Origin of the sequence: Halomonas tibetensis, from assembly GCF_042643535.1 — a bacterium.
Taxonomy (GTDB): domain Bacteria; phylum Pseudomonadota; class Gammaproteobacteria; order Pseudomonadales; family Halomonadaceae; genus Halomonas; species Halomonas tibetensis.
Window position 1 is genome coordinate 1 of sequence record NZ_JBHRSQ010000040.1, and the last position, 110,343, is coordinate 110,343.

Genomic DNA, 110,343 nt, shown 5'->3' on the forward strand with positions numbered 1-110,343 from the left:
GTCGAGTGCGTGGCTCGCATCATCATGATGGCGGCTCGGTCTTCAGCAGTGAGATGGCTGTAGCAGTAGGTCATGGCAACACCGTACCTGATGGGTTACGTGTTGCACTTGGTCATTGAGACCGCCCTCTATCGTGGCCCAACGCCGGGGGCGAATTCCACATCCAACGACGAAGAGCCAAAATACTTCAGTGCTAATTATTAAGTGCGAAACGGAGCGCGCTGGGTGCGGTTTTGCCATGAACACTAGATGCTACCCTTCATTTCATAAGGTCGGCCCGCCATCATTCAATTCACGCTATTACTAGTCATATTGCCGGTGCACCGAGCGGATCTTGCGCAACAGTAGTGGTAAGCCCATGTAAGTATTACACCGAATGAGGTGACTCATGGAAAATAAAACTATCAGGTTAAGTAGACACTTATCCACTTCTCAGAAGTTTATGTCCAGCTAAACATAGTAGGCGTTCACATTGTTAATTTACTAATTCGCTAATGATCATGGCGGTAATTATAAATCCGCATATTTCATAGTTTTAATAAAGCGTATTGTCGCTCAAAGGATCGAGGATTAAGGTGTTGATGTGATAAATAAAAAAATATTCATTGGTGGTTGTGACCGCAGTGGAACTACTCTTTTAGCATCGATGTTGGCATCTTCACCTAGGATCGCCACAACTCCAGAGTCTCAGTTTAAGTTGAATCTTTTGAAATTAAGCAACAGAAGGCTACCTGAAAGCGAAACAAAAAAAGTGTTAAGTCGATTATTTAATGATTTTAGGTTTAAGATATGGTTAGAAAAGCCTGATTTTTTAGAAACTTTTAAGTATAAGATAAAGCCTGGTTTGTCGAGCAAAGAAATTTTAGAAGAAATGGTCTCTTCATACTGTGGCGAGGAGCCATACTGTTGGATAGATCATACGCCTAACAATATACAAAATGTTAGCTTTTTAAAGAATGTTTTTCCAGAATCTTCTTTCATTCATATTGTACGAGACGGAAGAGCAGTAGCTGCATCTGTTAAACCACTACCCTGGGGGCCAAACACTACTTACCACGCAGCCACTTGGTGGGCTTATCGTGTCAGCTTTGGCTGTGCAGCCGAACTTGCATGGCCAGATAAAGTTTACCGTGTGAGTTATGAGTCATTGGTAAATAATCCCGAGGATACATTACTGAGTCTGTGCGAAAATCTTGATATCCAATATGATTCTAGGATGTTATCAGGTTCAGGGTTTAAACTCCCATCGTATACTAAAAAACAGCACTGTCATGTTGGGAAAAGTGTTAAATCAACTCAAGTCAATTTGTGGAAAAAAAGGTTGTCTGACCGTGATATAGAAATATTTGAAGCCAAGGTGGGTGGGTTATTATCTTCTTTCGGCTATGAATTGCTTCATGACAAGCGACAGCTACCAAAAATTTCTGAGCGCGTGAAGATACATGCAAATGAGTTATTTTATGCACTGATTAACTTTGCAAGGCACAGAATTCGCTTGCGCAAGCTTCCTTAACATAGGAAAAGGATATTCCATTCATCACGCTAGTGTAGGCGAGGCAAGTAAATGTGGTAATAATACAAATGCTAACAGCAAATACTAAGGGTAAATGTTATGGTCTATTGCCATGAATAATATTGTCACGACAAACTTGACTGGACTTGAAAAGCGGCATCTTCCTCCTGCGCAAAAAGGTGAAAAGCTGAGGGTTTTGTCATTAAGCCCCATAGGTTTCGGCTTTAAAAATTATTTTGATAATTTAGTTAAGTATACAGAAGCGCGAGATGACATTGAAGCGGTACATATCAGGCTGGTCCAGCCCAAATGGACAAAGCTCTTTACCGGAGCAGTTCCGGGACTTAGAAGAAAAAAACTGGACCAACATGCTTACAGATATGGCCAATACTGGCGATGGGTGCTTAATAAATGGTTTAATGGCCCGCTTCCACTCAAGCATTTCGATGTAGTACATATTATCACGGCGGAATGTTCACGTATAATTCCAGATATTAGTAAAAAAACTGACACGGTTTTTGCCGTAAACATAGATTTAACTGTCCCGCTCAGGGTGCGTGAGTTTGGGGAATGGCCCCTTCCTCTGGTAATCGATAAAAAATCTGAGAATCGCGTTTTTAATGCAGCGGATCTTATTGTTTGTCGGAATGAATTTTGTGCCCAATCTCCTGTTTCTGACTATGGTGTTTCACCAGAAAAAATTGTTATTGCTAGAAACTCTATAGAGTTTCCATCGGCACCTTTAAAAAATAAATCTAAAAAAAATGATGGCAGCTTATTAAAGCTGGCTTTCGTTGGAAACTCTTGGAAGAGAAAACGTGGAGATATGGCATTAAAAGTGCATCAGAAGTTTTTTTCTGATGTTGCCGAGTTGCATATTTTTTCATCAGAAGCCCTCGTAGACCATACAAAAAGAAATGTCGTATGGCATCGTCATGTACCAAGAGTTGATCTGCTTGAGAAGTGGTTGCCGGAAATGGATATTTTTGTTCTGCCTTCTCGTAATGAAGGGCTTGCTTGGGCATTGCTTGAAGCTGCTTCACTAGGTCTTCCCATCGTCACCACTAATCTGCCTGGAAGCGCTGAGGTAGTGTCACATGAAAAAAGTGGATTACTAGTTCCAGTTGGTGACGAGGATAAATTTCGGAGTGCAATACAGCGGCTAATTGATGACTCTGACTTACGGTGCTCAATGGGGAGAGAGGCTCAGCAAAAAATTCGAAATAAATTCAATATAGAGACGCAATTTGGTTTTCTTTTTGAGCGCATAGAAAAGTTGCGGCGTGATAGCGGTTATAGGCCATGATTTAGATATAAGCGGAATGTCATTGACTAATTCTCACCATGCCACAATTGTTATTTCCAGTAAAGCTTGAAAATTTGGTTCTTCGACGTTTCATGTGGATTTGGCCTGATCAAGCAGTCGGCCCACAGGGCTGCCAATCAAGTAGATCATGGCGATGAAGTTGGTCTCGTTCCGGTAGCCGCGTGCGCGTGACCTGGCGGCCTGGAAGAGACCGTTCATGCCCTCCAGACGTGCGTTGGTCAGGCCAGAGAGCCAACGCCTCACTACCTGCTCCGCATGTCGCTCCAAGGTCGTCAGGGCCTTCGCCATCGGCGTGAGCAGAGGCTGATCAGTGACCGCCTCGCGCATGACCTTGAGATAGTTCGAGATGCGCCACCGGGCGGCTCGCGGCGTCGGGGCTTTCTGGATCCAGCTCAGTTTTTCCTTGATCACCCAGGCATCGGCGGTGGCGCCACGATCGGCCACCAGCTCTTGGAGCGCGGTGATCTGGCTGGCCGTCAGGTTGCCGTTATCTCGGTTCTTCAAAACCGCCCACCGCAAGGCCTTGGGATGCCCATTCTCTCGGCGCCAGGGAAAACGCATGAAAAACCGCTCTACGACGGGCTTCGTAGCGCTTTACCAGTAGGAGCTAATGTGGTCATCTAACAGCTTTTTCTCATGGATGACTCATGCTGACACCATCCCTTATGCACCATTTATCGATCGTTCCTGACTTCCGCCAGGCCTGGAAAGTGCAGCATCAGCTGACGGATATCCTGTTTTTGACCGTCTGTGCCGTGATCTGTGGTGCCGAGGGTTGGGACGAAATCGAAGATTTTGGCCACGCAAAGCTCGATTTTCTTCGTTAGTACGGCGATTTTGAGGCTGGCGTGCCCAGCCATGACACCTTGGCCAGGGTCATGGCCCTGGTGAATGCCGAGCAGCTGCAAAGCGCATTCGCCGAGTGGATGAAAGCCTGCCACGACGTGACGGAGGGCGCGGTGGTGGCCATCGATGGCAAGACGCTGCGTGGGTCGTACTGCCGAGGGAAGGGCAAAGGGGCGATCCACATGGTCAGTGCCTTCAGTGCGGCAAATGGTGTGGTGCTGGGCCAGATCAAGACGGCCGAAAAGTCCAACGAAATCACGGCGATTCCCGAGCTGCTCAAGCTTCTCAATCTGCAAGGCTGTCTGGTGACGATCGACGCCATGGGGTGCCAGAAGAAGATTGCCACTCAGATCCTGCAGAAGGGCGCCGATTACCTGCTGTCTGTGAAGGACAATCAGCCGGCCTTGGCTGACGCCTTCGAGGCCGCATTTCCCATGGCCAAGGTGGCCAGCTTCGAGGGTGACGCCTATGTCACGGATGAGAAGAACCGGGGCCGGCAAGAGACCAGATACCATATTGTCAGCGAGGTTACTGAAGAATTTCAAGAGCTTAGCTATGAATGGCCAGGCCTGAAAACGGTGGGCGTGGTGATGAGTTTCCGCCAGGAAGGTGACGACGCACCAGAGGCGCCAATGATCCGCTACTACATCAGTTCCGGAAAGCTCAGCGCCAAAAAGCTTGCCGAAGCGGCCCGCCAGCATTGGTTTGTCGAGAATAAGCTCCACTGGTCCCTGGACGTCGCTCTCCGCGAGGATGCCTGCAAAATCCACCGCGGACAGGCTGCCGAAAATCTCGCCAGGATCCGTCATATGGCCTTGAATTACCTGAAAGGGGAGAAGCGTTTCAAGGGCGGAATCCGGCGGAAACAGAAGAAAGCGGCGCTGGATGAGACCTATCTGGCAGACATTCTCGCGGTATAGGTTCTTTCATGCGTTTTCCCTGCCGGTCTGAGTTAGGGCTGAACAGATGGGGTTCGTGGAGCGTTTACCAATCGACCGTGACCGCGGCGCTGGGCAGGTGCTCGGCCACACCACTGAGAAAGGCCTGGGACATGTCGCAGACCACTTCGACCACGTTATCTGGGTCACCCCCATGCTTGGCCAGAAAGGCGCTGAAGGCCTCGATGGTGGCCTTGCCATGACCGGGAATGGCGAAGATTACCGGCTCCTGCTTGCGCTGCATGTCGAGAAACACCGTCACATAGCGGTGACCTCGCCGAGAGGCGGTTTCATCCAGGCCGACTGCCTCGACCTTGGACAGGTCCAACTGACCCAGCATCCGTCCCACATAGTGGTGCACGATTCGCCACAGGCGCTTATCCGAGATCTCCAGTTGCCGAGAGACGGCGAGCACCGGCATCTCCTTGACCAGCGACATGGCTGCCTGTTTGAACAGCAAGGTGAAGTCGCTACCCGTCCGCGCCCAGGGCACCTCAATGCGCTTGACGCCATGCGCGGGACACTTGGTGCGCGGGACGCGGGCATGCAGGTAGCAATGGTGCTGGAAAAAATTCAGATGCCGCCAGGTCTTGTCGACAAAGTCGTGAGCCGGGCAGGCCTCGCCGCACTCCGGGCAGGAGTAGAGGCTGCCTCGTTCGGCCTCGACATAAAGATCAAGGCGATGGGGCGACACGGAGGTATCCAAGTGCTGGTCCTTGAGAATCCAGGGCGCTTCCAGACCCAGGCCGAGGGTCATAATCTGGGTACCGTCCATGCCATGCCTCCTGTCGTTGTGGAGGCTCTATCGTGGCCCAACGGCGGAGGCGAATCCCACACCCAACGACGAAGAGCCGAAAATTTTCCATTTGGCTTTACCAATCGAACATTGCGCATGCAATAAATCATTTTAGTTTTATATCTGTATTTGCTCTCATACTTTGCCGTCATGTTCTTTTTATTAAATACTGTGGAAACGATGCGTTATACAAATTCGAGCAATGTCAAAATTAATAAAAAAATTCTATTGGTTTTGTTGCTTACACCACTTTTTTTTGTCTCCTCTATGTTTTTGGTTTCTAATTACATTTATGGTGACCAAATTAGTTATCAAGCTTTCTATAAAGTTTTAAGCACTGCTTCATACAGAGACGTAATGAGTGTGGCTCGTGATTATTTGTCAAGCGGAGAGCCCGTTTCGGCATACTTCCTCTGGGTTGGTGCAAAGTTAGGTATAGATAAAAATATATACATATCATTTCTGAATACTGCAATGCTGATTTTTCTCACCATCTTTCTGCTTCGGTATAAAGTTAAAGGATTTGTGATTGCTTTGCTGCTTACAAATGTTTATGTCATCGTGTTGATGACTGGTGCTGAAAGGCTGAAAATATCATATATTTTTTTGTTTTTGGCAGCCTTATCACACAGCAATAGAAGAATGTTTTTTGTTGGGCTTTCGCCACTGGCGCATTTTCAGTCTTTGATTATTTTACCCTCTCTTGCAATATATTCGTTCCACAATTATTTTTCACGTTTTGTGTCGAACTTGAAAGTTGATAAAAAAATCCTTTATGGGGTCTTCCTGGTTTTCTTGGCCTCCTTTATATTCGTGGCTTTTTTTATAGATCCTCTTCTAAGCAAAGCAAGTGCTTATATGCGAGGTGATGTTAGGTTTTTATCTCTTTTTCAAATATCTTTGCTGTTTGCTTCGATATTACCCTTGGCTTTAAATAAAATAAAGTGGATGCTTATTTTTCTGTATTTTTCAAGTACGGTGCTTCTTTTGGGCGGCGAAAGAATTAATATGATAGCGTTCACTGCTGTAGCATATATTTTAGTTACAGAAGGTAAGTTGTCAGTGCTTAGGTTTCATAACATCCCTTTTGTATTGATTTTAGTTTATCTGTCTTTTAAGTCTGTTAGCTTCGTTGGCAATGTGTTAGAGCATGGGACAGGTTTTTACTCGGGTTGATTTGCATCATTATAGATAGGTGTTTTGATGAATGTTTTGGTTTTTTCAAGTTTCTATCTCCCTGGCTACAAGGGCGGTGGGCCAATTAAGACCATTGCCAATTTGGTGAGCGCCACATCGGATAATGGCATGTGTTATTACATCATCACTAAAAATAGAGATTTGGGCGATAAAGAACCATATCCGAATATTTCTTCTAATGATTGGTCAGGTTGTGGTGAGGCTGAAGTTTTCTATTGCTCTCCTGGCATAACTGGATTGATGCGTGGCTGGTTGAAGATTTTTCACCATAAGTATGACGTGGTTTATTTAAATAGCTTTTTTTCGCCTTTTTTTTCCTTTGTTCCACTGGTTTTTTCCTTGTTTAAGGGAAAAAGGGTGGTTTTGGGGCCGAGAGGTGAGTTTTCAAGCGGCGCATTAAATATTAAATCGCGAAAAAAGTGGGCTTTTTTGCGCTTTTTTAAGCTTCTGTCTTTTCATAGAAATGTGGTTTTTCAGGCATCAAGTGAATACGAGGCTGAAGATATAAGGCGCGTTCTTGGTGATGGTGTGGATGTTTTTGTTGCTGAGGATATTGGTTCACTACAGTTATCGGCAGGTATCCCAAAAGAAAAGGATGCTTGCTGCCTAAGGCTTGTTTTCATTTCTCGAATTTCACCCAAGAAAAACTTGCTGTATGCATTGCAAGTTTTAAGACAAGCTAAGTGCTCCTTGGTATATGATGTTTATGGTCCTGTTGAGGATGAGAAGTACTGGGGCGAATGCGAAGCTGTTATTGCTTCACTGCCTAACAATGTCTCGGTAAATTATTGTGGGGAGTTGCAGCCAAAGGATGTTGTGGGTTTGCTCTCTCAGTATGATCTTTTCTTTATGCCGACACATGGCGAGAACTACGGCCATGTTATTGCCGAAGCGCTGTGTGCAGGTCTGCCCATTCTGATTTCAGATCAGACCCCATGGCGTGATCTTGAGGAACAGGGCATCGGCTGGGACCTGTCGCTTGATGAATTAACTGTTTTTTCTCGCGCTATTGAGAAAGCGCATGCCATGTCGGCCGATGAGTACGCGGCTTTCCGGGAACGAGTCCTTGCCTGGGCCAAGCAGAAGTTTGAAAACCCAAAGGCCATTGAGGCCAACAAGGCCATGTTTGAATATGCATTTAAGAAATAGGGCTTATCATGTCATTGAATGAAAGCACCGCACTGATCACTGGCGGCACCGGCTCCTTTGGCAAAACGATGGCCAACTACCTGTTGGATCGTGGTTACAAGGAAATTCGCATCCTGAGTCGTGACGAGGCCAAGCAGGATGAGATGCGCATTGCCTACAATCGAACGGAGATGAAGTTCTACATCGGCGACGTGCGCGACCGCCATTCCGTCGACAAGGCCATGCGCGGTGTAGACTTGGTCTTTCACGCTGCGGCGCTTAAACAGGTCCCGTCCTGCGAATTCTTCCCGCTTGAGGCGGTGAAGACCAATATCTTGGGGAGCCAGAACGTAATTGATTCAGCGGTGGAAGCCGGGGTCAAGAGCGTGGTCTGCCTGAGTACTGACAAGGCGGTGATGCCGATCAATGCAATGGGCATGACCAAGGCACTGATGGAAAAGACAGCTCAGGCGGCTAGCCGTCAACTAGGGACGAGCGATACCACCGTCTCTTGCGTCCGTTACGGCAACGTGATGTGCTCACGCGGCTCGGTGATTCCGCTCTTTATTAAGCAGATCAAGGAAGGCAAGCCGCTTACCATCACCGAGTCCAGCATGACACGCTTCATGCTCTCGCTGCCGGATGCTATCGAGCTGGTCAACTTCGCCTTCGAGAATGCCCGCCAGGGCGATATCTTCATCAAGAAGGCGCCCGCTTGCACCGTCGAGCTGCTGGCCGAAACCCTGCTGGAGATGTTCGACGCCAATAACGAACTGCGCGTCATCGGTATGCGCCATGGCGAGAAGCTCTACGAAACTCTGGCCAGCCGCGAGGAGCTGCGCCGCTCCGAGGACATGGGCGACTACTACCGGGTCAGCTTCGATGACCGCGACCTCAACTATGGCAAGTACTTCACCGAAGGCGATGTGGAGGAAGTCTCAACCGAGGACTACCACTCCCACAATACTTACCAGCTCAACAAGCAGGAGCTGAAGGAGTTACTGCTGACCCTGCCGGAAGTTCGCGACGCGCTCGAGAGCTGATTCAGCCCACCCTACTGCCCGCCAACCCTTCAGGGAGATTACATGAAGATCGTTATCACCGGAGCCAATGGACTGCTCGGCCGGCATGTTCATCTCTACCTGCGTGCTCAGCCTGCCTATCGCGAGGGGCTGGTGCTGCTGGATCGTCATGCCTTCCAGGACGATGCAACGCTAGCGGCCGCCCTGGAGGGAGCCGACTGGGTGATCCACTGTGCCGGCATCAACCGGGATAGCGACGAGCGGGTAGAGCAGGGCAACCGTGAGCTGGCAGAGCGCCTGACCGAGACGCTGGAGCGAATTTCCGCTACTCCACATCTGTTCTATGCCAACAGCATTCAGCGCGACCGCGACGTGCCCTATGGCCGCGGTAAACAGGCGGCACATCGCGTCCTGGGCGCTTGGGCGTTGCACAGCGGTGCCCGCTACACCGAGCTGGTGCTGCCCCATGTGTTCGGTGAAGGCGGCAAGCCCCACTACAATTCGGCGCTGCACACCTTCTGCCATCAGCTCGCAGCGGGGGAGGAACTGGCCATCAATGGCACCGGCCAGTTGGAGCTGCTGCACGCTCAGGATATTGCCACGGCGATTGTCGCTGCCTTCGAGCGCGGCCAAACCGGCCAGCTGCGCCTGACTGGGCGCACCATGAGCGTGGCAAGCGCCGCCGGCAAGCTGATCGACATGCACCGCAGCTACACCGGCGATGTAATCCCCGATCTGCGTGATCGCGTCGATCTGCAGCTGTTCAACACGCTGCGCTCGTTCCTCTATCCCCGCTACTACCCCAAGACGCTGACGCTGCACAGTGACGATCGCGGGGAATTGTTCGAGGGGGTCAAGAACCGTAATGGCGGCCAGGCGTTTCTCTCCACCACCAAGCCAGGAATTACCCGCGGCAATCACTACCACTTCAACAAGGTGGAGCGTTTCCTGGTGGTCAAGGGTCAGGCGGTTATCCGCATCCGCCGGCTGCTGGATGACCAGGTCGAGGAGTTCCACGTCAGTGGCGATGCCCCGGCTTACGTGGATATGCCGACTCTGCATACCCACAGCATCACCAACACCGGGAATGAAGAGCTGCTGACGATGTTCTGGAGCCATGAAATCTTCGATCCGGAGAATCCCGATACCTACTTCGAGCCGGTGCTGAGCCCTGAAGCTACCTGATAAGCGAGCCAGTCGATGAAAGTCATGACCATTCTAGGAACGCGCCCGGAGATCATTCGTCTCTCCCGCGTGATAGCCGCCCTGGATCAGGTGGTGGACCATAAGATCGTTCACACCGGGCAGAACTACGATCACGAACTGAACGAGGTGTTCTTCGAGGAGCTGGGCGTGCGCCACCCGGATCACTTTCTTAACGTGGATACCTCGTCGCTGGGGCGCAGCCTGGGTGAGATCCTGATCAAGACCGAGCAGGTGCTGCTGGAGGAGAAGCCCGACGCTGTGCTGGTGCTGGGCGATACCAACAGCGCCATCGCCACGCTGATGGCCAAGCGCATGAAGATCCCCACCTACCACATGGAGGCCGGGAACCGTAGCTTCGACGCCAACGTGCCGGAGGAGATCAACCGCAAGCTGGTCGATCATCTGGCCGACTTCAACCTGGTCTACACTGAGCACGCTAGGCGCCACCTGATCAGCGAGGGTCTCTCGCATCGGTTCATATACCTGACAGGCTCGCCGATGCGCGAGGTGTTGGAGCACATGTTGCCGCAGATTGAGTCGTCGTCCATCCTCGAAACGCTCGGACTTGAGGCGGGCAAGTACTTTATCGTCAGCGTGCACCGCGAAGAAAACGTGGATAGCCAAGCCAACCTGCGCGAGGTGGTCGAGGCGCTGCAGGCCCTGCACCAGCACTACGGCTACCCGGTGGTGGTCTCCACCCACCCGCGCACCCGTAACCGGCTGGAGAAACTGGGCCTGGCCGGGGATGATAAGGAGGAAAGCGAGGGCATTCGTTTCCTCAAACCGTTTGGCTTTCTCGATTACAACCACCTGCAGATGCACGCCCACTGCGCCATCTCGGACAGCGGCACCATCAGCGAGGAGGCCTCGATCCTCGGCTTCCCCGCAGTCACGATGCGCCGCTCCATCGAGCGCCCGGAAGCGCTGGATACCGGCGCCATCGCATTGACGGGCCTGAGAAAGGAAGGGCTGCTGGATGGCGTGCGTATCGCCACCGTCTCGCGCGATGTATTTTCTGGCACCGAGCGCGAGGTGCCCGAGGCCTACCAGGTGCGCAACACCTCCGAGCGCGTGGTGCGACTGATCACCGGTACCGCTAAGTTGGCCAACCGCTGGCGGAATATGGATGAGTTCAGCCGCTATGACTGGGGTTGAATCTCGCGCCCAGCCCCAGGTCGACGTTACGACAACTCACCGGCCGCTCAGGGTGCTGGCTGTGCACCGCTACTACTGGCCCGACACGCCGCCCTATGCAGCCATGTTGCGTCGCATCGTGGCAAGCTGGCGTGTAGCAGGCCATGAGGTAGAAGTGTTGTCTTCCCAGCCTTCCTATAAGGGAGAGTTGGATAATGCGAAGCGCTCACGCCATGACGACGTAGATGGCGTCAGCGTTACCCGCCTTTCCCTGCCTACTGAGGTGGGCCGGCCCGTGGTGAGGATGGTGAATGCTGTTCGCCTGGGCGGTGCCGTGATATGGCGCGCCGTGACACGACGACCGGATGTAATCATGATTTCTACGGCGCCCCCCGTTCTAGGAGGGGCGGCGGCTGCCTTGGCCGCGAAGCTGACCGGGGCGCGTTTTATCTATCACTGCATGGATATCCACCCTGAAGTCGGTAAGGTATCGGGCGAGTTTGCGCACCCTCTGGTGTATGGCGCTCTGGGCAGGCTAGATAACTGGAGCTGCCGTCAGGCCGATCCCGTCGTCGTTTTGTCGCATGACATGGAGAACACGCTGAGGCAACGCCCTGGTGGGGAACGCTTGGCCATCAAGGTACTTAACAACTTCAGCCTGCCCTCGGAAAACCCGCTGCCCGATGAACTTCCGTTCGAGTGGCCTGATGAAATCTTCCGGGTATTGTTCGCCGGCAACGTCGGGCGCTTTCAAGGGCTCGATAGTGTGGTAGAGGCCATGGGCATGTTGAAGGAGCGAGATGATATCGAGTTCGTATTGATGGGAGAGGGAGCCGCCAAGGAGATGCTGCGGCACAAGGCTCGTGAGCTTGGCGCCCGAGTACGCTTTCTCGGCCACCAGCCCGTAGAGGTTGCCAAGGCTGCCATGCGGCACGCCGATGCTGGATTCGTTAGCTTGACGGCAGGCGTCTATCGATACGCCTATCCCAGCAAAACCATGACCTATCTGGAACAAGAGTGCCCTCTGATCGTGGCCATTGAGCCCGAGAGCGAACTGGCATCTGATGTGATGGCGGGCGGGTATGGCCACATTGTTCAAGTTGGGGATAGTAAAGCTCTAGCGGAGCTGCTAACACGGCTGGCCGATGATCGTTCATTATGTGCGGACATGCGTATTCGAGCCGGTGAGAAGGCGAAAACGGCCTTTGCCGAAGATGTGGTACTCAAGCAATGGATCGAACTGCTGCAAGCAAGCGAGGTGGAAAGGGAGTGACACCTAACAACGTGATCATCATCGGTGCGCCGCGCAGCGGCACCAACATGCTGCGCGACGTGCTCTGCGAATTCGAAGGCGTGGCCACTTGGCCGTGCGACGAGATCAATTACCTCTGGCGCCATGGCAATGTCCGCCATCCCTCCGACGAGATCCCTGCTGAGCGTGCCACGCCTGCTGTGCAAGCCTATATGCAGAAGCAGTTCCAGTGGGTCTCCGAGCGTTACGGGGCGCACACGGTGGTCGAGAAGACCTGCGCCAACAGCCTGCGCGTGCCCTTCGTCGATTGCGCCGTGCCGGATGCCCGCTATGTCTACATCTACCGCGATGGGCTCGATACCACCGGCTCGGCCAAGCTGCGCTGGCAGGCGAAGCTCGACATTCCGTACCTGCTGGAGAAAGTGCGTTTCGTTCCCCTGACGGACCTGCCGTACTACGGCACGCGCTATCTCTGGAGCCGCGTCTATCGGCTGTTTTCCCGGGAGAAGCGTCTGGCGTTCTGGGGGCCGGCACTCGAGGACATGCCGGAGATTCTGGAGCGACATAGCCTGAACGAGGTTTGTGCCCTTCAGTGGCAGCGTTGCGTCGAGAATGCCGAGGCCGCCTTCGCTGACATGCCGCCCGATCAGGTGACCCGCGTGCGCTACGAGGACTTTGTCCGCGAGCCGGAGGCGCAGTTGAAGCGACTGTTGGCGTTTCTCGGCCTCGATGTGCCCGAGGAGGAACTAAGCCGCGCTGTTGCCGGTGTCTCCAGCAGGAGCATAGGCAAGGGGCGTGCCTCCCTGGAAGAGGGGGAAGTGAAACGCCTGGAATACCTTATCGGAGAGACACTGGAGCGTTATGGCTATCGCGGTTGAATCAACGGGGCTCAGCCTGCCCCAGGCCATGCAAAAGCGTGTGTTCGATATCGGTCTCTCTACCGTGGGGCTGACGTTGAGCGGATGGCTGATACTGCTGGCCTGGGTAGCGGCCAGTCTCGACACTCGCAGCAACGGCTTCTTCACCCAGCACCGGGTCGGCAAGGATGGTCGTCTCTTCACCGTGGTCAAGATCAAGACCATGCGCCCCAGCCGCGAGCTGACCACGACGGTGACCCGCTCGGGCGATCCGCGCATCACGCCGTTGGGGCGCTTCTTTCGCCGCACCAAGATCGACGAATTGCCGCAGCTCTGGAACGTGCTGGTCGGCGATATGAGCTTCGTCGGGCCCCGGCCGGATGTACCAGGCTTTGCCGATACCCTGGAGGGTGAGGAGCGCTTGTTGCTGAGCGTTCGGCCCGGCATAACGGGGCCTGCCACGCTGGAATACCGTAACGAGGAAGAGCTGCTGGCCAACGCCGACGACCCAGAAGCCTTCAATCGCGAGGTGATCTGGCCCGACAAGGTTCGCCTAAACTTGGCCTACATACGCGACTGGTCGCTTGGTCGCGATATTCGATACATCCTGGACACGGTGTTTCATTAAATGCTGAACGGACCCTTTTCCTCTTGGCCATCCTTCACCGAGGAGGAAGTTCAGGCGGTACAGCGCGTGCTGCTCTCCAACAAGGTCAACTACTGGACAGGAAAGGAGGGGCGCCAGTTCGAGCGTGAGTTCGCCGCCTTTGCTGATACTGAATACGCCATTGCCGTTTCCAACGGCACCAACGCCCTGGACTTGGCTTTGAAAGGGCTGGGGATCGGCGAAGGCAAGGGCAGGGGGCGAGACGAGGTGATCGTCACTTCGCGCACCTTTATGGCCTCGGCCTCTAGCATCGTCACCGCCGGCGCGGTGCCGGTGTTTGCCGATGTGGATCGCGATTCCCAGAACATTACTGCGGCCACGGTGGCGGAAAAGATTACGCCGAATACCCGGGCCATCATTGCCGTGCATCTGGCTGGCTGGCCCTGCGAGATGGGCGAGCTGATGGTGCTGGCGGAGCAGCACGGCCTTTACGTGATCGAGGATTGCGCCCAGGCTCACGGCGCAACGTATCGCGGCCGCAGCGTGGGCAGCATCGGCCACGTGGGGTGCTGGTCGTTCTGCCAGGACAAGATCATGTCCACCGGCGGAGAAGGGGGCATGGTCACTACCAACGATGAGGCCCTGTGGCGCAATATGTGGGCCTACAAGGACCATGGCAAGAGTTGGGAGGCGGTGTATGAGCGCGAGCATCCTCCGGGGTTTCGCTGGGTACATGAGAGTTTTGGTACCAACTGGCGGATGACCGAGATGCAGGCCGCCATCGGGCGTATTCAACTTGCGCGAATGCCGGCGTGGAAAGCGGCTCGCCAGGCAAACGCCCAGCGCATCTGGGATGCGGCTAGCGAGTGTCAGGGCCTGCGGGTGCCGGAATTTCGCTGCAGTACTCAATGCGACAACCAGTGCGACAGCCAGTGTGCCAAGCGCAGCGGCTGCGAGCATGCTGCCTATAAGTGCTATGTGTTCGTGGAGCCTGAGCAATTGGCAGAAGGCTGGGACCGCGACCGAATTCAGGCCGAGATCGTGGCGCGCGGTGTGCCGTGTTACTCGGGTTCATGCTCAGAGGTCTATCTGGAGAAAGCTTTCGATCGGACCGGTTGGCGCCCTGAGACGCCTCTGCCCGTGGCGCGCGAGCTGGGCGAGACCAGTTTGATGTTTCTTTGCCACCCGACGCTGACCGAGGCGGAGATCGACAAGACCTGTCGTGTTGTAAAGGAAGTGATGGGCGAGGCTACTGGAACCGCTTAGGTGGCGGATCTGAGTATGCTGGCGAAGCCCCGCGGGTCAGACCCGCTTCAAGGAAAGCGTTGACGTGAGGCTATAGCTTACTGCCGGGGGCCCTTCACCGGGGTCAGGCCCTTAAGCGGGCTTAGGCAAAGGGCGCGCCTAAGCCCGCTTAAGTGTCTGACCCCTGATACTTCAGGCGCTGTGGCCCCAGACGATAAAGTTGGGATTGAGGTTCTGACCCGGCGTGGCGTAGCTGAGCGGCTGGCCGGCCAGGGTTTCCACCCGGCCGCCGGCCTGCTCTACCACCGCCTGGGCGGCGCCGGTATCCCATATGCAGGTAGGGCCAAGGCGCGGATAGACGTCGGCGGCGCCTTCGGCAACGAGACACAGCTTCAGTGAACTGCCCATGGGCACCATGTCATGCTCGTCCAGTTGTTCCAGCCACTCGGTCAGGTCTGGGCTCGGATGAGATCTGCTACCCACCACGCGCCAGGCGACGCCTTCGGCAGGCGGGCCACTCACGCGGATAGGCTGGCGCTCGCCGCTCTTCTCCTTGCCCCATTCCACCTTGAAGGCCCCCACACCCTGGGCAGCGAGATACGACACGCCCAATGCCGGGGCCACCACGACGCCGAGCACCGGCCTGCCGTTCTCGATCAGCGCGATATTGACGGTAAACTCGCCGTTGCGCTTGATGAACTCCTTGGTGCCGTCTAGCGGATCGACCAGCCAGTAGCGCCCATCGGTATCCGCTCCGGCAAAGCCTTCGGTGTTCTCTTCTGAGAGCACCGGAATACCCTGGGGCAATGCATGAAGAGCCGCCTCGATGATCGCATTGGCCGCCTTGTCCGCCTCGGTCAATGGGCTCTTATCCTCTTTCTCTTCAATAGTGAAGTCTCGGGAATAGATGGCCATGATGGCGTCGCCGGCTTGGTGGGCGATGGTATGTGTCTGGTCCAGAAGTGTGGCGAGGTTCATGCAGGATCCTTGTTCGGTGGCGATGGCCCGCGCTTCTGGGTCAGACCCCGGCCATCCTTGGCCGGTGTCTGACCCGCCAGCGCTCGCAGGCGCGACTCAGGCGATAATCTGACGCTCACGCAGCAGCTCGATGATCGCATCCGCCGCTTCTTCTTCGCTGAGCTGCGTGGTGTCGATGCGCAGCTCGGGGGTTTCCGGAGCCTCGTAGGCGGAGTCGATGCCGGTGAAGTTCTTCAGTTCGCCACGGCGGGCCTTCTTGTAAAGCCCCTTGGTATCGCGCTCCTCGGCCACCTCCAGCGGGGTGTCGACGAAGATCTCGATAAACTCTCCGTCCTCCACCAGATCTCGAGCCAGCTGACGCTCGCTGCGAAACGGCGAGATAAAGGCGGTTAACACGATCAGGCCGGCGTCGACCATCAACCTGGCTACCTCGCCAACCCGGCGGATGTTCTCGACGCGATCGGCATCGGTGAAGCCCAGGTCGCGGTTGAGGCCGTGACGAACGTTATCGCCATCCAGCAGGTAGGTGTGCTGGCCAGCGGCGTGCAGCTTTTTCTCCACCCGGTTGGCGATGGTCGACTTGCCAGCACCCGAGAGGCCAGTCAGCCACAGCACCGCGGGCTTCTGATTCTTGGTCAGCGCCCGGGCCTGCTTGTCGATATCCACGTGCTGCATGTGAATGTTCTGGCTGCGGCGCAGGGCGAAGTGCAGCATGCCGGCACCGACGGTGTTGTTGGTCATCCGGTCGATCAGGATGAAGCCGCCGGTATCCTGATTATCGCGGTAGGCATCGAAGGCGACCGGCTGGCTCAGGCTCAGGGTGCAGACCCCGATGCCGTTCAGGTCCAGCTGTTTGGCCGCGGTGTGCTCCAGCGTGTTGACGTTTACCTGGTACTTGATATCGGTAACGGTGGCAGACAAGGTCTGGGTGCCCAGCTTCATCAGATAGGGGCGGCCCGGCAGCAGTGGCTGCTCGTGCATCCACACCAGGGTTGACTCGAACTGGTCGGCGATCTCGGCAGGCTGCTCCACGCCGGAGATCACGTCGCCGCGGGAGATATCAATCTCGTCTTCCAGCAGTAGGGTTACCGACTGCCCGGCGATCGCCTCTTCCAGGTCGCCATCAAAGGTGTAGATGCGCTTGATGGTGCTGCGCTTGCCGGAGGGCTGCACGCGGATGGCGTCGCCAGGTTTGACCCTGCCGCTGGAGATCATGCCGGTGAAGCCGCGGAAATCCAGGTTGGGGCGATTGACCCACTGCACCGGCATGCGCAACGGCAGGCGCTGCAGGCGCTCCTCGTCCACCTCGATGGTTTCCAGATAGGCCATCAGGGTCGGCCCGTGGTACCACGGCATATGATGGCCGTGCTCGACGACGTTGTCGCCCTTGAGCGCCGACATGGGAATGAAGGTGATGGCCTCCAGGCCCAGCTGCTTGGCGAAGACGCGATACGCGTCGACGATCTCGTCGTAGCGGGCCTTCGAGTAGTCCACCAGGTCCATCTTGTTGATGGCGACCACGATATGCCGAATGCCGATCAGCGACATCAGGAAGCTGTGGCGGCGGGTCTGGGTCAGGATACCCTGGCGGGCGTCGACCATCAGGATGGCGGCGTCGGCCGTGGAGGCCCCGGTCACCATGTTACGGGTGTACTGTTCGTGGCCCGGGGTGTCCGCGACGATGAACTTGCGCTTGTCTGTGGAAAAGAAGCGATAAGCCACATCGATGGTGATGCCCTGCTCGCGCTCGGCGGCAAGACCATCGACCAGGAGGGCGAAATCGATATCGTTGCCCTGGGTGCCGAACTTCTTCGAATCCGCCTCGATGGCGGCAAGCTGGTCCTCGAACAGCAGCTTGGATTCAAACAGCAGCCGGCCGATCAAGGTGCTCTTGCCGTCATCCACGCTGCCGCAGGTAATGAAGCGAAGCAGACCCTTGTGCTCGTGGGCCTTCAGGTATCCCGCGATATCTCCGGCGATCAATTCAGATGAATGAGACATCAGAAGTATCCTTCCTGCTTTTTCTTTTCCATGGAGGCAGCGCTGTCGTGGTCGATGACCCGACCCTGGCGTTCGGAGGTCTTGGTCAGCAGCATTTCCTGGATGATGTCAGGCAGCGTGTCGGCCTCGGACTCGATGGCGCCGGTGAGCGGGTAGCAGCCCAGGGTACGGAAGCGCACCTTGCGCATCATCGGCACCTCGCCGGGATTTAGCGGCATGCGGTCGTCATCGACCATGATCAGCGCGCCATCGCGCTCCACCACCGGCCGCTCGGCAGAGTAGTAAAGCGGCACGATGGGGATGTTCTGCAGGTAGATGTATTGCCAGATATCCAGCTCGGTCCAGTTGGAGATCGGAAAGACGCGGATCGATTCCCCCTTGTGCTTGCGGGTGTTGAAGAGCCGCCATAGCTCGGGGCGCTGGTTCTTCGGATCCCAGCGATGCTGGGCGGTGCGAAAGGAGAAGATGCGCTCCTTGGCGCGCGACTTTTCTTCGTCGCGACGGGCACCGCCGAAGGCTGCATCGAAGCCGTACTTATCCAATGCCTGCTTGAGGCCTTCGGTCTTCATCACGTCGGTATGAATCGCCGAGCCGTGGGTGAAGGGATTGATGTCCTTTTCGACGCCCTCGGGGTTGATATGCACCAGCAGGTCCATGCCCACGTCGCGAGCCATCTCATCACGGAACTCGTACATGGCGCGGAACTTCCAGCGCGTATCCACATGTAGCAGCGGAAAAGGCGGCGGCGCCGGCGCAAAGGCCTTGCGTGCCAGATGCAGCATCACCGCGCTGTCCTTGCCCACCGAGTAGAGCATTACCGGATTCTCGGTCTCGGCGACCACCTCGCGCATGATCTGGATGCTCTCGGCTTCCAGCTTCTGAAGATGGGTGAGTGATGTCATCGTTTCAGCCTGTGTCAGTTTGAAAATGGGAAGCGGGCTACCCAACGGGATGGGGCAACAGCCGTAATGCCGGATGTTGCTCAAGCCACCGTCCGATCTCGGGCGCGGCGGGGAAATAGGCGCCGTGAAAGACCAGCGCCACCGGCTTGCCGGGGCTGTGATCCAGCAGCCGCTGACATAGCGCCAGGTAGTCCTCGACCCTAGGCGGCGAGGTGAGGCAACGGGTGTAGAGCACGCCGCGCTTGCCGTGCAGGTAGAGCTGATAGCGCGGCAGCTCGGATGAAGCTTCCGCAGGCTTGGCGGCGCGCACTCCGCCCTGCCAAACACTGCCGCCGGCCTGGCCCACCTCGGCCAGAACCGGTTTGACCTGTTGGCGATACCAGCGGCCTAGCTGGTTGTTCTTGCGCTCGAGACTATTCAGCGCCAGCGGCTCGGGCTTGAGGTCGCGCGCCTGAAGCCAGTGGTCGATGGCGCGCGTTGATACTTTATGGCCCTGTAGGTCCAGTGCTTCGGCCAGGGAACGGCTGCTCCAGGCAGGCCCACTGTCCTTTGGCCACTCCGCCAGCCAAGCAAGCAGCATATGCTGAGTGTCCGCATTCAATCGCGTGGCCTGGCCGGCACTGCGCCCGCGCGGACGCAGCGGTACCGCTGCCCAACCGCCTTCACGAAACGCCTTCCACGCCGCCGATACCGTGGGCGCCGAAAGCCTGGTGCGGGCTGCCGTGTCGGCGACGGTATGACCATCCAGCCGTAGCCGAACCGCTTCGAGGCGGCGTTGAGTGAGTGTTTCGGGCGTTAAATATTTAGTGGCCAAAAAATTAACTAACCTATTGAATATAAATTATTTTATTCCGTATTTTGCTTTATGATCAATGGGAGTAATCGACACCATCATAAAAGCCAGCGTAGAATCCCACAAGCGTTATACGATGACTCTTGAGCCTGGAAGGATGTTGCGTGATGACTTGGGCGGTGCTGGGTTCTATTGCGGGACTTCTCGGCTTGTTGATCAGCGGCCGTGTGCGCCCTGCCATCGCCTTTGTCAGCTTGGCTGGGGCGTATCTGTTGTTAGGCTTGGTCGATACCGCCACCTTGCTGGCGCAGTACACTAATCCGGCATTGGCCACGCTGCTGCTGCTGCTGCTGGTATCGCTGGCACTGGAGCGTACTCCGTTACTCGATTGGGTCTCCCAGCGATTGCTGACCGGTAATGAAAAGACCGCCACTGCCCGGTTGATGGGCGCCAGTGCCATACTCTCTGCGTTTCTCAACAATACTGCGGTGGTATCGGCTTTTTTGGGCGCCGTTTCCCGGCAGAGGCGCATTGCCCCCTCCCGGCTGCTGATTCCGCTTTCCTACGCGTCGATTCTCGGCGGCATGACGACTCTCGTGGGTACCTCCACCAATCTGGTAGTCAACTCTTTCACGCTAAGCACCGGTGGCTTCGAACTGGGCATGTTCCAGTTCAGCCTGGTGGGCGTGCCGGTGGCGCTGCTGACCTTTGGTGTGCTGCTGTGGCGGGCGCGCCAGTTGCCGGCCCATGCCCCTGAGGACACCGCCGAGAAACTCTCCTACTTCCTGGCGGCGGATCTGGAGCCCGGCTCGGAAATGGTGGGCAAGAGCATCGAGGAAAATGCGCTGCGTAGCCTGGATGGACTTTACCTTCTGGAGATCGAGCGAGAAGGGCGGTTGATCAGCCCGGTAGGGCCTGAGGAGATCCTCCAGCAGGGCGATACACTGGTTTTCACCGGGGAGGTGAGCAAGGTTCAGGCACTGCAGCGCTTTCCCGGCCTCAAGCTGTTCGGCCACCAGGCGGATGACCTGTTGGCCACCAACCTGGTAGAGGTGGTGGTCTCGCATGAATCGGAGTTGTCCGGCCAGACGCTGCAGGATGTCGATTTTCGCAGCATGTTCAATGCCGGCGTAGTCGGCATTCGGCGCGGTGGCAAGCGACTGGAAGGGCAGTTAGGGCAGATCCCACTGCGCGTGGGCGACTGCCTGCTGCTGGCTGTGGGCAGCGATTTCCGCCAGCACCGCAATATCGACCGCAATTTCCACATGCTTAGCGGTAGCTTCAAGCGTCCTCAGCTCAGTCGTATCGAAAGCCTGTTGACCCTGACCGGCTTCGCTGCGGTGATCGGTCTGGCGGCCCTGGAGCTGCTGCCCCTTTTTCACGGTCTGCTGTTGTTAATGGGTGGGTTGCTGATGGGAAAGGTACTCAGCCCCGCCGAGCTTAGGCGACGTTTTCCCTTTGAGCTATGGATGATCATCGGCTCGGCGTTGGCTATTGCTCAAGGGCTGGAGAGCTCCGGCGCCGCCGCGCTGCTCGCCCAGGGCATGCAGGCTCTGTTCTCAGGCTATGGGGTTTTCGCTGCCTTTGTGGGCTGCTATTTCTTGACGCTGCTGCTGACCGAGACAGTGACCAATAACGCTGCCGCGGCCCTGGCCTTTCCCGTGGCATGGACCACCGCCCAGGCCTTCGGTGCCGACCCCATGCCGTTTATCATGGCAGTAGCCTACGGGGCCAGCGCCTGCTTTCTGATTCCCTACGGCTACCAGACCCACCTGATGGTCTTCTCTCCAGGCCGCTATGAGGTGCGTGATTTCCTCAAGACTGGGCTGCCGGTTAGCCTTACCTACTCCGCGTCTGTGCTGGTGCTCACGCCGTTGGTATTTCCGTTCTAGCGAAAGATGCTAACGGGGCAGCTGATCCTTAAGCTGAGTGAGTATCAGGCCAATGTCATTGGCATTCTTGGCGAGGCGTTGGCGCTATTGGCTGGCGTAGGCGTAGCCCCTTGGGTCAGACCCCGGTTGGTTTCAGGCCAGTGTCGATGCATGTGGTTGGCGGGGTGCTCACCGCCGGGAGTCTGACCCGGCGGGGGCGAGGCGTTGGCTGTTTTCGGTCGCGGCGTTGACTCTCCTGGCCAGCGTTGGCGTAGCCCCCTTGGGTCAGACCCCTGCCGTGTTGGCAAGCCTTTGTCATTGCATGTGGCTGGTGGCGTGCTCGCCGCCGGGAGTCTGACCCTGTGGGTTCGCGGCGTTGGCGTGATCGGCCTGAGCTATGTCGGCCTACCGCTGGCGGTGGAGTTCGGCAAGGTGCTGCCCACCGTGGGCTTCGATATCAACGTGACGCGCATCGCTGAGCTGCGCGATGGGATCGACCACACCCTGGAGGTGGAGCCTGAGCTGCTGGCCGAGTCGGTGCAGCTGAGCTTTGCCAGTGAGTTGGAGGCGCTGCGCGGGTGCAATGTTTATATCGTCACTGTGCCCACGCCAATCGACAGCAGCCGCCGGCCGGATCTCACCCCGCTGATCAAGGCCAGCGAGACTCTGGGCCGGGTGGTGGGGCAGGGCGATGTGGTGATCTATGAATCCACCGTCTACCCGGGCGCCACCGAGGAAGAGTGTATTCCGGTAGTTGAGCGGGTCTCGGGCCTGACCTACAACCGTGACTTCTTCGCCGGCTACAGCCCGGAGCGCATCAACCCGGGCGACAAGGAGCATCGGGTGACCACCATCATGAAGGTCACTTCCGGCTCCACCCCCGAGGTAGCGGATTTCGTCGATGCGCTGTATGGCCGGGTGATCACCGCCGGCACCCACAAGGCGAGCTCGATTGCCGTGGCCGAGGCCGCCAAGGTGATCGAGAACACCCAGCGCGATATCAACATCGCCCTGATCAACGAGCTGGCGGTGATCTTCAACCGCCTGGGAATCGACACCGAGGAGGTGCTCCAGGCCGCCGGCACCAAGTGGAACTTCCTGCCGTTCCGCCCTGGCCTCGTGGGCGGCCACTGCATCGGTGTGGACCCCTACTACCTGACCCACAGGGCGGAGCAGGTGGGCTACCACCCGGAGATAATCCTCGCCGGGCGGCGCATCAACGACGGCATGGGCGCCTACGTGGCCAGCCAGCTGATCAAGCAGATGATCAAGCGGCGCATTCACGTGGACGGCGCCCGGGTGCTGGTGCTGGGCCTCACCTTCAAGGAGAACTGCCCGGACCTGCGCAACACTCGGGTGGTGGATATCCTCAGTGAGCTTGCCGACTACAACGTGGCGGTGGACGTCTTCGACCCCCAGGTGAACAAGGCCGAGGCCGAGGCCGAATACGGCATCCACCCGGTCGAGAGCCCCGACGCCGGCGCCTACGACGCCGTGATACTGGCCGTGGCCCACCGCGAGTTCCGCGAGCTGGGCGCGGAAGGCATCCGCGCCTGGGGCAAGCCCGAGCACGTGCTCTATGACCTCAAGTACCTGCTGCCGAAGGAAAGCGTGGATCTGCGGCTGTAGCTTCCCTTCCGGGGCCCCTCGGGGTCAGACCCTTAAGCAGTCTTAGGCAAAGGGCGCGCCTAAGCCCGCTGAAGGGTCTGACCCGCGTGCTTTTTCCGGCGATCCATCAGCAGGTGGACTGGTCGAAGGGCTACAGCTTCCTTGACAAAGAGCTGCAGCAGATCACGGCAGATGCCAACAGCGGTCGACGCTACGCCGATAAACTGATCAAGGTCTATGCCCTCGACGGCTAAGCGGCTGCGTGACGGTGCCTCGCGCAAGGACACCAAGGTCGCGTTGATCCGGCTGCTTTTCGATCGCGGCTACAGTCGAGAGCAGATCCTGCGTCTGTTTACCCTCATTGACTGGATGATACAGCTGCCGAAGGGGCTGGAACGGGAATTTCTACAGGCGGTCTACGCCATTGAGGAGGAAAAGCACATGCCTTACATCAACACGGCTGAACGTCTGGGATTAGAAAAAGGTCGTCAAGAAGGACTTCAAGAAGGTCGTCAAGAAGGTCAGTTGGAAGCCAATCAAGAGACTGCCCGCAATCTGATCAGGCTAGGGGTGCTCAGTGACGAACAAATCGCGGAAGCGACTGGCCTCGCGGTAGCTGACGTCCAGGCCCTGCGAGTCGAGGATAAGCACTGATCTTGTCTTTATCCTGTGGCTGAACGGGGTCAGACCCTGAGGCCTCCTCACGAATAGAATAAGAAAATCAGCATATTAGGATTGGTGGCGGGGTCGGACCCTTAAGCTGTCTTAGGCAAAGGGCGCGCCTAAGCCTGCTTAAGTGTCCGACCCGCGTCCCGCGTCCTGCGTGCGCGAGGCGCTGGCGACCTGACCCGGCGGGAGCGCGGTGCTTGCAGTCGCTGCGTGCCAGGCCGTCGTTCAGCGTGCGCATGTTTTGGTAATTTTCTTGTGGCCATGGGGGAACGTCTCTCGGTGAATGGTGTAAAGTAAGGTGTAAAGCTTCGCCGATATCCCAGGCTTTCACCCTCAGGATGCATGACTGCCATGAGTACCCCCGCAACGCAAGCTCCCGTGTTCTATGCCCTTGCCCAGATCAAGTTCAACTGGATTGAGCAGATGGCCAACTATGTGGGGCCGTTGCAGGATGCGCTGCGCCGTCAGGGCTATCCGGACTACCGTGAAGACCATCAGCTGCACATGCAGGTGACTCCCGGGCCTCAGTGGGATGTGCAACGTCAAGAGGTCAAGCGCTGGGTATTCACTGACCAGGCGCAACAGGAAGGTTTCATCCTGCTCAAGGACACCCTGATCTTTCAGACAGCACGGTATTCGCGCTTCACGACGTTCAAGCAAGCCGTGCTGAAGGGTCTGGAGGCGCTGCATCGCGAGGTGGAGCTGGCTTATGTCGACCGCATCGGCTTGCGCTATCTGGATGCGGTTTTCCCATCTCCGGCCTACCCGCTGGAGGCCTTGCTGAACCTTGGCCTGATTGGTCCGTATCGTGAGGTTGCCGGCGTCCCCCAGCACACCGTGACAGAAACCGTAAGTAACGTGGTGGGGGGCACCCTCGTCATCCGCACGCTGCTTTCCGCGCAGGGCATAGCATTGCCGCCGGATTTGCAGCCGATGTCGCTGCAGCTGGATGCACGAGTTGCGGCATCGCAGGGCGGGGAGGCTGCCGTGTTGGATAGTGATTATTTCGTGACGCAGCGACAACGCTTCGATACCCAGGCCGTGGAACGCCAGCTGGATGCCTCTCATGACGTGATTATCGAGGCGTTTCGGATGGCTACCACGGACCAGGCGAGGAGAGAGCTATGGCAACTGTAAGCGTCGAACATAGCGGTGGTAGTGGGTCGAGCGGCTCCACATGGGGGTGGGGCGCCGGCGCCCGTCAAACGGTGGCCGTCGCCGCGACCTGCTTTCTCGTGCCCGTGACCTTGGGCGGTGAGCCGGGTTCAGGCGGTGCCGTCACCCCGGAAGCGGCACTGTCACGCCATCAATGGTTCCAGGATGCCTCGATTGACGTTACCACTGCAAAATTGGGAGAAGTGGTCGAGCTGCGCACCCCTGCAGAACGACTGGAATGGATTCGTCAGGCGCTGGGATTGACGGTGACCGATCTGGCACGCCTGCTGGGGAGCTCTCGCCCGACCGTCTATGCCTGGCTCAATGGCCAGGAGCCTCGCCCAGACGTACAAGCACAGCTCGCCAGGCTGGAGCAGCAGGCCGAGGCGGTCGCTGCCTGCGAGTTACCGCGCCTCAACAAGCTGATACGACGCCCCTTGCGCTGTGGTGGCAGCCTGCTGGAGCGCTTGCAGCAGGGTGACTCACTGGAACCGGCCCTCGTCGAGCTGCGGGCGCTGTCACAGCGGGAGCAGGCGTCTCGTTCCCGGCACAAGGGGCAGGCCGGGACAACACACACGATGCGCGAGGCGCTCGATGATGTGGCAACCCCCCTGGATTCTCGAGGGTAAGCGGTGGCTAGCGATTGGACACGCTCGATGCCCTGGTCGCAAGGCAGCCTGATTGGCATCGATGACATGGCGACTCTGGGATTGGCCGCGGATGACGATGGTGGCTGGGGGGTCGTGATCACTCACGACTGTGATCTCGCCAATGATGATCTGGCCCTTGAGCCCTTTGTCGAAGTGATCGTCTCAAGGCCTATGGACGTGCCAGATGGCAACTGCCGCCATGCCAAGAACGCTCGCCGGCTTCATCTCGACTGGCAGCGAACCGATACGGTCTTGTGCCTGGAGTTGTTGGCGACTCGAAAGTGTCGCGTTGCCAAGAGCGACCTGGCGGACTTCGCTCCGGTGGCAAATGCCATCCTGGTGCCAGCGGATAAGCATATTCTGCAAAGCTGGCTGGCGGCTCGGTATCGCCGACAGGCGTTACCCGATAGCCTGGTGGAGCGGCTGCGGTATGTTTTCCAGCGCATTGAGAAGAAGGGCAAGACACAGGCATCGACGGTCATTGGCTATTGGCTATCCTTCGCACCTGCAGGCGAGCTGCCGGCTGAGGAGCCGTATGACCTGGATATCAGCATTGTCTACACCATCGATTCACCGGACGCCGATACGACGGCTTCGGCTATTGCCGACGATGTGAGCGAGCGTTTTTCAGGGCTCGTGACCAAGTCGGGGGTGGGTGGCGTCGTGCTGGGGGTCTGCGAGGCTTTTTCCGAAGAAGAATTCACGCTCCGGGATATCCGTCAGCACGTGGAGTTTCGCCTGGACTACCTCAGCAATCGAGCTTTCCCGGATGGGGTGGAGCTGGATTCTCCCTCTAAAATGCAAGGACTTACATGAAAATCCTCGTGACCGGCAACGCCGGCTTTATCGGTTTCCATACCGCCAAGCGGTTGCTTGAGCGCGGCGATAGCGTGATCGGCTTCGACGTGGTCAACGACTACTACGATCCGACGATCAAGGAGGCGCGGCTCGAGATCCTGGAGGAGACGGCGGCGCGCACCGGCAGCGAGTACGTGTTCCTGCGCGAGGATCTGGCCGACCTGGCGGCGGTGAATGCGGCGTTCGAGACCCACCGGCCTGACAGGGTGATCCACCTGGCGGCCCAGGCCGGGGTGCGCTACTCGCTGGAGAACCCCCACGCCTATGTGCAGAGCAATATCGTGGCCTTTACCAATATCCTGGAGGGGTGCCGGCACCACCAGGTGGAGCACCTGACCTACGCCAGCACCAGCAGCGTGTATGGCGCCAATACGAAAATGCCGTTCTCCGAGCACGAGGGCGTCGACCATCCGCTGCAGTTCTACGCCGCCACCAAGAAGGCCAACGAGCTGATGGCGCACAGCTATAGCCATCTCTATCGCCTGCCCACTACCGGGCTGCGCTTTTTCACCGTCTATGGCCCATGGGGCCGCCCGGACATGGCGCTGTTCCTGTTCACCAAGAAGACCCTGGCCGGCGAGTCGATCCCGGTGTTCAACCACGGCAACCACACCCGCGACTTCACCTACGTTGACGACATCGTGGAGGGGGTGATCCGCGCCAGCGACGATATCGCCAAGCCCAACCCCGAGTGGAACAGCGATGCCCCGGACCCGGCCACCAGCAATGCGCCGTATCGTCTGTTCAACATCGGCAATAACGATCCGGTGAAGCTCTCTGCCTACATCGAAGCGATCGAGGAGGCGCTGGGCAAGCAGGCGATCAAGGAGCTGCTGCCGCTGCAGCCGGGTGACGTACCGGATACCTACGCCGATTCCACTGAGCTGGAGAGGGCGGTAGGCTACAAGCCGGCCACGCCGGTGAAGCAGGGCGTTGCGAATTTCGTGGCGTGGTATCGGGATTTTTATGGAATGTAGGTGGTAGCGGGCGGCACTGCCCCGGGGTCAGACCCTTCGGCCCCGGGGTCAGACCCTTCAGGGGGCTTAGGCGAAACCCCTGCCTAAGTCCCCTGAAGTGTCCGACCCCTGCCTTCAAGGAGTAAGCAATGCGAGTAACCGTTTTCGGCACCGGCTATGTGGGCCTGGTGCAGGGCACCATCCTCGCCGAGGTGGGCCATCAGGTGGTCTGCATGGATGTGGACGCCGAGAAGATCGAGGCGCTCAAGCAGGGCATCATCCCGATCTACGAGCCGGGTCTGGAGAGCCTGGTGAAGGAGAACACCGCCACCGGGCGGTTGAGTTTCACCACCGATGCTGCCCTGGCCGTGGCCCATGGCGATATCCAGTTCATCGCCGTGGGTACGCCGCCGGATGAGGATGGCAGCGCCGATCTGCAGTACGTGCTGAAGGTGGCGGAGACCATCGCCGAGCACATGGAGGCGCACCGCATCCTGGTGGACAAGTCCACCGTGCCGGTGGGCACCGCCGACAGGGTGCGTGCCCGGGTCGCCGAGGTGCTCGAACGGCGGGGCAGGACGGAGCTGACCTTCGACGTGGTCTCCAACCCCGAATTCCTCAAGGAAGGCAGTGCCGTCGCGGATTGTCAGAAACCGGACCGCATCATCATCGGTACCGCGGACGAGCATAGCGTGGAGGTGATGCGCGAGCTCTACGCCCCCTTCGGTCGCCAGCACGAGAAGATCATCGTGATGGACGTCAAGAGCGCCGAGCTGACCAAGTACGCCGCCAACTGCATGCTGGCCACCAAGATCAGCTTCATGAACGAGATGGCCAACCTCGCCGAGCGGCTGGGGGCGGACATCGAGGCGGTTCGCCAGGGCATCGGTTCGGACCCGCGCATCGGCTACCACTTCATCTATCCCGGGGTGGGCTATGGCGGCTCCTGTTTTCCCAAGGACGTACAGGCGCTGATCCACACCGCCGACAGCATCGGATTCGACAGCAAGGTGCTGAAGGCGGTGGAAGCGCGCAACGCCGAGCAGAAGACCACGCTGTTCGCCAAGATCTGCGAGCACTTCGGTGGTGAGCTGGCCGGCAAGACCCTGGCGCTGTGGGGGCTCTCCTTCAAGCCCAACACCGATGACATGCGCGAGGCGCCCAGCCGGGTGCTGATGGAGGCGCTGTGGGCCGCCGGTGCCCGGGTGCAGGCCTTCGACCCGGAGGCCATGGAAGAGACCCAGCGCCTCTATGGCGACCGCGACGAGCTGGCCCTTTGTGGCACCAAGGAAGCGGCCTTGAAGGGCGCCGACGCCCTGGTGATCGTCACCGAATGGCAGAGCTTCCGCGCGCCGGACTTTGACCTGATCTACAAGCAGCTGAGCCAGCCCACCGTCTTCGACGGCCGCAACATGTACGAACCTGCACGCATGGCCAAGAAGGGCTTCACCTATTACTCCGTGGGTCGACTTCCCGCCACCCCCGCACCGGGGTCAGACCCTTAATAATTCTTAGGTAAACCGACAACTAAGGCTGCTTAGGTGTCTGACCCCTTTCCATGGAACGCCTCTTGCTCATCTTGGAGTGAAGCTTCCCAGTCAACTTCAATGCCCGGCAATATGTCGGGTTTCGTTGTATCTGGGGCAAGGGTTTGCAGGCACTGCAGGCGCTGGCGTAGCCCCTTGGGTCAGACCCCTACCATCTTGCCAGGCCGGTGTGGTGCCGATGGCTGGCGGCGTGCTCACCGCCGGGAGTCTGACCCTGCGGGTGCGCTGCGTTGGCGCCCTTGGCCGACGTGACGCTGGAATGGCAACGCCTGTGCGACAAGCCGGTTGCCGTGCCTCGGCTGCCCTCGGCCGGCCTCGCCCTTGTCGCGTTGGAAGGGGATGAGCTGGTGATGTTGCGCCTGGGGGATTGCGAGGTCTATTGCCTGGGGGTGTCTGGCGTCCGGCGCGTGTTCCCCGATTCGCCGCTGCTGGCCTATGACCAGCGCGCGATCGAGGCGGTAGCGCAGCGCCGCCGCCAGGGGCAGCCGCTCGCTGAGGCGCTGGAAGCGGTTCGCCCCATGCTGGTGGCCCATCGGGAGCGGCTGAATACCCCAGAAGGCTATTCGGCGCTGAGTGTGGCACGCGCCGAGCAGATGGTGCCCGAGATAGTGCGCGTCAAGGCGAGTGACGTCAGCCGTGTGCTGCTGGCCAGCGATGGCTTCTCGGCGGCCTGGCAGGGCTATGGGCTGGAGGCCCCGCCGGGCTGGATTGCTGATGCGGGCATCGATAAGCGGCTCGGGCAGCTGCTGGCCCAGCTGCGTGCCCTGGAGGACGCCGACCCCGAGGGTGATCGGTTTGCCCGCCTCAAGCGACATGACGATGCCACCGCCGTGGTTGTCGATGTTTTGCCGTGAGTGGATTGTTTTGAGCCGGTGGTAGCTTCGCCTGGTGCGCTGTCGCTTACCAGGCCTACTGGTGGGAAGCAGTCACAGGATCAAGGGGCCGGAGGCGGGGACATCGGCTTGATGGTCAGCTGCAGACCCAGGGCGTTGGCGACCTTGTTGATGGTGGAGAAGGCGGGGTTGCCTTCACCTGAAAGCGCCTTGTAGAGCCCCTCACGGCTCATACCAACGTCCTTGGCCAGCTGGCTCATGTTGCGTGCGCGGGCAACGTCACCCAGAGCGGCAGCGAGGAGTGAGGGATCATTCTCTTCCATCACGGCTTCCAGATAGGCGGCGATCTCCTCCTCGGTCTGGAGGTACTCGGCGGTGTCGTAGTGGCTGAATGTCACTTGGTGTTGGGTCGCCATGGGTTACTCCTTCCACTGCTTGGCAATGGCTTTGGCTTGCTCGATGTCGCTGGGCTGGCTGCCCTTGTCGCCCCCGCAGAGTAGGACTACTACAATGGGGCCTCTGGTCAGGTAATAGACCCGGTAGCCGGGGCCATGGGGTATGCGCAGTTCCGAGATGCCTTCACCGACAGGTTTGACGTCGCCGGGATTGCCGAGGCTGAGGCGTCTGAGCCGCACCGTGATCTTGGCGCGGGCACGAGTGTCACGAAGGCTGCGCAGCCACCGATCAAAGACATCGGTTTTGATAAGCTCGATCATATGCCAACCCTAGTTGACAGTCCATGTGGTGTCAACTCTGGTTATCATTTGCTTGCGGGGTCAGACCCTTAAGCCGATTTAGGGGTCTGACCCTTAAGGCAACTTCGAAGCCCGGCCATGTGCCGGGCTTCATGGTTATTGGTGCTCAGCTTGACGGTGCATAGTTATTTACTATGATTAAATATGAATCGTCCTGCTGCAAAGGAAGTCGCGATGGCCACCGCCAAGACTCGATCCGTTACTGCCCACGTCCCTGTAGAGATGGCCGAGCGTGTGGATGAAATTGCCGATCGTCTGGATCGCTCCAAGAACTGGATCATCAAGCAAGCCCTGGCCGCCTGGCTTGACCAGGAAGAGGAGCGTAACCGCCTGACCCGCGAGGCTCTTGCCGATGTGGATGCCGGTAGTGTTATCGACCATCAGGCTGTGCAGGCCTGGGCCGATAGCCTGAGCACCGATACCCCCCTACCGCCGCCGCGCTGATGGAGTTGAAATGGACGAGCAAGGCCCTATCCGATCTGGCACGCCTCTACGAGTTTCTGGCACCTGTGAATCAGCACGCAGCAGCCCGCACGGTGCAGCAGCTCACATCTGCACCGACTACCCTGCTGACCAACCCGCGTATTGGCGAGCTGCTGGAAGAGTTTCAGCCGCGTGAGGTGCGGCGGATTCTGGTCGGCCAATACGAGATGCGCTACGAGATCACGGGTTCCACCCTCTATCTGCTACGTCTGTGGCATACCCGTGAGGAGCGTTAGCCTGGATGCTTACCAAAGATTGAGGGCGGAAGGGCTGTCCGTCTCTGCCCTTGGAGGCTTGCGTAAGTCCGGCACATCGTCGGCAGCTGCCTGAGAAGTGGGAAGCCTCTTCCGTAGCGCGTCAGCGCTTAGGGCGGGGAGCAGTCACTCTGCGGGGGATCACCTATCTGAGCTTCAGCAAAATCCAGTAACTGCTGGTATTCCCGGCGGTGGATGATGCCCTCCACGATTGTATCGTCGAGGTTAAGGTAGCCGTGCACCAGGGCGTTGCGCAGACCGACCACCTTGTTCCACGGGATGCTGCTGGTGTCGTGACCCAGGCTGCGTAGCTTCTCGAAGGCCTTACGCGCGTCACTGGGCACGACGATGCCGAGAGACTTCAACCGCTGCTTGGCAATGCCGATGCACCCTTCGGTAAGCAACTGCAAGTTACGCTCAGCCGCTCGGTGAAGCAGGGCGTTCAGGCCTTGCTGCTGCATGGCGGCCTGATGCAGCAGCTCAAGCTCCTCTGCCAGGGTAGCGAAATGTTCGCGCATGGCGTCGATATACTCGGCTTCCACGTCTGGGTCTCCTTGGCCGTCAAGCAAAATGCCGCTGGTGGTACAGATGGTCGAGCTCCCACATCGAGGTAATGCGGTGTTCCTCGCGGATCAGGCGCAGGCGATCGTTGGCCTGGAGCACCTGCCCGGTGCGAATCACGATATGGGCCAGGGGCAGAGGGGCGAGGTTGATGTCGACGATGGAGAGCTGGTTATGCGCCAGGCGCAGTCGGTCCTGCCACGCCTGTGCCAGAAGTTCGGGTCGCAGGCGACGCTCCAGTGGATCCTCGACGAAGTCGCGAAATGCCACAGCGAGGTCGTAGTCGCTCTCGGTCGAGGCGGTGCCTTTAGCGCGGGAGCCGTAGAGCCATAACACCGCGATATCAGTCTCTTTATCCGCTAGGTCGGCCAGAGCGTGCAGGATGGTGGAAGGTTCGGGCATTGCAGGGCGCCATTGTGATGTACGCCAATCAGTCTATCACTCCCCGGGGTGCGGGCCAGAACTCGCTGCAGGGGGTCAGACCCTTAAGCCGATGTGGCCCGTCCAGTAAGGCACGGATTGCATCGCGGTCAGCGCGAATGTCCCGATTGTCCCAGAGTGGCAGCGTATTGCCTTGGCGCAGTAGCTTGCCAAAGCTACCATTTGTCACCGTGGATCGGGCGGCCCGATAAGCGTCTTTGCCGATGCAAAAGAGGTCGATGTCCACTGATTCACGAAACTCGTCGAGTTCGAGGGCAATGCGTGTTCCCCCTCCGAACAGAATATTGTGGTCGCGGAGAAAATCGGGATCAAACTGGGAGAGAATAGTACCGATGGCAAGGTGGTGGGGACGTATAAACATTATGCTATGAGCATATGGCCGTGGCCGTATGTCTTAGCCAGCTCGTCGATCAGAATGCGCTCCTTGTCCAGTAGACGATCTTGCGCTACGAAGCGCCATCTTTCTTCATAGATATGGAACGCCACCTCGGGATCGATATGATCGTCGGCACGGTCCCAAAGAATGGCATCGAGTTCGGGGTAGTCGTGTCGATTGATGAAAGCCGGTTTCATAGGTTCACCCGTAAGTGACTGGATGATGTTTCTAATTCATTGATATTCTGGCCCCTCGCCTGTGGGGGGTCAAAACGTGCCTAGATCATCGCGCTCTTGGGTCAGACCCTTAAGCAAATTTAGATATGTCACGATGGGTGATGCATGTACGACCTTTTCAAGGTGGTGGCCGCCCAGCTATTGATGCCGCTGCCGATCAGCCTGGGATTGATGGCGGTGGGTCTTGTACTGTTGGCCGTGCGTTGGCGCCGCGCGGGTCAGTCGGCCGTGGGGGTGGGCCTGGCGCTACTATTGCTGGCCAGCTGGGGCCCCGTCGCCGATCGTTTGTTGATGCCCTTCGAGACACGCTATCCGGCACTCACGGCGCTGCCCGACGATGAGGCCCTGGCAGCGGTGGTGGTGCTGGGGGGCGGCTGGGAGCCCGAGGCACCGCGCTCGAGTGTGAGCCGATTGAACGACAGCTCGGCGATCCGTCTGATGGAGGGGATTCGGCTGTGGCGACAGCGGCCGGCGCTGCCATTGATGGTCTCCGGTGCCAGCCGTGATCCTGACATCGCGCCGGTGGCCCGGGGCTACGCCAGTGCGGCGGCGGAGATGAGTGTGCCAGAAGAACAGCTGCAGGTACTCGACTGGCCGACGGATACCGGCCTGGAAGCCCGGGCCGTCCGCGAGGCGCTCGGTGAGGGCGCGCGCGTGGTACTGGTGACTTCCGCTTCGCACATGCCGCGTTCCATGCGCCACTTCCGCCAGGCCGGTCTGGACCCCCTGGCAGCGCCCACGCACTACCTGACGCAGCATCTGCGAGACGGCAAGCTTGACCACTGGATTCCCTCGGCTACGCACCTTCGCAAGTCGGAACGGGCCGTATACGAATCGCTGGGCCTGCTGGCCGTAGGGCTTGAACACTGATCCCCTTCCTTCCGGGTCCGTTCGGGTCAGACCCTTAAGTTTGCAAGCCCCCCGGGGATGATCTGCCTATTCCTGATCTTCGCACGGTGGGCGACTACGCCCCACGCGGTATCAGTGTGGATTTGAAGGATGTACTGCGCGATGTGCTGCGCCGTCAGATCTGGTTTCGCGACTATCAGATCGCCATGGATGAGAGTGCTGTTGCGGTAGTGGGGCGCGCCCAGGGTGCCATGACCGCAGCTGAGATCGTGACAGATATGCGGGAGTGGCTTGAGGTGCCGCCCCATCCAGAGAGAGGCCATTGGGACGCGTACTTCCGCGATCTGGTTCAGCGAATCGAGCGGCTGGGCGTTCTTGTCATGCGCAGCGGCATTGTTGGTAACAATACGCGGCGAGTGCTGAGTGTGGAGGAGCTTCGCGGCTTTGCTATCGCCGACCCCGTCGCACCGGTGATCTTCATCAATGCGGCGGATGTGCCTGAAGCACGGTTGTTCATGCTTGTGCATGAGCTGGCCCATATCTGGCTGGGTGAGTCCGGGATTTCCGATGGAGATCCTGCCAACCGAAGACGCGCCGAGAAGCTGTGCAATGCGATCGCGGCGGAATTTCTGGTGCCGGAGGAGGAGTTCCTACCGCTGTGGCAGGAAGCAGAAGATTGGAAAGCCAACCTGGCTCCCTTAGCCGCACATTTCCATGTTAGCCAGTGGGTGATTGCTCGCCGGGCCCAGGAGCTCGGGCTGTGACCTACCTTCTGGACGCCAATACCTATATTCAAGCGAAATCACTTCACTACCGGATGCATATCGTGCCGGGGTTCTGGGAGTGGCTGGATCTGCAGTTTCCTCGCCGGCGCCGACCCCTGGCTGGTGGCAAAGGCCAAGGCCATAGGCGCCCAGGTGGTGACCAATGAGGCAAGAGTCGGGCCGGGTAGCAAGAAGGTCAAGGTGCCCAATGTTTGTGATCAGTTCCAGGTGGCATGCCTTGATACGTACGACTTGCTGGATACCCTTCGGGCAAGATTCGTTCTCGACTGACCCCGCCACCCGACCTTGACGCCACCGGCGTAGCCCCTTGGGTCAGACCCCTACCATCTTGCCAGGCCGGTGTGGTGCCCATGGCTGGCGGGGTGCTCACCGCCGGGAGTCTGACCCCGCGGGGCGCGACGTTGGCGCCCTTGGCCGTTGCTTGGCCTGAACGGGGTGGCCTGAACGGGGTCAGACCCTTAAGTCTGCTTAAGGGTCTGACCCCGCCACCCGCTGTCGCCATGCCTCGCTGCCGAAGGGGTGGCCGCGGCGTGTTTGCTGGCGGATGTCGTCGAGGGTGGCGTCGGGCAGCGGCGAATCAAATAGCTGCCGGTAGTGGTACTGGCGCTGTTCCGGTTGCTTGGCGCTGGCCAGGTAGAGGTCGTGGGGCGTGACCAGGGGGTCGGGCTCGCCTAGCGCATTGGTGCGGTAGCTCGACCAGTGATAGTAGCCCGGCCGTTCGACCATGCCTGCGCGTACCGGATTAAGCTCGATGTAGCGGTAACAGGCGAACAGGTAGGCTTCTTCACCCACCAGGCAGGAGTAGTAGCGGCCTTCGAACAGGCCGCCGGTGCGCTCATGGCGCCGGTTGAAATACTGCGCATAGCGCTGCCCCAGGCTCTTCATCATGAGGCTGATGCCGTGGGGATCGTCGCGGGGCGTGGCCAGCAGGTGAACGTGGTTGGTCATCAGGACGTAGGCATGCACGTCAACGCCATACTCCTGGCGAGCCTCGTCCAGCAAGTCGAGATAGCGCCGGGCATCGCCGCGATACACAAAGCACGCGCCGCGATTGTTGCCGCGCTGCACCAGGTGAACCGGCGTCATCGGCAGGAGAATGCGTGTAGGGCGGGGCATGGCCAATCCCCTTTCCATAGCAAGTAGTCGGCTGATTCAGTATAGCGTAGTACCCAGCCATTCAGCCCCCCTCGGGGTCAGACCCCTAAGCGAAATTAAGGGTCTGACCCCGAGGGGGTAGGAGTATTTAACATCAAGGATGCATTGCCTTACGCCGCTTGGCCGACCCCGGCGCGACTGAGATGGGTTGCCTTGGCGGCGCTGGTTGCCTATGCCGCGCTTCGCTTGCTGTGGCCGGCAGTGGGTGAACCGGCCGGCACGCTGATGGCCATCCTCGGGCTTGTCGCGGTGCTCAGCTGGGGAAAGGGGCTCCGAGGATCGGCGCCTGTCTGGCTGCTGCTGATGGCGGTGCTCGTGCAGCTGATCTCCTGGACAGGCGGCTATCTGCATCATCCCGAGTGGATCTCGGACATTCCCCAGTTGGATCGGCTCGGCAAGCAGTTCATGTTTATCGGCGTGGCCTGGTGGCTGGGCGGCAATACGCGGTTGACGCGCTGGGTCTGGGGGCTGGCGGCGTTGGGGGTGGTGGCGGTCATGCTGCCGCCATTCACCGATTGGGCTGTCTGGCAGCGGGGGCTTTCTGGCCAGCGGGTCGGTCTTTCCATCCGCAATGCGCAGCACGATGCCATGTTGTTGGGCACGGTTCTGATCGGCCTGGTGGCCATGTCGCCGCGCTTGCTGGGGGCTGGGCCGTTGCGCCCGTTGCGCTGGGTTGGCTGTTGGCTGGGGCTCGCTGTTTGCCTTGCTGGCGTTCTGGTGACCCAGACGCGTGCTGCCTGGCTGGGATTGCTGGTGGCGCTATGCGTGGCGGGATTGTGCTGGGGAGTGTATGAGCGGGTTGTCGGCCATCCGCGCGCCGCTCGGCGTATGTTTTCCCTCTTGGGCGGGCTGGTGCTACTGGTGGTGCTGGTGGGCGGCTATTTTCATGAAGCCCTTGAGCGACGGCTGGGGCAAGAGCATCAGGTTATTGCGCAGATCATGGCGGGGGAGATGGCGAAAGTGCCGGATACCAGCATCGGCATTCGCATCCATTCCTGGCGCGCCGCGGGGGAATGGATCGCCGAGCGCCCGGTGGTCGGTTGGGGCGGGCAAGCCCGCAGGCTGGTCATGCAGCATACCGAGTGGCTGCCCCCCGTTTACGAAGAGCGGTTTGGCCACCTGCATAACAGCTTTCTCGAGCTGTGGGTTGCCTACGGGATATTGGGCGTGGGGGTCTTCGTGGCACTAACGGCCTGGGTGGGCATCGGCACCTGGAAAGCCTGGCGAGCGAGGGTGATACCGGGCAATATGGCGCTGTTTGCGGTCGCTTTTTTCGTCTTCTGGCTGGTGGTCAACCAGTTCGAGTCCTTTATGGCGTTCGGCAGTGGCGTCTACGTGTTCAATATGGTCGTCGGGGGGCTGGTCACGCATATCTGGCGCTGGCAGGTTGAGACTGGACAGCGGGTCTTCGCCGTTTCTCGCCACGGTAACTGATCTGTACTGGCCACTCAGCCCCCCCCTCGGGGTCAGACCCCTAAGCGAACTTAAGGGTCTGACCCCGAGGGGGAAGTGAGGCAGGGGGAAGGTCCAGCAAGGTGACATTGCCTTAACCGATTGCCGAGCCCAGCATAAAGATCGGCAGGTACATGGAGATAACCAGGCCGCCGACCACCACCCCGAGGATCACGATGATAAAGGGCTCCAGCAGCGAGGTCAGGGTATCGACCATGTTGTCGACCTCCTCCTCGTAGTAGTCCGCGACCCGGTTGAGCATGGCGTCAAGGGAACCGGCTTCCTCGCCGATGCCGACCATCTGCACGGCCAGCGGCGGGAATCGCTCGGTCATGCGCATGGCGAAGGCAAGCTGCTGGCCGGTGGAGACGTCCTCGCGCACCTGGGCCACCGCGCGTTCGTAGACCTTGTTGCCGGTGGCGCCGGCGGCGGTGTCCAGGGCCTCGACAAGCGGTACCCCGGCGCCGAAGGTGGTGGCCAGGGTGCGGGAGTAGCGCGCTACCGAGGATTTATCGAGGATCTGCCCCAGCACCGGCACCTTGAGCGACCAGGCGTGCATGCGGTAGGCGAAGCTCTCCGAGCGCTTCATGCCGGTGCGGATAGTGTAGATAAAGGCCATCAGCCCCAGTACCCCCCACCACCAGTACTGCTGCGCGAACTCTGACATGGCGATGGTCATGCGGGTCATGGCGGGCAGCTCGGCCCCGAAGCCAGAGAACAGGCTCTCGAACTGGGGAATCACCTTGACCAGCAGCAGGGCGGTCACGCCGATGCCCACCGCGATCACCGCCGCTGGGTACCAGAGCGCCTTCTTCACGCGGCCCTTGAGCAGCTCGACCTTCTCCTTGTAGGTGGCTACCCGCTCGAGCATCTGGTCCAGTGAGCCGGACTGCTCGCCGGCTTCCACCAGGTTGCAGAACAGCCGGTCGAAATGGTCGGGGTGGCGCTTCATGGCGTCCGAGAAGCTGGCGCCGGCGGCCACGTCGTTCATCAGTTCCTGCACCAGGGCGCTCATGGCCGGTTTCTTCATGCTTTCGGCCACCACCTGGAAGCCCTGCAGCAGCGGCACCCCGGCGCGGATCATGGTGGCCATCTGGCGGGCGAACAGCATGATATCGCGGGGCTTGATCTTGCCCATGCCGCCGCCGAACCCACTCTTGCGCTTGACGCTCTTGATGATGATGTTCTGGCCCTGGAGGATGCGCTCGACCTCCCGCTTCTGGGCGGCGATGATCTCGCCCCCCACCCGGCGGCCGCCGGGGCCCTTGCCGCTCCAGTTCCAGCGGTAGAGCTTGGTCTTCTGATGGGCCCTCAGTTTCCGCGGTGCGGCCATATGCTACTCCCTCAATTCCTTGTGATCGGGGTCAACGGTGGTGGCTGGTGCGTTAGTCCTTGGTCACCCGGTTGATCTCGGCCAAGCTTGTCACTCCCTGCATGGCTTTTACCAGGCCGCTGCGGCGCAGGTCCGGGTGGCCTTCCTTGCGAGCCAGTTCGTGGAAGTCCATGGAGTTGCCGTTCTTCATGATCAGCTGGCTCATGGCGTGGCTGATCGGCACCACTTCATAGATGCCCACCCGGCCCTTGAAGCCCTTGGTGCAGTGCTTGCAGCCCACCGGCTCGAAGAAGGTGGCCTGGTTGATTTCTTCCTCGGAGAATCCCTGGGCGGCCAGCGCCTCGTGGGGGAGATCCGCTGGCTGCTTGCAGTGCTTGCAGAGCTTGCGCGCCAGGCGCTGGGCGATGATCAGGCTCACGGAACTGGCGATATTGAACGGGGCCAGGCCCATATTGGCCAGGCGGGTGAGGGTTTCCGCGGCGGAGTTGGTGTGCACCGTGGAGAGCACCAGGTGACCGGTCTGGGAGGCCTTCACCGCGATCTCGGCGGTTTCCAGATCGCGGATCTCGCCCACCATGACCACATCCGGGTCCTGGCGCAGGAAGGCGCGCAGGGCGCTGGCGAAGTCCAGGCCGATCCTGGGCAGCACGTTCACCTGATTGACCCCGGGCACCTTGATCTCCACCGGGTCTTCGGCCGTGCAGATGTTGCGCTCCACCTCGTTGAGCAGGTTGATGCCGGTATAGAGGGTCACCGTCTTGCCGCTGCCGGTGGGGCCGGTGACCAGAATCATGCCCTGGGGCTGATCGAGCACTTTTTCGTACATTTCGCGCTGCTTGGCGGTAAACCCCAGCTGCTCGATGCCCAGCTGCGCCGACGCCGGGTCGAGGATCCGCAGCACGATCTTCTCGCCGTACACCGTGGGCAGCGAGTTGACGCGAAAGTCGATGGAGCGGGTGCTGGAGAGCCGCAGCTTGATGGCGCCATCCTGGGGCAGGCGGCGCTCAGAGATATCCAGCCGCGACATGACCTTCAGGCGCGCGGCGATGCGCGCGCGCATGGCAAACGGCGGGTGGGCCACGTCGTGGAGCATGCCGTCGATGCGAAAGCGCACCCGGTAGCTGGTCTCGTAGGGCTCGAAGTGAATATCCGAGGCGCCGCGGTGGATGGCATCCAGCAGGATCTTGTTGACGAACTTGATGATCGGCGCGTCTTCGCTGGCGGTATTGGCCGCCGCATGCACGTCCACCTCGCCGCTGCCGTCATCCTCGCCGCCATAGCCCAGCTCGCCGATGGCGTCATCCACCCCCTTGAGATCGTCGAGCATGCTCTTCTCGCTGGAGGCGAGATAGTTCTCCAGCACCGGGCCGAGCTGGTCCACCGGGGCCAGTATCCCCTCGGGCGTCAGGCCGGTGGCAAACTGCAGCTCGTCGAGCAGCGCCAGCGTCGAGGGGTAGGGCACCGCCACGGTGAGCCGGTGGCCGTGCTGCATCAGCGGCAGCACCTTGAGCTTGCGCAGAATCTTCTCGGGGAAGGCCTCGGCCTTGGGCAGCGTCTCCGGACGAATGGCGTCCAGGTCCAGCATCGGCAGCCCATATTCCCAGGCCGCGGAGAGCGTGGCCTGGCGGGCGGAGACCAGCCCGGTATCGATCACGTGCTCCATCAGCGACACCTCGCCCTCCCGCGCCTCCTCCTCGGCGCGGATGGCCGCGGCGCGGTTGATGCGCCCGTCCACCACCAGCCGGCGCGCCAGGCCGCGCAGCCCGGTGGCGTCACCGCTGGGAGGGGGCTCTGGCGCCGCACTCGGGGAGTTCAGATGGGGCGGCGGGATATGGTAGTCGTTCATGGGCGCTCACTGCGGATGGTCGACGTCGAACCCTATTCTAGCCGCCGCTACCCCCCTGCGCCCAGAGGCGAACCACGCAACGTCAACCTTTTACACCGCTATTCCTCGTCTATCGGGCGAAACGGCGGGGCATATCGCCCTGGGGACGCGATTTTCCTTGCATGATGACGAAGCGTAACTTAATGTAAGTGCAGAAGGTGCCAGAAGTCGTAACGGCACCTCAGCAGGAAGAGTAAGTAGGGTGCAGGGCGTGGTGAGGGCGCAGTTCGCTGCTCGCCGTCAGTGTTTCAACGCCCAACGCCACGACCAACGTAAACCCGCAGGAGCGTCAGAAGAAGGCCATGCCAGACGGGCTTCTGCGGATGATATTTCAAGGGGCATACAGATGAAAACGTCGATGAATGCATTGATGAAGAAAACGCAGCTTAACAAGGCCCAGGGCGGTTTTACCCTGATTGAGCTGCTGATCGTGGTGGCGATCATTGGTATTTTGGCGGCGATCGCGATACCGCAGTATCAGAATTATTTGACTACTGCTTCTGAGAATGCGTGCCGTGCAGAACTTACGTCCGTTCGAACCGCGTATTACGCAGAACTTACCGACCCAGCTGTTACACCGGGCGAAGCTCAAACTGCAGCACTCGCTGCTATTGCCGCTGAAGCTTGTACAACTGGCCCGGCTTTTGGTACTAATGAGATAACAGGAACTGCTTCTAGAGGTGTTGAGCAATCTGTACCACTTGGTGACGCATAATTGTAGGCTAATCGGGGACAGTCCCCCTTTATCTCCCTAGCCTGAACCACCCAGTGGCCGGCAGCGATGCCGGCCACTGGCGTTTTGGTATCCCCCTTGCCTCAGGGGGCTAATCGAGGAAAGCCCCCCATTTCCCGCCTAGCCTGAAGTACCACTAGCGGTCGGCAGAGATGCCGGCCGCTATCCGTTGTTGGGCTGGCCTCTTGGTGCTGGCAGTTAGGTACAGGAATGCGTACAACGAAGTCTCGCTTGAGGAGTCACGCATGGATACCGTGACCTACCGCCATTTTCGCAGTCACCTGGCCAAGGTGCTGGATCGTGTGAATGACGATCACGTGCCGGTACTGATGACTCGCCAGAACGGAAAGCCTGCTATCGTCATGTCGGTTGAGGACGTCAAGTCCTACGAGGAGACGGCCTACCTGATGGCCGGCCCGCGCAATGCGCAGCGCCTGAATGAGGTGATTGCCGAGGTGGAGCAAGGTGACGCGTCGCCCCACGACGTGATCGAGTCATGATGCTGCCCTGGGCCAGCCAGGCCTGGCAAGACTCTCGCTACTGGCAATCCCGCGACAGGAAGACGCTCAAGCGCATCAACACCCTGGTCAAGGACGTTCAGCGCCAACCTTTCGAGGGTCTGGGAGCCCCCGAGCCCTTGGGCCACCAATGGTCTGGTTACGGGTCCCGGCGCATCGACCGGGAACATCGCCTCGTCTATAGGGTCGCTGACAACGCCGTTGTCATTGTCCACTGTCGGTATCGTTATTGAAACTTGTCTATCGGTGGCGTCATCGGGGACAGACCCGCATTCTCTTATGCCAGTTCGATCAGGCGGGAAGCGAAGTCCAGCAATTGGCCGGTATGTTTCTCGATGATGGCGATCACGATGGGGATCTGCACTGCCTGATAATCATGGACGGCTACGTTGCGAAAGCCTGTCATCTGCTTCATCGAGGCGGCGAGTGATGCGTCGATGAGGCCTTCACGCGCGAGGATATCGAACACCTCCCGTGCGCTCTGGGGCAGGCCCAGGCGATGCAGGCGTATCAGGCGGTTGCCTGCATCGATGCTGGCCTCGCAGGCGCGCTGCAGGTTGAGGATGGCGGCGTCCTGGCGCGTCTGATCTTCCGTGAAGGTGGCCGGGTTCTTCGCATACTCCTCCCTGGCCCTTGCCACGCAGCGCTCGATGCTCGCGGCCTTGTTGAGCAGGACGTCATCGGCCATGAACGCTGCCTCGCTGCTTGATGTCGGCGATCAACGCTCGGCGCTGTATTGCCAGGTCCCAGTATTCACTCTGCACCGTGAGCTCGAACTCGTCGCTATCGCTGCCGCGATGCCATAGCCGCTCCCCCGTCGTCACGACCTGGTGCTGAAACACGGTAGAGGCCCGGCGCAGGTCGATCAGGTCGACCTCCTTGCCGAGCCTGTCGGCCAGGTCGCCACTTAGTTGCCAGCGCTGCTCGGGCGGCAGCGGCGCGGCCAGTAGTAGAGCGAGATCCACGTCGCTCTCCTCCGTCGCTTCCCCCGTGGCCTGGCTGCCGAACAGGTAGACTGCCTGCAGCGAGGGCAGTGTGGCTGCCAGGTGTGCCGTCACTGCTGGGAGGTCGCGTTGACTGAGGTCGCGTTGACTGAGGTCGCGTTGAGAATGAGGCATGTCGTAGACCGCGAAAGGTTCGAAGAGATCAGGGTACACCAGCGCCGCGGCAAATGCCCCGGGGCTAATCGGGGACAGACCCCCATTTCCTCCCATTTCCCTTTCTTAATCTCCGTTCCCCCTCATTTGCCATCCTCCGGCGGCGGCAACGCCGTGCGGAAGGCGCACCGTGTGGAAGGCGCACCGTGGCGGGTTTCGCGATTCGGCTGGGGGCTGACCCCACGGGGCAAGGTCTTTAGGCGGAATTTATGTTGCATCGCACAAAAAGCCCTGTTATTGTGCATTGCAACAGAGCGGGGCCACGATTCGGGATCCCGTTCACGTTCCATCAGAACCTGGAGGTTCCCATCATGACCAACGCATTCGCCTTTGACGCCAAGCAGTTTGACACCGCCCAACTCGAGGCGCTGTTCATCGCCCCGGCCCGCGCCTTCGCTGCCCTGTCTGTCGATCTCAGCGAGAAGCTGATCAAGGCACAGCTCGAAGCCACCAAGGCCTACACCGACACCAGCATGGCGCAGCTGCGCAGCCTGGCGGAAGTGAAGGACGCCGAAGGCATGAAGAGCTACATGGAAGGCCAGCAGAAGGTCGCCAAAGAGCTGACCGAGCGCCTGAAGGGCGACGCCGAGAAGGTCGTGGCCCTGCAGCAGGAGTTTGCTCAGGAAAGCCAGAAGCTGACCGAAAGCAGCGTCAAGCAGGTTCAGCAGAGCGCTGAGCAGGCCACCGAGACCGCCACCACGGCCGTCAAGGAAGCCGCTGCCAAGGCCAAGTAAGCCTTAGTCGCATCGGGCCCGCCTGGCGGGCCCGATAGTGCCTTACCGCACTACCCCGCAGGCCGCCGATCCTTGATTGGCGGCCTGTTGGTGTGTGCTACTATCAGCGATTTCGCGATTTCAGCAAATCAACGCAGAGGACCTCCGCCATGCTGCTCGTCACGGCTTTGCGCCGGCTGCTCGTCTCCCTGGTTTCCCTCGCCGCTCTGATGGGCCTGCTGCTGAGCCTCACCCTGTGGCCCGCCGGTGACGCCCTGGCCGGGCCTGACGAGGTGGTGTTCCAGCGGGGGGAGCAGCAGGCCCGGGTCGAGGTGGCGGCGCTGCGCGAGCGCGCCGACGTGCACTTCACCTTCTACGACCCCTACCTGGCCGACGAGGTGGCGATCCGCGGGCTGGTGTTTCGCGATCTGCTGGACGCGCAGTTCGGCGAAGTGCCAGAGCAGCTGACCTTCACCGCCTGGGACGACTACGAGGTGACCCTGGGCGGCTGGGACGACCCCAACTGGATTCTGGTGACCCACCACAACGGTGAGCCCCTGGGCCTGCGCGAACGCGGCCCGCTGCGCCTGGTGGAGCGCGACTACGGCAGCCGCGACACGGCCAACCTGCGCAACTTCAATGATTGGGTGTGGATGATTCGCGGGATCGAGGCGGTGCGTTGATTCGCGCAATGCTTCGGCGGCGCTACATCGGCTGGCTGTGGCTCAGCCTGATGAGCTTCACCGCGCTGATGCTGCTGATCACCTACGAAACGCGCTGGGTGCACCCCGAGATTCACGCCTACTTCAGCCAGTCCGGCAACTTGACCGGCCAGCAGCTGGCGACCCGCTCGCGGCGCTACCTGGAGGAGAGCCTGGGCATTCTGCTGGAGGAGGGCGGCGAAGGGGGCGGCGACGCCCTCGAGCGTGCCCGCTTCCGGATCGAGGTGGGCTACAGCCTGTTCGATATCGGCCTCTACCGCAGCGATTACGCCTGCACGGTGCCCAGCCTGCAGCGCCTTGATACCCTTTATGACGCGCTGAGCCGTGGCCAGGTGCCGGCGCATTCGCGGCTCAGCCAGGATCTGCTGCAGCCCATCCGCTGCCTGACCGAGATCGAGATGGACCAGCTCGACCGTCGCGCCGAGGTCACCAACCGTTTCGTGGCGGAGACCCACCGGCATCAGACTCAGGTGCTGCTGGGCAGCCTGATGATCTACCTGCTGGGGCTGGTGTTCTGGGGGATGCACGAGCGCAAGCGCCGCCTGGCGGACCGCGCCACCCAAGAGAGCCTGCACTGGATGGCCCAGGCCCTGCGCGACCCGCTCACCGGCGTTGGCAATCGCAGCGCACTGCACGACGACGTGCTGGCAGACCACGGCCGCCCCCTGGGGCTGCTGCTTATCGATATCGACTACTTCAAGCAGTACAACGACGCTCTGGGCCACCCGGAAGGCGACCGCCTGCTGCGCGAGCTGGTGGCGCTGATCGACCGGGCGCTTGGGGGCGACGCGCGGCTCTACCGCATGGGCGGCGATGAGTTCGCCGCGCTGCTACCCTGCGATGATAGGCAGGTGCTGGAGCAGGCCTGCGCCGCGGTGGTGGCGGCGATGCGCGAGGCGGCCTTGCCGCATCCCGATCACCCCGGCGGTGCCGATGTCACGCTGAGCGTTGGCGGCGTGCAGTTCACCGCCGATCGCGACGCCTTTGCCGACGCCTATGCCACCGCCGACCGTGCGCTCTATCGGGTCAAGGCCCAGGGGCGCGACGGCTGGCAGACGGGGCCTTGAACGGGAACCCAGGGAGGGTCCATGCCGATTACGACGCGTCATTTGATGCTGGATAGCCTGCTGCTGCTGTTGTCGGCCTCGTTCATCATCGTGGGGTTCAACGGGCTGGTACTGAGCTGGCTCGAGCTGATCACTTCGCCGCTGCATCTCTTGCTGGTGGCAGACGGCTTTATGGTGATGCTGCTGGGCGGCGCGGGCCTGGTGTGCCTGCTGGCGGGCTGGTCCGGCGGGCGCCTGCTGGCGGGCGGCCTGCTGGGGGCGCTGCTGCTCCAGACCCTGGTGAAAGCGCTGCTCAACGCCGAGGGCCCCGTGCCTTCCGACGCTGGGACGTCCCTGCAGCTGCTGCCCGTGCTGCTGCTGGTGCCGGTGGCGCTGTGCTTGCTGATGGGGCGGCCGGCCGGGCGCTTTCGCTGGTTCTGGGCCGGCTGGGGCGCGCTGCTGGGGGTGATCGGGGGGGTGGTGACGCTGGCGATATTCCCGGCGCTGCGCCCGTGGTTCCTGGAGGTTTTCGATGCAGCGTTGATGGCGTCGCTGGTGATGGCGGGGCTGCTGGGCCTGGGCATGATGGTGGCGGCCCTTCGCGGCGAGCGCCCGCTCGAGCTGGGGCGGTTTGCCGTGGGCGCGGGGCTGACCGGGGTGGTCGTCAGCAGCCTGGTGTGGCTGCTGCTGAGCTGGCAGCAGGAAGAGGCGCTGGATCGGCAGGCGGCTTACCTGCTGGACAACATCCAGCTGAACGCGGAGCAGGTGATGACCTCGCGCCTGTCGCTGATGCGCCGCATGGCCGTTCAGCTGGACTCCGGTGAGGCCGACCCGGCGCCCGAGGCGCTGGCGCGGCATCTCGAGGGCTACCTGCGTGACGTGAGCAGCCTGAAAGCGGTGGGGCTGTTCCGGCAAGGTAATCAACAAGCCGGGAGCGACGACTGGGCAGGGGGCGACTGGGCAGGGGGCGACTGGGCAGGGGGCGACTGGGCATGGCTCGGCGGCCGCGATGAGGCCGATTCGCTGATGGCAAGCCTGGTGAACCGACCCCAGGTGCGCGACTGGCTGAGCATCGGGATGAACCAGGTCGGCCTGATGCATACGAACGCCGGGTCCCAGGGCCTGTTCCTGGCGTCCGTGGATGTTCCAGGCAGCGCCCTGCAGCTGGTGTCCCTGGTGGATCTTTCCGAGTTTCTCTTCCATGAGCTGCGCCTGCAGCTCGGGCTCTACCGGGTGGTGGTGCTGGGGCGCGGCGAGGCGCTGCTCGAGATTCGCCATATGGGGCCGCTCCGGTCGCTGTCGAACGGCTCGTTCGTCAACCACTTGATGCAGCGGCGCCATATCGGGCTGCCCGGCGGCCCCATGATGACCCTGGAAGTGTATCCCGGCACCCAGAACGATTGGCTGCTGGCGGGCCTGATGCCGGTGGGGGTGGCCAGCGGCGGGCTGGCGCTGAGCGGCATGCTGGTGTTCAGCCTGGCCCTGGCTGGCCAGCTGCTGGGCCGCACCCGTGCACTCGGCGAGACACGCGAGCAGCTGGAGGCGCAGCAGGCCGTGCAGGCGCTGATCGTACGCGAGGAGCCGCTGGAAACGATTCTGGCGGCGGTCTGCCGGATGCTGGAGCGCCAGATACCCGGTTCGCTGTGCTCGATCATGCTGACCAACGATGCCGGCACCGCGCTGACGCTGGTGGCGGGCGGCAGCCTGCCCGAGGGGTATCGCCAGGCCATGGCCTCGATCACGATCGGCGACGGCATCGGCGCCTGCGGTAGCGCCGCGCACCTGGCCGAGACGGTGATCTGCGAAGACCTCGCCGACGACCCGCGCTGGGAGGGGTATCACCAGCTGGTGCTCTCCCACGGCCTGCGGGCCTGCTGGTCGCTGCCGGTGCTGGGTAGTGACGACCAGGTGCTGGGGACCTTCGCCACCTACCTGAGAGAGCCCGGCGCGCCGGATGCGTCATCCCATCGGCGGCTCAGCAAGGCGGCGGACCTGGTGGCCCTGGCCGTGGAGCGCCACCAGAGCCGGCGAACCCTGCGGCTGCTGGAGCGCAGCGTGGAGGAGAGCACCAACGGCGTGGTGATCGCCGATGCCACGCGGCCGGATTTGCCGATCATCTACGTGAATCCTGCCTTTACGCGCATCAGCGGGTATGCCAAGCACGAGGCGCTGGAGCGTAACTGCCGATTCCTGCAGGGCCCGCAGACCGATGAGGCCGAGGTGGCCCGGCTTCGCCAGCAGCTGCGCCAGGAGGAGCAGGCGCACGTCACCCTGCTGAACTACCGCAAGGACGGCGCGGCGTTCTGGAACGATCTTTCGATTTCTCCCGTGCGCGATGCCGAGGGAAACGTCACCCACTTTGTGGGCATGCAGCACGACGTGACCGAGCGCAAGACCTATGAATCGCAGCTTGCCCACCACGCCAACCATGATGCCCTGACGGGGCTTGCCAACCGCAGCCTGTTCGAGGGCCGTCTGGACTGCGACGTGGGCCTGATGAGCCGCGGTGACGAGCAGCTGGCGGTGCTGTTTGTCGATCTGGACGACTTCAAGCCGATCAACGATACCCTGGGCCACGCGGTGGGCGATGACGTGCTGCGCGAGGTGGCCCGGCGGCTGCAGATGTCGGTGAGGCCCGGCGACATGGTGGCGCGCATGGGCGGCGATGAGTTCGTTCTGCTGATGTCGGACGTGAGCCGCGACGAGCAGGTGCTGACCCTGGTGGAGCGGTTGATGCTCGAGATCGCGCGGCCCTACCTGGTCAATGACCACGAGCTCTACCTGACCTGCAGCGTGGGCATCGCCCTGAGCGACCCCTGCATGAACGAGCCCCGCGAGCTGATCCAGCACGCGGACATGGCCATGTACAAGGCCAAGCAGCAGGGCCGCAACGCCTTTCACTGGTATACCCGCGAGATCACCGAGCAGATGGGCGAACGGATGGCGCTGCGCAACGAGCTCCAGGAGGCCATCGAATCCAATGCCATGGAGCTGCACTACCAGCCGCTGATTGCGCGCGACGGTTCGCTGGCCGGGGTGGAGGCCCTGCTGCGGTGGAAGCACCCGGTGCGGGGCTATGTCTCGCCGGAGGTGTTTATCCCCCTGGCGGAATCCACCGGCCAAATCATCCCGCTCAGCCGCTGGGTGCTGGAGCGCGCCTGCGACGACATGGTCCTGCTGGCGCAGCAGGGAATCGGTAAGGTGAGGGTGGCGGTCAACCTGTCGCCGCTGCAGTTCCACCGCCCGAACTTCCTGGCGACCCTGCGCGACGTGATGCATACCACCGGGCTGCCGACGGATCAGCTGGACCTGGAGCTGACCGAGGGGATCCTCATGGACAACACCGAGTCGGCCATCGGCATCCTGCATGCGCTGCGCGGCATGCAGATCGGAGTCTCCATCGATGATTTCGGCACCGGCTACTCGAGCTTGAGCTACCTGCGCCATCTTCCCATCAGCAAGGTGAAGATCGACCGCAGCTTCGTGATGGACGTGACGACCAACCCCCACGATGCCGCCATCGTGCAGGGCATTATTTCGATGGCGGGCCACCTGGGGCTGGGGGTGGTGGCCGAGGGGGTCGAGACCCAGGCCCAGCATGACCAGCTGCAGGCCTGGGGGTGCGATATCTTCCAGGGGTTCCTGCTGGCCCGGCCGATGCCGCTGTCGGCGCTAACGGAATTTTTGCGGCGGTGAATCGGCAACTGATCGCCCATTGGTTGTGTTGTACAAAAATGAGTACAATGCCCGATGCCCAATGTCCAATGCCCTAGTCGTTTGAGGAGACGCGAATGGACACCGTTACCTACAGCCACTTCCGCAGCCATCTGGCCAAGGTGCTCGATCGGGTCAATGACGATCACGTACCGGTGCTGATCACGCGTCAGAACGGCAAGCCTGCCATCGTCATGTCGGTGGAGGATTTCAAGTCTTATGAAGAGACCGCTTATCTGATGGCGAGTCCGCGTAACGCGCAGCGGTTGAACGAGGCGATGGCCGAGGTGGAGAAGGGCAATGAGACAGCGCATGACCTGATCGATCCATGATGCTGACCTGGGCTAGCCAGGCCTGGGAGGACTGCCTCTACTGGCAATCCCGGGACAAGAAGACGCTTAAGCGCGTCAATACCCTGATCAAGGATATCCAGCGCCAGCCTTTCGATGGTCTGGGAGACCCCGAGCCCCTTCGGCACCAGTGGTCGGGTTACTGGTCGCGCCGCATCGACCGTGAACATCGTCTCGTCTACAGGGTTACCGACAACGCCATCGTCATTGTCCAGTGCCGATATCATTACTGAATCGGGTGAATCGGGCGAATCGGGCGAATCGGGTGAATCGGGTGGATCGGGCACTGGGGCTGGGGGTGGTGGCCGAGGGGGTCGAGACCCAGGCCCAGCATGACCAGCTGCAGGCCTGGGGGTGCGATATCTTCCAGGGGTTCCTGCTGGCCCGGCCGATGCCGCTGTCGGCGCTGTCGGAATTTATTGCCACTCGGTGAGCTTATAATAAGGGCCAGAGATGATGAGGGACGATCCACGCTTCGTTGCCGATGAATCCGTTGCCGATGAATCTGTTGCCGATGGATGGACGCCGCTGCTGGAGGCGATGCTGTCGATGATCGGTGCCGGCATGTGGGAGTGGCGCCTGTCGGACGGCCACATCACCGGTGACGATCGGCTGAAAGCGATGCTGGCCCTGCCTGACGACGAATGGGAGACCCTGACGATCGCGTCCTGGGCCCGGCGCATTCACCCGGAAGACCGCGCCCTGTTCGAGCAGGAGTGGCAGCGCGCCCAGCACAGCGGTGCCTTCGAGGCCACCTACCGCATGCACTGCGGCGATAGCCAGTGGCGCTGGCTGCACGACCGCAGCTGCACGCTGGACAAGGACCCCGACGGCACCCCCTCGCGGCTGCTGGGCATTGTGGAAGACGTGACCGAACGCCAGGAGGAACAGCGCCGCTGGCGACACCTGGCCAAAAGCGTGCCCGGCATCATCTATACGTTTGTGCTGGACGCCGAGGGGCGCCCCTCGTTTCCCTATACCAGCAGCCGCGTGAAGGAATTCTACGGCGCCACGCCCGAGCAGGTGCGCGAGGATGCCGATCTTGTCTTCAATGCCATCCATCCCGATGACCGCCTTTCGGTTCAGGAGAGCATTCATCGCTCCGCCGCGACTCTCGAAGACTGGCACTGCGAGTACCGGGCCCGCGCCGCCGGCAGCTGGCACTGGGTGGAAGGGCGCGCGACCCCCGAACGAGAACCGGACGGCAGTACGGTATGGCACGGCCTGATTTACCTGATCGATGAGCGCAAGGCGATGGAGGAGCGTCTGCGCCGCCTGTCGCTTACCGATGAGCTGACCGGGCTGTATAACCGCCGCCACCTGTTGGCCCGCATGGAAGAGGAGATTGCCCGCTACGCGCGCCACGGCACGCCGTTTTCCGTTGTCATGATCGATCTCGACCATTTCAAGCTGGTCAACGACTCCCATGGGCATGCGGCAGGTGACGCCGTGCTCCAAGGGCTGGCCGCGCTGTTCAAAGAACGCCTGCGTGACAGCGATGTTGCCGGCCGCTCCGGCGGGGAGGAATTCCTGCTGTTGCTGCCGGGCACCGATGAAGCCGGCGCCAGAGCCATTGCCGAAACGCTGCGCAAGGCGTTTTCTCAGATGCGTTTTGACGATGGAAAAGCCAGTACCTTCACGGTAACCCTCAGCGCCGGGGTCGCAGAAATGCGCCATCGGAAGGAGCGGCTACAGCACCTCTGGGCGCGCGCCGACGGCGCGCTCTACCTCGCCAAGGCCCAAGGGCGCAATCAGGTTTGCTGAGGTGTATCTTGGCGCCGTGGGCGAATCGGGCACCGGGACTGGACGCGGTGGCCGAGGGGGCCGAGACTCAAGCTCAGCATGGTCATCATGGTCAGCTTCAGGCTTGGGCTGGGATACTGTTTGCGCTGTCGTCTGCGCTGTCGGAACGGATGGCGTCACGCGTACAGCGACGAGAAGAACAACGGGGAGATACCCTTGAGCCTGAAATTGCGCTTCATGCTGGTGGCGGCCGCGCTGATCCTGGGGGCATCGCTCCTCGCCTGGTACAGCTTTCAATACATGGCGGAACGGATCGTTGAGCAGTGGGGGCGACGGGTCGCCGAGGTGCAGGTGCAGTACGACAGTGCCCGCCTGCTGCAGCCTCTCCAGCGCGAGATTGCCCTCGCCCAGCAGATGGCCAACTCTCAGGTATTGCGCCATTGGATTCGCGACCCCGATGGCCCGGGCCTGGAGGCGCAGGCATTTGACGAGATGGAGAGTTTTCGCCGTAACTTTCGCGGTAACAACTATTTTGTGGCGCTGCGGGAATCGGGAGGCTACTACCACAACAACGCCGATAACGCCTACGGCGATGACCCCTTTCGCTACACCCTGCGGGCCAACCGCCCGGCCGATGCGTGGTTTTACCAGCTGATTGAAGAGGGGCGTGACTTTCATCTCAACGTCAATCCCGACGTGGAGCTGGGCGTGACCAAGCTGTGGGTCGATGTGCTGATACGCGACGAGAGCGGCGAGATTCTCGGGATGGTGGGCACCGGCATTGATCTTGAGACCATTCTCGCGCAGATCGTCGATATCGACCAGCAGGGCATCACCACGGTGTTTGCCGACTATAACGGTGCGATACAGCTCTTCCGCGACCCGCGCTTTATCGATTTTGCCAGCCTGGTCAAGCCGGAGGGGCAGAAGCGCACCGTCGATCTGCTGTTCGATCTTTCCCGCGATGGCGAGCGCATTCTCGAGCGCATGGGCCGGATGCGCGATCACCCCCTCGAGAACCCGCGTATCTATACCGATTTCGTGACCGTGGATGGCAAGCGGCATCTGGTCGGCATTGCGTTTCTTTCCAGCATTGGCTGGTTCGAAGTGACCCTGCTGGACCTGGATGAAGTGATGCCGGTGTCCAGTTTCGCGCCGGCCATCGGCATGCTGGTGGCCTTCATGCTGGTGACGCTGCTGCTGTTTTACTGGGTGCTGCGTCGCCTCCTGCTCAACCCCATGGCGGCGCTGGAGCGTGCCATGGTGGGCCTGCGCCAGGGCCGGCGAGATGTCGCGTTGCCCCGGGGGGGCGGGGAGATGGGCGGCTTGATCACCCACTTTCGCGATATGGCCAGCGAAGTCATCCGGCATACCGATGAGCTGGAAGAGCAGGTGAAGGTGCGCACCGAGCAGCTGGAGCAGCTCGCCCGGGTGGACATGTTGACGGGCCTGCTCAACCGCCGCGGCATGACCCAGCAGCTCGAGGAGCAGGCCGCCCGCGCTACCCGCGAAGGTACGTGCTTCGGGCTGGTCTGGGTCGATCTGGATCGCTTCAAGGAGATCAATGACACCCGGGGACACGCGGCGGGCGATCGGGCGCTATGCGAGGTGGCGGAGCTGCTGCGCACGGGCCTGCGACCCTACGACCATGCGGCACGCTGGGGAGGCGATGAGTTTCTGGTGCTGCTGATGCCCTGCAAGCGCGATGACCTGATCGCCATTGCGTCGCGAGTCTGTGACGAAATTGCCGACAAGACCCGCGCTGGGCAGGGAGGCATTACGGTCAGCGTGGGCGCTAGCCTCGTGCAGCCGGGTGAGGACCTGTACGAGGCCCTACAACGCGCCGACGACGCGCTCTACCGTGCCAAGGAGAGCGGCCGCAACCGGCTGGTGGTCACCGAGGCGGAGTGAGCTGCCGGGCTATCGGGCGGCTCCAGATGGTCAGAAACCGCTCGGTGTTGGGGGTGCGCTGTTGATTCTCGCGCTTGGCGCGGGGCAGGGGCTGGTCCCAGATGGTGGGGATGCGCTCGGTGGTCATGGTGATGCCTCCTGATGTTTCATTATTCGGAAAGGTTTTTCATAAAATTGTCTACGACCAATCTATCTGCGACCAAGGTCTAAGACAAGCTATTTTTGAAAAATATTTCTGGAAATGCGCCTGGGCCGCCGGGGGTTGATACCCGGACATAGCGTCTATAGTGAAGTGACATCCCACCGGCAGGGAGGCCGCGCGCCATGTCACGCTTTCCCGAGATTCTCCACCACGGCGGCGCCAGCGGGGTGACCGGCAGCTGCCACCGGCTGCAGATCAGTGAGGACCGCGCGCTGCTTATCGACTGCGGGCTCTTCCAGGGGCAGGACGCCGACCCCGTGGATGGCTTCGAGCAGCTCAAGGTGAGCTTTCCGCTGGAGGACGTGCTGGCCCTGGTGGTCACCCACGTGCATATCGACCATATCGGGCGGCTGCCCTACCTGCTGGCGGCGGGGTGGCGGGGGCCGATTCTCTGCTCGGTGCCTTCGCGGCGGCTGCTGCCGCTGGTGATCGAGGACGCGCTGAAGATCGGCTTCACCCGCGACCGGGCGCTGATCGAGCGCTTCCTCGCCGAGGTGGAGCGCCGGCTGGTGGCGCTGGATTACGGCGTCTGGCACCCCCTGGTGGACGACGCGCGCCACCGGGTGCAGGTGAAGCTCAAGCGCGCCGGGCATATCCTCGGTTCCGCCTACGTGGAGGTCGATACCCTGGTCCATGGGACCGGCCAGGCACACCGCACGCTGTTCTCCGGCGACCTGGGGGCGCCCCACGCGCCGCTGCTGCCGGCACCCAAGCCGCCCTGGCGCTGCGACACCCTGGTGCTGGAGAGCACCTACGGCGACCGCGAGCACGAGAACCGCCGCCAGCGTCGCGGCCGGCTCAAGGCGGCCGTCGACAGGGCGCTGGCCAACGGCGGCAGCGTGGTGATCCCCGCCTTCAGCATCGGCCGCACCCAGGAGCTGCTCTACGAGCTGGAGACGCTGATTCATCAGGCGGCCAGCCCGCGCTGGCAGGCGCTGGAGATCATCGTCGATTCGCCCCTGGCGGCACGCTTCACCGAGGTGTACCGCGAGCTCAAGCCGTGGTGGGACGCCGAGGCCCACCGCCGCCTGGGGGCCGGGCGCCATCCGCTCAGCTTCGACAACCTTTATACCGTTAACTCGCATGACGAGCACGAACAGACCCTGGCCTACCTCGCCGAAACCGGCCGCCCGGCGGTGGTCATCGCCGCCAGCGGTATGGTCAGCGGCGGGCGAGTGGTCAACTACCTCAAGCGCATGTTGAACGACCCGCGCCACTGCGTGCTGTTTATCGGCTACCAGGGCAGCGGCACCCCGGGGCGGGTTATCCAGCGCTACGGCCCCCGCGGCGGCTGGGTGGTGCTGGACGGCCAGCGCATCGATATCCGCGCCCGGGTAGAGACGGTCTCCGGCTACTCCGCCCACGCGGATCGCCGCAACCTGCTCAACTTCGTGCGCCGCATGCGCCACCCGCCGCGGCATATCCGCCTGGTTCACGGCGAGGCCGACGCCCAGCGCGCGCTACGCGAGACGCTGCAGGACTGGGCGACGCAGGCCGGGCATCGGCTGGAGGTCTCGCTGGGCTGCGAGCAGGGCGCTTACGTTTAAACGGGGTCAGACCCTTAAGTTTGCTTAAGGGTCTGACCCCGAGAAAAGGGAGAAAACCATGGTTGAGGCGTTGTCGGTTTCCGAGGTCTATCGGGTTTGCCCGGAGGAGGCGTTTTCCTTCGAGGTGACCAGCGAGCTGGCATCGCTGGACCTGCTGAGCGGCCATGACCGGGCGCGGGAGGCGCTGGATTTCGGCACGGCGATCCGCAGCGATGGCTTCAACCTCTTCGTGCTTGGCCAGCCGGGCCACGGCATGCATGGCCTGGTGGGCGGCTACCTGGAGGAGCGCACCCGGGACAAGCCGTCGCCGCCGGACTGGGGCTATCTGTATAACTTCGAGGACCCTTCGATTCCGCTCTACCTGCAGCTGCCGCCGGGCATGGGCCGCCAGGTGCGGCGCGATATCGAGGCGCTGACGGATGAGCTGCGCGGGGCGATTCCGACGGTATTCGAGAGCGAGGAGTATCAGAACCGCCTGCAGGAGCTGAAGCAGGCCATGGGCGAGCGCCAGCGCGACGCCATCGAGGGGGTGCGCCGCGAGGCCCGCGAGCAGGGCATTCTGCTGCTCTCAACCCCCAACGGCTTTACGTTCGCGCCGGCGGAAGACGACAAGATGATGTCGCCGGAGGATTACGAGAAGCTGCCCAAGGAGGAGCGCGAACGCATCGAGCACACGGTGGAGATCCTGCAGCGCAAGCTGACCCAGGCGATTCGGCGCATGCCCAAGCTGGCCAAGGCGCTGCGCGACCAGGTCGCGAGCCTCAACGAGGAGGTGCTGCAGACGGCCATCGGCGCGCCCCTGGCCGAGGTGGAGGAGCGCTACGCTCACCAGCCGGGAGTGACCGCCCACCTGGCGGCGATTCGCGAGGCGATTCTGCAGCACGTCGATTCCTTTATCTCCGATCAGCCCGAGATTCCGCCGGAGGCGGTGTTCAGCCGTTTTTACTTCAACCTGCTGGTGGACAACGCCGAGACCGAGGGCGCGCCGGTGATCTACCAGGATCTGCCGAGCCACCAGCACCTGGTGGGGCGCATCGAGCACCACGTGCACAACGGCACTCTGCTCACGGATTTCTCGCTGATCCGCGCCGGCGCCCTGCACCGTGCCAACGGCGGCTACCTGGTGCTGGACGTGCGGGGCGTGCTGACCCAGCCCGGCGCCTGGGAGACCCTCAAGCGCATCTTGCGGGCGGGGGAGATCCGCACCGAATCCCTGGAGCAGGCCTACGGGCTGATCAGTACGGTGAGCCTGGAGCCCCAGCCGATTCCGCTGGATGTGAAGATCGTGCTGCTCGGTGAGCGGCTGCTTTACTACCTGCTCTGCGAGCACGACCCGGAGTTCCTGGAGCTGTTCAAGGTGCAGGTGGATCTCGAGGATGAGCTGCCGCGCAGCGAGGCGAACCTGTCGCTCTACGCTCATATGGTGTCGACCCTGGCCCGGGAGGCGTCGCTGCGCCCCCTGGATCGCAGCGGGGTGGCGGCCACCATCGAGCGCGCCAGCCGCCTGGCCGACGACCAGCAGCGCCTCACCGCTCGGCATCGTGACCTCAGCGACCTGCTGCAGGAGGCCGACCACTGGGCGGCCGTGAAGGGCGCCAAGGTGATCACCCGCGAGCACGTGGAGAAGGCGGTGGCCCAGCAGCTTTACCGCGCCGGGCGCATCCGCGAACGCAGCCACGAGCAGATCATCCGCGGTACGGTGATGATCTCAACCGAGGGGCGCGCGGTGGGGCAGGTGAACGGGCTCTCGGTGCTCGCCCTTGGCGATTTCGCCTTCGGCCAGCCGAGCCGCATCACCGCCACCGCCAGGCCCGGCGCCGGCCAGGTGGTGGATATCGAGCGCGAGGCGCGCCTGGGCGGGCGCATTCATACCAAGGCGGTGATGATCCTGTCGCGCTTTTTGGCCGGCCGCTATGCCCCAGACCAGCCGCTGTCGCTCTCCGCCAGCCTGGCCTTCGAGCAGTCCTACGGCGGCATCGAGGGCGACAGCGCCTCGGTGGCGGAGGTGTGCGCGCTGGTCTCGGCCATCGGCCGGGTGGCGCTGGACCAGAGCGTTGCGGTGACCGGCTCCATCAATCAGCACGGCGAGGTGCAGGCGGTGGGCGGGGTGAACGAGAAGATCGAGGGCTTCTTCGATGTGTGCCGCGCCCGGGGTGAGCTGAACGGCCAGGCGGTGATCCTGCCGGCCAGCAACGTCGAGCATCTGATGCTCAAGGCGGACGTGCGCGAGGCCATGGCCGCAGGCACCTTCCGGATCTTCGCAGTGCGCCACGTGGACGAGGCGCTGGCGCTGCTCACCGGCGACGCGCTGGGCGAGGCCGACGAGAGCGGCCAGTACCCGCCGCAAAGCATCAACGGTCGGGTGCAGGCGCGCCTGGGGGCCTTCCGCGAGGCGGTCAAGGCTGCCCGCGGGCACGACGATCCCGCCGACGACTCACCGGTGAAGGAGGGGGGCGGCGACCATGGGTGAGCGCAGCGAGGCGATGCGCGTGCTGGCGCTGCTGGACGACTCCCGCCAGAGCCAGGCTGCTCTGGTCGCGGCGGTGGCCCTGGCCGATGAGGTCAGCGCCGAACTGGTGGGGCTGTTTATCGAGGATCTTGACCTGCTGCGCTGCGCGGCCTTTCCCTTTTCCCGGGAGGTGGGGGCCAGCACCGGCTTGGCCCGACCGCTGGAAACCGCCGAGCTGGAGGCGAGCCTGGCCCGCCAGGTGCAGCGCATCACGCGTTCGCTGGATGAGGCGGTGGCGGGGCGCGCCCTGCGCCACCGCCTGCAGGTCAGCCGCGGCCAGGTGGTCAGCGAGGCCCTGGCCGAGGTCGGCCCCGGCGATGTGCTGGTGCTGGGCAAGGCGGGGCTCTCGTCGCGCTGGGGCGGGAGCTCGCGGCTGGGCTCCACCAGTCGCCGCCTGGTGCTGGAGGCGCCATGCACGGTGATCATCTGGGACGAGCGCCACCCGCCGGTGCCGGGCCCGCTGCGCTACATTCGCGGCGAGGCGCCCACGCTGCCCTGGGGCGAGACCCTGGCCGAAGCCTCGCGCCACCACCCGCTGTTTCGCGGCCGCGAGGAGCTCGCCACCATGGCCGCCCCCGACCTCGAGCGCTTCCTTGCCCACGCCCGCAGCGGCGCCCTGGTGATCAGCCGCCAGACCCTCACGCGGCTATTCGCCGAAGACCCGGACGTGCTGGCGCGCCTCCCCGTGCCGGTGGTGGTGGTGCCTTAGGGCCGCGGAAGCATTGGACGAAAGATCTCGCAGGGCGCTTATCAGCATCACGTCGCCACGCAGCTCGGCGGGCGCGACATGGCCCTCGCCCTTGTGAGTGCTTTCAACACGGCATCGGCCCAGTGTCGAGCCAGCTCGGCGCCTCGGGGGCCTTTCTCTGCGCCGTCGACCAGCACCGCCAGGAGGTGCTGGTCTTGCTGACCCACGGCTGCGGCATCGCTGTTGCGGGCGCGCTCACGGCCTTGCTGGCTTAACCACCTGACCTGCATCAGCTTCTTTCTCCGGCCAGGATCTCCAGTCTCTCGAAGAGCAGCGCTTCCCGGTCCGGGTCTCCGGCCTGGCTCTGCACGGCATAACCAAAATCATCATTCTTGAGGAGCTGGCCGAGCTCGGCGACGATGTAGTCCTGGAGTGCACTATCGGCTGCTCGTACCTCATCGAGCAGCTCGGGGCGGCCATCTACCAAATTGAGGATGTCCTCGATGTCGTGGCTCGACAAAGGGTCACCATCTCCGCGCCCCTTGTAGGCTTCCAGCTTCGTGGCGACGAACAGCGTCGGCGTGACTATGCGAATGGTCAGATCATTGCCTAATGAGACAGGCACTGCCGTTTTCAGCGCCTGGGGATACCAGTGGTTGCTGAAGCCCAACACCCCACCATGGTCCGGCATCAGGTCGACCCGCAGCTCCCCCAGCTTCATGGCGCAGATGGGCATCTCCTCGTCCCTTGAGGAGGGGTCCTTGAACCCTTTGGCCTTCAGCGCTTCCTTGAAGCGGGTCAGATGCGCGTAGGTGATGACGCTGATGATCAGATCCACGTCGTCGGTGCTGCGCACCTGCTCGCGGGTGAACGCATCGGTCAGCAAAAGCCCGGTCGTGCAGCCCCCGACGAAGGCCACTTGGTCGCGCAAATCGGCGCCGAGTGCCTCGGCTACCTGGCGCATCATGCCCAACTGGTCGTCGAATAGGCTCATCGGTTAATCCAGATACTCTGCCAGCCGCTCGGCAGCGACCTTGCTCTCGCGGGGATGGCCCAGCCTAATGGCATCGACCAGGGCCAACATGGCGTACAGCTCGGGGTCCCGGCGCACTGCGTAGGGCACACTCTTGAACAGCGGCTCGATGGCCTGGCCTTTGCTGTTGCCCCGGGCGTCCGGCCACACCATCGGTAGCTCACCCGAGCTATACAGCTGGCCCTTCAGCACCGGCGCGGCGAAGGTGGTGGCGATGCCGCGGGTGATTTCGCCGGGCTTGGCCGGGAACACATAACGCACCCCATGCACAACAAAGTTGTACAGGGCGCGGGCATTGGCGCGTGGGACGCCGGTTTGGCGATCCTTGCGTACCAGGCCAACCTCCAGGCAGCGCTGTAAAACAAGGCTCACCTGGCTCTTGCTGATCCCGGTTTCCTCGGCCAGGGCCCGCACGTTGTAGCGGGCGAGCAGCTGATCGTCATCGTGCCCAGGCATGCTTTCTTGGGGAAGATCACGCTCAGCGTCTTCCCGCGCCCAGTCCCGCCAGTCATCTGGAAGCGTCTTCGCCCCCTTGCCGGTGTGAGTGTCGTGGCCATGGCCCTCCTTGCTCCTCAGGGCCACTAGCTTCAAAAGCAGGCCAATATCTTGACTTTTCATAGTGTCACCAAGTCGCTCTGTCCCATGTCCTAGGACTAGGGACAGGATTGATGGTTTGCCACCGTATTGTCAAGAAGAATCGCTCAGCGTAGGAGAATGCGATTGAAGGACTGGATGGCATTCTCAGGTCATGGAGGCAGCGAGCGCCCACCGAGGCTGTTGCTACTGGTGGTCATCAAGCTACTACTGAGGCTGGTCCTTCCGGTGGAAGCCACACTCTGCGGGCGGTTGGACGTTTCGACGAATGGATGGGGCCATAACGATAGCCATGAACACCGCCAAGCCGGGACCGCTCCGCTAGCAATGTGCTTTTGTGGTTAAGCCCAGGAAAAACCATCCTTCGGCAGCCGACCGTCTGGGTCATAAACCCGCAAGGCATCATCGGGTCCGAGAGCTTCGGTGAAGAGTACCAAGTTCGTGCCGCCGGGCTCGGCGGATGAGGAAAAGAGGATGCCGGCTGCGCCGGCCTCCATGGCCAGGTCACCCAGAAGCCACGAAGGAGGCTCTACGCGCTGCTGAAACCACAGGTTGCGCCAGTCGCAGTGAAGCGCCTGCCAGATGTCATCCCACTCCTCTGTGTTCCTGTTCCCGTCAGTAGCATCGACAACGCTCGCGAGGGAAACCTCATAGCTGACAATTGTGCCGGGAGGCAGGAGTCGCGAGACCTGGCGGTACTCAGACAAGGCCGTGGCCTCCTCCAAGGACAGGTACAATGCAGAGATGCCGGGGCGGTTTAAGCGCCCCCCGTTGGAGGCAGCTCCCGCGCCGCTACTCGGAGTGTGCGCCCAGCGCGGATGGTGGACCCGGTAGACGGTTGTCGTCGGTAGCTGTACCGCAATCATCCCAGGAAACCAGCCTGCAGCGAACGAAGGTAGCGCAACAGATCCTCAGCACGGCCATTGCTGACCAGTTTCTCAGCGTTCTCATAGCCAAACACGTCGATCGGCTCGTTGCGAAACCAGAACAACGCATCCGGCAGGCTGCCGTTGATGTCTGCCGCGGCGCCCAGCACACGGATTGCGTCGCGCAGGAATGTCTGCAGCTTCTCAGCCCCCGGGGCGCGGGACACCGTAATACGGTGGACATGGGACAGGTTAGCTAGCGTCTGGAGGTCCATGCTCAGCGCACTGGCAAACAGACGGGGGCTGATGATCGGCTCGCCCTCACTGCGGGCGGCTGCCCGCAGGTCCTCGACAAACTGCTCAAAGGACGCAGGCGTCTTGTAATCAGCCAGATCGTGGGCTGCGACGAGCAATGCTTCAGTGGCCATGAGAAACTCCTTGCTACTTAAATGCAGCGGATAAGCTATCTAAATGTCAGTTTAGCACTGAATTTGATGTCGCGCCCGACACAGTGGGCCATGCGCCTCTCCGTGGTACGCTTGTTCGCGTTGACCGTGCCGCTGGCCTGGCTGGGCGGGAGGCTCGCCGGCACCACCGGGGTGTTCGCTGGCATGCTGGCCGCCAGCGTGGTGATGGGGGTCATCGCCAGGTGGCAGACTCGCCGGCTGCTGGTCGAAGTGTCGTCGACCACCTAATTAGCTAATTTATCAACCACCACCAAGGGCTAGCACTGCACGGCTGTTTGAAACGTTCATTTCGCGTTAACATCAACGATGAATTCAACGAGGGGATGGCAGTGGGGAGACGAATGTGAGCGCCATCGCTTCGCCTTGCGTGGGCCTTTGTTCCACTACCCTGGGCGACCGCATCTGCCGCGGCTGTCAGCGTACCGACGCGGAGATTCGCGACTGGTTCGGCCTGGCGGGCGACGAGCGTGCCGCGCGCATCGATGCGCTCGACGCACTGCGCGAGGCCGTTGCTGGCCGCTACCTGCGACTGGTGGACGCCGCGGCGCTGGAGGCCCAGCTCAAGCGCCACCGCATTCGTTTCCGGCCCGATCAGCCGGGGCTGTCCCGGGCGGTGGAGCTGCTGCGAGTAGGTCGCGAACGCATTCAGGCGCTCTCGCGCTATGGCCTGGTGCAAACGGGGCCGGGGGAGGGCCTCGACGCTGTCGAACTGCACGCTCGCCTGGCTGCCGAACTCAACGAAGCCGCCGAGGCCCGCCGCCGCTCTTCCTTGCCTGACCCTGAGCCCGACCGTCTTGACGAGAGCCCTTCATGTCCGTGACCTTGCCCGAGCCCGTCAGCGCCAGCGCCGACGGGCTGCTATCCGCCGAGCTACTCGATTTCCTGCGCTGTCGTACCCCTGATGCCTGGGTGGCCTGGGCGCTGGAGAATCCCGAGCTTTTGCTGATCGATCATGCTCAGTGCGAGAAGAAGGCCGCCTCCACGGCGATGAGCCTGCTTTATCGCTATGTGGACCATCCGCTGCTGCTGACCAAGATGAGCCAGCTGGCGAGAGAGGAGCTGCTGCACTTCGAGCAGGTGGTGGCGCTGATGGAAGCGCGCGGGATTACCTATCGCCATATTACCGCCTCGCGGTATGCCGAAGGGCTGCGTCGCCACGTGCGGCCCGAGGAGCCGGCCCGGCTGGTGGATATCCTGATCATCGGCGCTTTTATCGAGGCGCGCAGCTGCGAGCGCTTCGCACGGCTGATTCCCCACCTGGACCCCGAGCTTGCCAAGTTCTATCGCACTCTGGTTAAGTCGGAAGGGCGCCACTACGAGGACTACCTGATGCTGGCCCGCCACCTGGCTGCATCGCCCATCGAGTCCCGAATCGCCTTCTTCGCCGATCGCGAAGCCGAGCTGGTGCTGACGCCCGACACGGCGTTCCGTTTTCACAGTGGTGTGCCGGCGTAACGCCGTCCCCACGATACGCAGGATCGACATGATGCGAGATGCACCCGACGTCACCGAGTCCCCACAAACGGATCGGCTGGCCCTCTTGGGCCACTTCTCGCTTACCCTCGGCGAGGATGAGCTGACGCAGTTCAGCTACGACAAGGTCAAGGCGCTGCTGGTTTACCTGCTGCTTCACAGCCAGCCGGTGAGCCGCGCTAGCCTGGCCGAATTGCTGTGGCCCGACCAGGGGCTTTCCTCCGGGCGCACCAACCTGCGCCACGCGCTGCACTGCCTGCGCCAGTCGCTGGGCGTGCACGCCGACGAGGTCCTGGCCGTCTCGCGTCAGACCATCGCTTTCCGTCTGCCGTCGCAGTGGCAGTTCGACCTGCATGAAGTGCAGCGCCTGCTGGATGGCGAGCGCGACCTGCCGACCCTGGCCGAGATGCTCCACCACTATCAGGGCGATCTCGCCGATGAGCTGCAGCTCAACAACTGCGGCGACTTCCAGCGCTGGCTGGTTCAGGTGCGCAACGACTGGCGTCAGCGGGTGATCCGTTTTGCCGAGGCGGTGCTGGAACAGCATGACAGCGTCCCTGATTGCCTGCTGGTGGAGTTGGTCAGTCGCTTTTCGGGCTACGGCCCCTTCCACGAGCGGCTGGTGCGCCAGCTGGCCGAGCAGGGCCAGCTGGCCGCCGCCCACGAGCAGTACAATGCGTATCTGCAGCTGCTGGCGCTTTCCGGTCAGCAGCCTGAGCCCACCTTCCTGCAGCTGGCCCGTTACTGGTCCGATACCCAGGCCGATTCCGCGGCGGGGCTGGGCTTCGCCCGCACCCTGGCGCCGGACAGCGCACCCCTTCGCGAGGAGGAGATCGAGCAGCGCCAGCTGTCTGTGATGGCCATCCGCCTGCGCCTCAAGGGCGATCTTTCCAGTCGCCCGGCCAGCCGCGCCTGCCTGATGCTGCAGGTCGAGCTGCTGCGCTGGCTGGAGGAGCAGTGCCACCACCTGGGCGGCTTCTGGCTGCCCGGCGCCACCGGTGGGCTGGGCCTGGCCTGTTTCGGCACCCACGGCCCCGCCCACCAGCTCGCCGAACTGGTCGCGCTTTACGAACACTGCCGCCGCATGCTGCCCGACGAGAGCCGCCGCCACTGGAGCGGCGAGGGCGAACCACCCCGGGTGGAGCTGGCCGCCGGCCTGAACAGCGGACGGGTGGTTTACCTGCCCGAGCGCGGCCTGGTCGACCCGCTTGGCCAGGTCACCCAGGGCTCGCTTGATCTGATGTCCGCCGCCGAGGGCAGCGAGCTGGTGATTTCCCAGGAGGCGAGCCAGCACATGCCGCCGGCGCTGGACCTGCAGCCGCGGCTGAGCTCCCGGCTGGTGGCCAGCGACGGCCGTGTGCGCCTGCGGGCGCTCGTTCTGGGTGCGAATGAGGGCGGCCGCGAGGCGCTGCCGCCTAGCCTGGTGGGCCGCGAGACCCACCTGCGCACCCTGCGTGACGCCCTGGCCCGGGCGGGTATCGGCCTGCGCCAGAGCGTGCTGGTGCGCGGCCCCTCCGGCATGGGCAAGTCGGCGCTGATGGTGGGCTTTCGTCAGCTCGAGCAGAGCCGCGATGCCGCCATTTGCTGGCAGCCCACCACGCGGCTTTCGGTGCAGGAGCCTTACGGCGTGGCCCGTGAGCTGCTGCGCTGGCGCCTGGAAGCCCCGCTGACCCCCGAGGCCCTGGCCGGCCTGCGCGAGTCTCTGGCGCTGCCCGACCTCGATGAATCTCGCCAGCAGCTGCTGGAGGAGGCGCTGGGTGTCCGTGAGCCCCGCGAGGTGGCCGTGCTCACCCAGAGCGGTGAAGCGGTGGAGCTGGTGGTGGCGCTGCTGCAGCGTCTGATCACGGCCTTTGCCGCCGAGCGCACCCTGGTGCTGATGGTCGACGACCTGCAGTGGCTCGATGAGCCCAGCTTCAAACTGCTGGCCGGCCTTCAGGCGCGCCTGCCGATCAACTGCGGCTTCATGCTGGTGGCGAGCCACCACGGCCGCGAGGCGCTGCCGGCGCGGCTGCACTGGGACCAGCAAGTCACCCTGGGCCGGCTCGATGCCATGCAGTCCTCGCGGCTGCTTTCCCAGCTGGCCCGCCGCTACCGCATTCACCTGAGCCCGCGGCTGCGCGGGCAGATCATCGAACGCTGCGACGGTGTGCCGCTCTATCTGCAGGAGATCTGCCGGCGGGTCGACATGGACCGCCGCGAGGGGCGCAGCGTGCACCTGGACGAGCTGCCCCACGGTCTGCTCGGCCTGCTGGCCAGCCGCATCGACCAGCTCGACGTGGACCGCGAGGTGGCCCATGCCGCCGCGGTGCTGGGCCGGCGTTTCCGCTTTGACTTCCTGGCCGTGTGCAGCGGCTGGGAGAAACTGCGCCTCAGCCAGGCGCTGGACCAGATGCGCCGCCTGGAGATCATCGAGCCGGTGGAGGGCGACGAAGACGGCCGCGAGTACCAGTTCACCCACCAGCTGCTGCAGGAGGCCGCCTATCTCTCCTGCCCGCGGGACGTGCGTACCGCCATTCACCGCCAGGTGGTCGAGCTGATCGAAGAGCGCTTCCCGATGTGGATCAGCCGCCATCCGGGGGATTTCGCTACCCACCTGCGGCGCAGCGGCCACTATGCCCGCGGCGCCCGCTACTACGAGCTGGCCGCCCGCGAGGCGCTCAAGGTGAGCGCCAACCGCACCGCGCTGAAGATGGCCGACCTCGGCCTGGTCAGCCTGCGCCAGGTGGAAGGCCAGATCGAACGCGAGGTCAGCCTGCTGACGGTGCGCGGCCAGGCGGCTTTCGCGCTGGAGGGCCACGGCTCGCCCACCGCCCACGAGAGCTTCGTGCGCGCCCGGGAGCTGCTCAAGCAGTTGGACGGGGTCGAGGGCGAGCCCGTGGATCTTGAGCAGGTCTTCCTGGTCAAGTGGGGCCTGTGGGTGGGCTGCAGCCAGCGCCACGCCCACGCCGACGCCTTTCACCTCGCCTCGCGGCTGGCCAGCCTGGCCGAGCGCATGGAGGACCCTCGCTACCGCCGCCTGGCCGAGTTCGCCCGGGCCAGCTGCGAGTATTGGGCCGGGCGGATCCAGCAGGCCTACGACCATCTGGAGGAGATCAACCCGCTTGAATCGCCCATGATGATCGAGTGGCTACCCTTCTCCGACCACCCCCAGGTGGCCGCCGCCTGTTTCCAGGGCTGGGCGTTCTGCCTTCGCGGTGACTATCGCCGTGCCGAGACCCAGGTGGAATCGGCCATCCGTCTGGCCGAGAAGATCGGCCACCCCGGCAGCCTCGCCATGGCGCTGATGTACGCCGCCGCGCTCTACCGCCAGCTGGGCCATGTGCATCTGTCCGCCGTTCGCGCCGAGCGCGCCTTCGAGCTGACCGGCACCCCGGATCTGCACCTCTGGCAGATGTCCGCCCGCGGCGTGCTCGGCTGGCAGCGCGCCATGGCCGGCGACCGCGAGGGTCTCACCCAGGTGGAACAGGCCCAGGAGGAGCTGGCCGAACTCACCGGCCGCGACCCCTATAGCCGCCCCTCGCTGTGGTTCGTGGATGCCTGCGTCGCGCTCGGTGAATTCGGACGCGCCGAGGACTACCTGGACCAGGCGCTGATGCTCGCCCGGGAGAAGACCACCCTGTTCGTGCCGGAGCTCGCTGTGCACCTGGCCCGGGTGCGCCATCGCCTCGGCCACCCCCGGGAGGAAGTCATCGCGCTTATTGATCTCGCCCAGCAGCAGGCCCGGGAGGATGGCAACCTGCATCAGCAGATCAACGGCCTGGAACTGTGGTTGACGCTGATTGACCCTGCCGATGACAAGGCTCGCCAGGCGCTGCGTCGCCTGCTCGCCGAGGTCAGCCACTCTGACGCCCCGATCATCGCTCGCTGGCGCAGCCTGCTAGACCGCACCCAGTCGCATACCGCTGGCGCAGATGCCTAGCGGTGTGATGCCTGATAGTGAGAGGACTAGTCGTGAGATGACTGGCTGTGAGATGACGAGTCGCGTGATGCCGTTGACGGTGGCGGGGGAGGGACGTCGCTGACAACGGCCGTGGTGTGCTGCTGGCGGGTCCACTTCCCTTCCGCCTTGTCGATGTACTGGAAATGCTCGTTGGTGAAGCTTCCCTGGTGGACCGCGTGGCGGTAGGACACCGTTGGCACCTTCGCCTGGTCCAGCACCTTGTTGAAGACGCCCGGGCCCGTGGTGTCGAATACGCCGGTGACGACCTCGCCGGTGATATTGCTGATGATCTGGTCGATCACCGCCTTCATGTGCGAGTTGCCCGGTGCGCTGGCGATAAAGTAGTTGCTGAGATCGCCGCGGCGAGTGGTGACGTAGAGCTCTTCTCGTTCGGTGCCAAGCACGCAGGAGAGCGGCCAAATCTGGTGGGCATCGATATCCAGATAGACACCTCCCGACTTCAACAGCACCAGCAGGCGCCACAGGTCGGCCTGGGCGGCGCCGATCTGAAGTCGCTCGTAGTGGGGGAGGATCTCGGGATAGTGCTCGGCGATGAACTCGCGGCGGGCCTCGGTGATCATGAAGCGGTATTCGAACCGCGGCGCCATCAGCCGGTTGAACAGGTAGTTCAGATAGACCGGTAGCGTCACCCGATGGGTGAAGTTGGTCTGCCAGATGATGCGCGGGATGCGACTCGGTGTGCCGCCCTTGAGCAGCGGGGCGGCACGCTCGGGAAGCGTGAAACGCTTGTTGGGCAGCAGCCAGTGAAAGGGGTAGCTCAGTACCTTGGTGGTGTTGGCGCCCAGCTTGATCAGTCGGCTGACGGCAACAATCGGTGCCTTCTTCAATTTGCCTCCTCCTTCATCGGGGGGCCTCAGTCTGGGTCTGACCCTGAGGGAGGGTTAGACCACCTCCGCCCAGAGGTCATATTCATCGGCGTGGGTCACCCGGGCGCGCACGATCTCCCCCGGGGCCAGTTCGCGCTCGCTCTCCAGAAACACCATGCCGTCGATTTCCGGGGCGTCGGCGGCGCTGCGGCCGATGGGTCCTTCGTCGGTAATCTCGTCCACCAGCACGTCGATCTCGCGGCCGATCTTGGCCTGGAGGCGGGCGGCGGAGATCTGTTGCTGGTGGGCCATGAAGCGTCCCCAGCGCTCCTGCTTGACGTCATCCGGCACCGGTTCCAGGTCCAGGTCGTTGGCGGGGGCGCCTTCCACCGGGGAGTACTGGAAGCAGCCGACGCGGTCGAGTTGGGCGTCGGTGAGCCAGTCGAGCAGGTACTGGAAGTCGTCTTCCGTCTCGCCGGGAAAGCCGACAATAAAGGTGGAGCGGATGGAGAGTTCGGGGCAGATCTCGCGCCAGCGCTTGATACGCGCCAGGGTCTTGTCCTCGAAGGCCGGGCGCTTCATGGCCTTGAGCACCTTGGGGCTGGCGTGCTGGAAGGGGATATCCAGGTAGGGAAGCAGCTTGCCCTCGGCCATCAGCGGGATCAGCTCGTCCACGTGGGGGTAGGGGTAGACGTAGTGCAGGCGCACCCAGATGCCGAGTTCGCTGAGGGCCTCGCACAGCTCGGTCATGCGGGTCTTCACCGGGCGGCCGTTCCAGAAGCCGGTGCGGTACTTGAGGTCGACCCCGTAGGCGCTGGTGTCCTGGGAGATCACCAGCAGCTCCTTCACGCCGGCGCGGGCCAGGCCCTCGGCTTCCTTGAGCACCTCGCCCACGGGGCGACTGACCAGCTTGCCGCGCATGCTGGGGATGATGCAGAAGCTGCAGCTGTGGTTGCAGCCTTCGGAGATCTTCAGGTAGGCGTAGTGGCGCGGGGTGAGCTTGATACCCTGGGGGGGTACCAGGTCGATGCGCGGGTCGTGATCCTGGCTCGGCGGTACCGCCGCGTGGACGGCGTTCACGACCTGCTCGTACTGCTGCGGGCCGGTGACGGCCAGCACGCTGGGGTGAACGTCGCGGATGGTGCCTTCCTCCACGCCCATGCAGCCGGTGACGATCACCCTGCCGTTCTCGGCGATCGCTTCGCCGATGGCGTCCAGCGATTCCGCCTTGGCGCTGTCGATGAAGCCGCAGGTATTGACCACCACCACGTCGGCGTCGTCGTAGCTGGGCACGATCTCGTAGCCCTCGGTGCGTAGCTGGGTGAGGATGCGTTCTGAATCCACCAGCGCTTTGGGGCAACCCAGCGAGACGAAACCGACCTTCGGTGTGGACATGCAATTGACCTTGGCGTGATGATACGTGGCGAGTAAGCGCAGGATTCTACCGGTCTGACCGGCTCCGTGGAACATCTTCGGCGGTCTCTGTAGGCAGAAGGTCTATCAGACAGCCATTGATGAGTCGCTTTTTGGTAACAGAGCCGCCTCCCTGGCGCGAATGGTGGGTCAATTTGCTATGCTGGGCGCATTGCTGTTTAGGTGGCAAGCAGTGGGAGATAAGTGACTATGCAGCTTGAAGATCTTATTGCCAAGGTGAGCCGTCTGCCGGAATTCCGCCAGCAAGAGGTGATGGATTTTGTGGCCTTCCTTGAGCAGCGCTATGGCCAGACCGATCTCTCTGAGGCGGAACAGCTTGATTGGTCGGAACAGCAGTTCCGTGCCATGAGCCTTGATCAGGCTATGCGTGATGCGGAGTCCGAGCCTGATCTCTATTTCGAGGATGACCTCAAGGAAAAATGGCAATGAAGCGCGCCGGTCAAATTGCGCTTATGCCCTTTCCGTATACGAATCTCCAGATCGCAAAAAAACGCCCGGTGCTATTGCTTCGGTGCCTGGACAACCATCAGGACGACTGGCTTGTGTGCATGGTGTCATCTCGTCTTAACCAAGCCACGGCATACCTTGATTGGATTGTGGGTCCGGAAGATGAAGCGTTCGTGGAATCGGGCCTCAAGGTCACCAGCGTTTTTCGACTGTCTCGTTTAGCGGTGCTGGATGGAGCACTTTTGCTGGGCCAACTCGGCTCTATTCCAGATGCACGTCTCCAGTTTCTCAGACAGCGTTTGGCAACCTGGTTGCTAAGCGAGTCTCAATAATCTTCCCATGTGATAAATGAGCCTATGGCCACCATCGAACATAGCGCGATTCTCAATGCGCCGCCGGAGCGGGTCTTCGCCCTGCTGGAGCGCGTGGAGGACTTCGCCGACTATTCTGATCTGATCCATGCCATCGAGCCCCTGGGTGATGAGCGCTACCGCTGGCATGTGCATGCGGTGGGGCGCGATTGGCACTTCGATGTGGCGGTGACGGAGTCTCGCTCGCCGGAGGTGCTGGCCTGGGAGTCGCTGGATGGCGTCAAGAATCACGGGTGCTATCGACTGCGGGCAGTGGACGGGGGCACCGAGGTGGCGCTGACGCTGACCTATGTGCTGCGCAACAAGCTGGTGGAGCGAGCCGTCAACAAGGCCGCTACACCCTTGGTGGGGCGGGTGAGCCGTCAGATTCTCGAGCGTGTGGCCGAGAGACTATAAGCAGTTATTCGATGCTGTGAGAGCTGTCAAGAACCGCCAATAACGGCCAAGAAAGGCTAAGAAAGGCCAAGAACCGCCAAGAACGATTCACAGGGAGCCGTTGTGAAAATTGCTATCGCCGGTACCGGCTACGTCGGTCTTTCCAACGCTATGCTGCTGGCCCAGCACAATGAAGTAGTCGCGCTGGATATTCTTCCCGAGCGGGTCTCGATGCTGAACGATAAGCGCTCGCCCATCGAGGATGTCGAGATCAGCGACTTCCTGGCCAACCGGGAGCTGGATTTCGCGGCGACCCTGGACAAGGACGCCGCCTATCGCAATGCCGATTTCGTGGTGATTGCTACGCCCACCGACTACGACCCGAAGACCAATACCTTCGATACCTCAAGCGTCGAGTCGGTGATCCAGGATGTGATGGCGATCAACCCCGCGGCGGTGATGGTGATCAAGTCCACCGTGCCAGTGGGCTATACCGCGGAGGCCTGCATGCGCTTCGGCACGCAGAACCTGATCTTCTCGCCGGAGTTTCTGCGTGAAGGCAGGGCGCTCTACGACAACCTGCACCCGTCCCGGATCATCGTGGGGGAAGACTCCGCGCGGGGCGAGACCTTCGCCGGGCTGCTCAAGCAGGGGGCGCTGGACGACGAGGTGCCGGTGCTGTTCACCAACAGCACGGAGGCCGAGGCGATCAAGCTGTTCGCCAACACCTACCTCGCCATGCGGGTGGCCTACTTCAATGAGCTGGATAGCTACGCCGAGACCCACGGCCTGGATACCCGCCAGATCATCGAGGGAGTGGGGCTCGATCCGCGCATCGGCAAGCACTACAACAACCCCTCGTTCGGCTACGGCGGCTATTGCCTGCCCAAGGACACCAAGCAGCTGCTGGCCAACTACCAGGATGTGCCGAGCAATATGATCAAGGCCATCGTCGATGCCAACCGCACCCGCAAGGATTTCATCGCCGAGCAGATCCTCAAGCGCAAGCCGCGGGTGGTGGGGATTTATCGGCTGATCATGAAGACCGGTTCCGACAACTTCCGCGCCAGCGCCATGCAGGGCGTGATGAAGCGCATCAAGGCCAAGGGCATTGAGGTGGTGGTCTTTGAACCGGTGCTGCGGGAGGAGACCTTCTACGGTTCCCGGGTGATGCGCGACTTCGAGGCCTTCAAGGCCGACGCCGACGTAATCCTCAGCAACCGCATGGCGGCAGAGCTCGAGGACGTGGCCGATAAGGTCTACACCCGCGACCTGTTCGGCAGCGACTGACCCCATAGCACACTCTGGCAGCCGACCCCGATAGGCGTCGGCGCCACTGTCTTGGCTTTTCGTTGTAATCCCTCGCTTACATTGCTTGTCGTCAATCGGGCGCATCATAAAACTGAAGTGGCAGCCTGGGGCTGTTAAAATTAAGCTTCTTTTTCTGAGGTTTCCCCTCGTCACGGATGAGAGGACCTACGCCTGTGATAATGACGCTGCTACAACCTCTGTTCCGGCTGCCTCGCCGGCAGAAACGCTTACTTCAGCTGGCGGCAGATTGCCTGCTGATTACGGTGAGCTTTCTGCTGGCGATGCTCTTGCGCCTGGACAGTTTGTCCTTCTTGGCCGAGCCCCGGGTGTGGTGGGTGCTGCCGGTGGTGATTCCCGTAAGCCTGGCGATCTTCATTCGCCTGGGGTTTTACCGTGCGGTGATCCGCTATATGAGCATGAAGGCGGTGAAGACCATTGCGGCCGGAGTAGGGGCATCGGCACTGGCACTGCTGGTGATCAATTTCCTGTTTCAGCTGCCGGTGCCGCGCTCGGTGCCGTTCATCTACGCCATGCTGGCACTGCTCACCGTCGGCGGGGTGCGTTTCGCGCTGCGCAGTATCTACCTGCGCAACCAGCTGCGTTACAAGACTCGGGTGGTGATCTACGGGGCCGGTTCGGCAGGGCGTCAGCTGGTGCAGTCGTTGCGTCACGGTTCCGAATACGAGCCGGTCGGCTTCGTGGACGATGCGGCCAACCTGGAGGGAGCCTTCATCCAGGGGCTGAAGGTCTATTCGGCCAGCGAGATCGATCGCCTGATCAAGGACTACGGCATCGAGAAGGTGCTGCTGGCGATTCCCAGCGCTACCCGGGCGCGACGCCGCGAGATTCTGGAACGCCTGGAGCCGTTGGAGGTGCCGGTGCAGTCGATTCCCGGCATGGCCGATGTGGTGGCCGGGCGCGCGCAGATCAACGACCTGCGTGATGTGGCGGTGGAGGATCTGCTGGGTCGCGACCCGGTGCCGGCAGACGCGTCGCTGATGGGGGCCAACATCACCGGAAAAGTGGTGATGGTGACCGGTGCCGGCGGCTCTATCGGCAGTGAACTGTGCCGCCAGATCCTGCGTCACCGCCCTGCCAAGTTGCTGTTGCTTGAGCTCTCCGAGTTCAGCCTCTATCGGATCGAGCAGGAGCTCGAGCAGATCGCTTGGGACGAGGCCATCGATTGCCCGGTGAAGGCGCTTCTGGGCTCGGTGCAGCATCGTAGCCGCATTCAGAAGATCATGATGTCGTTTCGGGTGCAGACGGTCTATCACGCCGCGGCCTACAAGCATGTGCCGATGGTGGAACACAACGTGGTGGAGGGGCTGCGCAACAACGTGATGGGCACCCTGGAGACCGCCAGGGCGGCAGTTGCCGCCGGCGTGGAGAGCTTCGTGCTTATCTCTACCGACAAGGCGGTGCGCCCCACCAACGTGATGGGCGCCAGCAAGCGCCTGGCCGAACTGGTGTGCCAGGCGCTGGCCAACACCCAGAAGAGGACCTGCTTCAGCATGGTGCGTTTCGGCAATGTGCTGGGCTCCAGCGGTTCGGTGGTGCCGCTGTTTCGCCGCCAGATCGCCGCCGGCGGCCCGGTAACGGTGACCGACCCCGAGATCACCCGCTACTTCATGACCATCCCCGAAGCCGCCCAGCTGGTGATTCAAGCCGGCGCCATGGCGCGCGGCGGCGATGTCTTCGTGCTCGACATGGGCGAGCCGGTGAAGATCGCCGAGCTTGCCAGCCGTTTGATACGCCTCTCCGGGCTGGAGCCTCGCTACCCGGGCAGCGACGACGCTGATCTCGCCGGCGGTGATATCGAGATCCGTTATACCGGCCTGCGCCCCGGCGAGAAGCTCTTTGAGGAGCTGCTGATCGGCGAGAAGGTGGAGGCCACTAGCCACTCGCGGATCATGACCGCGAGCGAAATCTCGCTGGCCTGGGAGGCGATGGAAGAGATGCTGAAGACCCTGTTCGATGCCTGCGAGGATTTCGACGCGCCGCGAATCCGCGAGCTGCTGGTTCAGGCGCCGCTCGGGTATCAGCCCCAGAGTGAGCCGGTCGACCTGGTGTGGGAGCAGCAAACGCGCCAGGTTCGGCGGCGGCGTGCTCCGCGGGTGCCGCAGGAAAACGAGGTGGCAATGCTTGAGGCGAGGCCCTCCACCGCGAACGAGCGCTAACCCTGAGCGCGCTGATGGTGACCACTCCCTGGACCCGTCTTTACCGATGACCTCGGCGCTCGGGGCACGACAAGAGAACAGCAAGGAGCCCGAGATGCGACGCTATTTTGGTACCGACGGGGTGCGAGGCAAAGTGGGCGAGTTTCCCATGACGCCGGAATTCGCCATGAAGCTGGGCTGGGCAGCGGGAAAGGTGCTGGGTGCCGAGGGAGTCTCTGAGGTCCTGATCGGCAAGGACACCCGGGCCAGCGGTTACATGCTGGAATCGGCACTCGAGGCTGGCTTCTCGTCGGCCGGGGTCAACATCGCCCTGGTGGGGCCGCTGCCTACTCCGGCCATCGCCTACCTGGCCACCACGTTTCGTGCCAATGCCGGGGTCGTGATCAGCGCCTCCCATAATCCTTTCTATGATAATGGCATCAAGCTGTTTTCCCAGTCTGGCCACAAGCTGACCGATGAGCAGGAACTGGAGATCGAACGCTGGCTCCAGCAGGCGTTGGACCACGGCATGGACTGCGTAAGCTCTGAGCGCCTGGGCAAGGCGCGGCGCATCGATGACGCCGCCGGGCGCTATATCGAGTACTGCAAGTCGCACTTTCCTAGCCAGCAGACCCTGGGTGGCCTCAAGGTGGTGGTCGATTGCGCCAACGGGGCGGCCTATAAGGTTGCGCCGGCGGTCTACCGCGAGCTGGGCGCTGAGGTGGTGCCGCTGCACGCCTGGCCCGATGGGGTGAACATCAATGACCGCTGCGGTGCCACCGACCTGACCAGCCTGCGCGCCGCCGTGATCGAGCAGCGTGCCGATCTGGGCATCGCCCTGGACGGTGACGCCGACCGACTGATGATGGTCGATGAAACCGGTGCGGTCGTGGATGGCGACGAGCTGCTGTTCCTGCTGGCCCGCGAGGCCCATACCCATAGCTACAGCGGCGGGGTAGTGGGCACGCTGATGAGCAACCTCGGCCTGGAGCTCGCGCTGGCCGAGCTGGGGATTCCTTTCCGTCCCGCCAAGGTAGGCGATCGCTACGTGATGGAGCTGCTGCGCGAGACCGGCTGGCGGCTGGGTGGCGAAGGCTCCGGGCATCTGTTGAGCCTGGATCATGCCTCCACCGGCGATGCGATTATCGCCTCGGTGCTGATCCTTGCGGCGCTGCGTCGCAAGGACATGACACTGAGCAGCGCCCGCCAGGGGATGCGCAAGTTTCCTCAGGTGCTGATCAACGTCCGCTATCGGGCCCGTCAGGGCATCGAGCCGCTGGACACCGACGCGGTCAAGGCCACGGTTCAGGAGGCGGAGGGCCTGCTGGGCGATTCTGGGCGCGTGCTGTTGCGCAAGTCCGGCACTGAGCCACTGATTCGCGTGATGGTTGAGGCGGAAGATGCGGAGTTGGCCCATCGCTGCGCGCGCCTGGTCGCCGATGCGCTGCCAACAGGCTGAGCGGGGTCAGCCACACGAGTCGATCGCGCGGTCGCGTCCCTGGGCCTTGGCGCGATATACCCCGAGAGCCCAAAGCAGATAGGCCATGTAAGCTCGGATCGATTCCTCACCCTCGTCAGGCCGCCTTTGTCAGTGGTACGAGGTGGCTGCCAGCTTCCTGAGCGATTCGCAGGAACTACCCTGGATATTTCGTCTGGCTAACGCTGCTAGGAACTTGCCCGATAGGGGGCGGAAAATGCCTTGATGTGATCAAAGGAGTCCAGCAGCGCGCCTGCAAGAGCAAATGCCTTGTTCAGCAGGCTGGCTTGGATCTCGGGGTCATCGGGATATTCGTGAGAGAACTGATTGCGCATCTCTCTCAGCACTTGTTGCCAAGCCTGGTCATCGCCCAGTGCAGGCGCTCCGAATGACGCTCGCAGATATCGAGGGTTCCTTCAAACGCTTCCTCTGTCAAAGTCGCACTCCGCTTTCACGCGCCACCCGATGGATTGGCAACTTGATACCGCTTGGGCGCTTTATCACCAGATCGATCTTCTGTTCGCCTAGGCGCTGATGCAACTCCACCAGCGCGCTCAGCTTGGCATCGACGATCTCGTCGGCATTCTGAAGAGGTGTTTCTACCATCAGGTCAATATCGCCGCCCCGGGCGTTATCGTCGGTTCGAGAGCCAAACAGCCATACTTCGGCTCCTGCCCCGAAGTGGCGTTTCACCACATCAACGATTGTTTGATGTTCTCGCTCGCTGATCCGCATCTGTCATGCCTCCCAGGACGTTTGGCCAGTCTAGCATAGGCCCCAGAACATGATCGTCGGCAGGCCTATCTTGGCGAGAAGGCGCGCAAGGCCGGTCTTGCTGCCTCGATCCTCGAGGGCGGTGCCGAGCACAGGAGCGAAGGCCCGCTGTTCGACGAGGAGGACCTGGCGCTGCTCTTTGCACCGGCGGTGTAGGGCGTTAGGTTAAGGAATCACCCGGTTTGCTACCCGATCGCGCGGTCGCGTCCCTGGGCCTTGGCGCGATAGAGTCGGCGATCGGCCCGATGGTAGAGTCCATCGAAATCATCATCGCTTTCGGCTTCTGCCACGCCGATGCTGACGGTCAGCCGCCTTCCCTGGGCCGGGCCCGGCATGGGCATCTCACGAACGGCCGCCAGGATGCGCTGGGCCAGCCGCTGGGCAGCCAGGCTATTGCTGAACGGCAGCAGAATGGCAAATTCCTCACCGCCCATACGAGCCACGCTATCCGTCTGGCGGCTGCACTCGAGCAGAAGATTAGCGAACGCCACCAGCACCTGGTCGCCAACCGGATGGCCGAAATCATCGTTGATCTGCTTGAAATGGTCGAGGTCCAGCAGGAGCAGCGAAATCGGGGAATCATGCCGGTCGCGACGCTGGAAATGATGTCCGACGTCTTCGAGAAGTCGACGCCGGTTGCGAAGACCGGTGAGCTCGTCGGTGCGGCTTTGTCGGCGCATCATCTCCCGCTGAGCGTTCAGGCGATAGAGCATCAGCAAGACCACACCGATGGCCGCCACCAGCATCAACAGCATCACTGCCAGGGCCAGTGTCAGCCACTCCATCAGGCGTCGCTGATCGGCCGACGCCCGATGGAGCAGCTCATTGAGCTCGCTGTACGACCAGGCCAGACCCTCCTCGATGTCCATGCCCAGGTTCAATAGATCGACACTTTCCGCTTGCGTCAGGACCCGGTCGCTGTTGACGTTGAGAGTGGCCTCTTCCAGGGCGGGCAACCGGCCGTTGATGGTATCCAGTTCCTCGACAAGCGGCTGATATTGGTCAGGGGGAATTTCGCTGCGCGCGAGCTGTGTCTTGATGCTTTGTATGCGCAGGGGGAGGCGCCACAGGAGATCGTTGAGCTGCTCCACATGGATGGAATCCGCGCTGTCGAGCAGGCTATCGAGGATCATGCGCAGCCGTTCCGGGTCCTCTTGTGCACGCACCACGTCGGTGACCATGGCGGTGTAGTCGGCCCCTATCAGCCGCCGGGCTTCGGAGAGATACACCCCGAAGGCGATCAGGCAGAGGCTAACGATGACCAGATACGTCAGTAAAAGAACAGAGGGCTTTTTCGCCAGATGCCTCACCGGGTCCCCATCTCTTGAATGGCCCAGATCCAACGGGTCATGGGCTCGGTGCCCTCGAGGACTGCTTTCGCATCTTCTGGAACGATCAGCATGAAGGGGCCCAGATCGGCAATATCGATGGGCTCGCCGTTCAGACGGGTCACGAGCATATAGCGTTTTTCGCGTCGCTGTTGCGGGGTGAGAAAGGTCGTATAGCCGTCATGGGCGACGAAACGCACGCGATTGGCGTTCGAGAGTCCCTGATCGGCCAGGAAGGTGTCGAGCGCTACGCCGGAAAAGCGGCCGTCAGGGCCTTCCGGATGCCGCATCTCGACGTGAATCAATGGTGAGGACTCGATATCGCTCAACGATATCGTTTGGCTCTCGGCGCCTTGCCTCAGCGTGAGCTCGCTACCTTGGGCCAGTGGCACCATCCCTATGAAGACCATCAGAAAAAGCCCGAATCGCGTCCTGCGCATCTGCCGTTGACGGCCCATGGTCGGTGACACCTGGTGAGGTTTAAAGGAAACTTTGTCCCAGCCCGCGCTTCGGGTCAAGCGGTGGTTGATCGGCATTTCACCTCAGCTGCTCTCGCCCGATTTAAGTTCGAAGCCCACATCGTGGCGCAGGCGACGGACGGGGTTGCCTGCTAGTCGATTAAGCACCTCTTCGGCGGCCAGCCGACCCATGGCCTCCCGGGCGGAGCGCTTGTCGATGGCGGTCCGGTACTGGTCTATGCTTCGGCCGACCCCGATCGGGTCCAGGCCGCTCAGCAGGCGCTGGGGGTGGCCCGCGCCGGGGCGCTGGTGGAGCAGGCGCTGGGCCGGCTGTCACGCACGCTGGTCGATGAGGGCGTGGGTCGCCTGGTGGTGGCCGGCAAGACCCTCGAGGCAGCGGTCTACGCCACCGAGGAGCGCTTTCCGCGTGACTGATGCCACCCATAACGGAAACGAGACGAAGGGAGCACGCCCTATGATCCGACTGGCCGCCAATCTCAGCATGCTGTTTAACGAGCATGACTTTCTTGACCGTTTCGCCGCGGCGAGCCAGGCCGGCTTTCGCGGCGTCGAGTACCTGTTTCCCTATGCTTACGCGCCCGACACGCTGGGCGAGTTGCTGGCGGAGACCGGCCTTGAGCAGGTGCTTTTCAACCTGCCGCCGGGGGACTGGGAGGCCGGCGAGCGCGGCCTGGCCAGCCTGCCGGGGCGCGAGGCGGAGTTTCGTGACTCGGTGGCGGAGGCGCTGCGCTATGCCCAGGTGCTGGACTGTCCGCGGGTTCACGCCATGGCGGGACTGCTGCCGGCAGATGCCGATCAGCACGAAGCACGTGCCGCCCACCACGCGACCTATATCGAGAATCTGCGCTTCGCCGCCCGCGAGGCCGCCAAGGTGGGACGCGAGGTGCTGATCGAACCGATCAACACCCGAGACATGCCGGGCTTCTTCCTCTCGCGCCAGGCCCAGGCGATGGCGGTGCTCGAGGAGGTAGGCGAGCCCAATCTGCGCCTGCAGTTCGATCTCTACCACTGCCAGATCATGGACGGCGACCTGATACGCCATCTGGAGCAGCAGTTCGCCGCCATCGGCCATGTGCAGATTGCCGGGGTGCCGGAGCGCCATGAGCCTGATGTCGGCGAGGTGCACTATCCGGCGCTGTTCGAGTGCCTGGAAGCGCTGAGCTATGAGGGCTGGGTCGGCTGCGAGTACCGCCCGGCCGCCGACACCCGCCAGGGCCTGGGCTGGGGACGCGACCTCGGTCTGCTTCCCGGCTGATGCGAATGGCCCGCATCGATGGGCTACGTCATCCATAGAGTTCAATAACAAAGAGTTCAATAACAAGAGGATGCCTGGTGATGGCGAGCTCGGTGTCCGCCTATGGCGGTGAGCTGCCCGAGACCCTCGACGATATGACCGCCCTGCAGCCGCAAAACTCCTATGGGGCGCAGAAGGCCATGTGCGAGCTGCTGATCAATGATTACAGCCGCCGCGCCCTGATCGACGGCCGGGTGCTGCGTCTGCCGACCATCGTGATTCGCCCGGGGCGGCCCAACGCGGCGGCCTCTCTGCGCTTCGAGCACCAGTTGACGCGTCTGGTGATGGCCATCGCCATCGTGATGCTGGTGATCTCGGTGACGCTCAGTTTCTATCAGGTACTGACACGCTTCTTGTTCAACGCCCCCTCGACCTAGACCGAGGTGGCCTCGCGCGTCGATGATCTGGTGCGTCTTTATGGCCGCGGCGCCGACGTTCCGCGGTGGCTACATGATGGCCGTTGAGGGGCATTCGCAGTGGCCAAGTGTTTATCAACAACTACGGCGCCGGCGGTGGCATCGAGCTGCCATTTGGTGGGCGTTGGGCTGATGGGGCATGGCATTGGCAGAAGCCGTGCACGCCCTCTACGCTGGCGTGGAGGATCAGAGCATGGCGGTGCCGGAGCTGATCGCCCTGCTGGAAAAGCACTCCTGACCTGATGGTGAATCCGTTGCGCACACTTTCCTATCGCCAGCAGGGGCTGCTGCTCACCGGGGGTGGGGCATTGATCATGTCGCCCGACGCCCTGCTGATCAAACTCGCTGATCTGCCCGATGCCGAGATTCTGATGTGGCGCGGCTTCCTGTCGGCACTGGGCTTCCTGCTAATCGTGCTGGTTAGACATGGTCGCAACACCCTGGCGGCGTATCGACGTTGCGGCGGCACCGGTATCGCCGTGGCGCTGCTGTTCAGCCTGACGACCTGCGGCTTCGTGCTCGGTAACCAGTACACCATGGCCGGCAACGTGCTCCTCATCCTGGCCACGTCGCCCCTGATCGCCGCGGGCCTTTCCTGGTTGATCCTCAAGGAACGCTTGCCGAGACATACCTGGGTGGCGATCTGGATCTGCCTGGCCGGTATCGCCATGATCGTGATCGACGATATCGATGCCGGCTCCTGGGTGGGCAATGCGTTTGCCTTTCTGGCGGCCTTCACCCTGGCGCTGAATTTCACGCTCTGCCGCACTCGGCCGGGCGTGGACATGAGCCCGATGCTCACTTTCAACGGCCTGATTGTCGGAAGTGGCGCCAGCCTGGTGCTGTTGCTGGGCGATGGCATCGCGCTGCCGGCCCCCAACCAGCTGGCGGTGCTGGGGCTATTGTGCCTGGTGATTGTGCCGTGCGGGGTGACGCTGCTGCAGCGCGGGCCGCTCTATCTGCCTGCCGCCGAGGTGGGGCTGCTGCTGCTGCTCGAGGTGGTGGTGGGGACCTTTCTGGCCTGGTGGATCATCGCCGAGCAGCCGACGCCCCTGGCGATCCTGGGCGGCTGCCTGGTACTGATGACTCTGGTCGTGAAGGGGCTTTATGAGCGGCGCCTGGAACGGCGGGCGGTGGGGGAAGGTGTCGTAAAAGCGCCGGAAACGAATTGATCCCTTAATCGCGCGTCGAGTTTCTGGTCCCCCCAGCATGTCGACATCAAGGCTCATCATCCTCTGCCCGGAGCAGCGCGTTTAGGTCTGCATGCCGCTGGCTTGGTGCTGATGATGATCGGACCGCTGCTGGTGCCCCTGGGGTACTCGCTGGCGCCGCTGTCCTTGCTGCTGCCGGTGACCTTCATCGACTTCGGGTTGAGCTACGCCTTCTTCGCCTACCCGATCGAGAGCAGTTACGTAAAAGTTTGAGGGCAAAGGGGAAGCTTGCAACGTCGGATTGATGGGGGGAAAACGTCAAAATGTTGTAGAATGAGGGTGTGGACGTGCAACCCCCGCTACAAACGTGCAGAAATGGAGGTAGACGTGGACGTCATCGATCGTGAAACCGCCCAAGCGATTGGCAATGGTGAAAGCCTGTTTGCTGGCCTGGACCTGCCTGAAGACATCTTTACAGATAATGTGGTTTTCATTCGCCAGGTACGCGCCGGGATCTCAGGGCAGCTTGTACGAAGAGCAATCAAGGTGCTGAACGAGCGTGATTTGTTCGTGACACTGCTAGAGACCGACTCTAGCAATCTGCATCGCTTCTACAAGCGCAAAGCCTTGGGCCGCAATCAAAGCGAAGAAGTTCTGGATACGCTTCGTTTGTACTACCAGGCTGCGAACGTGTTCGGTGATGCTGATGTTGCTCGTGAGTGGATGCATTGTGAAGTGCCAGCTCTGAGGGGATCTCGCCCCGTCGACCTGGTTGATACCGCCCAGGGGCGTGACATGATTCGCCAGGTTCTCGGTAAAATCGAGTACGGAGAGTTCTCTTAACAGCTGGACTGCTGTTTGTTTGCTTGTTGTTTCAAGGGGGTTTCTCCTTGCCGGAATCTCCGGGGTAAATACTCCCATGTGCCCAGTCGGAAGGTGAATAAACCCATGCGGGTATACCGGATCACAAAGAAGAAATATGTCAGCAATTTCAATGGCCGAGGGGCGAGTTATGAAGATGGCGCCCGCTGGAATTTACCTGGCCAGCCAGTGCTCTACTTCGGTACCAGCGCTTCGGTCGCCATGCTGGAAATGGGGCATTATATTCCTACCCCCAAGATGGTGCCCAAAAGCTTTGTGCTTGGCATTTACGATATTGATAGCACTGCTATTGAAAGCGTGGAGCTGAGTGAGCTTACTGATGGGTGGGATAATTTCCCCTACCCGCTAGCCACTCAGAGAATCGGCAGCGACTTCCTGGAGCGTGGTGATAACCTGATATTGCTAGTGCCAAGCAGCGCCGCTGCCGGCATTGATAACATGATCGTGGTAAACCCTGAGCATCCCGATATCAATAAAATGAGTCTGATTGAGACGCGTAGTGAAATTTTCAACTCAAGATTATTCAAGGGTCTGTGAGATAGACTGCCACCCGATTCCTCATTCGGAACTCATGGGCCTGAATCCTGGATTCCTGGATTCCTGCAATAAGCGCAGCAGCCCCCCCATGCAAGATATCGCTATTGGGCTCCACACCCAACGCTGAAGAGCCTGAAATAGGCGGAAGAAGGGCTGTCCAGGGAATCCGGGCTGGCTATGCCAGCCGCGGTGCCAGCCCCGCTGCGGCCACCAGGGCCCGGGTGTAGTCGCTTCTGGGGTTCTCCAGTACGTCGAGGCAGTCGCCGCTCTCTACCACTTCCCCCTCCTTGAGCACCATGATGCGGTGGGCCATGGCGCGCACCACGGCCAGGTCGTGGCTGATAAACAGATAGCTCAGGCCGCGGCGGGCCTGGAGGTCGCGCAACAGCACCACCAGTTGCTTCTGGACGGTGCGGTCCAGCGCCGAGGTGGGCTCGTCGAGCACGATGAGCTCCGGTTCGAGGATGATCGCCCGGGCCACGGCGATGCGTTGGCGCTGCCCGCCGGAGAACTCGTGGGGGTAGCGGTCGGCGCAGTCGGCGGGAAGCCCCACCTCGGCCAGGGTCTCGGCCACCCGGCGAGCCACCTCGACCTCCGTGAGCGTCGGCTGGTGGAAGCGCAACCCCTCGCTGACGATCTCCGAGACGGGAAGCCTGGGCGAGAGCGACCCGAAGGGGTCCTGGAAGACGATCTGCACCCGGTGGCGCAGGCGGCGCAGGGCGCCGCCGGCGAGGGTGTCCAGGCGAGTGTCGCCGAAGGTGATCTCGCCGTGGCTCTGGGTGAGGCGCAGCAGCGCCAGGGCCAGGGTCGTCTTGCCGGAGCCGGATTCGCCGACGATGCCCAGGGTCTCGCCGGGGGCCAGGGTGAGATCCAGCGGCCTGACCGCCTCGAAGGCCGGCGGGCGCTTCACAAACAGCTTCTTGGGGCGCTGGAAGCTGACCCCGAGCCCGCGGGCCTGGAGCAGCGGTGCACCGCGCGGCACCGCCACCGGGCGGCCCTCCGGCTCGGCGTCGAGCAGGGTGCGGGTGTAGGCGCTGGTCGGTGAGCCGAAGACGCGCTCCACCGGCCCTGTCTCCTGCTCGCGGCCCTGGAACAGCACGCAGACCCGATCGGCATGGCGCCGCACCAGGTTGAGGTCGTGGGTGATGAACAGCATGCCCATGCCGTGGTGGTCGCGCAGCTCGGCGAGCAGGGCGAGGATCTCCTGCTGCACGGTGACGTCCAGCGCGGTGGTGGGCTCATCGGCAATCAGCAGCGCCGGGTCGTTGGCAATCGCCATGGCGATCATCACCCGCTGGCGTTGGCCGCCTGAGAGCTGGTGGGGCCAGACGTCGATCAGCTCTTCGGGGCGCTGCAGCTTGACCTGGGCCAGCAGCTCGATTATCCGGGCGCGCGCGGCGCGACCGCTGAGCCCCTGGTGCAGGCGCAGGGTCTCGCCGATCTGCTTGCCCACGGTGTGCAGCGGGTTCAGCGAGGTCATCGGCTCCTGGAAGATGAAGCCCACGCGGCCGCCGCGCACGCCCTGCCAGTCGCGGCGGCGCAGCCGGGAAAGGTCGGTATCCCCCAGCCAGCGAGCGCCGCTGACGGCGGCATTGCCCGGCAGCAGGTCCATGGCGCCCAGCGCCGAGACCGACTTGCCGGAGCCGGATTCGCCCACCAGCGCCAGGGTCTCGCCGGGGGCCACGGTGAGCGAGAGGCGATCCAGCACGGTGACGCCGTCGAAGGCGACCGAAAACTCCTCGAGGCGCAACAGCGGTGAGCGGGACGAGAGTTCAGGCATCGGTCTGGCTCCTGGCGGCGGCCTGGGTCCCGGTGGTCTGGGCTTTGGCGGACCCGGTTGCCGCGGGCACGGGGGTGGCGGCGTGGCGGACGTGGCGGGGGTCGAAGGCGTCGCGCAGCCCTTCGCCGATGAACACCAGCAGCGAGAGCATCAGCGACAGACTGACGAAGGCGGTGATGCCCAGCCAGGGGGCGTGCAGGTTGTTCTTGCCCTGGGCCACCAGCTCACCCAGCGATGGCGACCCGGGGGGCAGGCCGAAGCCCAGAAAGTCCAGGGCGGTCAGAGTGGTGATGGCGCCGGTGAACAGGAAGGGCACGAAGGTGAGGGTGGCCACCATGGCGTTGGGCAGCACGTGTCGCCACATGATCAGCCGAGGGGGCAGCCCCATGGCGCGGGCGGCGCGCACGTACTCCAGGTTGCGGGCGCGCAGGAACTCGGCGCGCACCACGTCGACCAGCCCCAGCCAGGAGAACAGCAGCATAATGCCGAGCAGCCACCAGAAGCCCGGCTGCACGAAGCTGGCCAGGATGATGAGCAGAAACAGCACCGGCAGCCCCGACCAGATCTCGGTGAAGCGCTGGCCGATCAGGTCGGTCTTGCCGCCGAAGTAGCCCTGAATACCGCCCACCAGCACCCCCATTACCAGCGAGCCGGCGGTGAGCACCAGGGCAAAGGCCACCGAGAGCCGGAAGCCATAGATTACCCGAGCCAGCACGTCGCGCCCCTGGTCGTCGGTGCCCAGCCAGTGGCGGGCGTCCGGCGGCGCGGGCGAAGGCTGCATCATCTGCATGTCCAGGGTCTGGTAGGAGAAGGGGATCGGCGGCCACAGCGCCCAGCCGTTCTCCTCGATCTGCGCCTGGACGAAGGGGTCGTGGTAGTCGGCGGTGGTAGGCAGGAAGCCGCCGAACTCGGTTTCCGGGTAGTCCACCAGCAGCGGTACGTACCACTGGCCGTCGTAGTGCATCACCAGCGGCTTGTCGTTGGCGATCAGCTCGGCGCCGATACTCACCACGAACAGCGCCAGGAAGAGCCACAGCGAGACCCGGGCGCGACGGTTGGCCCGAAAGACCGCCAGGCGGCGGCGGGTGATGGGAGAGAAGCGGTCCGCGCGGAACGTGAAGCGGGTCTTGAAGAAAGCGGCCATCGGCTCAGGACTCCCTCGTCTCGAAGTCGATGCGCGGGTCTACCCACACATAGGTCAGATCGGAGACCAGCTTCAGCAGCAGGCCGATCAGCGTATACAGATAGAGCGTGCCAAAGATCACCGGGTAGTCGCGCTGCATCACCGCCTCGAAGCCGAGCAGCCCCAGCCCCTCCAGGGAGAAGATCACCTCGATCAGCAGAGAGCCGGTGAAGAAGATCGCGATCAAGGCGCCTGGCAGGCCGGCGATGATAATCAGCATGGCGTTGCGGAACACGTGGCCGTAGAGCACGCCGCCATCGCTTGCTCCCTTGGCCCGGGCGGTGAGCACGTACTGCTTGTGAACCTCGTCGAGGAAGCTGTTCTTGGTCAGCATGGTCAGGGTGGCGAAGCTGCCGATGGTCATGGCCACCACCGGCAGGGTGATGTGCCAAAGGTAGTCCTTGACCTTGCCCCAGGTGCTGAGCTCGTGGAAGTCGGGCGAGGTGAGCCCGCGCAGCGGGAACAGGTCCCAGTAGCTGCCGCCGGCGAACAGCACGATCAGGAGGATCGCGAACAGGAAACCGGGGATGGCGTAGCCGACGATGACCAGCCCCGAGGTCCAGACGTCGAAGCGCGAGCCGTGGTGGAGCGCCTTGCGGATGCCCAGCGGTATCGAGATCAGGTAGACCAGCAGCGTGGTCCAGAGTCCCAGCGAGATCGACACCGGCAATCGCTCGATCATCAGTTCCACTACCGGTCGGTCGCGGAAGAAGCTGTTGCCGAAGTCGAAGGTGGCGTAGTCGCGCATCATGCCGAGGAAGCGGACGTGGGCCGGCTGGTCGAAGCCGAACTGCTCCTCGAGCTGCTCGATGAAGCGCGGATCGATGCCGCGGGCGCCCCGCGACTCGTCGCGCACCATCACCTCGCCGCCGGCGTCGAGCCGGGTGCTGGCCATGGCATCGGCGCCTTCGAAGCGGGCCAGCATCTGGTCGATGGGGCCGCCCGGGGCGGCCTGCACGATGACGAAGTTGAGCAGCATGATCCCGATCAGGGTGGGGATCATCAGCAGCAGGCGGCGCAGAATGTAGCGACTCACGAGGGCAGCTTCCTTGTTCGTGTCCGGGGTGGCATCAGCGGCGACGCAGGCGCTGGTTGATCTCGGCTTCCCGCTCGGCATTCACCCACCAGGCGGCGAGGTCCAGGCCATAGGCCGGGAAGGGTTCGGGCCAGCGGAACTTGTCCCAGAGAGCGATGCGGGTCTCGCCGGAGTGGTAGTGGGGGATCATCGGGAAGCGCCACAGCAGCACCCGGTCCAGGGCACGGGCGGTGGCATTGAGCTCATCGCGGCTGTCGGCACGGATCAGCCGATCGACCAGATCGTCCACCACGGGGTCGGCCAGGCCCATCATGTTGCGGCTTTGTGGCGTCTCGGCGGCGGCGCTGGTCCAGAAGTCACGCTGCTCGTTGCCGGGGTTGTTCGACTGCGGAAACTGTCCGACGGTCATATCGAAGTCGAAGCTGCGCAGGCGGTTGAGGTACTGGTTGATATCGACGATGCGGATGCTGCCGCTGATGCCCAGGCGCGCCATGTTGCGCAGCATCGGCTGGGTGACCCGCTCCATGCCGGTATCGAACAGCAGCACTTCCACGGTCAGCGGCTGGCCTGTCTCGCCGTGCACCAGGCGATCCCCCTTGACCTCGTAGCCTGCCTCGCGCAGCAGGTCCAGCGCCAGGCGCAGCCGCTCGCGCAGCTCAATGGGGTGCTCGAAAGGCACCGGCTCCTGGAACAGCCGCTCGGGCAGCTCGTCGCGCCAGGGGGCGAGCAGGGCCAGTTCGTCGCCCTCGGGTAGCCCTTCGGCTGCCATCTCGGAGTTCTGGAAATAGCTCTCGGTGCGCCGGTAGGCATCGTAGAAGAGGTTGGCGTTGAGCCAGGGGAAGTCGAAGGTCAGTGAGAGGGCCTCGCGCACCCGGGGGTCGCTGAAGCGGTCGCGGCGCAGATTGAAGACAAAGGCCTGCATGCGCGCCGGCTGGCCGTCCGGCACGGCCAGGCGCTTCACCAGGCCGTCGCGGTAGGCGGGAAAGTCGTAGCCGATGGCCCAGGTGGCCGCGCGGGCATCGATGCGGTAGTCCAGCACCCCGGCCTTGAAGGCTTCCCAGGCGATGTCGCGGTCGCGATAGTAGTCGTAGACCAGCCGTTCGATGTTGTGGCGGCCACGCTTCACCGGCAGGTCCTGGCCCCAGTAGTCGGGGTCTCGCTGATAGACGATGCGCCGGCCCGGGTCGATCTCGCCGATTCGGTAGGGGCCGGAGCCGGGATGGGCGTCCAGGGTCGGGGCGGTGAAGTCGTGTTCCTGCCAGTAGTGTTTGGGCAGCACCGGCAGCTGGCCGACGATCAGCGGCAGCTCCCGGGAGTGTACCTCGGCGAAATCGAAACGCACGGTGTGCTCGTCGAGTGCCGTGACCCGTTCTACATCGGCATAGTAGGCGCCGTAGAAGGGATTGCCCTGCTCGGTGAGCAGCTCGAAGCTGAACACCACGTCGTGGGCAGTGAGCGGTTCGCCGTCGTGGAAGCGCGCCTCGGGGCGCAAGTCGAATTCGATCCACTCCCGGTCAGGATCCAGTCGCATGCCGGATGCGAGCAAGCCATAGACCGAGAAGGGTTCGTCCGGGTTGCCTTCGACCAGGGTGTCGTAGATCTCGAAGAGCCCCGCAGCCGGGGTGCCGCGGATAATAAAGGGGTTGGTGGAGTCGAAGCTGCCGCCCACCGCGGCCTGGGTCAGGGTGCCGCCGCTGGGCGCCTCGGGATTGACATGGGGGAAGTGGCCGAAGCCTTCCGGCAGTTCCGGGTCGTCATAGAGTGCCAGGCCGTGAACCGTGGACACGTCGCCGGGCGAGGCCGTCACTGCCTGGTTAGCCGGCAGGGCGGTCGTCAGGACCGTTGTCATGGCGAAAGGCAGCAGGCAGGCCGCGGCACGAGCGGCCAGGGTAAGGCGGCGCAAGGCTGAGGGCATCGGCGACATCCTTGGTCGGTGGCAGCCAGCCCTCAATGGGGCCGACGTTGGTCGGCCAACAAGTTGTCAGGCCCTTGGCGGCTTGGCAAGCGTTCCCGTCATCCTTCCGACTCGATCAGCGGTAGGCGAGGCTCTGGCGGGGCAGATCAAGCACCTGCCCAGGCTGCAGTATGTCGCCGTTCAGACCATTGACCTGACGAATCTGTGACACGCTCACGCCCTGGCGGGAGGCGATCGTCGAAAGGCTATCGCCGCTCTGCACCACGTAGCGGGCCTCACCGCTGCCGGCCGGCGAGGGCGACGAGGCGGGCGTCTCCAGACTCGCCATCAGGGTATCGGCGCGGCCGGCGGGAACCAGCAGCACTCGGGCCTGGCCGGGGTGGGCGGTGCCGTTGCTGAGGGCGGGATTGAGCGCGGCGAGCTCACCGCGGCTGGCGCCGGAGAGGCGGGCGGCTTCGTCCAGGCCGAGCGGACGGTTCACGGGAATCTTGGCAAAGGCCGGCGCGTCCTCGATGACGGGGAGGGCGACCTGGTATTTGTCAGGATTGTCGACGATGGCAGCGATGGCTTTGAGCTTGGGGAGGTAGTTCATGGTCTCCCGGGGTAGGCTCAGGCTCCAGTAGTCGTCGCCGTTGCCGCTGGAGACGGCGTTGCGACGCGCCCTGTTCACGGTGCCGGCGCCGGCGTTGTAGGCGGCCAGTGAGAGCTCGAGGTCGCCCTCGTACCACTGATCGGCCTGCAGCTCGATGTAATCCAGGGCGGCGCGGGTCGAGGCCACCACGTCAAGGCGACCGTCGTAGCCGCGCACTCGGCGCAGACCCAGGGCGTCGCCGGTGCCGGGCATGAACTGCCACAGGCCGGCAGCGCCACGATGGCTGCGGGCGGTGGGATCGAAGGAGCTCTCCACGAAGGGGATCAGGGCGATCTCCCCCGGCAGGCCACGCGCTTCGACCTGCTCGACGATCCACGCGAGCCACGGGCGCGCGCGCTCGGTGATCTCGACGATGTTATGAGGGCTAGCGCGGTAGTGATCGATCCAGTGCTGGACTCGCGGCTCGTCCAGGCTCTGCTGCCACTGGAAGCTGGCACGCAGCCGACTCCAGGCGTCGCGGGGTTCCAGTGCCAGGGCATCCCAGAAATGCGTCTCCACGGGCAGCCGGTGGGTCTGGGCCGACGTTGCGTTTGACCGGAGGGACTGGCGCTGTTCAGCGCTCAGCGTGGAGGCCTGGCTATAGACGCTGCTGGCCAGCAGCGAGCCAATCAGTGCGCTAACACTGGCAAAGCCGATCAACATGCGGCGCTTGGTGTGGTAGGTCATCCGGAAGCGTTTCTCCTGGTCGTGAGCGGTCCCGCCAACAGCGGGGTAAACCGCATGACGTCCATTTGGGGAAATATCAAAATTGGTCTTTCCAGGCGCGCAGCGTGGCGAAAGTGATCGCCTCGCTGTTGGTGTCACCATGGGCCGAGGCGGCCTGGCGAACGCCAGCATCGTGGCAGCGCAGGAAAGGATTGATGCGCTTCTCGCGCGCCAGAGAACTCGGCAGCGTGGGGCGGTCGAGATCGCGGGCGTGCTGGCACTCTTCCATTGCCTGGGTCACATCCGGGTTGTGGGGGTCGGCGGCCAACGCGAAGCGCAGGTTGGCCAGGGTATATTCGTGGGCGGCAAACACCAGGGTGTCGTCGGGCAGCGCCACCAGCTTGCCGAGGGATTCGTGCATCTGCTCGGGGGTGCCCTCGAAGAGACGACCGCAGCCGGCGCTGAACAGGGCGTCGCCGCAGAACAGCAGCGGGGGAATGCCGGCGGTAAAGAAGGCGATATGATCCAGGGTGTGTCCCGGTACTTCATGCACCTCGAACAACCGTCCCATGGCGCGAAACTCGTCACCCTGGCCGACTCGCTCGTCGATGCCGGCAATATCGGGATTATCGGGGCCAATGACCCGGGGCGAATAGCGCTCGATCAGGGTCGAGAGACCCGCGGTGTGATCCTGATGGTGGTGGGTGATCAGCACCGTGCTCAGCGTCAGTCCCTCGCGCTCGATCAGCTCGATCACCGGGGCGGCATCACCCGGGTCCACCACGCCGATCTCGGAACTCGTATCCTGGCGCAGTAGCCAGATATAGTTGTCGCCAAATGCGGGTATCGGTGTCACGCTCAACATGGTCTGTGTGTCCTGAACGGGCATGAACGGGTCGCAAAATCCGCCTAGACTGGAGGAGTCTGCTGCCGATGTCAATTTCCCCCACGGTTTCGTCTCTGGCCGCGCTGGTGCGTGAGGGTCGTCGCTTCTGGGCCACTCCCGGGGGCCAGGCGATGCGCCAGGCCGAGCGCGCTTGCCTGGGGCCGGTGTGTGAGCGCCTGTTCGGCGTTCACAGCCTCGAACTCGGCCTGGGCGGGGCGCTAGCGGATATGTGTCCCGTGCGCCACCCCATGACCTGGGCCCCGACTCGGGAGCTGGCGGAGCACCCTGCTACTCTGGTCTGTTCTCCGGAGACGCTGCCGTTTCCCGATGGCTGCCTCAGCCTGGTGGTAATTCACCATCTGCTTGAGGTGGCGCCCGACCCCCACCGTACGCTTCAGGAAGCCGCTCGAGTCACCCGTGATGACGGCAGGCTGATTATCTTCGGCTGGATGCCCATTTCGGCGGCGGGGCTGCCGCGGGTGTTGCCCGGTCGGCGGCAGCGGTTGCCTTGGCGTGGCCAATGGCGAACCCCGGTGCGGCTGCGTGACTGGCTGACGTTTGTCGACTTCGAGATTGAGCGGGTAGACTACTGCGGTTTTCATCTGCCTGGCATGCTGCCCTGCAATGCGGCCCTGGAGACCCTCGGTCGGCGGCATAATCTGCCACTGGGGGACAGTTACATGATTCAGGCGACCCGACGCCCTCAGCTGGCGCAGAGCCAGGACACACGGCTTGGCTTCTCCCAGCCCTTCGGCGGCTCTGCCCTGGGCGCGACCCGGCTGGGCCAGTCGCGGTTCCCGCCAGAGCTTTACCATCATAATGATCAGAAAAGGGTGACAGAGGTTGACTGAGACGGCTATCGAGACGGCTATCGAAACAGCGATCGAGACGGGGGATGACGCGTTTCCCGAAGTGGTTATCTATACCGATGGCGCGTGCCGCGGCAATCCGGGCCCCGGCGGCTGGGGCGCTCTGTTGAAAAGCGGGCAGCACGACAAGGGCCTGAATGGCTTCGAGGCTCGCACCACCAACAATCGCATGGAGCTGATGGCAGCGATCATGTCGCTGCGTGAGCTCAAGCGGCCCTGTCGCGTCCAGCTGTGGACCGACTCCGAATACCTGCGGCGCGGCATTACCGAGTGGATTCACAACTGGGTCAAGCGCGGCTGGAAGACGGCCGGCAAGCAGCCGGTGAAAAACGCCGAGCTGTGGCGCGAGCTGCTCGAGGAGACGCATCGGCATCGGATCGAGTGGCACTGGGTGAAGGGACACAGCGGCCACCCCGGTAACGAGCGCGCCGATCAGCTGGCCAACGAGGCCATTGACGAGGCTCGCCCCCGGGCCTGAGTTGCTCGACGTTGTCCCTATTTCTTGAAGCAGAGAGTTCGCCATGCGTCAGATCATTCTCGATACCGAGACCACCGGCATCGACCCTCGGGAAGGCCACCGCCTGATCGAGATTGGGGCGGTGGAGATGGTCAACCGCCGACTCACCGGCAATACCTACCACCAGTTCATCAATCCCGAGCGCGAGATCGAGGCCGAGGCCGTCGGGGTGCACGGCATCACCGACGAGCGGGTAGCGGGCGAACCGCTGTTCGCGGCGATCGCCGATGAGTTCTGGGCCTTTATCGAAGGGGCCGAGCTGGTCATCCATAACGCTCCCTTCGACGTCGGGTTCATCGATCACGAGTTCGACAGGCTGAACCGGTCTCGCGGCGCAAAATCGCTGGGGCCGGTCGCCTCGCACTGCCGGATTCTCGACACTCTGGTGATGGCCCGCGACAAGCATCCGGGCCAGCGCAACAGTCTCGACGCCCTGTGCAAACGGTACGAGATCGACAACGGCCACCGAGTGCTACACGGCGCCTTGCTGGATGCCGAGATCCTGGCGGATGTCTATCTGGCGATGACCGGCGGCCAGACTGCGCTCTCCCTGGACGCTTCCGCTGGGGGAGAGAACGGTGTGGCCGGCAGCGGCGGGATGGCGATTCGCCGCCTCGTCCTTGAGCCGGGATGCCTGACGGTGCTGGTCCCCAGCGAGCAGGAACTGATCGATCATCGCGCCAAGCTCTCGCGCATTCGCGAGGCCGCCGGTGAGTGTCACTGGGACCGAATGGGCGAGGGAGTGCCGCACTGATGTTGCGCCGTGAGCTGCCCCTTCAGGCGACGGCGGGGCGGGTCATTCGTCTGTCCGAAGGGCGCATCGCACCGGGCCAGGACGGCGACCTGCTTCAGCCCATGCAGCCCTGGACGCCGACCATGCAGCCGATCTGTTACTGGGACGATGAGCCGGTGGCGCTGTCCCTTGAGGCAATGCCGGATGAAGGCTGGCTGGATGGGCGAGGCTGGCTGGCCACGCTGCCGGAGTCGCGTTTTTCGCTGCTTTCCACCGTCCTGCAGGTGGGTGCCTGGCTGCGCGATCATCGCTTCTGCGGTCGCTGCGGCGCCCCGGCCAAGCGTCTCGACGCCGAGTTCGCCATGCACTGCCACGGCTGCGGCCACCGCAACTATCCGCGTATCTCGCCGTGCATCATCACCCTGGTGACCCATGGCGATGCGCTGCTGCTGGCGCGCAGCCCGCGATTTCCGCCGCGGCGCTATTCGACCCTGGCCGGCTTTATCGAGCCAGGCGAGTCCGCCGAGGAGGCGGTGCGCCGGGAGGTCTTCGAGGAGGTCGGGCTGCAGGTGGGCAGGCTTCGCTACTTTCGCAGCCAGGCCTGGCCTTTCCCGCACTCGCTGATGCTGGGTTTCTTTGCCGAGGCGGCCAGCCGGCGGATTCGCATCGACGGTGTGGAGATCGCCGATGCGGCCTGGTATTCGCCGCGGCATCTGCCTTCGCTGCCGCCGCTCTATTCGATCTCGAGGGCGCTGATCCAGACCCATTTGGCAGAAGTGGCGGCGCGCTAGGGTCAGGCGGCTCGAAGCGTCGGGTTCCAAACGCAATCGGACCGCCAGATGGCGGCCCGATAAGGAAGGCGTTCTGCAGCACGGCTCAGCCGGAAGGGAACAGGCTGGTCAGTTTGGTGGCCAACATCACGTTGCCGGTGGCCTTCAGTTGGCCGGTCATGAAGGCGGTCATGCCGTTGACCTCGCCGTTCATGATTCCCTTGAGGGTGTCGGTGCTCATGCTCAAGCTGACGGAGGGGTCGTCATGCTCACCCTCCTGAACGTCCAGGGTGCCGTCCTTGATCACCAGGTAGTGGCTGCCGGCATCGCTGAAGTGAAACTGGAAGACGTCGTCCATGCCCTGGGCGGACTGGGGGGCGAAACGGGACTGCAGCTTGTCGAGGGTGGAGAGGCTCATCGGGGCTCCTGGCAGTGTGTGGCGGGAAGTTGCCGCTCAGGTTATTTCAAACGAGTGTTTCATTCAAGCGGGTTGATAAGCCCGACCATGGTCAGGAGAAACGGATGAACGAGTGGCTAGCCGATTTCGGTATGTTTCTGGCTCAGCTGGTGAGCCTGGTGGTGATCATCGTCCTGGCCGTGGCGCTGGTGACCCGGCTACGCGGTGAGGCGACGGATCGCACCCGGCTGCGTCTCGATGAGCTCAACGACACCCGCGACTATCGCCGGCGGCGCTTGACCGTGGCCGCGAGTGAGCCGGGGGGCCGCAAGCGTCTTATCAAGGGGTTTCGCCGCGAGGACAAGGCCCGCAACAAGAGCGGGCGTAAGGGTGAGGCGGAGCGGGCCATCGCCTGGGTGATCGACTTCCACGGCGATATTCGCGCCAGCGCCACGGGGCGGCTGGCGGAAGAGGTGTCGGCACTGATCGATGCCGCCGACAAGGGGGACGAGGTGATCGTTCGGCTGGAGTCGGCCGGCGGCCTGGTTCATTCCTATGGGTTGGCGGCTGCCGAGCTTGACCGGCTGCGTGAAGCGGGCCTCAAGACCACGGTGTGTGTGGACAAGGTGGCCGCTAGCGGCGGCTACCTGATGGCCTGCGGCGCTGACCAGCTGCGCGCCGCCCCCCTGGCGGTGGTGGGCTCCATCGGTGTGGTCGCCCAGGTGCCCAACGTGCATCGCCTGCTCAAGCGCCACGACATCGACGTCGAGGTGCTGACCGCAGGCCGCTATAAGCGCACTCTCACCGTGTTCGGGGAGAACAGCGAGGAGGGCCGCGAGAAGTTTGTCGATGAGCTGGAGAGTGTCCATGATCTATTCAAGCGTCACGTGGCCGAGCGGCGCCCGGCGCTGGACATCGAGGCGGTGGCCACCGGCGAAACCTGGTACGGCCGCGAAGCCCTTGAGCAGGGGCTGGTCGATGCGCTGGGTACCAGCGAGGCGTATCTGATGGAGCGCATGCAGACCGCCAGAGTCATCCGGTTGCGCCTTGAGCCGCGTCGCAATCTGGCGGATCGGGTAGGTGTGGCGGTTTCTGTCGGGGTGGAGCGGGCAATGGAGAAGGGGCTCGAGGTGCTGGAACAGAGCCCGCTACGCCGCCGTTAATCGGCCAGCCCCAGCTGGCCGAGGGCCTCGATGATCGTGTGGGCGCTGTCGCCCTGCCAGGAATAATAGATGGTCTGGGAGGCACGCCGCGTGCTGACCAGGTTCTCCCGTCGCAGGATAGCCAGATGCTGGGAGAGTGCTGACTGGCTGAGGGCGAGCCGGCTGTTGAGCTCGGTCACCGAGAGCTCCTGCCCGTCAAGCAGGCACAGGATGCGCAGGCGGTTGTCATTGGCCATGGCCTTGAGTAGCGCCGTGGCCCCGTCGATGGCGGCGTCGCCTCCGGCGAGGAGGCGAGCTGAGGTGCTGTTGGAATTACCCATGTCGATTCCCCGCGCTGGTCAAGCCATCCTGCCCGCTCCTTGATGAGCGTGCTTTTCTGATTTAGCAATTGATTAAAGCATAGACTAGATGATGGACGGCGGAATAGCGCTCAACCTCGTTGATTAGAGGTGGGTTACCCCTTCCGCTGTTGATGCCATGTTGTTGACAATGTGGCCCTGTATATCTCCACCTTTTGTCGAAAGTTAGCCTATCGTATGAGGGCAGCGGCGTCATAGTGCACTACAGTGTCAACAATCTTTCGATGCCACCGACCTGCGATAGGATAACCATGAGCACATACGCCAACGAATTTCGCCGCTCCATCGAGCAGCCTGAGAGCTTCTGGGCCGAACAGGCCCGCCGCATTCCCTGGTTCAAGGCACCTACCCAGATTCTCCACTACGACGAGGCCAATCACGCGCGCTGGTTTGCCGATGGAGAATTGAATATCTGTCATGCGGCGCTGGACCACCATGTGGAGCAGGGGCGCGGCGACCAGCCGGCGATCTTCTGGGATTCGCCGGTCACCGACAGCAAGCGCACCCTGACCTATCGCGAGATGCGCGACCAGGTGGCCAGCTTCGCGGGTGCCCTCAAAGGCCTGGGCGTGGAGAAGGGCGATCGCGTGGTGATCTACATGCCGATGGTGCCAGAGGCGCTGGTGGCCATGTATGCCTGCGCGCGCCTGGGTGCCGTGCACTCGGTGGTGTTCGGTGGCTTTGCCCCGCACGAGCTTGCCGTGCGCATCGAGGACGCAACACCCAAGGTGGTGGTGGCCGCTTCCTGCGGGGTCGAGGTCAACAAGGTGCTGCCCTACAAGGGAATCATCGATTCGGCGGTGGAGCAGAGCCGCCACAAGCCCGATGCGTGCGTGATCTTTCAGCGCGAGCAGCATACCGCCGAACTGGGCGAGCGGGATCACGACTGGGCCACGCTGGTCGCCCAGGCCGAGCCTGCCGACTGCGTACCGGTGAAGGGGACCGACCCGCTCTACGTGCTCTATACCTCCGGCACCACCGGAAAGCCCAAGGGTGTTGTGCGCGACACCGGCGGTTACGCCGTGGCGCTGGCCTACTCCATGGACGTTATCTACGACGTGGCACCCGGTGAGGTGTTCTTCTCGGCCTCGGACGTCGGCTGGGTGGTGGGCCACTCCTACATCGTTTATGCGCCGCTGCTGCGCGGCTGCACCAGCGTGGTTTACGAGGGCAAGCCGGTGAAGACCCCGGATGCCGGCGCTTTCTGGCGTCTTATCAGCGAGTATCAGGTGAAGAGTTTCTTCACCGCGCCGACGGCGTTCCGGGCCATCAAGAAGGAAGATCCGGAAGGCAAACACCTCGAGCAGTACGATATTTCCTGCATGAAGGCGCTGTTCCTGGCCGGTGAGCGTCTCGACCCGCCGACCTTCCACTGGCTCGACGATCTGCTCGATGTGCCGGTGATTGACCACTGGTGGCAGACAGAGTCCGGCTGGCCCATTGCCGCTAACCTGCATGGCCTGGAGCCCATGCCCACTAAGGCGGGCAGCGCCACCGTGCCGGTGCCGGGCTTCGACGTGCAGATCCTCGACCGCGAGGGTGAGCAGATGGGGGCGATGGAGCAGGGCAGCGTGGTGATCAAGCAGCCTATGCCGCCAGGCTGCCTGGTGGGGGTGTGGGGCGATCCGCAGCGCTTTCACTCGGCCTACATGACGGCTTTCCCGGGCTACTACCTGACCGGCGACGGTGGCTATGTGGACGAGGACGGCTACCTGTTCATCATGGGGCGTACCGATGATGTCATCAACGTGGCCGGCCACCGCCTCTCGACCGGTGAGATGGAGGAGGTCGTCGGCGCTCATTCGGCGGTCGCCGAGTGTGCGGTGATCGGTATCCACGATGCCCTGAAAGGTCAGTTGCCCATCGGCCTGGTGATTCCCAAGGATGGTTTCGAGGGCCGTGAAGATGACCTCGAGCAGGAGTTGATTGCCCTGGTGCGCGACAAGATCGGCCCGATTGCCTGCTTCAAGCAGGTCCTGGTGGTCGATCGCCTGCCCAAGACCCGTTCCGGCAAGATCCTGCGCAAGCTGCTGCGTAATATCGCCGACGGCAAGGAGTACGGGGTACCGTCCACCATCGACGATCCGGCGAGTCTGCAGGACGTGCATGAGGCCATGAAGTCTCGCGATGTGGGCGCTGCCCATGAGTCGCGTCAGGTCTGATCTTTCGTTACCCGCAACGTTCCGTGCCAGTAACGCTACTGGCCATGACGCCGCCCTTCGGGGCGGCGTCTGCGTGGGTGGGCATGGCCAGCGGCGGGTGCGGTCCGTATAATGCCCGACCGCACGCTGCCTCGGCGGCCCGTTCCACGAGGGTTCCCTCACCCCTCTCTTAAAAAAGGATCTTGTCATGTTTGCGCTTTCCGATGCTCAGCAGCGCCGCCTGCTGGCGCTGATGATCACTTTCCATGTCCTCGTGATCGCTGCCAGCAACTATCTGGTGCAGCTGCCGTTCACCCTGTTCGGCTTTCACACGACCTGGGGGGCCTTCAGCTTTCCGTTTATCTTCCTGGCCACCGATCTCACCGTGAGGCTGTTCGGCAAGGAGCCGGCGCGTGCCATCGTGATGCGTGTGATGCTGCCGGCGCTGGTCATCTCCTACGTGGTGTCGGTGGTGTTCCCACGGGGCAGCTACGCTGGCCTCGACGCCCTGGGGGAGTGGAATCTTTTCGTGGCGCGCATCGCCGTAGCCAGCTTCATGGCCTACCTGCTGGGCCAGCTGCTGGACGTACACGTGTTCGATCGCCTGCGGACCCTCAAGGCCTGGTGGGTGGCGCCGGCGATCTCTACGGTGCTGGGCAACCTGGCCGACACCTCGGCTTTCTTTTCGATCGCCTTCTATCAAAGCCCCGACCCTTTCATGGCGGCCAACTGGCTGGAGATCGCCTGGGTCGACTATGTCATCAAGCTGATCGTCAGCCTGCTGTTCTTCGTACCGTTGTACGGCTTGCTGCTGGCGACCCTGAGCCGTCGACTGCTGGCGGCCACCGATACCCAGATCCTGGCCGCGTCACCGGCCCGACCCCGTCCCTGAGTCAGGCCGAGAAATCGGCCGAGGAGAGAGTGTTATGCCCGTAGAGCTCAATTTTCAGGACACCGGTGGCGATGGCGTGCCGCTGGTGGTCATCCATGGCCTGTTCGGTAGCGCCGACAACTGGCGCTCTCACGTCAAGGCGTGGCAGGAGACGCGCCGGGTGATTACCGTGGACCTGCGCAACCATGGCCGTTCCCCCCACGCCGAAGGAATGAGCTATGACGCCATGGCCGAGGATGTGATCGCGTTGCTGGATCGCCTGGAAATCCCGCGCGCCCATCTGCTCGGTCACTCCATGGGCGGCAAGGTGGTGATCTCGCTGGCGCTGGTGGCTCCCGAGCGGGTGGCTTCGCTGATCATCGGCGACATCGCCCCGCTGGCCTATGGCCACGACCATGACACGGTATTTGCCGGCTTGCGCCGCCTGGAGGAGGGCAGGCCGGCCAATCGCCGTGAGGCCGACGACCTGCTGGGTGAACACGTCAAGGAGCGGGCGGTCAGGCTGTTCCTGGCCACCAACTTGGAGCGCGGCGACCAGGGCGGCCTCAGACTCCGCCTGGGACTCGACGAGATCCAGGACGACTACGAGACCATCATGGGACCGCCGGCGGGCGACGGCGCCTTTCCGGGGCCGACCCTGGTGCTGCGCGGCGCGCACTCTCCTTACGTCACCGACGCGATGCTTCCCGCCCTGATGGAGGTGCTGCCCGAGGCGGAGGTGGTGACCCTGGAGGCCGGGCATTGGCTACATGCCGAACAGCCCGAGGCCTTTCGCGAGTCGGTGGAGGTGTTTCTCGCCCAGCGCGCGTCGGTATAGCCCGTCGACATAGCCCGTCAACATAGTCCGTCGACTTAGCCCGTCAACATAGCCCGTCGGGAAAACTTCAGGAGGCGGATTCTGCCCGGCGAGGCAGGGTGACCAGCGTCAGCTGATCGACGCTGTCGCCATCGAGAAAACGGCGCAGGATCCGGTAGGTATCGACGTCAAAGGCTCCCCTTGCATCGGCCAGTGCTTCGAGCCCCGCAAGAGAGTCGGCACTCCCCAGATGGCACCAGTGATCCACCAGGTGCCAGGCCTGCGCGCTCGTGGGTCCCCGCTCGCCGATGGCCAGGCGCCCCGCCCAGGGCCAGTGATGGATCTGCAGCCGCGACAGCGCCTCGCGGGCCCGAGCGGTATGAACCGCCAGGGGCTCGTCACCTCGGCAAGCCCCCCGACAGCGGCCCAGCTGGCTGGCGAAGCAGGCGCCGCGTCCCGCTTCCAGCCCCAGCAGTCGCAGGCAGAGCCCCTGGTCGGTGGCGATCTGGCGCAACGCCTCGTTGGCATCCCGGGTGCTGCGGAACAGGCCCATCATCGCTTCGGCTTCCTTGCCGGTGAGGGCATCGGCGCGCTGCAGTGCGGGCCGGCTGGCGTCGGGAGGCCATGACCATCCCGACAGCCGTCCGGCGCGGCGCAGGCGTCGGTTCATGATCGGCTGGCGCTCCTTGACCAGCCGCGCTTCCAGCAGCTGTGCGCCCAGGTCGCCGGCCGTCTCCTGCCAGTCGATGCGACGCACCTGCTGGGCCAGGCGCATTTCGCGATCCTGTCGGTGGTCGGCCTGAAAATGGCTCATGACCCTGGCCCTGAGGTTCAGGCTCTTGCCGATGTAGAGCGGTAGATCGTTCTCGCCATGCATCAGGTAGACCCCCGGCGCATTGGGCAGGGCCTGGATCATGCCCGGATCCAGGTGGGCCGGCAGGCTGGGCAGCCGGCGCTGACGTTGAACTTCCTCGTCCAGCCGGGCGACGGGATGTTCCGTTGCCCAGCGCTGCCAGAGGGCGAGCAGGGCCTCGGCGTCGGCCATGGCGCGGTGCCGGGTGGGAAAGGCAATGCCGTAGCGCTCCAGCAGGGCGGCCAGGTTGTGTTCGCGATGCTGGGGCGCCAGGCGCCGCGAGAGCCGAAGCGTGCAGATCACCTCGGCGCTGAAGCTCATGCCGGCTCGCTTGTAGGCGTTGCGCAGGAAGCCATAGTCGAAGCGGGCATTGTGGGCGACCAGAGTGGCATCGCCCAGCCACTCCCTGAGCGCTTCGGCGATCTCGGCGAAGGCGGGGGCATCCTGGACCATCTCGTCATGAATGCCGGTCAGCTCGCGGATCGGTGCGGGAATGCGCACCAGGGGGTTGATCAGCCGGTGCCATCGCGAGGTCACCACGCCTTGCTCGAGGCGCAGGGCGGCAATCTCGGTGATGCGATCCCGGGTGGTGCGGATACCGGTGGTTTCGAGGTCAAGGAAGACCAGTGGGCCGTCCATCAGGGCGCGCCCAGGTCAACCGCCAGCTTATCCACCGGCGTCAGGGTCTCGAGCAGGCCTTGCTCGTGCAGGAAGGCCTCGAAACGTCGGTAGCCTCCCTGGTCAAGCGCGGCGGGGCGCGCGCTCAGTCGCATCAGCATGGCCGGCCAGGCGTCCTGGTTCGCTGGCGTATCCAGGGTCGGTTCGATATCCGCCAGCAGCGCCCAGGCCTCCTCGGGATGCTCCAGGCTCCATGCGGTGGCCTCGGTCAGGGCCTCGAGGAGCCGTCGAAGACTCTCCTTCTGGCCACCCAGCCGGTCGCGGTTGGCCACCAGGATCAGCCCTTCGTGGCGCGGAAAGCCGTGTTCTTCCAGGTTCAATAATCGCGCGGTGATGCCCTCGTCTCCCAGTCGGCGGGGCAGCGCGAGACGCTGCGGTGTCATCACGCCGTCAAGCGACTCATCGACCATATGGATGACGGCACTGAAGTTGACGTCCACCAGCTCCAGCTCTTCGATGGCAATGCCGTGGGGCTTGAGCAGCGCTGGCAGGAGAAGCTCACGACTCTCTTCGACGGAGTAGCCGATTCGCTTGCCCGCCAGCTGGGCTGGGGACTCCATGGTGCCGTCGTCACGCAGCAGCAGCCCCGCCAGGGGCAGGTCCACCAGGGTGCCGATCCGAATCAAGGGCAGGCCTTGATCCACCTGCAGGTGCAGCAGCGGCTGGCGACTCACGGCCAGATCGATGCGGCCGGCGGCCAGCAATCGGGTTGGCAGGGTGGGATCGGCTGGGGTGCTCAGGGTCACCTGCAGGCCTTGTCGCTCCATAAGTCCCTTGTGCTGAGCGATCAGCAGGGCGGCGTGCTGGGGCCCGGGATACCAGTCGAGCATGATCTTCAGCGGCTTGAGCGGTGGGGGCGTAATGGGCTCAGGAGGGGTTAGTGTCACCCGGGGGGGCTGGTCAACCACTGTGCTTGGCTCCGAGGATTCTGAGAGTTCAGCGGACGCTGCATCCTGTGCCGTGTTATCGGGGTCAGCGACGGCGGCACTATCGTTTTGTTCGGTACCGGCGGAGGCGTTTTGTTCGGTACCGGCGGAGGCCGAGTCCTGTTGGGCCAGCGCCATGATCGGCACGGTCATCAGGGCTATCGTCAGGGCTGTCATCAGGGCTGCCATCAGTATCATCGGCGCCATTATCCCTATGAGGGCAGGCACAACAATGGGGAGGCGCTTGAGCTGGGCGGGGTCAGGCATGCAGGGGCTCCGGCAGTGGTGCCGGTTCGTAACCGGCCGGCAGCAAGAGAGTGTATCCGCTGCCGGGAAGGGCTGACCAGCCCTGCCGTCGGCGTCGCACCGCTGCGGGCCTCATGCAATAATGCCGTATATGCCGCCACGAGGATGCCATGGACACCATCAATACCATCTTCATACTCAGCGGCTTGTTGATCGGGCTCAGCGTCCTGGCTAGCCGTCTTTCCAGCCTTGTGGGATTCCCCCTGCTGCTCATCTTTCTGGGGTTGGGCATGCTGGCGGGGGAAGAGGGCCTGCTTGGCATCCAGTTCGACAATTACTCCGTGGCCTTTGTTATTGGCCACGTGGCGTTGGCCATGATCCTGCTGGATGGTGGGCTTCGTACCCGCCTCAAGACCTTTCGCGTCGGCTTTCGTCCGGCGCTGTCCCTGGCCACCCTGGGCGTTTTCATCACCAGCGGTATCGTCGGCGTGTTGGCCATGTGGATCTTCGACCTGACCCTGTTGCAAGGGCTGCTGGTGGGGGCCATTGTCGGCTCCACCGACGCCGCTGCGGTGTTTTCGATGCTCAGCGGGCGCGGGGTGAATCTCAACGAGCGGGTGGGTGCGACTCTGGAGATCGAGTCGGGCACCAACGACCCCATGGCGATCTTCCTTACCCTGGTGCTGGTGGAGATGCTGGTCGGCGAGCTGAGCGGCGCGGTTGATACCCTGCTCCTGCTGGTGCAGCAGTTTGGCCTGGGGCTTGTGATCGGAGTGGGCGGTGGCTGGCTCAGCGGTAAGCTGCTGCGCTGGGTGGACCTTGCCCCCGGCCTTTACTCGCTGCTGGCTCTTGCGCTGGGCTTTAGCGTGTTCGGCATCACCAGCTTCCTTGGCGGCAGCGGCTTCCTGGCGATCTATCTGGCGGGGCTGATGATCGGTAACCAGCCAGGGCGTCATCTCAACTTCATCCTGCCGGTTCATGACGGCCTGGCCTGGTTGAGTCAGATCGGGCTGTTCCTGGTGCTGGGCCTGCTGGTCAATCCCAGCGAACTGCTCGAATATGCGCTTCCCGCCAGCCTGGTGGCGCTGGCGCTGATCTTCGTAGCCAGGCCTCTGGCGGTGCTGATCAGCATCAAGCCCTTCTTCAAGTTTCGCTGGCGAGAAACCGGTTTCATCGCTTGGGTGGGGCTGCGCGGTGCCGTGCCGATTGTGCTGGCGATCTTTCCGGTGATCGGCGGGGTGGAGAATGCCACCCTCTACTTCAACGTGGCCTTTGCGGTGGTGCTGCTCTCGCTGCTGATTCAGGGCGGCACCCTGGGATGGATGGCGCGATGGATGCGGGTGCAGGTGCCAACGTCCGTCACGCCCAACCAGCGCGGACCGCTGGGCATTCTCCCCGAAAACGACTTCGAGATGTTTGTCTACGAGGTGGAAAACTCGGACCTGGAGGATGTGCCGATTCGGCTGTTGCGCTTTCCTTCTGGGGCGCTGATCTCGGCGCTGTTCCGCGATCATGTGATGCTGCATCCCAAGGGGAGCACCCGCCTTCAACTGGGTGACGTGATCTGCGTGATCGGTCGCAGCGATGATCTGCCGGCGCTGAATCGACTCTTCAATGGCGATGCCAAGCTCAAGCAGGAGCGCGCATTCTTTGGCACCTTTACCTTCGCCGGCGATGCCCGAATGCAGGATATTGCCGACGTCTACGGCCTGACGCTCAGCCAGGCAGAAAAGGAGATGACCCTGGCGGACTTCATCTCCGTGCGCGTCGGCGGCCATCCGGTGGTGGGGGATGACGTGGACTGGCACGGGATTCACTGGGTGGTCAGCGAAATGGAGGGCAATAACGTGACCAAGGTGGGCTTGCGGCTCTACTGAGTCGTTGCCGCCTGCTGGCGAATCTCGACGCTGACGTCCACGGACGTTTCTGGTGTTGCCAGCCACATCATGCCGTCCTGAAGGGTGGCATTGAGCTCCATTCCCCTGGCGGCCAGGCGGCCGAGCTCGGTAACGCTTTGCGAATCGACGTCGATGACCGTGAGGTTGGAGAGACTGCGCAGCTTGTTGGCCAGCGGCTCCCACCAGAGTCGCGACCCCTGGCCGCCGTAGGTATAGAGCACGACCTGTCTTGCGCGCCCGCAGGCACGGCGAATCTCGCGCTCATCCGGTTGACCGAGCTGAATCCACAGCTCGATGTCCCCCGTGAGGCTCCGGCGCCAGAGATCCGGCTCGTCCTCAGCGCTGACGCCTCGTCCGAAGGCAAGATCCGGATGGGCGTGACGGGCAAAGGCCAGCAGGCGCAGCATCATGCGTTCATTGGTCTCGGAAGGATGCCGGGCGACGGTCAGTGAATGTTCGTTGTAGTAGTGCCGATCCATGTCGGCGATTTGAAGCTGTACCTTGTGAATGCTTGCCTTGAGAGCCATTTGCGACGTCGCCGGGTTTAGGGATAGGGGAAGGAAGCCTGGTGCACTGGGCTTTGTTATTGTGATGTGCACGGTAGGGCCACGTGAAGCGCCGATACTTAGGGTCGGCCTCGACTGAGACGCGGTCAGCTCCTGGCCCCGAGATTATCAGCACACCCTCCATGGTGAGGATCTTCTTTCGATAGAGAAAGGAACGCGATTCCACGACCCGCCGCCTTGGCGTGATACATGGCCTCATCAGCCGCGTGGGTGAGGGCCTCCGTATTCTGGCCATGCGCCGGATAGAGCGCCACTCCGATACTGGCCGACAGGCTTAGCGGGTGGTCGTTGAGTGGAAAGGGGGTGGCCATGGCTTCGCAAAGCTTCTCGGCCACTTGCTGCGCTGTTGCGCTGTCGATAGGTCCTTGCAGCAGCACCGTGAATTCATCACCCCCGATACGGGCGACCAGGTCGGTACCACGCAGCTCTCCACGAAGCCGCTCACCAACCTGTCGAAGCAGCGCATCGCCAGTGGCATGGCCATAGGCGTCGTTGATGGGCTTGAATCGGTCCAGGTCGATGAACAGCAGGGCCAGGGTTTGCGCTTTCCGTTCGGCAAGCTGGATCGCGTGATTCAGGCGGGAGAAGAATTCGGAGCGGTTTGCGAGCCCGGTCACCGGGTCGAACTGTGCGAGCCGACGATACTTTGCTTCACTGGCCAACAGCGAGGCTTCCAGTGCCTTGCGTTCGGTGATGTCGTTGACGTAGCCGGTCCACAGGACGGTGCCGTCACCGAGCTTCTGGGGCTGATCATGAGCTTCCACCCACTGGAGGCGCCCGTCGCGGTGCAACATGCGAAATTCGCTGTGCCAGGGGGTTAGGTGCTCGGCGGCATGCAGGCTTTCACGAATGACGCGTTCACTGTCATCCGGATGGATCAATCCCATCAGCGTGTTGGCATCCGCCAATGCCTCAGCCACTAACACGCCGAACATCGTCTCGGCTTGCTCGCCTACGAAGGAGTAGTACCAGCGGCCGTCGGGCGCCATGCAGAGCTGGTAGACAAACCCGGGCATAAAGGCGGCCACCGCGTTTAGCTGCTGAGCGAAGTTGCGTGACCAGGTGATGTCACGAGCCGAGACGATTAGCCGCTGGGTACCAAGCGGCCCCATGGGGCGAAGGCAAACATGCCAGGTACGTTGACCACTGGGCACCTCGTAGGGCTGCTCGAACTCGACGGTGGTGCCCTGAGCCAGGCAGCGCCGGTATTCCACGGCCAGACGTTCTGCGTCTTCGGGGGGAAGCAAGTCTTCAAGACGAGCGCCTTCGGCCTGCGCTCGGGAAAAGCCGGTGGCCTCGACGAAGCTTGCATTGACCCTCAAGAAGCGAAAGCCGCCATCAGTTTCCGCCGTAACAACCATCAGCGCATCTGGGGAATGCGCGAAGGCGTCTTGAAGCAGGTCCATCGGTGCTCCTCGAGGCAGTGAGGCCGGGCATCACCGTTATCATACCCGACGAATCCGCTATACGCGCCGATGGCGCTGCCAACGTTGCGGGCACCTCACGGCATATCGGCGTCTCCAAGGGCACGCTCAGCAAACATGTGACAACACTCGAAATGCCGGATGCTTCACCACGGTAGATGACTGAGTCGCTGCACCGAGACTACTCCGTCAACTGAAGAGTGAAGGTCAAGATGTGGGTCAGCAGACATTGGAAAAAGAAAAAGCCGCTGGAATCAGCGGCTTTTTCTATAAATACTGGCGGAGGGGCAGTCCGCATTGTTAAAATCCAGGCATTACCGCCAAAGTCTCTTAATCCATTGTTCTTTAGCATTTTTTCTGCCTTTCTTGTCCAAGAAAATCCAGGATGGTGCAGCAAATGCCACGTGTAAAGTATGGGCTGGAGTATGGGCCAGGGTATGGTACGGTGCTCATAATGACACCGAGGAGACGGCCATGGGCAAGCTCACCACACGCGGGGTACAGAAACTGGTCAGGGAGGCCAAGCCAGGGCTGATCAATGATGGCGAGGGCCTATATCTCAAGATCGGCAAGACAGGAGGAGCGAGTTGGATATATCGGTACAGGCGACATGGAAAGCTCCGCGACATGGGCCTTGGCAGCTGCGTTGACGTCAGTTTGGCTGAGGCTCGCTCACAGGCCACGGATAACCGCAAACTCGTCAAGGAAGGCCTCGACCCTTTAGAGGCCAAGATGGTGGTGGACCAGGCAGAAGTGGTAACCCCTACCTTTGTAAGCTGTGCAGCCCGCTACATCATGTCCCACCGCCGCAGTTGGCGGAACGCCAAGCATGCTCGGCAGTGGGTCAGCACCTTGAAGACCTATGTTCGACCGGTGATCGGATTCAAGCGAGTCGATGAGGTTACCACTCAGGACGTCTTGAAGATCCTGTCACCGATCTGGACCAGCAAGACTGAGACGGCCAAACGAGTACAAGGACGAATCGAAAACGTCCTCGATTACGCTGCAGCGCATAACTACCGAGACTCTGTAAACCCGGCCCGCTGGCGGGGTCATTTGGACAAGCTGCTGGCCAAACCATCACGTGTCAAAAAGGTGTTCCATCACCCTGCCATGCCATACGACGAGGTCGCGGCCTTCATGGCCGACCTCCAGAGCCATACCAGCATTTCCTCCAAGGCGCTGCAGTTCTTGATCCTGACAGCGACACGCACCTCGGAGGTCCTACGCTCGGAGTGGCCAGAAATCGACCTGGACAATGAGACCTGGACTATCCCCGCCGAGCGAATGAAGGCTCGCCGTGAGCATCGAGTGCCGCTGTCCCGGCAGACGGTGGAGTTGCTTACTCAGTTACCGCGGGTGAAAGGCACCAACTACGTCTTTCCCGGCGCTCGCAATGGACGACCCCTCTCTAATATGTCTATGCTACAGCTGATGCGCGGAATGGGTTACGGGCTAGACGGTGAACGTGGTGACTTCGTGCCTCATGGCTTCCGTTCAAGCTTTCGCGACTGGACCGGCGAGGTTACCAGCTATCCGAGGGATGTCGCCGAGATGGCGCTGGCCCATGCCATAGAAAATAAAGTAGAGGCGGCGTACCTCCGCGGTGACCTGTTCGAGAAGCGGTGGGCGATGATGCAGGATTGGGCAGACTATATACTGCCGGTTGGGAAGCCGGGATTATTCGGTTTAGACATGTCGGAACTAGGTTCCTCACATCGATACTAGACTGCTTTTTATCGTCTTCCTCTATGTTTGTTTTGCAAGATAGTCTTGAGTAAAAATTGGGTGGTTTCCATGTATGATCCTGAGCAGGTTGGTCAAGAAATTATTTCCATAGATAAGGCTATCAATTTACTAGGGATGAATTTTCGTGACTTTGCAGAAGCTATAGTGCAAGAGAATATTTTTTTGATCATTCTTCCCAAGGATTACCTAAGTATTGGAATCAGGAGCAAACAAAGGTTAGAAGCAGACCTCAGTAACCCTCCTAAAAGTAACCCATACGGAATCTTGCCTGAAAATCCTGATGGATTTATTCCTCGCCTAAAAGATAATGAAAAGTTACTTAACACTCTTAGCTTGAAGTCTTGCGAGCCATATGAGGTCGTCTACACTGATGGCAAATATAGGTTTGGCAAGTCTGCAAACCCAGGTGAGCTGGTAGCTTATTATATCCAGAAGCAAGACGTATTAAAAAAGAGACTCTGTGGCGATCTTACATAAGGTCTGTTATATCAAATTATGACTATAAAAACCAGGAATTTTATTTCAAAGATGAAAGAGCTTATTCATTAAATGTTACTAAAGAAGAGATTTTCATATCTTCTGAAAATGTTTACTCTCTGAAGAAGAGGCATGCAGGGCTCCTCGATTTCAATTTCGACGATATGGATGGCTATCAACCTGGGGTTTGGTCAAATCAGTTTATTCAAGATATAAACTCAATACATAGCGTCCTCATCAAAAATAACTTAAGAAAGCGGTCCGCTAAAACAAAGAAAATTTGGGAGGAGCTTGTCAGGGATGTGCTTAAAAAACGCTGGGAAGGAAAAACTATATCACAAGATGTGTGCCTGAAATTTTTCCCTAAGGTAGTTACCGAAAATTTGAATTATTCTGTAAACATAAAAAACCTAGAGATCCGGGATGATCAAAAATCCAGAAACAGAGATGATTCAACAGATTTAATTCTGCTTCTTGATATCGCGGCGGAAGGATACTACAAGCAGCGAAAAGGGTTTGCAAAAGAAGAACAGGTTCATGAAACATTGAGAAAAGTCGGGATGACAGCAAAGGAAAACATGACCGCTTTTTATAGCATTATAATTAAGTGCGGAAAAGAAAGGAAAGGAAAAAATAAATAAGGTGATCCCCCTACACGGTGATCCCCAGCTTTGTCCGGGTCTATCCGATCATCTTCATTCCTGAGTGAACCCGGTGGATAAGGCAGGAGTAATGTAACCGGCCATTCCGGCGCATCATTTCTCGAAGTGGCCTGACCCTCTACGCTGATCCCGTCATTCACCGACGGAGAATCAGTACTCATGCCGACGCAGCGCCACACACGCTATCCTGCCGAGCAATGGCAGGCCTGGATTGACGAGCAGTCCCGCAGCGGTCAGTCCCAGCAGGTGTTCTGTGAACAGAAGGGCCTGTCCAAGAGTTCGTTCCAGCACTGGAAGCGTCGACTGGCATCAGGAACGTCTGTGATGTCTTCATCTTCCGCTACCGCGTCGCCGCTCTTCGCGCCGGTGTCGCAACCGGAGGAAGATGCCATCGATGACGAGCCGCGTGGCTGGGAGATCGAGCTCGACCTGGGCGACGGTGTTTGCCTGCGTTTCCGGCGAGGTGGTCGGTGAGACCGCCCGTTCAGCTCTGGCTGTGTACGCAGCCCAACGACATGCGCCGCTCTTATGACGGCCTCGCCGCCATGGTACGGCGACAGCTGGGCCAGGATCCCCTGAGCGGGCACGGTTTCCTCTTCATCAACCGTCGACGAAAGCGTAACCTTTTGGCGGTCGGACTGAATGCGCTTGTCATGTGTCAATTTCATTCCACAGGGCCAGGATTCTTGGCTTTTTTAATCCGCTGCTTCACTTCTTCCTCTGACCTTGTCTTGTTGCCGTAGTGCACGATAGCGTGACAATTTGGACAGAGAGGAACCAGATCCTTGACCGGATCGACTTCGTACCTTGCGCCCACCTCTGACACAGGAACTCGATGGTGGACATGAATGAAGCCCAGAAACTCTGCCCCGTAAACCTCTCCGAAGTCGAAATCACAAATTGCACAGCGCGAACCGTGAGCCTCGATGCACGCTGCCCGAGCTGCGGCGCTGCGTTCGTAGGCATTGACGGAAACCATACGCTTCCCACCTTCCCACATCGACTCCGGCACTTCTTGTGCAAGAGCTGAAGTGCTGTCGGTCACCTCTAAGGCAACGACTTTGAATCCTAAGCTCGAAAGTTTGGGCACGACCGAGGCTTGGCCTCCCGAGAAATCGGTATTGCGCAAAGGCTCACCAAACTGATGCTCGTAAGCAGCACCAACGATTGCCTTGGAATCGTATTGCTTGCCATTGTGGATGAGCATAAACATTAGGGCCTTGCCGTACCCATATTGCTCCAGAAACTTGGTCCTCCCGAGTTGGTCACACTCGGCAATCGCCTTAAGGACAGCGTCACGGTCCGATAGGTCTCGATAATTTGCCACTTTCTACCTCAATGACGTCTAACACCTGAATTAAGCCGCGCCACTAAGCGGCTTCGGCTTGAATGAATTATTAGGCGAAGCCCCTATGGTGTCGCAACCTGTTTATATGTTGCGAGCTGGCAGACACGTTCCTTGAGTAGTTCAATGCCGTAATCTGAAACGATAACAGGCTGCAAAGTACCTCCGTCTGAGATGCTTTCCGACCACCAAAACTTGGATTCCGCGTCACGAAACGACAGCCATGCCCTCTGCGCCTCTCTCAAAGAGACTTTTTCTTCCGAGGATAGCAGAGCCATCAGTTCACGATACTCTCGGTTTAGCTCTTTATCCCAGCTCTCATACGCTCTACCTTGAGCATTACGTATATCCACCGTGACCCCGCCACTTTGATCCATCTCTCGTTGAAACTGGAGGTCAATTGGATGGAGGCGGCCAGTACCACAGAATGTCTCTGCCGCAAACACGCACGGCGCAAATGATACAAGTGCAACGGTTAAGAAAGTCGTCTTCATCGTGTCTCTAGTTTCACCTAACAGTTGTATTATATTGCGTGCTTGGTATTCCGCTTGAACGTGCCCGCTGCTTTTTTCAGCACGTCGGTTTTGGGTCGCCAGCTGCCGAATTCTATTATTCAGCATAGACTCACATTCCTCATTCGGCCAGGAGCGGACGTTAAGGTCATTCTGATATAATACTTGCGTTAAGCCGTGCCGAGACGCGGCGTCGGCTTGAACGAATTGTTAGGCCAACAGATCACCGAAGCTGTTCAACGCCAACTGCCTTGTTTACACCTTCAACCTTCATATTCCAGCCACCACTCGACTGATAAATCAGAACGTCAGGCATATAGGCGTAGTTATACTCGTAATAATACTCGGTCTGTATCCAGATCTGACCATTCATAAGTTTGACGACCGTTTCTCCTTCCCAGCCCTCAAACTCCCCGTCGATCTGAGACTCGATTACAGATTGAGCCAATACGCCTGATGTATAAGCGGCAGCGCCAATGCCAAAGCAAAGAGCCAATATGAATGCAATGCTAAACGCTTTGGTTGTATGAAACATGATTCTCTCCTGTGGTCAAAGTTTCAAGCACCGACGACGAAACCGCGCAGCGACTTTTACGTAAGGGGTGGCATGACTTGTTAGGCTTGCTACCCAAGT

The 110,343-nt window shown here is 61.8% G+C and carries 116 protein-coding genes and 5 pseudogenes; 76 read left to right on the forward strand and 45 right to left on the reverse strand.

Annotated elements, in window-relative coordinates:
• The first annotated feature begins 583 nt into the window (after positions 1–583).
• The gene (locus ACFODV_RS16175; protein WP_379761291.1) at positions 584–1,513 is read left to right on the forward strand and encodes a sulfotransferase family protein; all 930 of its coding nucleotides are present in this window, start codon (positions 584–586) and stop codon (positions 1,511–1,513) included.
• A gap of 112 nt (positions 1,514–1,625) precedes the next feature.
• The gene (locus ACFODV_RS16180; protein ID WP_379761293.1) at positions 1,626–2,819 is read left to right on the forward strand and encodes a glycosyltransferase family 4 protein; all 1,194 of its coding nucleotides are present in this window, start codon (positions 1,626–1,628) and stop codon (positions 2,817–2,819) included.
• Positions 2,820–2,909: 90 nt separating this feature from the next.
• On the opposite strand, the gene ACFODV_RS16185 is transcribed toward ACFODV_RS16180, so the two are convergent.
• Entirely contained in the window at positions 2,910–3,401 is a 492-nt protein-coding gene (locus ACFODV_RS16185) for a transposase (RefSeq protein ID WP_379761295.1), read from the reverse strand.
• Between the two features lie 86 nt (positions 3,402–3,487).
• On the opposite strand from ACFODV_RS16185, the pseudogene ACFODV_RS16190 reads away from it, so the two are divergent.
• Positions 3,488–4,606 (forward strand): annotated as a pseudogene (locus tag ACFODV_RS16190) (ISAs1 family transposase).
• A 67-nt stretch (positions 4,607–4,673) separates the two neighbouring features.
• Here ACFODV_RS16190 and ACFODV_RS16195 read toward each other — a convergent pair.
• A pseudogene (locus ACFODV_RS16195) lies at positions 4,674–5,399 on the reverse strand (ISL3 family transposase); the annotation flags it as partial.
• A gap of 201 nt (positions 5,400–5,600) precedes the next feature.
• Between ACFODV_RS16195 and ACFODV_RS16200 the strand changes: the two are divergent.
• The 9 genes from ACFODV_RS16200 to ACFODV_RS16240 all read left to right on the forward strand — a co-directional run bounded on the left by ACFODV_RS16200 (position 5,601) and on the right by ACFODV_RS16240 (position 15,089).
• Positions 5,601–6,596, forward strand: coding sequence for a hypothetical protein (locus ACFODV_RS16200; RefSeq protein ID WP_379761299.1), 996 nt, complete (start codon positions 5,601–5,603; stop codon positions 6,594–6,596).
• A 27-nt stretch (positions 6,597–6,623) separates the two neighbouring features.
• Entirely contained in the window at positions 6,624–7,766 is a 1,143-nt protein-coding gene (locus tag ACFODV_RS16205) for a glycosyltransferase family 4 protein (protein WP_379761301.1), read from the forward strand.
• An 8-nt stretch (positions 7,767–7,774) separates the two neighbouring features.
• Entirely contained in the window at positions 7,775–8,788 is a 1,014-nt protein-coding gene (locus ACFODV_RS16210; protein WP_379761303.1) for an SDR family NAD(P)-dependent oxidoreductase, read from the forward strand.
• A 42-nt stretch (positions 8,789–8,830) separates the two neighbouring features.
• Positions 8,831–9,952: a polysaccharide biosynthesis C-terminal domain-containing protein gene (locus ACFODV_RS16215; RefSeq protein WP_379761305.1), complete on the forward strand. Its 1,122-nt coding sequence runs from the start codon at positions 8,831–8,833 to the stop codon at positions 9,950–9,952.
• Between the two features lie 15 nt (positions 9,953–9,967).
• On the forward strand, positions 9,968–11,128 hold the full coding sequence (wecB, locus tag ACFODV_RS16220) for a non-hydrolyzing UDP-N-acetylglucosamine 2-epimerase (protein WP_379761307.1): 1,161 nt from the start codon (positions 9,968–9,970) through the stop codon (positions 11,126–11,128).
• Positions 11,129–11,189: 61 nt separating this feature from the next.
• Positions 11,190–12,380 (forward strand): glycosyltransferase family 4 protein, encoded by a 1,191-nt coding sequence (locus ACFODV_RS16225; protein ID WP_379761309.1) that lies wholly within the window; start codon positions 11,190–11,192, stop codon positions 12,378–12,380.
• Complete coding sequence (locus ACFODV_RS16230; RefSeq protein ID WP_379761311.1) at positions 12,377–13,237, forward strand: sulfotransferase family protein; 861 nt, start codon at positions 12,377–12,379, stop codon at positions 13,235–13,237. The genes ACFODV_RS16225 and ACFODV_RS16230 overlap by 4 nt, the downstream gene beginning before the upstream one ends.
• Positions 13,221–13,844, forward strand: a complete 624-nt coding sequence (locus ACFODV_RS16235) for a sugar transferase (RefSeq protein ID WP_379761313.1) — start codon at positions 13,221–13,223, stop codon at positions 13,842–13,844. Before ACFODV_RS16230 ends, ACFODV_RS16235 begins: the two co-directional genes overlap by 17 nt.
• On the forward strand, positions 13,845–15,089 hold the full coding sequence (locus ACFODV_RS16240; protein ID WP_379761315.1) for a DegT/DnrJ/EryC1/StrS family aminotransferase: 1,245 nt from the start codon (positions 13,845–13,847) through the stop codon (positions 15,087–15,089).
• 171 nt (positions 15,090–15,260) lie between these two features.
• Here ACFODV_RS16240 and cysQ read toward each other — a convergent pair whose 3' ends face one another.
• From cysQ to ACFODV_RS16260, 4 genes are all read right to left on the reverse strand, one after another.
• Positions 15,261–16,046 (reverse strand): 3'(2'),5'-bisphosphate nucleotidase CysQ, encoded by a 786-nt coding sequence (gene cysQ / locus ACFODV_RS16245; RefSeq protein ID WP_379761317.1) that lies wholly within the window; start codon positions 16,044–16,046, stop codon positions 15,261–15,263.
• Positions 16,047–16,142: 96 nt separating this feature from the next.
• Positions 16,143–18,047, reverse strand: a complete 1,905-nt coding sequence (cysN, locus tag ACFODV_RS16250; RefSeq protein WP_379761319.1) for a sulfate adenylyltransferase subunit CysN — start codon at positions 18,045–18,047, stop codon at positions 16,143–16,145.
• The gene (cysD, locus tag ACFODV_RS16255; protein WP_379761321.1) at positions 18,047–18,949 is read right to left on the reverse strand and encodes a sulfate adenylyltransferase subunit CysD; all 903 of its coding nucleotides are present in this window, start codon (positions 18,947–18,949) and stop codon (positions 18,047–18,049) included. The genes cysN and cysD overlap by 1 nt, the downstream gene beginning before the upstream one ends.
• A gap of 37 nt (positions 18,950–18,986) precedes the next feature.
• The gene (locus ACFODV_RS16260; protein ID WP_379761519.1) at positions 18,987–19,529 is read right to left on the reverse strand and encodes a hypothetical protein; all 543 of its coding nucleotides are present in this window, start codon (positions 19,527–19,529) and stop codon (positions 18,987–18,989) included.
• A 7-nt stretch (positions 19,530–19,536) separates the two neighbouring features.
• Here ACFODV_RS16260 and ACFODV_RS16265 point away from each other — a divergent pair, with 7 nt between their 5' ends.
• A complete protein-coding gene (locus ACFODV_RS16265) occupies positions 19,537–19,689 on the forward strand; it encodes a hypothetical protein (protein ID WP_379761521.1) in 153 nt (50 codons plus the stop codon).
• On the opposite strand, the pseudogene ACFODV_RS16270 reads toward ACFODV_RS16265, so the two are convergent.
• Positions 19,653–19,763, reverse strand: a pseudogene (locus ACFODV_RS16270) (hypothetical protein); the annotation flags it as partial. The gene ACFODV_RS16265 and the pseudogene ACFODV_RS16270 sit on opposite strands and share 37 nt — an antisense overlap.
• A 146-nt stretch (positions 19,764–19,909) precedes the next feature.
• On the opposite strand from ACFODV_RS16270, the gene ACFODV_RS16275 reads away from it, so the two are divergent.
• From ACFODV_RS16275 to ACFODV_RS16320, 10 genes are all read left to right on the forward strand, one after another.
• Positions 19,910–21,634: an SLC13 family permease gene (locus ACFODV_RS16275; RefSeq protein WP_379761323.1), complete on the forward strand. Its 1,725-nt coding sequence runs from the start codon at positions 19,910–19,912 to the stop codon at positions 21,632–21,634.
• A gap of 297 nt (positions 21,635–21,931) precedes the next feature.
• On the forward strand, positions 21,932–23,242 hold the full coding sequence (gene tviB / locus ACFODV_RS16280; protein WP_379761513.1) for a Vi polysaccharide biosynthesis UDP-N-acetylglucosamine C-6 dehydrogenase TviB: 1,311 nt from the start codon (positions 21,932–21,934) through the stop codon (positions 23,240–23,242).
• Positions 23,243–23,328: 86 nt separating this feature from the next.
• On the forward strand, positions 23,329–23,475 hold the full coding sequence (locus tag ACFODV_RS16285) for a hypothetical protein (protein ID WP_379761325.1): 147 nt from the start codon (positions 23,329–23,331) through the stop codon (positions 23,473–23,475).
• Positions 23,459–23,875 (forward strand): hypothetical protein, encoded by a 417-nt coding sequence (locus tag ACFODV_RS16290; RefSeq protein WP_379761327.1) that lies wholly within the window; start codon positions 23,459–23,461, stop codon positions 23,873–23,875. The genes ACFODV_RS16285 and ACFODV_RS16290 overlap by 17 nt, the downstream gene beginning before the upstream one ends.
• 366 nt (positions 23,876–24,241) lie before the next feature.
• The gene (locus ACFODV_RS16295) at positions 24,242–25,027 is read left to right on the forward strand and encodes a TIGR04255 family protein (protein WP_379761329.1); all 786 of its coding nucleotides are present in this window, start codon (positions 24,242–24,244) and stop codon (positions 25,025–25,027) included.
• Entirely contained in the window at positions 25,015–25,674 is a 660-nt protein-coding gene (locus tag ACFODV_RS16300; protein ID WP_379761331.1) for a helix-turn-helix domain-containing protein, read from the forward strand. The genes ACFODV_RS16295 and ACFODV_RS16300 overlap by 13 nt, the downstream gene beginning before the upstream one ends.
• A 66-nt stretch (positions 25,675–25,740) precedes the next feature.
• Complete coding sequence (locus ACFODV_RS16305; RefSeq protein WP_379761333.1) at positions 25,741–26,511, forward strand: hypothetical protein; 771 nt, start codon at positions 25,741–25,743, stop codon at positions 26,509–26,511.
• Positions 26,508–27,530 carry an NAD-dependent epimerase gene (locus ACFODV_RS16310; protein WP_379761335.1) on the forward strand — a complete coding sequence of 341 codons (1,023 nt, stop codon included), beginning with the start codon at positions 26,508–26,510 and terminating at the stop codon, positions 27,528–27,530. Before ACFODV_RS16305 ends, ACFODV_RS16310 begins: the two co-directional genes overlap by 4 nt.
• Positions 27,531–27,658: 128 nt before the next feature.
• Entirely contained in the window at positions 27,659–29,014 is a 1,356-nt protein-coding gene (locus ACFODV_RS16315) for a UDP-glucose dehydrogenase family protein (protein WP_379761337.1), read from the forward strand.
• 272 nt (positions 29,015–29,286) lie between these two features.
• On the forward strand, positions 29,287–29,910 hold the full coding sequence (locus tag ACFODV_RS16320; protein WP_379761339.1) for a hypothetical protein: 624 nt from the start codon (positions 29,287–29,289) through the stop codon (positions 29,908–29,910).
• Positions 29,911–29,990: 80 nt separating this feature from the next.
• Here ACFODV_RS16320 and ACFODV_RS16325 read toward each other — a convergent pair whose 3' ends face one another.
• Positions 29,991–30,305, reverse strand: coding sequence for an addiction module antidote protein (locus tag ACFODV_RS16325; RefSeq protein ID WP_379761341.1), 315 nt, complete (start codon positions 30,303–30,305; stop codon positions 29,991–29,993).
• A gap of 3 nt (positions 30,306–30,308) precedes the next feature.
• Positions 30,309–30,605 (reverse strand): type II toxin-antitoxin system RelE/ParE family toxin, encoded by a 297-nt coding sequence (locus tag ACFODV_RS16330; RefSeq protein ID WP_253443270.1) that lies wholly within the window; start codon positions 30,603–30,605, stop codon positions 30,309–30,311.
• 213 nt (positions 30,606–30,818) lie between these two features.
• Between ACFODV_RS16330 and ACFODV_RS16335 the strand changes: the two genes are divergently transcribed.
• Together ACFODV_RS16335 and ACFODV_RS16340 are read left to right on the forward strand one after the other, a co-directional pair.
• The gene (locus ACFODV_RS16335; protein ID WP_379761344.1) at positions 30,819–31,088 is read left to right on the forward strand and encodes a CopG family ribbon-helix-helix protein; all 270 of its coding nucleotides are present in this window, start codon (positions 30,819–30,821) and stop codon (positions 31,086–31,088) included.
• Positions 31,088–31,363 (forward strand): type II toxin-antitoxin system RelE/ParE family toxin, encoded by a 276-nt coding sequence (locus ACFODV_RS16340; protein WP_379761346.1) that lies wholly within the window; start codon positions 31,088–31,090, stop codon positions 31,361–31,363. The genes ACFODV_RS16335 and ACFODV_RS16340 overlap by 1 nt, the downstream gene beginning before the upstream one ends.
• A 128-nt stretch (positions 31,364–31,491) precedes the next feature.
• Here the strand turns inward: ACFODV_RS16340 and hepT (ACFODV_RS16345) are convergent, their stop codons facing one another.
• The 4 genes from hepT (ACFODV_RS16345) to ACFODV_RS16360 are packed head-to-tail and all read right to left on the reverse strand — an operon-like array spanning position 31,492 to position 32,956.
• Entirely contained in the window at positions 31,492–31,923 is a 432-nt protein-coding gene (hepT, locus tag ACFODV_RS16345) for a type VII toxin-antitoxin system HepT family RNase toxin (protein WP_379761348.1), read from the reverse strand.
• A 19-nt stretch (positions 31,924–31,942) separates the two neighbouring features.
• Positions 31,943–32,344, reverse strand: coding sequence for a type VII toxin-antitoxin system MntA family adenylyltransferase antitoxin (gene mntA, locus ACFODV_RS16350; protein ID WP_379761350.1), 402 nt, complete (start codon positions 32,342–32,344; stop codon positions 31,943–31,945).
• A gap of 28 nt (positions 32,345–32,372) precedes the next feature.
• Entirely contained in the window at positions 32,373–32,744 is a 372-nt protein-coding gene (locus ACFODV_RS16355) for a nucleotidyl transferase AbiEii/AbiGii toxin family protein (protein WP_379761352.1), read from the reverse strand.
• Complete coding sequence (locus ACFODV_RS16360; protein WP_379761354.1) at positions 32,744–32,956, reverse strand: hypothetical protein; 213 nt, start codon at positions 32,954–32,956, stop codon at positions 32,744–32,746. The genes ACFODV_RS16355 and ACFODV_RS16360 overlap by 1 nt, the downstream gene beginning before the upstream one ends.
• Before the next feature lie 144 nt (positions 32,957–33,100).
• Here ACFODV_RS16360 and ACFODV_RS16365 point away from each other — a divergent pair, with 144 nt between their 5' ends.
• The 4 genes from ACFODV_RS16365 to ACFODV_RS16380 all read left to right on the forward strand — a co-directional run bounded on the left by ACFODV_RS16365 (position 33,101) and on the right by ACFODV_RS16380 (position 34,899).
• Entirely contained in the window at positions 33,101–33,865 is a 765-nt protein-coding gene (locus ACFODV_RS16365; protein ID WP_379761356.1) for an ElyC/SanA/YdcF family protein, read from the forward strand.
• 86 nt (positions 33,866–33,951) lie between these two features.
• Positions 33,952–34,608: an ImmA/IrrE family metallo-endopeptidase gene (locus tag ACFODV_RS16370; protein ID WP_379761358.1), complete on the forward strand. Its 657-nt coding sequence runs from the start codon at positions 33,952–33,954 to the stop codon at positions 34,606–34,608.
• Positions 34,605–34,775, forward strand: a complete 171-nt coding sequence (locus tag ACFODV_RS16375) for a DUF4411 family protein (RefSeq protein ID WP_379761360.1) — start codon at positions 34,605–34,607, stop codon at positions 34,773–34,775. The genes ACFODV_RS16370 and ACFODV_RS16375 overlap by 4 nt, the downstream gene beginning before the upstream one ends.
• Complete coding sequence (locus ACFODV_RS16380) at positions 34,732–34,899, forward strand: DUF4411 family protein (RefSeq protein WP_379761362.1); 168 nt, start codon at positions 34,732–34,734, stop codon at positions 34,897–34,899. The genes ACFODV_RS16375 and ACFODV_RS16380 overlap by 44 nt, the downstream gene beginning before the upstream one ends.
• Positions 34,900–35,097: 198 nt before the next feature.
• On the opposite strand, the gene ACFODV_RS16385 is transcribed toward ACFODV_RS16380, so the two are convergent.
• Positions 35,098–35,745: a transposase gene (locus tag ACFODV_RS16385; protein ID WP_379761364.1), complete on the reverse strand. Its 648-nt coding sequence runs from the start codon at positions 35,743–35,745 to the stop codon at positions 35,098–35,100.
• A 192-nt stretch (positions 35,746–35,937) separates the two neighbouring features.
• Here ACFODV_RS16385 and ACFODV_RS16390 point away from each other — a divergent pair, with 192 nt between their 5' ends.
• Positions 35,938–37,218 (forward strand): O-antigen ligase family protein, encoded by a 1,281-nt coding sequence (locus ACFODV_RS16390; protein WP_379761365.1) that lies wholly within the window; start codon positions 35,938–35,940, stop codon positions 37,216–37,218.
• 112 nt (positions 37,219–37,330) lie between these two features.
• Here ACFODV_RS16390 and ACFODV_RS16395 read toward each other — a convergent pair whose 3' ends face one another.
• Positions 37,331–38,569 (reverse strand): type II secretion system F family protein, encoded by a 1,239-nt coding sequence (locus tag ACFODV_RS16395; RefSeq protein WP_379761367.1) that lies wholly within the window; start codon positions 38,567–38,569, stop codon positions 37,331–37,333.
• A gap of 52 nt (positions 38,570–38,621) precedes the next feature.
• Complete coding sequence (pilB, locus tag ACFODV_RS16400) at positions 38,622–40,415, reverse strand: type IV-A pilus assembly ATPase PilB (RefSeq protein ID WP_379761369.1); 1,794 nt, start codon at positions 40,413–40,415, stop codon at positions 38,622–38,624.
• Positions 40,416–40,824: 409 nt separating this feature from the next.
• Between pilB and ACFODV_RS16405 the strand changes: the two are divergent.
• From ACFODV_RS16405 to ACFODV_RS16415, 3 genes and pseudogenes are all read left to right on the forward strand, one after another.
• Positions 40,825–40,945, forward strand: a pseudogene (locus ACFODV_RS16405) (prepilin-type N-terminal cleavage/methylation domain-containing protein); the annotation flags it as partial.
• A gap of 487 nt (positions 40,946–41,432) precedes the next feature.
• Positions 41,433–41,687, forward strand: coding sequence for a type II toxin-antitoxin system Phd/YefM family antitoxin (locus ACFODV_RS16410; RefSeq protein WP_379761371.1), 255 nt, complete (start codon positions 41,433–41,435; stop codon positions 41,685–41,687).
• The gene (locus tag ACFODV_RS16415; protein ID WP_379761373.1) at positions 41,684–41,938 is read left to right on the forward strand and encodes a Txe/YoeB family addiction module toxin; all 255 of its coding nucleotides are present in this window, start codon (positions 41,684–41,686) and stop codon (positions 41,936–41,938) included. The genes ACFODV_RS16410 and ACFODV_RS16415 overlap by 4 nt, the downstream gene beginning before the upstream one ends.
• Before the next feature lie 44 nt (positions 41,939–41,982).
• On the opposite strand, the gene hepT (ACFODV_RS16420) is transcribed toward ACFODV_RS16415, so the two are convergent.
• Positions 41,983–42,393 (reverse strand): type VII toxin-antitoxin system HepT family RNase toxin, encoded by a 411-nt coding sequence (gene hepT, locus ACFODV_RS16420; protein ID WP_379761375.1) that lies wholly within the window; start codon positions 42,391–42,393, stop codon positions 41,983–41,985.
• Positions 42,383–42,823, reverse strand: a complete 441-nt coding sequence (gene mntA / locus ACFODV_RS16425) for a type VII toxin-antitoxin system MntA family adenylyltransferase antitoxin (RefSeq protein ID WP_379761377.1) — start codon at positions 42,821–42,823, stop codon at positions 42,383–42,385. The genes hepT (ACFODV_RS16420) and mntA (ACFODV_RS16425) overlap by 11 nt, the downstream gene beginning before the upstream one ends.
• Before the next feature lie 350 nt (positions 42,824–43,173).
• Between mntA (ACFODV_RS16425) and ACFODV_RS16430 the strand changes: the two genes are divergently transcribed.
• From ACFODV_RS16430 to ACFODV_RS16470, 9 genes are all read left to right on the forward strand, one after another.
• Complete coding sequence (locus tag ACFODV_RS16430; RefSeq protein ID WP_379761379.1) at positions 43,174–43,596, forward strand: phasin family protein; 423 nt, start codon at positions 43,174–43,176, stop codon at positions 43,594–43,596.
• A gap of 149 nt (positions 43,597–43,745) precedes the next feature.
• Complete coding sequence (locus tag ACFODV_RS16435) at positions 43,746–44,258, forward strand: hypothetical protein (RefSeq protein ID WP_379761381.1); 513 nt, start codon at positions 43,746–43,748, stop codon at positions 44,256–44,258.
• Entirely contained in the window at positions 44,255–45,364 is a 1,110-nt protein-coding gene (locus tag ACFODV_RS16440; protein ID WP_379761383.1) for a GGDEF domain-containing protein, read from the forward strand. The genes ACFODV_RS16435 and ACFODV_RS16440 overlap by 4 nt, the downstream gene beginning before the upstream one ends.
• A 21-nt stretch (positions 45,365–45,385) precedes the next feature.
• On the forward strand, positions 45,386–49,039 hold the full coding sequence (locus tag ACFODV_RS16445) for a putative bifunctional diguanylate cyclase/phosphodiesterase (protein WP_379761385.1): 3,654 nt from the start codon (positions 45,386–45,388) through the stop codon (positions 49,037–49,039).
• A 95-nt stretch (positions 49,040–49,134) separates the two neighbouring features.
• Positions 49,135–49,389, forward strand: coding sequence for a type II toxin-antitoxin system Phd/YefM family antitoxin (locus ACFODV_RS16450; RefSeq protein ID WP_379761387.1), 255 nt, complete (start codon positions 49,135–49,137; stop codon positions 49,387–49,389).
• Positions 49,386–49,640 (forward strand): Txe/YoeB family addiction module toxin, encoded by a 255-nt coding sequence (locus ACFODV_RS16455; RefSeq protein ID WP_379761389.1) that lies wholly within the window; start codon positions 49,386–49,388, stop codon positions 49,638–49,640. The genes ACFODV_RS16450 and ACFODV_RS16455 overlap by 4 nt, the downstream gene beginning before the upstream one ends.
• Before the next feature lie 32 nt (positions 49,641–49,672).
• Positions 49,673–49,840: an EAL domain-containing protein gene (locus ACFODV_RS16460; RefSeq protein ID WP_379761391.1), complete on the forward strand. Its 168-nt coding sequence runs from the start codon at positions 49,673–49,675 to the stop codon at positions 49,838–49,840.
• 20 nt (positions 49,841–49,860) lie between these two features.
• Positions 49,861–51,171, forward strand: a complete 1,311-nt coding sequence (locus tag ACFODV_RS16465) for a sensor domain-containing diguanylate cyclase (protein ID WP_379761393.1) — start codon at positions 49,861–49,863, stop codon at positions 51,169–51,171.
• Positions 51,172–51,366: 195 nt separating this feature from the next.
• Positions 51,367–53,061: a sensor domain-containing diguanylate cyclase gene (locus tag ACFODV_RS16470; RefSeq protein WP_379761395.1), complete on the forward strand. Its 1,695-nt coding sequence runs from the start codon at positions 51,367–51,369 to the stop codon at positions 53,059–53,061.
• Here the strand turns inward: ACFODV_RS16470 and ACFODV_RS16475 are convergent.
• Entirely contained in the window at positions 53,045–53,188 is a 144-nt protein-coding gene (locus tag ACFODV_RS16475; RefSeq protein WP_379761397.1) for a hypothetical protein, read from the reverse strand. The genes ACFODV_RS16470 and ACFODV_RS16475 overlap by 17 nt on opposite strands.
• A gap of 197 nt (positions 53,189–53,385) precedes the next feature.
• Here ACFODV_RS16475 and ACFODV_RS16480 point away from each other — a divergent pair, with 197 nt between their 5' ends.
• The 3 genes from ACFODV_RS16480 to ACFODV_RS16490 are packed head-to-tail and all read left to right on the forward strand — an operon-like array spanning position 53,386 to position 58,028.
• On the forward strand, positions 53,386–54,810 hold the full coding sequence (locus tag ACFODV_RS16480) for an MBL fold metallo-hydrolase RNA specificity domain-containing protein (RefSeq protein ID WP_379761399.1): 1,425 nt from the start codon (positions 53,386–53,388) through the stop codon (positions 54,808–54,810).
• 58 nt (positions 54,811–54,868) lie between these two features.
• The gene (locus ACFODV_RS16485; RefSeq protein WP_379761401.1) at positions 54,869–57,280 is read left to right on the forward strand and encodes a Lon protease family protein; all 2,412 of its coding nucleotides are present in this window, start codon (positions 54,869–54,871) and stop codon (positions 57,278–57,280) included.
• Positions 57,273–58,028 (forward strand): hypothetical protein, encoded by a 756-nt coding sequence (locus ACFODV_RS16490; protein ID WP_379761403.1) that lies wholly within the window; start codon positions 57,273–57,275, stop codon positions 58,026–58,028. The genes ACFODV_RS16485 and ACFODV_RS16490 overlap by 8 nt, the downstream gene beginning before the upstream one ends.
• Positions 58,029–58,075: 47 nt before the next feature.
• Here the strand turns inward: ACFODV_RS16490 and ACFODV_RS16495 are convergent, their stop codons facing one another.
• The 5 genes from ACFODV_RS16495 to ACFODV_RS16515 all read right to left on the reverse strand — a co-directional run bounded on the left by ACFODV_RS16495 (position 58,076) and on the right by ACFODV_RS16515 (position 60,928).
• A complete protein-coding gene (locus ACFODV_RS16495) occupies positions 58,076–58,297 on the reverse strand; it encodes a hypothetical protein (RefSeq protein WP_379761405.1) in 222 nt (73 codons plus the stop codon).
• Positions 58,297–59,001 carry a hypothetical protein gene (locus ACFODV_RS16500; protein WP_379761407.1) on the reverse strand — a complete coding sequence of 235 codons (705 nt, stop codon included), beginning with the start codon at positions 58,999–59,001 and terminating at the stop codon, positions 58,297–58,299. Before ACFODV_RS16500 ends, ACFODV_RS16495 begins: the two co-directional genes overlap by 1 nt.
• 3 nt (positions 59,002–59,004) lie before the next feature.
• Entirely contained in the window at positions 59,005–59,658 is a 654-nt protein-coding gene (locus ACFODV_RS16505) for a hypothetical protein (protein ID WP_379761409.1), read from the reverse strand.
• Between the two features lie 317 nt (positions 59,659–59,975).
• The gene (locus ACFODV_RS16510) at positions 59,976–60,500 is read right to left on the reverse strand and encodes an RES family NAD+ phosphorylase (RefSeq protein WP_379761410.1); all 525 of its coding nucleotides are present in this window, start codon (positions 60,498–60,500) and stop codon (positions 59,976–59,978) included.
• Positions 60,497–60,928, reverse strand: coding sequence for a DUF2384 domain-containing protein (locus tag ACFODV_RS16515; RefSeq protein WP_379761411.1), 432 nt, complete (start codon positions 60,926–60,928; stop codon positions 60,497–60,499). Before ACFODV_RS16515 ends, ACFODV_RS16510 begins: the two co-directional genes overlap by 4 nt.
• A gap of 66 nt (positions 60,929–60,994) precedes the next feature.
• Between ACFODV_RS16515 and ACFODV_RS16520 the strand changes: the two genes are divergently transcribed.
• The 4 genes from ACFODV_RS16520 to ACFODV_RS16535 all read left to right on the forward strand — a co-directional run bounded on the left by ACFODV_RS16520 (position 60,995) and on the right by ACFODV_RS16535 (position 66,359).
• Positions 60,995–61,195: a hypothetical protein gene (locus ACFODV_RS16520; protein ID WP_379761412.1), complete on the forward strand. Its 201-nt coding sequence runs from the start codon at positions 60,995–60,997 to the stop codon at positions 61,193–61,195.
• A gap of 115 nt (positions 61,196–61,310) precedes the next feature.
• Entirely contained in the window at positions 61,311–61,787 is a 477-nt protein-coding gene (locus ACFODV_RS16525; RefSeq protein WP_379761413.1) for a DUF1289 domain-containing protein, read from the forward strand.
• Entirely contained in the window at positions 61,778–62,422 is a 645-nt protein-coding gene (miaE, locus tag ACFODV_RS16530) for a tRNA-(ms[2]io[6]A)-hydroxylase (RefSeq protein WP_379761414.1), read from the forward strand. Before ACFODV_RS16525 ends, miaE begins: the two co-directional genes overlap by 10 nt.
• Before the next feature lie 31 nt (positions 62,423–62,453).
• On the forward strand, positions 62,454–66,359 hold the full coding sequence (locus ACFODV_RS16535) for an AAA family ATPase (protein WP_379761416.1): 3,906 nt from the start codon (positions 62,454–62,456) through the stop codon (positions 66,357–66,359).
• 26 nt (positions 66,360–66,385) lie between these two features.
• Here the strand turns inward: ACFODV_RS16535 and ACFODV_RS16540 are convergent, their stop codons facing one another.
• Both ACFODV_RS16540 and rimO read right to left on the reverse strand, forming a co-directional pair.
• Entirely contained in the window at positions 66,386–67,228 is an 843-nt protein-coding gene (locus tag ACFODV_RS16540) for a glycosyltransferase family 32 protein (RefSeq protein ID WP_379761418.1), read from the reverse strand.
• Positions 67,229–67,282: 54 nt separating this feature from the next.
• Positions 67,283–68,602 carry a 30S ribosomal protein S12 methylthiotransferase RimO gene (gene rimO, locus ACFODV_RS16545; RefSeq protein WP_379761420.1) on the reverse strand — a complete coding sequence of 440 codons (1,320 nt, stop codon included), beginning with the start codon at positions 68,600–68,602 and terminating at the stop codon, positions 67,283–67,285.
• 228 nt (positions 68,603–68,830) lie between these two features.
• On the opposite strand from rimO, the gene ACFODV_RS16550 reads away from it, so the two are divergent.
• The 6 genes from ACFODV_RS16550 (at position 68,831) to glmM (ending at position 74,760) form a co-directional block, all read left to right on the forward strand.
• Positions 68,831–69,070, forward strand: coding sequence for a DUF2281 domain-containing protein (locus ACFODV_RS16550; RefSeq protein WP_379761422.1), 240 nt, complete (start codon positions 68,831–68,833; stop codon positions 69,068–69,070).
• A complete protein-coding gene (locus ACFODV_RS16555; protein WP_379761424.1) occupies positions 69,067–69,420 on the forward strand; it encodes a type II toxin-antitoxin system PemK/MazF family toxin in 354 nt (117 codons plus the stop codon). The genes ACFODV_RS16550 and ACFODV_RS16555 overlap by 4 nt, the downstream gene beginning before the upstream one ends.
• A 24-nt stretch (positions 69,421–69,444) precedes the next feature.
• Positions 69,445–69,855, forward strand: coding sequence for an SRPBCC family protein (locus ACFODV_RS16560; RefSeq protein WP_379761426.1), 411 nt, complete (start codon positions 69,445–69,447; stop codon positions 69,853–69,855).
• A gap of 102 nt (positions 69,856–69,957) precedes the next feature.
• Entirely contained in the window at positions 69,958–71,124 is a 1,167-nt protein-coding gene (locus tag ACFODV_RS16565; protein WP_379761428.1) for a nucleotide sugar dehydrogenase, read from the forward strand.
• A 200-nt stretch (positions 71,125–71,324) separates the two neighbouring features.
• Positions 71,325–73,322: a polysaccharide biosynthesis protein gene (locus ACFODV_RS16570; protein WP_379761430.1), complete on the forward strand. Its 1,998-nt coding sequence runs from the start codon at positions 71,325–71,327 to the stop codon at positions 73,320–73,322.
• A gap of 94 nt (positions 73,323–73,416) precedes the next feature.
• On the forward strand, positions 73,417–74,760 hold the full coding sequence (glmM, locus tag ACFODV_RS16575) for a phosphoglucosamine mutase (RefSeq protein WP_379761432.1): 1,344 nt from the start codon (positions 73,417–73,419) through the stop codon (positions 74,758–74,760).
• 206 nt (positions 74,761–74,966) lie between these two features.
• Here glmM and ACFODV_RS16580 read toward each other — a convergent pair whose 3' ends face one another.
• The 4 genes from ACFODV_RS16580 to ACFODV_RS16595 form a co-directional block, all read right to left on the reverse strand.
• A complete protein-coding gene (locus ACFODV_RS16580; protein ID WP_379761434.1) occupies positions 74,967–75,113 on the reverse strand; it encodes a hypothetical protein in 147 nt (48 codons plus the stop codon).
• A gap of 97 nt (positions 75,114–75,210) precedes the next feature.
• A complete protein-coding gene (locus tag ACFODV_RS16585) occupies positions 75,211–75,513 on the reverse strand; it encodes a nucleotidyltransferase domain-containing protein (protein WP_379761437.1) in 303 nt (100 codons plus the stop codon).
• Positions 75,514–75,737: 224 nt separating this feature from the next.
• Positions 75,738–76,862 (reverse strand): GGDEF domain-containing protein, encoded by a 1,125-nt coding sequence (locus ACFODV_RS16590; RefSeq protein ID WP_379761439.1) that lies wholly within the window; start codon positions 76,860–76,862, stop codon positions 75,738–75,740.
• The gene (locus tag ACFODV_RS16595) at positions 76,859–77,416 is read right to left on the reverse strand and encodes a molybdopterin-dependent oxidoreductase (protein WP_379761441.1); all 558 of its coding nucleotides are present in this window, start codon (positions 77,414–77,416) and stop codon (positions 76,859–76,861) included. Before ACFODV_RS16595 ends, ACFODV_RS16590 begins: the two co-directional genes overlap by 4 nt.
• 81 nt (positions 77,417–77,497) lie before the next feature.
• Between ACFODV_RS16595 and ACFODV_RS16600 the strand changes: the two genes are divergently transcribed.
• From ACFODV_RS16600 to ACFODV_RS16630, 7 genes and pseudogenes are all read left to right on the forward strand, one after another.
• Positions 77,498–77,773, forward strand: coding sequence for a nucleotide-binding domain containing protein (locus ACFODV_RS16600; RefSeq protein WP_379761515.1), 276 nt, complete (start codon positions 77,498–77,500; stop codon positions 77,771–77,773).
• A gap of 40 nt (positions 77,774–77,813) precedes the next feature.
• The gene (gene otnI / locus ACFODV_RS16605) at positions 77,814–78,614 is read left to right on the forward strand and encodes a 2-oxo-tetronate isomerase (RefSeq protein WP_379761443.1); all 801 of its coding nucleotides are present in this window, start codon (positions 77,814–77,816) and stop codon (positions 78,612–78,614) included.
• 74 nt (positions 78,615–78,688) lie between these two features.
• Positions 78,689–78,904: pseudogene (locus ACFODV_RS16610) on the forward strand (NAD-dependent epimerase/dehydratase family protein); the annotation flags it as partial.
• A 419-nt stretch (positions 78,905–79,323) separates the two neighbouring features.
• On the forward strand, positions 79,324–80,241 hold the full coding sequence (locus ACFODV_RS16615) for a DMT family transporter (protein WP_379761445.1): 918 nt from the start codon (positions 79,324–79,326) through the stop codon (positions 80,239–80,241).
• 114 nt (positions 80,242–80,355) lie between these two features.
• Positions 80,356–80,493, forward strand: coding sequence for a hypothetical protein (locus tag ACFODV_RS16620; RefSeq protein ID WP_379761447.1), 138 nt, complete (start codon positions 80,356–80,358; stop codon positions 80,491–80,493).
• Between the two features lie 114 nt (positions 80,494–80,607).
• Entirely contained in the window at positions 80,608–81,063 is a 456-nt protein-coding gene (locus ACFODV_RS16625; RefSeq protein ID WP_379761449.1) for an antitoxin Xre/MbcA/ParS toxin-binding domain-containing protein, read from the forward strand.
• A gap of 105 nt (positions 81,064–81,168) precedes the next feature.
• Complete coding sequence (locus tag ACFODV_RS16630) at positions 81,169–81,639, forward strand: RES family NAD+ phosphorylase (RefSeq protein WP_379761451.1); 471 nt, start codon at positions 81,169–81,171, stop codon at positions 81,637–81,639.
• Positions 81,640–81,814: 175 nt separating this feature from the next.
• Here the strand turns inward: ACFODV_RS16630 and ACFODV_RS16635 are convergent, their stop codons facing one another.
• The 6 genes from ACFODV_RS16635 to gloB all read right to left on the reverse strand — a co-directional run bounded on the left by ACFODV_RS16635 (position 81,815) and on the right by gloB (position 89,715).
• Positions 81,815–83,419, reverse strand: a complete 1,605-nt coding sequence (locus ACFODV_RS16635) for an ABC transporter ATP-binding protein (RefSeq protein ID WP_379761453.1) — start codon at positions 83,417–83,419, stop codon at positions 81,815–81,817.
• Complete coding sequence (locus ACFODV_RS16640) at positions 83,412–84,563, reverse strand: ABC transporter permease (protein WP_379761455.1); 1,152 nt, start codon at positions 84,561–84,563, stop codon at positions 83,412–83,414. The genes ACFODV_RS16635 and ACFODV_RS16640 overlap by 8 nt, the downstream gene beginning before the upstream one ends.
• A gap of 4 nt (positions 84,564–84,567) precedes the next feature.
• Positions 84,568–85,638 (reverse strand): microcin C ABC transporter permease YejB, encoded by a 1,071-nt coding sequence (locus tag ACFODV_RS16645; protein ID WP_379761457.1) that lies wholly within the window; start codon positions 85,636–85,638, stop codon positions 84,568–84,570.
• 34 nt (positions 85,639–85,672) lie between these two features.
• Positions 85,673–87,553: an extracellular solute-binding protein gene (locus ACFODV_RS16650; protein ID WP_379761459.1), complete on the reverse strand. Its 1,881-nt coding sequence runs from the start codon at positions 87,551–87,553 to the stop codon at positions 85,673–85,675.
• Between the two features lie 115 nt (positions 87,554–87,668).
• Complete coding sequence (locus ACFODV_RS16655) at positions 87,669–88,871, reverse strand: transglycosylase SLT domain-containing protein (RefSeq protein ID WP_379761461.1); 1,203 nt, start codon at positions 88,869–88,871, stop codon at positions 87,669–87,671.
• Positions 88,872–88,947: 76 nt separating this feature from the next.
• Positions 88,948–89,715, reverse strand: coding sequence for a hydroxyacylglutathione hydrolase (gene gloB, locus ACFODV_RS16660; RefSeq protein ID WP_379761463.1), 768 nt, complete (start codon positions 89,713–89,715; stop codon positions 88,948–88,950).
• Positions 89,716–89,783: 68 nt separating this feature from the next.
• Between gloB and ACFODV_RS16665 the strand changes: the two genes are divergently transcribed.
• The 4 genes from ACFODV_RS16665 to nudC are packed head-to-tail and all read left to right on the forward strand — an operon-like array spanning position 89,784 to position 92,646.
• Positions 89,784–90,587: a class I SAM-dependent methyltransferase gene (locus ACFODV_RS16665; RefSeq protein WP_379761465.1), complete on the forward strand. Its 804-nt coding sequence runs from the start codon at positions 89,784–89,786 to the stop codon at positions 90,585–90,587.
• Between the two features lie 31 nt (positions 90,588–90,618).
• A complete protein-coding gene (rnhA, locus tag ACFODV_RS16670) occupies positions 90,619–91,083 on the forward strand; it encodes a ribonuclease HI (RefSeq protein WP_379761517.1) in 465 nt (154 codons plus the stop codon).
• 43 nt (positions 91,084–91,126) lie between these two features.
• A complete protein-coding gene (dnaQ, locus tag ACFODV_RS16675) occupies positions 91,127–91,876 on the forward strand; it encodes a DNA polymerase III subunit epsilon (RefSeq protein ID WP_379761467.1) in 750 nt (249 codons plus the stop codon).
• Positions 91,876–92,646, forward strand: a complete 771-nt coding sequence (gene nudC / locus ACFODV_RS16680; RefSeq protein WP_379761469.1) for an NAD(+) diphosphatase — start codon at positions 91,876–91,878, stop codon at positions 92,644–92,646. Before dnaQ ends, nudC begins: the two co-directional genes overlap by 1 nt.
• A gap of 85 nt (positions 92,647–92,731) precedes the next feature.
• Here the strand turns inward: nudC and ACFODV_RS16685 are convergent, their stop codons facing one another.
• Positions 92,732–93,043, reverse strand: a complete 312-nt coding sequence (locus ACFODV_RS16685) for an SCP2 sterol-binding domain-containing protein (protein ID WP_379761471.1) — start codon at positions 93,041–93,043, stop codon at positions 92,732–92,734.
• Between the two features lie 104 nt (positions 93,044–93,147).
• On the opposite strand from ACFODV_RS16685, the gene sohB reads away from it, so the two are divergent.
• A complete protein-coding gene (gene sohB, locus ACFODV_RS16690; RefSeq protein ID WP_379761473.1) occupies positions 93,148–94,185 on the forward strand; it encodes a protease SohB in 1,038 nt (345 codons plus the stop codon).
• On the opposite strand, the gene ACFODV_RS16695 is transcribed toward sohB, so the two are convergent.
• Entirely contained in the window at positions 94,182–94,505 is a 324-nt protein-coding gene (locus ACFODV_RS16695) for an ArsR/SmtB family transcription factor (RefSeq protein ID WP_379761475.1), read from the reverse strand. The genes sohB and ACFODV_RS16695 overlap by 4 nt on opposite strands.
• 290 nt (positions 94,506–94,795) lie before the next feature.
• Between ACFODV_RS16695 and ACFODV_RS16700 the strand changes: the two genes are divergently transcribed.
• From ACFODV_RS16700 to ACFODV_RS16710, 3 genes are all read left to right on the forward strand, one after another.
• On the forward strand, positions 94,796–96,706 hold the full coding sequence (locus ACFODV_RS16700; RefSeq protein ID WP_379761477.1) for a propionyl-CoA synthetase: 1,911 nt from the start codon (positions 94,796–94,798) through the stop codon (positions 96,704–96,706).
• 187 nt (positions 96,707–96,893) lie between these two features.
• Positions 96,894–97,577, forward strand: coding sequence for a 7-cyano-7-deazaguanine/7-aminomethyl-7-deazaguanine transporter (locus ACFODV_RS16705; protein WP_379761479.1), 684 nt, complete (start codon positions 96,894–96,896; stop codon positions 97,575–97,577).
• A gap of 34 nt (positions 97,578–97,611) precedes the next feature.
• Positions 97,612–98,394, forward strand: a complete 783-nt coding sequence (locus tag ACFODV_RS16710; protein WP_379761481.1) for an alpha/beta fold hydrolase — start codon at positions 97,612–97,614, stop codon at positions 98,392–98,394.
• 67 nt (positions 98,395–98,461) lie between these two features.
• On the opposite strand, the gene ACFODV_RS16715 is transcribed toward ACFODV_RS16710, so the two are convergent.
• Both ACFODV_RS16715 and ACFODV_RS16720 read right to left on the reverse strand, forming a co-directional pair.
• The gene (locus ACFODV_RS16715) at positions 98,462–99,865 is read right to left on the reverse strand and encodes a 3'-5' exonuclease family protein (protein ID WP_379761483.1); all 1,404 of its coding nucleotides are present in this window, start codon (positions 99,863–99,865) and stop codon (positions 98,462–98,464) included.
• A complete protein-coding gene (locus tag ACFODV_RS16720) occupies positions 99,865–101,097 on the reverse strand; it encodes an ABC transporter substrate-binding protein (RefSeq protein WP_379761485.1) in 1,233 nt (410 codons plus the stop codon). Before ACFODV_RS16720 ends, ACFODV_RS16715 begins: the two co-directional genes overlap by 1 nt.
• 149 nt (positions 101,098–101,246) lie before the next feature.
• Between ACFODV_RS16720 and ACFODV_RS16725 the strand changes: the two genes are divergently transcribed.
• Complete coding sequence (locus tag ACFODV_RS16725; protein WP_379761487.1) at positions 101,247–102,953, forward strand: potassium/proton antiporter; 1,707 nt, start codon at positions 101,247–101,249, stop codon at positions 102,951–102,953.
• Here the strand turns inward: ACFODV_RS16725 and ACFODV_RS16730 are convergent.
• Complete coding sequence (locus ACFODV_RS16730) at positions 102,947–103,501, reverse strand: YaeQ family protein (protein ID WP_379761489.1); 555 nt, start codon at positions 103,499–103,501, stop codon at positions 102,947–102,949. The two genes, ACFODV_RS16725 and ACFODV_RS16730, sit on opposite strands and share 7 nt — an antisense overlap.
• 125 nt (positions 103,502–103,626) lie before the next feature.
• On the reverse strand, positions 103,627–104,946 hold the full coding sequence (locus ACFODV_RS16735; RefSeq protein ID WP_379761491.1) for a diguanylate cyclase domain-containing protein: 1,320 nt from the start codon (positions 104,944–104,946) through the stop codon (positions 103,627–103,629).
• Between the two features lie 492 nt (positions 104,947–105,438).
• Between ACFODV_RS16735 and ACFODV_RS16740 the strand changes: the two genes are divergently transcribed.
• From ACFODV_RS16740 to tnpB, 5 genes are all read left to right on the forward strand, one after another.
• A complete protein-coding gene (locus ACFODV_RS16740; protein ID WP_379761493.1) occupies positions 105,439–106,692 on the forward strand; it encodes a tyrosine-type recombinase/integrase in 1,254 nt (417 codons plus the stop codon).
• A gap of 69 nt (positions 106,693–106,761) precedes the next feature.
• A complete protein-coding gene (locus ACFODV_RS16745; RefSeq protein WP_379761495.1) occupies positions 106,762–107,190 on the forward strand; it encodes a hypothetical protein in 429 nt (142 codons plus the stop codon).
• Positions 107,191–107,354: 164 nt separating this feature from the next.
• Positions 107,355–107,831: a hypothetical protein gene (locus tag ACFODV_RS16750; RefSeq protein ID WP_379761497.1), complete on the forward strand. Its 477-nt coding sequence runs from the start codon at positions 107,355–107,357 to the stop codon at positions 107,829–107,831.
• 180 nt (positions 107,832–108,011) lie between these two features.
• The gene (tnpA, locus tag ACFODV_RS16755; RefSeq protein WP_379761499.1) at positions 108,012–108,326 is read left to right on the forward strand and encodes an IS66 family insertion sequence element accessory protein TnpA; all 315 of its coding nucleotides are present in this window, start codon (positions 108,012–108,014) and stop codon (positions 108,324–108,326) included.
• Entirely contained in the window at positions 108,323–108,595 is a 273-nt protein-coding gene (tnpB, locus tag ACFODV_RS16760) for an IS66 family insertion sequence element accessory protein TnpB (protein ID WP_379761501.1), read from the forward strand. The genes tnpA and tnpB overlap by 4 nt, the downstream gene beginning before the upstream one ends.
• Here tnpB and ACFODV_RS16765 read toward each other — a convergent pair.
• From ACFODV_RS16765 to ACFODV_RS16775, 3 genes are all read right to left on the reverse strand, one after another.
• Positions 108,517–109,065, reverse strand: coding sequence for an HNH endonuclease (locus ACFODV_RS16765; RefSeq protein ID WP_379761503.1), 549 nt, complete (start codon positions 109,063–109,065; stop codon positions 108,517–108,519). The genes tnpB and ACFODV_RS16765 overlap by 79 nt on opposite strands.
• 197 nt (positions 109,066–109,262) lie before the next feature.
• Entirely contained in the window at positions 109,263–109,817 is a 555-nt protein-coding gene (locus ACFODV_RS16770) for a lysozyme inhibitor LprI family protein (protein WP_379761505.1), read from the reverse strand.
• A 115-nt stretch (positions 109,818–109,932) separates the two neighbouring features.
• A complete protein-coding gene (locus tag ACFODV_RS16775; protein ID WP_379761507.1) occupies positions 109,933–110,244 on the reverse strand; it encodes a hypothetical protein in 312 nt (103 codons plus the stop codon).
• Between the last annotated feature and the right edge of the window lie 99 nt (positions 110,245–110,343).

What these genes read in the sequence shown, in the direction of transcription:
- ACFODV_RS16715 (WP_379761483.1), bottom strand. Translation starts at nt 99,865, where the DNA reads ATGGACGGCCCACTGGTCTTCCTTGACCTCGAAACCACCGGTATCCGC.
- ACFODV_RS16295 (WP_379761329.1), top strand. Translation starts at nt 24,242, where the DNA reads ATGAGTACCCCCGCAACGCAAGCTCCCGTGTTCTATGCCCTTGCCCAG.
- ACFODV_RS16260 (WP_379761519.1), bottom strand. Translation starts at nt 19,529, where the DNA reads ATGCTGCTTGCTTGGCTGGCGGAGTGGCCAAAGGACAGTGGGCCTGCC.
- ACFODV_RS16665 (WP_379761465.1), top strand. Translation starts at nt 89,784, where the DNA reads ATGTCAATTTCCCCCACGGTTTCGTCTCTGGCCGCGCTGGTGCGTGAG.
- ACFODV_RS16635 (WP_379761453.1), bottom strand. Translation starts at nt 83,419, where the DNA reads ATGCCTGAACTCTCGTCCCGCTCACCGCTGTTGCGCCTCGAGGAGTTT.
- ACFODV_RS16290 (WP_379761327.1), top strand. Translation starts at nt 23,459, where the DNA reads ATGCCCTCGACGGCTAAGCGGCTGCGTGACGGTGCCTCGCGCAAGGAC.
- ACFODV_RS16410 (WP_379761371.1), top strand. Translation starts at nt 41,433, where the DNA reads ATGGATACCGTGACCTACCGCCATTTTCGCAGTCACCTGGCCAAGGTG.
- ACFODV_RS16485 (WP_379761401.1), top strand. Translation starts at nt 54,869, where the DNA reads ATGGTTGAGGCGTTGTCGGTTTCCGAGGTCTATCGGGTTTGCCCGGAG.
- ACFODV_RS16180 (WP_379761293.1), top strand. Translation starts at nt 1,626, where the DNA reads ATGAATAATATTGTCACGACAAACTTGACTGGACTTGAAAAGCGGCAT.
- ACFODV_RS16650 (WP_379761459.1), bottom strand. Translation starts at nt 87,553, where the DNA reads ATGCCCTCAGCCTTGCGCCGCCTTACCCTGGCCGCTCGTGCCGCGGCC.
- ACFODV_RS16445 (WP_379761385.1), top strand. Translation starts at nt 45,386, where the DNA reads ATGCCGATTACGACGCGTCATTTGATGCTGGATAGCCTGCTGCTGCTG.
- ACFODV_RS16620 (WP_379761447.1), top strand. Translation starts at nt 80,356, where the DNA reads ATGATCGGACCGCTGCTGGTGCCCCTGGGGTACTCGCTGGCGCCGCTG.
- ACFODV_RS16435 (WP_379761381.1), top strand. Translation starts at nt 43,746, where the DNA reads ATGCTGCTCGTCACGGCTTTGCGCCGGCTGCTCGTCTCCCTGGTTTCC.
- glmM (WP_379761432.1), top strand. Translation starts at nt 73,417, where the DNA reads ATGCGACGCTATTTTGGTACCGACGGGGTGCGAGGCAAAGTGGGCGAG.
- otnI (WP_379761443.1), top strand. Translation starts at nt 77,814, where the DNA reads ATGATCCGACTGGCCGCCAATCTCAGCATGCTGTTTAACGAGCATGAC.
- ACFODV_RS16495 (WP_379761405.1), bottom strand. Translation starts at nt 58,297, where the DNA reads ATGCAGGTCAGGTGGTTAAGCCAGCAAGGCCGTGAGCGCGCCCGCAAC.
- ACFODV_RS16585 (WP_379761437.1), bottom strand. Translation starts at nt 75,513, where the DNA reads ATGCGGATCAGCGAGCGAGAACATCAAACAATCGTTGATGTGGTGAAA.
- mntA (WP_379761350.1), bottom strand. Translation starts at nt 32,344, where the DNA reads ATGCCCGAACCTTCCACCATCCTGCACGCTCTGGCCGACCTAGCGGAT.
- ACFODV_RS16560 (WP_379761426.1), top strand. Translation starts at nt 69,445, where the DNA reads ATGGCCACCATCGAACATAGCGCGATTCTCAATGCGCCGCCGGAGCGG.
- ACFODV_RS16595 (WP_379761441.1), bottom strand. Translation starts at nt 77,416, where the DNA reads ATGCCGATCAACCACCGCTTGACCCGAAGCGCGGGCTGGGACAAAGTT.
- ACFODV_RS16520 (WP_379761412.1), top strand. Translation starts at nt 60,995, where the DNA reads ATGTCGCGCCCGACACAGTGGGCCATGCGCCTCTCCGTGGTACGCTTG.
- hepT (WP_379761375.1), bottom strand. Translation starts at nt 42,393, where the DNA reads ATGGCCGATGACGTCCTGCTCAACAAGGCCGCGAGCATCGAGCGCTGC.
- cysN (WP_379761319.1), bottom strand. Translation starts at nt 18,047, where the DNA reads ATGTCTCATTCATCTGAATTGATCGCCGGAGATATCGCGGGATACCTG.
- sohB (WP_379761473.1), top strand. Translation starts at nt 93,148, where the DNA reads ATGAACGAGTGGCTAGCCGATTTCGGTATGTTTCTGGCTCAGCTGGTG.
- ACFODV_RS16340 (WP_379761346.1), top strand. Translation starts at nt 31,088, where the DNA reads ATGGAGTTGAAATGGACGAGCAAGGCCCTATCCGATCTGGCACGCCTC.
- ACFODV_RS16695 (WP_379761475.1), bottom strand. Translation starts at nt 94,505, where the DNA reads ATGGGTAATTCCAACAGCACCTCAGCTCGCCTCCTCGCCGGAGGCGAC.
- ACFODV_RS16775 (WP_379761507.1), bottom strand. Translation starts at nt 110,244, where the DNA reads ATGTTTCATACAACCAAAGCGTTTAGCATTGCATTCATATTGGCTCTT.
- gloB (WP_379761463.1), bottom strand. Translation starts at nt 89,715, where the DNA reads ATGTTGAGCGTGACACCGATACCCGCATTTGGCGACAACTATATCTGG.
- ACFODV_RS16415 (WP_379761373.1), top strand. Translation starts at nt 41,684, where the DNA reads ATGATGCTGCCCTGGGCCAGCCAGGCCTGGCAAGACTCTCGCTACTGG.
- wecB (WP_379761307.1), top strand. Translation starts at nt 9,968, where the DNA reads ATGAAAGTCATGACCATTCTAGGAACGCGCCCGGAGATCATTCGTCTC.
- ACFODV_RS16725 (WP_379761487.1), top strand. Translation starts at nt 101,247, where the DNA reads ATGGACACCATCAATACCATCTTCATACTCAGCGGCTTGTTGATCGGG.
- pilB (WP_379761369.1), bottom strand. Translation starts at nt 40,415, where the DNA reads ATGAACGACTACCATATCCCGCCGCCCCATCTGAACTCCCCGAGTGCG.
- ACFODV_RS16535 (WP_379761416.1), top strand. Translation starts at nt 62,454, where the DNA reads ATGCGAGATGCACCCGACGTCACCGAGTCCCCACAAACGGATCGGCTG.
- ACFODV_RS16630 (WP_379761451.1), top strand. Translation starts at nt 81,169, where the DNA reads ATGCGGGTATACCGGATCACAAAGAAGAAATATGTCAGCAATTTCAAT.
- ACFODV_RS16570 (WP_379761430.1), top strand. Translation starts at nt 71,325, where the DNA reads ATGACGCTGCTACAACCTCTGTTCCGGCTGCCTCGCCGGCAGAAACGC.
- ACFODV_RS16185 (WP_379761295.1), bottom strand. Translation starts at nt 3,401, where the DNA reads ATGCGTTTTCCCTGGCGCCGAGAGAATGGGCATCCCAAGGCCTTGCGG.
- ACFODV_RS16705 (WP_379761479.1), top strand. Translation starts at nt 96,894, where the DNA reads ATGTTTGCGCTTTCCGATGCTCAGCAGCGCCGCCTGCTGGCGCTGATG.
- cysD (WP_379761321.1), bottom strand. Translation starts at nt 18,949, where the DNA reads ATGACATCACTCACCCATCTTCAGAAGCTGGAAGCCGAGAGCATCCAG.
- miaE (WP_379761414.1), top strand. Translation starts at nt 61,778, where the DNA reads ATGTCCGTGACCTTGCCCGAGCCCGTCAGCGCCAGCGCCGACGGGCTG.
- ACFODV_RS16335 (WP_379761344.1), top strand. Translation starts at nt 30,819, where the DNA reads ATGGCCACCGCCAAGACTCGATCCGTTACTGCCCACGTCCCTGTAGAG.
- ACFODV_RS16395 (WP_379761367.1), bottom strand. Translation starts at nt 38,569, where the DNA reads ATGGCCGCACCGCGGAAACTGAGGGCCCATCAGAAGACCAAGCTCTAC.
- ACFODV_RS16685 (WP_379761471.1), bottom strand. Translation starts at nt 93,043, where the DNA reads ATGAGCCTCTCCACCCTCGACAAGCTGCAGTCCCGTTTCGCCCCCCAG.
- ACFODV_RS16455 (WP_379761389.1), top strand. Translation starts at nt 49,386, where the DNA reads ATGATGCTGACCTGGGCTAGCCAGGCCTGGGAGGACTGCCTCTACTGG.
- ACFODV_RS16275 (WP_379761323.1), top strand. Translation starts at nt 19,910, where the DNA reads ATGACTTGGGCGGTGCTGGGTTCTATTGCGGGACTTCTCGGCTTGTTG.
- ACFODV_RS16510 (WP_379761410.1), bottom strand. Translation starts at nt 60,500, where the DNA reads ATGATTGCGGTACAGCTACCGACGACAACCGTCTACCGGGTCCACCAT.
- ACFODV_RS16720 (WP_379761485.1), bottom strand. Translation starts at nt 101,097, where the DNA reads ATGCCTGACCCCGCCCAGCTCAAGCGCCTCCCCATTGTTGTGCCTGCC.
- dnaQ (WP_379761467.1), top strand. Translation starts at nt 91,127, where the DNA reads ATGCGTCAGATCATTCTCGATACCGAGACCACCGGCATCGACCCTCGG.
- ACFODV_RS16480 (WP_379761399.1), top strand. Translation starts at nt 53,386, where the DNA reads ATGTCACGCTTTCCCGAGATTCTCCACCACGGCGGCGCCAGCGGGGTG.
- ACFODV_RS16450 (WP_379761387.1), top strand. Translation starts at nt 49,135, where the DNA reads ATGGACACCGTTACCTACAGCCACTTCCGCAGCCATCTGGCCAAGGTG.
- ACFODV_RS16210 (WP_379761303.1), top strand. Translation starts at nt 7,775, where the DNA reads ATGTCATTGAATGAAAGCACCGCACTGATCACTGGCGGCACCGGCTCC.
- ACFODV_RS16730 (WP_379761489.1), bottom strand. Translation starts at nt 103,501, where the DNA reads ATGGCTCTCAAGGCAAGCATTCACAAGGTACAGCTTCAAATCGCCGAC.
- ACFODV_RS16235 (WP_379761313.1), top strand. Translation starts at nt 13,221, where the DNA reads ATGGCTATCGCGGTTGAATCAACGGGGCTCAGCCTGCCCCAGGCCATG.
- ACFODV_RS16305 (WP_379761333.1), top strand. Translation starts at nt 25,741, where the DNA reads ATGGCGACTCTGGGATTGGCCGCGGATGACGATGGTGGCTGGGGGGTC.
- ACFODV_RS16505 (WP_379761409.1), bottom strand. Translation starts at nt 59,658, where the DNA reads ATGAAAAGTCAAGATATTGGCCTGCTTTTGAAGCTAGTGGCCCTGAGG.
- ACFODV_RS16550 (WP_379761422.1), top strand. Translation starts at nt 68,831, where the DNA reads ATGCAGCTTGAAGATCTTATTGCCAAGGTGAGCCGTCTGCCGGAATTC.
- ACFODV_RS16765 (WP_379761503.1), bottom strand. Translation starts at nt 109,065, where the DNA reads ATGTTTATGCTCATCCACAATGGCAAGCAATACGATTCCAAGGCAATC.
- ACFODV_RS16770 (WP_379761505.1), bottom strand. Translation starts at nt 109,817, where the DNA reads ATGCTGAATAATAGAATTCGGCAGCTGGCGACCCAAAACCGACGTGCT.
- mntA (WP_379761377.1), bottom strand. Translation starts at nt 42,823, where the DNA reads ATGCCTCATTCTCAACGCGACCTCAGTCAACGCGACCTCAGTCAACGC.
- ACFODV_RS16475 (WP_379761397.1), bottom strand. Translation starts at nt 53,188, where the DNA reads ATGACCACCGAGCGCATCCCCACCATCTGGGACCAGCCCCTGCCCCGC.
- ACFODV_RS16205 (WP_379761301.1), top strand. Translation starts at nt 6,624, where the DNA reads ATGAATGTTTTGGTTTTTTCAAGTTTCTATCTCCCTGGCTACAAGGGC.
- ACFODV_RS16315 (WP_379761337.1), top strand. Translation starts at nt 27,659, where the DNA reads ATGCGAGTAACCGTTTTCGGCACCGGCTATGTGGGCCTGGTGCAGGGC.
- ACFODV_RS16355 (WP_379761352.1), bottom strand. Translation starts at nt 32,744, where the DNA reads ATGTTTATACGTCCCCACCACCTTGCCATCGGTACTATTCTCTCCCAG.
- ACFODV_RS16500 (WP_379761407.1), bottom strand. Translation starts at nt 59,001, where the DNA reads ATGAGCCTATTCGACGACCAGTTGGGCATGATGCGCCAGGTAGCCGAG.
- ACFODV_RS16365 (WP_379761356.1), top strand. Translation starts at nt 33,101, where the DNA reads ATGTACGACCTTTTCAAGGTGGTGGCCGCCCAGCTATTGATGCCGCTG.
- ACFODV_RS16360 (WP_379761354.1), bottom strand. Translation starts at nt 32,956, where the DNA reads ATGAAACCGGCTTTCATCAATCGACACGACTACCCCGAACTCGATGCC.
- nudC (WP_379761469.1), top strand. Translation starts at nt 91,876, where the DNA reads ATGTTGCGCCGTGAGCTGCCCCTTCAGGCGACGGCGGGGCGGGTCATT.
- ACFODV_RS16490 (WP_379761403.1), top strand. Translation starts at nt 57,273, where the DNA reads ATGGGTGAGCGCAGCGAGGCGATGCGCGTGCTGGCGCTGCTGGACGAC.
- tnpA (WP_379761499.1), top strand. Translation starts at nt 108,012, where the DNA reads ATGCCGACGCAGCGCCACACACGCTATCCTGCCGAGCAATGGCAGGCC.
- ACFODV_RS16740 (WP_379761493.1), top strand. Translation starts at nt 105,439, where the DNA reads ATGGGCAAGCTCACCACACGCGGGGTACAGAAACTGGTCAGGGAGGCC.
- ACFODV_RS16745 (WP_379761495.1), top strand. Translation starts at nt 106,762, where the DNA reads ATGTATGATCCTGAGCAGGTTGGTCAAGAAATTATTTCCATAGATAAG.
- ACFODV_RS16655 (WP_379761461.1), bottom strand. Translation starts at nt 88,871, where the DNA reads ATGACCTACCACACCAAGCGCCGCATGTTGATCGGCTTTGCCAGTGTT.
- ACFODV_RS16555 (WP_379761424.1), top strand. Translation starts at nt 69,067, where the DNA reads ATGAAGCGCGCCGGTCAAATTGCGCTTATGCCCTTTCCGTATACGAAT.
- ACFODV_RS16330 (WP_253443270.1), bottom strand. Translation starts at nt 30,605, where the DNA reads ATGATCGAGCTTATCAAAACCGATGTCTTTGATCGGTGGCTGCGCAGC.
- ACFODV_RS16215 (WP_379761305.1), top strand. Translation starts at nt 8,831, where the DNA reads ATGAAGATCGTTATCACCGGAGCCAATGGACTGCTCGGCCGGCATGTT.
- ACFODV_RS16710 (WP_379761481.1), top strand. Translation starts at nt 97,612, where the DNA reads ATGCCCGTAGAGCTCAATTTTCAGGACACCGGTGGCGATGGCGTGCCG.
- ACFODV_RS16300 (WP_379761331.1), top strand. Translation starts at nt 25,015, where the DNA reads ATGGCAACTGTAAGCGTCGAACATAGCGGTGGTAGTGGGTCGAGCGGC.
- ACFODV_RS16580 (WP_379761434.1), bottom strand. Translation starts at nt 75,113, where the DNA reads ATGCGCAATCAGTTCTCTCACGAATATCCCGATGACCCCGAGATCCAA.
- ACFODV_RS16515 (WP_379761411.1), bottom strand. Translation starts at nt 60,928, where the DNA reads ATGGCCACTGAAGCATTGCTCGTCGCAGCCCACGATCTGGCTGATTAC.
- ACFODV_RS16385 (WP_379761364.1), bottom strand. Translation starts at nt 35,745, where the DNA reads ATGCCCCGCCCTACACGCATTCTCCTGCCGATGACGCCGGTTCACCTG.
- ACFODV_RS16640 (WP_379761455.1), bottom strand. Translation starts at nt 84,563, where the DNA reads ATGGCCGCTTTCTTCAAGACCCGCTTCACGTTCCGCGCGGACCGCTTC.
- cysQ (WP_379761317.1), bottom strand. Translation starts at nt 16,046, where the DNA reads ATGAACCTCGCCACACTTCTGGACCAGACACATACCATCGCCCACCAA.
- ACFODV_RS16325 (WP_379761341.1), bottom strand. Translation starts at nt 30,305, where the DNA reads ATGGCGACCCAACACCAAGTGACATTCAGCCACTACGACACCGCCGAG.
- ACFODV_RS16750 (WP_379761497.1), top strand. Translation starts at nt 107,355, where the DNA reads ATGGATGGCTATCAACCTGGGGTTTGGTCAAATCAGTTTATTCAAGAT.
- ACFODV_RS16240 (WP_379761315.1), top strand. Translation starts at nt 13,845, where the DNA reads ATGCTGAACGGACCCTTTTCCTCTTGGCCATCCTTCACCGAGGAGGAA.
- ACFODV_RS16465 (WP_379761393.1), top strand. Translation starts at nt 49,861, where the DNA reads ATGATGAGGGACGATCCACGCTTCGTTGCCGATGAATCCGTTGCCGAT.
- ACFODV_RS16310 (WP_379761335.1), top strand. Translation starts at nt 26,508, where the DNA reads ATGAAAATCCTCGTGACCGGCAACGCCGGCTTTATCGGTTTCCATACC.
- rimO (WP_379761420.1), bottom strand. Translation starts at nt 68,602, where the DNA reads ATGTCCACACCGAAGGTCGGTTTCGTCTCGCTGGGTTGCCCCAAAGCG.
- ACFODV_RS16200 (WP_379761299.1), top strand. Translation starts at nt 5,601, where the DNA reads ATGCGTTATACAAATTCGAGCAATGTCAAAATTAATAAAAAAATTCTA.
- ACFODV_RS16430 (WP_379761379.1), top strand. Translation starts at nt 43,174, where the DNA reads ATGACCAACGCATTCGCCTTTGACGCCAAGCAGTTTGACACCGCCCAA.
- ACFODV_RS16700 (WP_379761477.1), top strand. Translation starts at nt 94,796, where the DNA reads ATGAGCACATACGCCAACGAATTTCGCCGCTCCATCGAGCAGCCTGAG.
- ACFODV_RS16735 (WP_379761491.1), bottom strand. Translation starts at nt 104,946, where the DNA reads ATGGACCTGCTTCAAGACGCCTTCGCGCATTCCCCAGATGCGCTGATG.